At 51.4% G+C, this 115343-nt stretch carries 97 protein-coding genes and 1 riboswitch (2 of these 98 only partly in view); of the genes, 53 read left to right on the forward strand and 44 right to left on the reverse strand.

Annotation, left to right across the window (positions count from 1 at the left end; genetic code table 11):
* A protein-coding gene (locus ACJ67_RS10050; RefSeq protein ID WP_049638961.1) for a type II secretion system F family protein crosses the window boundary here: on the forward strand, positions 1 to 560 show its final stretch. Its footprint begins 664 nt before the window's first position; the window shows 560 of its 1224 coding nt (coding positions 665-1224); its start codon lies off the left edge, out of view; it ends in the stop codon at positions 558 to 560.
* 64 nt (positions 561 to 624) lie between these two features.
* On the opposite strand, the gene ACJ67_RS10055 is transcribed toward ACJ67_RS10050, so the two are convergent.
* The 6 genes from ACJ67_RS10055 to ACJ67_RS10080 form a co-directional block, all read right to left on the reverse strand.
* The gene (locus tag ACJ67_RS10055) at positions 625 to 1338 is read right to left on the reverse strand and encodes a DsbC family protein (RefSeq protein ID WP_369799111.1); all 714 of its coding nucleotides are present in this window, start codon (positions 1336 to 1338) and stop codon (positions 625 to 627) included.
* Positions 1339 to 1413: 75 nt separating this feature from the next.
* Positions 1414 to 2622 carry an FAD-dependent oxidoreductase gene (locus tag ACJ67_RS10060; protein WP_049638963.1) on the reverse strand — a complete coding sequence of 403 codons (1209 nt, stop codon included), beginning with the start codon at positions 2620 to 2622 and terminating at the stop codon, positions 1414 to 1416.
* On the reverse strand, positions 2612 to 3781 hold the full coding sequence (locus tag ACJ67_RS10065) for an FAD-dependent monooxygenase (protein WP_049639868.1): 1170 nt from the start codon (positions 3779 to 3781) through the stop codon (positions 2612 to 2614). The genes ACJ67_RS10060 and ACJ67_RS10065 overlap by 11 nt, the downstream gene beginning before the upstream one ends.
* 41 nt (positions 3782 to 3822) lie before the next feature.
* Complete coding sequence (locus ACJ67_RS10070) at positions 3823 to 5121, reverse strand: aminopeptidase P N-terminal domain-containing protein (RefSeq protein WP_049638964.1); 1299 nt, start codon at positions 5119 to 5121, stop codon at positions 3823 to 3825.
* Positions 5122 to 5226: 105 nt separating this feature from the next.
* The gene (locus ACJ67_RS10075; protein WP_049638965.1) at positions 5227 to 6006 is read right to left on the reverse strand and encodes a DUF2927 domain-containing protein; all 780 of its coding nucleotides are present in this window, start codon (positions 6004 to 6006) and stop codon (positions 5227 to 5229) included.
* Positions 5999 to 6229 carry a DUF3820 family protein gene (locus tag ACJ67_RS10080; protein WP_049638966.1) on the reverse strand — a complete coding sequence of 77 codons (231 nt, stop codon included), beginning with the start codon at positions 6227 to 6229 and terminating at the stop codon, positions 5999 to 6001. Before ACJ67_RS10080 ends, ACJ67_RS10075 begins: the two co-directional genes overlap by 8 nt.
* A 171-nt stretch (positions 6230 to 6400) precedes the next feature.
* On the opposite strand from ACJ67_RS10080, the gene ACJ67_RS10085 reads away from it, so the two are divergent.
* Complete coding sequence (locus ACJ67_RS10085; protein WP_049638967.1) at positions 6401 to 7429, forward strand: GGDEF domain-containing protein; 1029 nt, start codon at positions 6401 to 6403, stop codon at positions 7427 to 7429.
* Positions 7430 to 7481: 52 nt separating this feature from the next.
* Here ACJ67_RS10085 and ACJ67_RS10090 read toward each other — a convergent pair whose 3' ends face one another.
* The 3 genes from ACJ67_RS10090 to ACJ67_RS10100 are packed head-to-tail and all read right to left on the reverse strand — an operon-like array spanning position 7482 to position 9559.
* On the reverse strand, positions 7482 to 7910 hold the full coding sequence (locus tag ACJ67_RS10090; protein ID WP_049638968.1) for a phosphate-starvation-inducible protein PsiE: 429 nt from the start codon (positions 7908 to 7910) through the stop codon (positions 7482 to 7484).
* On the reverse strand, positions 7910 to 8575 hold the full coding sequence (gene murU, locus ACJ67_RS10095) for an N-acetylmuramate alpha-1-phosphate uridylyltransferase MurU (RefSeq protein WP_197080708.1): 666 nt from the start codon (positions 8573 to 8575) through the stop codon (positions 7910 to 7912). Before murU ends, ACJ67_RS10090 begins: the two co-directional genes overlap by 1 nt.
* A gap of 12 nt (positions 8576 to 8587) precedes the next feature.
* Positions 8588 to 9559, reverse strand: coding sequence for an aminoglycoside phosphotransferase family protein (locus tag ACJ67_RS10100; RefSeq protein WP_049638970.1), 972 nt, complete (start codon positions 9557 to 9559; stop codon positions 8588 to 8590).
* Positions 9560 to 9757: 198 nt separating this feature from the next.
* On the opposite strand from ACJ67_RS10100, the gene ACJ67_RS10105 reads away from it, so the two are divergent.
* The 5 genes from ACJ67_RS10105 to adk all read left to right on the forward strand — a co-directional run bounded on the left by ACJ67_RS10105 (position 9758) and on the right by adk (position 15952).
* Positions 9758 to 12157 (forward strand): LPS-assembly protein LptD, encoded by a 2400-nt coding sequence (locus ACJ67_RS10105; protein ID WP_049639869.1) that lies wholly within the window; start codon positions 9758 to 9760, stop codon positions 12155 to 12157.
* Positions 12154 to 13470: a peptidylprolyl isomerase gene (locus ACJ67_RS10110; protein WP_197080599.1), complete on the forward strand. Its 1317-nt coding sequence runs from the start codon at positions 12154 to 12156 to the stop codon at positions 13468 to 13470. Before ACJ67_RS10105 ends, ACJ67_RS10110 begins: the two co-directional genes overlap by 4 nt.
* Before the next feature lie 3 nt (positions 13471 to 13473).
* Positions 13474 to 14472: a 4-hydroxythreonine-4-phosphate dehydrogenase PdxA gene (pdxA, locus tag ACJ67_RS10115; protein WP_049638971.1), complete on the forward strand. Its 999-nt coding sequence runs from the start codon at positions 13474 to 13476 to the stop codon at positions 14470 to 14472.
* Complete coding sequence (gene rsmA, locus ACJ67_RS10120; protein WP_049638972.1) at positions 14469 to 15233, forward strand: 16S rRNA (adenine(1518)-N(6)/adenine(1519)-N(6))-dimethyltransferase RsmA; 765 nt, start codon at positions 14469 to 14471, stop codon at positions 15231 to 15233. The genes pdxA and rsmA overlap by 4 nt, the downstream gene beginning before the upstream one ends.
* A gap of 65 nt (positions 15234 to 15298) precedes the next feature.
* A complete protein-coding gene (gene adk, locus ACJ67_RS10125) occupies positions 15299 to 15952 on the forward strand; it encodes an adenylate kinase (protein ID WP_049638973.1) in 654 nt (217 codons plus the stop codon).
* Between the two features lie 66 nt (positions 15953 to 16018).
* Here adk and ACJ67_RS10130 read toward each other — a convergent pair whose 3' ends face one another.
* Positions 16019 to 18262, reverse strand: coding sequence for a TonB-dependent receptor domain-containing protein (locus tag ACJ67_RS10130; protein WP_049639871.1), 2244 nt, complete (start codon positions 18260 to 18262; stop codon positions 16019 to 16021).
* A gap of 304 nt (positions 18263 to 18566) precedes the next feature.
* Between ACJ67_RS10130 and leuS the strand changes: the two genes are divergently transcribed.
* From leuS to nadD, 5 genes are all read left to right on the forward strand, one after another.
* Complete coding sequence (gene leuS / locus ACJ67_RS10135) at positions 18567 to 21182, forward strand: leucine--tRNA ligase (RefSeq protein ID WP_049638974.1); 2616 nt, start codon at positions 18567 to 18569, stop codon at positions 21180 to 21182.
* A gap of 15 nt (positions 21183 to 21197) precedes the next feature.
* The gene (gene lptE / locus ACJ67_RS10140; RefSeq protein WP_156171670.1) at positions 21198 to 21707 is read left to right on the forward strand and encodes an LPS assembly lipoprotein LptE; all 510 of its coding nucleotides are present in this window, start codon (positions 21198 to 21200) and stop codon (positions 21705 to 21707) included.
* Positions 21708 to 21709: 2 nt separating this feature from the next.
* On the forward strand, positions 21710 to 22744 hold the full coding sequence (gene holA / locus ACJ67_RS10145; RefSeq protein ID WP_049638976.1) for a DNA polymerase III subunit delta: 1035 nt from the start codon (positions 21710 to 21712) through the stop codon (positions 22742 to 22744).
* Between the two features lie 48 nt (positions 22745 to 22792).
* Positions 22793 to 24049 (forward strand): glutamate-5-semialdehyde dehydrogenase, encoded by a 1257-nt coding sequence (locus ACJ67_RS10150; RefSeq protein WP_049638977.1) that lies wholly within the window; start codon positions 22793 to 22795, stop codon positions 24047 to 24049.
* Positions 24050 to 24220: 171 nt separating this feature from the next.
* Positions 24221 to 24865: a nicotinate-nucleotide adenylyltransferase gene (gene nadD, locus ACJ67_RS10155; RefSeq protein ID WP_049638978.1), complete on the forward strand. Its 645-nt coding sequence runs from the start codon at positions 24221 to 24223 to the stop codon at positions 24863 to 24865.
* 76 nt (positions 24866 to 24941) lie between these two features.
* Here nadD and ACJ67_RS10160 read toward each other — a convergent pair whose 3' ends face one another.
* The gene (locus ACJ67_RS10160) at positions 24942 to 27140 is read right to left on the reverse strand and encodes an OsmC domain/YcaO domain-containing protein (RefSeq protein ID WP_049638979.1); all 2199 of its coding nucleotides are present in this window, start codon (positions 27138 to 27140) and stop codon (positions 24942 to 24944) included.
* Between the two features lie 285 nt (positions 27141 to 27425).
* Between ACJ67_RS10160 and ACJ67_RS14520 the strand changes: the two genes are divergently transcribed.
* Together ACJ67_RS14520 and ACJ67_RS14850 are read left to right on the forward strand one after the other, a co-directional pair.
* Positions 27426 to 30047 (forward strand): EAL domain-containing protein, encoded by a 2622-nt coding sequence (locus ACJ67_RS14520; RefSeq protein ID WP_053092894.1) that lies wholly within the window; start codon positions 27426 to 27428, stop codon positions 30045 to 30047.
* Between the two features lie 11 nt (positions 30048 to 30058).
* The gene (locus tag ACJ67_RS14850; RefSeq protein ID WP_156171671.1) at positions 30059 to 30205 is read left to right on the forward strand and encodes a hypothetical protein; all 147 of its coding nucleotides are present in this window, start codon (positions 30059 to 30061) and stop codon (positions 30203 to 30205) included.
* 33 nt (positions 30206 to 30238) lie between these two features.
* Here the strand turns inward: ACJ67_RS14850 and rlmF are convergent, their stop codons facing one another.
* Together rlmF and ACJ67_RS15215 are read right to left on the reverse strand one after the other, a co-directional pair.
* Positions 30239 to 31147, reverse strand: a complete 909-nt coding sequence (gene rlmF, locus ACJ67_RS10170) for a 23S rRNA (adenine(1618)-N(6))-methyltransferase RlmF (RefSeq protein ID WP_049638980.1) — start codon at positions 31145 to 31147, stop codon at positions 30239 to 30241.
* A 118-nt stretch (positions 31148 to 31265) separates the two neighbouring features.
* Positions 31266 to 31370: a DUF4113 domain-containing protein gene (locus tag ACJ67_RS15215; protein WP_156171709.1), complete on the reverse strand. Its 105-nt coding sequence runs from the start codon at positions 31368 to 31370 to the stop codon at positions 31266 to 31268.
* Between the two features lie 58 nt (positions 31371 to 31428).
* Here ACJ67_RS15215 and ACJ67_RS10175 point away from each other — a divergent pair, with 58 nt between their 5' ends.
* Both ACJ67_RS10175 and ACJ67_RS10180 read left to right on the forward strand, forming a co-directional pair.
* On the forward strand, positions 31429 to 33744 hold the full coding sequence (locus ACJ67_RS10175; protein WP_197080600.1) for a hypothetical protein: 2316 nt from the start codon (positions 31429 to 31431) through the stop codon (positions 33742 to 33744).
* A gap of 440 nt (positions 33745 to 34184) precedes the next feature.
* A complete protein-coding gene (locus ACJ67_RS10180) occupies positions 34185 to 34397 on the forward strand; it encodes a hypothetical protein (RefSeq protein ID WP_231587146.1) in 213 nt (70 codons plus the stop codon).
* 109 nt (positions 34398 to 34506) lie between these two features.
* Here the strand turns inward: ACJ67_RS10180 and ACJ67_RS10185 are convergent, their stop codons facing one another.
* From ACJ67_RS10185 to ACJ67_RS10215, 7 genes are all read right to left on the reverse strand, one after another.
* A complete protein-coding gene (locus ACJ67_RS10185; RefSeq protein ID WP_049638981.1) occupies positions 34507 to 34743 on the reverse strand; it encodes a type II toxin-antitoxin system Phd/YefM family antitoxin in 237 nt (78 codons plus the stop codon).
* Between the two features lie 70 nt (positions 34744 to 34813).
* Positions 34814 to 35224 (reverse strand): class I ribonucleotide reductase maintenance protein YfaE, encoded by a 411-nt coding sequence (gene yfaE, locus ACJ67_RS10190; RefSeq protein ID WP_049638982.1) that lies wholly within the window; start codon positions 35222 to 35224, stop codon positions 34814 to 34816.
* Between the two features lie 159 nt (positions 35225 to 35383).
* Positions 35384 to 36517, reverse strand: coding sequence for a class Ia ribonucleoside-diphosphate reductase subunit beta (gene nrdB / locus ACJ67_RS10195; RefSeq protein ID WP_049638983.1), 1134 nt, complete (start codon positions 36515 to 36517; stop codon positions 35384 to 35386).
* Between the two features lie 209 nt (positions 36518 to 36726).
* Positions 36727 to 39006, reverse strand: coding sequence for a class 1a ribonucleoside-diphosphate reductase subunit alpha (gene nrdA / locus ACJ67_RS10200; protein WP_049638984.1), 2280 nt, complete (start codon positions 39004 to 39006; stop codon positions 36727 to 36729).
* A gap of 134 nt (positions 39007 to 39140) precedes the next feature.
* Positions 39141 to 39363, reverse strand: a riboswitch (cobalamin riboswitch).
* A gap of 284 nt (positions 39364 to 39647) precedes the next feature.
* Positions 39648 to 41918, reverse strand: coding sequence for a TonB-dependent receptor (locus ACJ67_RS10205; protein WP_231587147.1), 2271 nt, complete (start codon positions 41916 to 41918; stop codon positions 39648 to 39650).
* A gap of 88 nt (positions 41919 to 42006) precedes the next feature.
* On the reverse strand, positions 42007 to 43008 hold the full coding sequence (locus ACJ67_RS10210) for a FecR domain-containing protein (RefSeq protein WP_156171672.1): 1002 nt from the start codon (positions 43006 to 43008) through the stop codon (positions 42007 to 42009).
* 1 nt (position 43009) lies between these two features.
* The gene (locus ACJ67_RS10215; RefSeq protein WP_304413711.1) at positions 43010 to 43549 is read right to left on the reverse strand and encodes a sigma-70 family RNA polymerase sigma factor; all 540 of its coding nucleotides are present in this window, start codon (positions 43547 to 43549) and stop codon (positions 43010 to 43012) included.
* Positions 43550 to 43770: 221 nt separating this feature from the next.
* On the opposite strand from ACJ67_RS10215, the gene ACJ67_RS10220 reads away from it, so the two are divergent.
* Positions 43771 to 45036, forward strand: coding sequence for an OmpP1/FadL family transporter (locus ACJ67_RS10220; protein WP_049638987.1), 1266 nt, complete (start codon positions 43771 to 43773; stop codon positions 45034 to 45036).
* A 7-nt stretch (positions 45037 to 45043) separates the two neighbouring features.
* Here the strand turns inward: ACJ67_RS10220 and ACJ67_RS10225 are convergent, their stop codons facing one another.
* From ACJ67_RS10225 to metE, 5 genes are all read right to left on the reverse strand, one after another.
* A complete protein-coding gene (locus ACJ67_RS10225; protein WP_049638988.1) occupies positions 45044 to 46297 on the reverse strand; it encodes a PepSY domain-containing protein in 1254 nt (417 codons plus the stop codon).
* A gap of 12 nt (positions 46298 to 46309) precedes the next feature.
* Positions 46310 to 48715 (reverse strand): TonB-dependent siderophore receptor, encoded by a 2406-nt coding sequence (locus tag ACJ67_RS10230; RefSeq protein WP_053092895.1) that lies wholly within the window; start codon positions 48713 to 48715, stop codon positions 46310 to 46312.
* A gap of 91 nt (positions 48716 to 48806) precedes the next feature.
* Positions 48807 to 49658 carry a FecR family protein gene (locus ACJ67_RS10235; RefSeq protein ID WP_049639876.1) on the reverse strand — a complete coding sequence of 284 codons (852 nt, stop codon included), beginning with the start codon at positions 49656 to 49658 and terminating at the stop codon, positions 48807 to 48809.
* Positions 49655 to 50167 (reverse strand): RNA polymerase sigma factor, encoded by a 513-nt coding sequence (locus ACJ67_RS10240; RefSeq protein WP_156171673.1) that lies wholly within the window; start codon positions 50165 to 50167, stop codon positions 49655 to 49657. Before ACJ67_RS10240 ends, ACJ67_RS10235 begins: the two co-directional genes overlap by 4 nt.
* Before the next feature lie 182 nt (positions 50168 to 50349).
* Entirely contained in the window at positions 50350 to 52641 is a 2292-nt protein-coding gene (metE, locus tag ACJ67_RS10245) for a 5-methyltetrahydropteroyltriglutamate--homocysteine S-methyltransferase (protein WP_049638989.1), read from the reverse strand.
* 104 nt (positions 52642 to 52745) lie between these two features.
* Between metE and ACJ67_RS10250 the strand changes: the two genes are divergently transcribed.
* Positions 52746 to 53624, forward strand: coding sequence for a LysR family transcriptional regulator (locus ACJ67_RS10250; protein WP_049638990.1), 879 nt, complete (start codon positions 52746 to 52748; stop codon positions 53622 to 53624).
* 58 nt (positions 53625 to 53682) lie between these two features.
* Here the strand turns inward: ACJ67_RS10250 and ACJ67_RS10255 are convergent, their stop codons facing one another.
* The 4 genes from ACJ67_RS10255 to ACJ67_RS10270 form a co-directional block, all read right to left on the reverse strand.
* Positions 53683 to 54246: a hypothetical protein gene (locus ACJ67_RS10255; protein ID WP_049638991.1), complete on the reverse strand. Its 564-nt coding sequence runs from the start codon at positions 54244 to 54246 to the stop codon at positions 53683 to 53685.
* A gap of 94 nt (positions 54247 to 54340) precedes the next feature.
* A complete protein-coding gene (locus ACJ67_RS10260) occupies positions 54341 to 55723 on the reverse strand; it encodes an efflux transporter outer membrane subunit (protein WP_049638992.1) in 1383 nt (460 codons plus the stop codon).
* A complete protein-coding gene (locus ACJ67_RS10265; protein ID WP_049638993.1) occupies positions 55713 to 58823 on the reverse strand; it encodes a multidrug efflux RND transporter permease subunit in 3111 nt (1036 codons plus the stop codon). The genes ACJ67_RS10260 and ACJ67_RS10265 overlap by 11 nt, the downstream gene beginning before the upstream one ends.
* Positions 58824 to 58880: 57 nt before the next feature.
* Positions 58881 to 60044 (reverse strand): efflux RND transporter periplasmic adaptor subunit, encoded by a 1164-nt coding sequence (locus ACJ67_RS10270; protein WP_049638994.1) that lies wholly within the window; start codon positions 60042 to 60044, stop codon positions 58881 to 58883.
* A 127-nt stretch (positions 60045 to 60171) separates the two neighbouring features.
* On the opposite strand from ACJ67_RS10270, the gene ACJ67_RS10275 reads away from it, so the two are divergent.
* From ACJ67_RS10275 to ACJ67_RS10380, 22 genes are all read left to right on the forward strand, one after another.
* Positions 60172 to 60783, forward strand: coding sequence for a TetR family transcriptional regulator (locus tag ACJ67_RS10275; RefSeq protein WP_049639878.1), 612 nt, complete (start codon positions 60172 to 60174; stop codon positions 60781 to 60783).
* Positions 60784 to 60995: 212 nt separating this feature from the next.
* Complete coding sequence (gene ybaL / locus ACJ67_RS10280) at positions 60996 to 62699, forward strand: YbaL family putative K(+) efflux transporter (protein WP_049638995.1); 1704 nt, start codon at positions 60996 to 60998, stop codon at positions 62697 to 62699.
* 242 nt (positions 62700 to 62941) lie between these two features.
* The gene (locus ACJ67_RS10285) at positions 62942 to 63964 is read left to right on the forward strand and encodes an aliphatic amidase (RefSeq protein WP_049638996.1); all 1023 of its coding nucleotides are present in this window, start codon (positions 62942 to 62944) and stop codon (positions 63962 to 63964) included.
* Positions 63965 to 64083: 119 nt separating this feature from the next.
* A complete protein-coding gene (locus ACJ67_RS10290; RefSeq protein ID WP_049638997.1) occupies positions 64084 to 65250 on the forward strand; it encodes a transporter substrate-binding domain-containing protein in 1167 nt (388 codons plus the stop codon).
* A complete protein-coding gene (locus ACJ67_RS10295) occupies positions 65243 to 65905 on the forward strand; it encodes an ANTAR domain-containing response regulator (RefSeq protein WP_049638998.1) in 663 nt (220 codons plus the stop codon). Before ACJ67_RS10290 ends, ACJ67_RS10295 begins: the two co-directional genes overlap by 8 nt.
* Before the next feature lie 61 nt (positions 65906 to 65966).
* Positions 65967 to 67235 (forward strand): nitrate regulatory protein, encoded by a 1269-nt coding sequence (locus tag ACJ67_RS10300; RefSeq protein WP_049638999.1) that lies wholly within the window; start codon positions 65967 to 65969, stop codon positions 67233 to 67235.
* A gap of 331 nt (positions 67236 to 67566) precedes the next feature.
* A complete protein-coding gene (locus tag ACJ67_RS10305) occupies positions 67567 to 68376 on the forward strand; it encodes a formate/nitrite transporter family protein (RefSeq protein WP_049639879.1) in 810 nt (269 codons plus the stop codon).
* Between the two features lie 77 nt (positions 68377 to 68453).
* Positions 68454 to 68897, forward strand: a complete 444-nt coding sequence (gene cynS, locus ACJ67_RS10310; protein WP_018986417.1) for a cyanase — start codon at positions 68454 to 68456, stop codon at positions 68895 to 68897.
* 32 nt (positions 68898 to 68929) lie between these two features.
* A complete protein-coding gene (locus ACJ67_RS10315) occupies positions 68930 to 70744 on the forward strand; it encodes a bifunctional protein-serine/threonine kinase/phosphatase (protein ID WP_082164003.1) in 1815 nt (604 codons plus the stop codon).
* 257 nt (positions 70745 to 71001) lie between these two features.
* Entirely contained in the window at positions 71002 to 72303 is a 1302-nt protein-coding gene (locus ACJ67_RS10320) for a CmpA/NrtA family ABC transporter substrate-binding protein (RefSeq protein ID WP_049639000.1), read from the forward strand.
* An 18-nt stretch (positions 72304 to 72321) separates the two neighbouring features.
* Positions 72322 to 73248, forward strand: a complete 927-nt coding sequence (ntrB, locus tag ACJ67_RS10325) for a nitrate ABC transporter permease (protein WP_049639001.1) — start codon at positions 72322 to 72324, stop codon at positions 73246 to 73248.
* Between the two features lie 23 nt (positions 73249 to 73271).
* Positions 73272 to 74081 (forward strand): ABC transporter ATP-binding protein, encoded by an 810-nt coding sequence (locus tag ACJ67_RS10330; RefSeq protein ID WP_049639002.1) that lies wholly within the window; start codon positions 73272 to 73274, stop codon positions 74079 to 74081.
* An 84-nt stretch (positions 74082 to 74165) separates the two neighbouring features.
* Complete coding sequence (locus ACJ67_RS10335) at positions 74166 to 75596, forward strand: hypothetical protein (RefSeq protein ID WP_049639003.1); 1431 nt, start codon at positions 74166 to 74168, stop codon at positions 75594 to 75596.
* A gap of 23 nt (positions 75597 to 75619) precedes the next feature.
* Positions 75620 to 76405 (forward strand): uroporphyrinogen-III C-methyltransferase, encoded by a 786-nt coding sequence (cobA, locus tag ACJ67_RS10340; protein WP_049639004.1) that lies wholly within the window; start codon positions 75620 to 75622, stop codon positions 76403 to 76405.
* 23 nt (positions 76406 to 76428) lie between these two features.
* Positions 76429 to 78852 carry a nitrite reductase large subunit NirB gene (nirB, locus tag ACJ67_RS10345; RefSeq protein WP_049639005.1) on the forward strand — a complete coding sequence of 808 codons (2424 nt, stop codon included), beginning with the start codon at positions 76429 to 76431 and terminating at the stop codon, positions 78850 to 78852.
* 50 nt (positions 78853 to 78902) lie between these two features.
* Positions 78903 to 80114 carry a NarK/NasA family nitrate transporter gene (locus ACJ67_RS10350; protein WP_049639006.1) on the forward strand — a complete coding sequence of 404 codons (1212 nt, stop codon included), beginning with the start codon at positions 78903 to 78905 and terminating at the stop codon, positions 80112 to 80114.
* A 52-nt stretch (positions 80115 to 80166) separates the two neighbouring features.
* On the forward strand, positions 80167 to 81855 hold the full coding sequence (locus tag ACJ67_RS10355) for a bifunctional protein-serine/threonine kinase/phosphatase (RefSeq protein ID WP_049639007.1): 1689 nt from the start codon (positions 80167 to 80169) through the stop codon (positions 81853 to 81855).
* Between the two features lie 45 nt (positions 81856 to 81900).
* Entirely contained in the window at positions 81901 to 82212 is a 312-nt protein-coding gene (gene nirD, locus ACJ67_RS10360; protein ID WP_049639008.1) for a nitrite reductase small subunit NirD, read from the forward strand.
* A gap of 21 nt (positions 82213 to 82233) precedes the next feature.
* Positions 82234 to 85002, forward strand: coding sequence for a nitrate reductase (locus tag ACJ67_RS10365; RefSeq protein ID WP_049639009.1), 2769 nt, complete (start codon positions 82234 to 82236; stop codon positions 85000 to 85002).
* A gap of 492 nt (positions 85003 to 85494) precedes the next feature.
* A complete protein-coding gene (nirB, locus tag ACJ67_RS10370) occupies positions 85495 to 88071 on the forward strand; it encodes a nitrite reductase large subunit NirB (protein ID WP_049639010.1) in 2577 nt (858 codons plus the stop codon).
* A 16-nt stretch (positions 88072 to 88087) separates the two neighbouring features.
* Positions 88088 to 88453: a nitrite reductase small subunit NirD gene (gene nirD, locus ACJ67_RS10375; RefSeq protein ID WP_049639011.1), complete on the forward strand. Its 366-nt coding sequence runs from the start codon at positions 88088 to 88090 to the stop codon at positions 88451 to 88453.
* Positions 88454 to 88486: 33 nt separating this feature from the next.
* Positions 88487 to 89137: a type IV pili methyl-accepting chemotaxis transducer N-terminal domain-containing protein gene (locus ACJ67_RS10380; protein ID WP_049639881.1), complete on the forward strand. Its 651-nt coding sequence runs from the start codon at positions 88487 to 88489 to the stop codon at positions 89135 to 89137.
* Between the two features lie 95 nt (positions 89138 to 89232).
* Here the strand turns inward: ACJ67_RS10380 and ACJ67_RS10385 are convergent, their stop codons facing one another.
* From ACJ67_RS10385 to ACJ67_RS10405, 5 genes are all read right to left on the reverse strand, one after another.
* Entirely contained in the window at positions 89233 to 91611 is a 2379-nt protein-coding gene (locus ACJ67_RS10385; RefSeq protein WP_049639012.1) for a TonB-dependent receptor, read from the reverse strand.
* 86 nt (positions 91612 to 91697) lie between these two features.
* Entirely contained in the window at positions 91698 to 92549 is an 852-nt protein-coding gene (locus ACJ67_RS10390; protein WP_231587148.1) for a FecR family protein, read from the reverse strand.
* 53 nt (positions 92550 to 92602) lie between these two features.
* Complete coding sequence (locus tag ACJ67_RS10395) at positions 92603 to 93088, reverse strand: RNA polymerase sigma factor (RefSeq protein ID WP_231587149.1); 486 nt, start codon at positions 93086 to 93088, stop codon at positions 92603 to 92605.
* Between the two features lie 159 nt (positions 93089 to 93247).
* Positions 93248 to 94114: a DMT family transporter gene (locus ACJ67_RS10400; protein ID WP_049639013.1), complete on the reverse strand. Its 867-nt coding sequence runs from the start codon at positions 94112 to 94114 to the stop codon at positions 93248 to 93250.
* Between the two features lie 53 nt (positions 94115 to 94167).
* The gene (locus ACJ67_RS10405) at positions 94168 to 94479 is read right to left on the reverse strand and encodes a helix-turn-helix transcriptional regulator (RefSeq protein WP_049639014.1); all 312 of its coding nucleotides are present in this window, start codon (positions 94477 to 94479) and stop codon (positions 94168 to 94170) included.
* A 102-nt stretch (positions 94480 to 94581) separates the two neighbouring features.
* Here ACJ67_RS10405 and ACJ67_RS10410 point away from each other — a divergent pair, with 102 nt between their 5' ends.
* Positions 94582 to 95688: an NADH:flavin oxidoreductase/NADH oxidase gene (locus ACJ67_RS10410; RefSeq protein WP_049639015.1), complete on the forward strand. Its 1107-nt coding sequence runs from the start codon at positions 94582 to 94584 to the stop codon at positions 95686 to 95688.
* A 100-nt stretch (positions 95689 to 95788) separates the two neighbouring features.
* Here the strand turns inward: ACJ67_RS10410 and ACJ67_RS10415 are convergent, their stop codons facing one another.
* A complete protein-coding gene (locus ACJ67_RS10415) occupies positions 95789 to 96397 on the reverse strand; it encodes a TetR/AcrR family transcriptional regulator (RefSeq protein ID WP_049639016.1) in 609 nt (202 codons plus the stop codon).
* Positions 96398 to 96560: 163 nt separating this feature from the next.
* On the opposite strand from ACJ67_RS10415, the gene ACJ67_RS10420 reads away from it, so the two are divergent.
* The 5 genes from ACJ67_RS10420 to ACJ67_RS10440 all read left to right on the forward strand — a co-directional run bounded on the left by ACJ67_RS10420 (position 96561) and on the right by ACJ67_RS10440 (position 101004).
* Positions 96561 to 97985 (forward strand): MFS transporter, encoded by a 1425-nt coding sequence (locus ACJ67_RS10420; RefSeq protein ID WP_049639884.1) that lies wholly within the window; start codon positions 96561 to 96563, stop codon positions 97983 to 97985.
* A 12-nt stretch (positions 97986 to 97997) separates the two neighbouring features.
* A complete protein-coding gene (fabF, locus tag ACJ67_RS10425; RefSeq protein WP_049639017.1) occupies positions 97998 to 99269 on the forward strand; it encodes a beta-ketoacyl-ACP synthase II in 1272 nt (423 codons plus the stop codon).
* Positions 99270 to 99320: 51 nt separating this feature from the next.
* Entirely contained in the window at positions 99321 to 100193 is an 873-nt protein-coding gene (locus ACJ67_RS10430) for an alpha/beta fold hydrolase (protein ID WP_049639018.1), read from the forward strand.
* Between the two features lie 125 nt (positions 100194 to 100318).
* Positions 100319 to 100498 carry a hypothetical protein gene (locus tag ACJ67_RS10435; RefSeq protein ID WP_049639019.1) on the forward strand — a complete coding sequence of 60 codons (180 nt, stop codon included), beginning with the start codon at positions 100319 to 100321 and terminating at the stop codon, positions 100496 to 100498.
* A gap of 41 nt (positions 100499 to 100539) precedes the next feature.
* Complete coding sequence (locus ACJ67_RS10440; protein WP_049639020.1) at positions 100540 to 101004, forward strand: PA2169 family four-helix-bundle protein; 465 nt, start codon at positions 100540 to 100542, stop codon at positions 101002 to 101004.
* A 34-nt stretch (positions 101005 to 101038) separates the two neighbouring features.
* On the opposite strand, the gene ACJ67_RS10445 is transcribed toward ACJ67_RS10440, so the two are convergent.
* From ACJ67_RS10445 to ACJ67_RS10470, 6 genes are all read right to left on the reverse strand, one after another.
* Positions 101039 to 101650, reverse strand: a complete 612-nt coding sequence (locus ACJ67_RS10445; RefSeq protein WP_156171674.1) for a hypothetical protein — start codon at positions 101648 to 101650, stop codon at positions 101039 to 101041.
* Positions 101651 to 101945: 295 nt separating this feature from the next.
* Positions 101946 to 103016: a molybdenum ABC transporter ATP-binding protein gene (gene modC, locus ACJ67_RS10450; RefSeq protein WP_049639022.1), complete on the reverse strand. Its 1071-nt coding sequence runs from the start codon at positions 103014 to 103016 to the stop codon at positions 101946 to 101948.
* A complete protein-coding gene (modB, locus tag ACJ67_RS10455; RefSeq protein ID WP_049639023.1) occupies positions 103009 to 103695 on the reverse strand; it encodes a molybdate ABC transporter permease subunit in 687 nt (228 codons plus the stop codon). Before modB ends, modC begins: the two co-directional genes overlap by 8 nt.
* Before the next feature lie 20 nt (positions 103696 to 103715).
* Positions 103716 to 104471, reverse strand: coding sequence for a molybdate ABC transporter substrate-binding protein (gene modA, locus ACJ67_RS10460; protein WP_049639024.1), 756 nt, complete (start codon positions 104469 to 104471; stop codon positions 103716 to 103718).
* 190 nt (positions 104472 to 104661) lie between these two features.
* Entirely contained in the window at positions 104662 to 105849 is a 1188-nt protein-coding gene (locus tag ACJ67_RS10465; RefSeq protein ID WP_049639025.1) for an ammonium transporter, read from the reverse strand.
* Positions 105850 to 106050: 201 nt separating this feature from the next.
* Positions 106051 to 106725 carry a hypothetical protein gene (locus ACJ67_RS10470; RefSeq protein WP_049639026.1) on the reverse strand — a complete coding sequence of 225 codons (675 nt, stop codon included), beginning with the start codon at positions 106723 to 106725 and terminating at the stop codon, positions 106051 to 106053.
* Between the two features lie 82 nt (positions 106726 to 106807).
* On the opposite strand from ACJ67_RS10470, the gene ACJ67_RS10475 reads away from it, so the two are divergent.
* Together ACJ67_RS10475 and gluQRS are read left to right on the forward strand one after the other, a co-directional pair.
* Complete coding sequence (locus ACJ67_RS10475) at positions 106808 to 107116, forward strand: DUF3301 domain-containing protein (RefSeq protein WP_049639027.1); 309 nt, start codon at positions 106808 to 106810, stop codon at positions 107114 to 107116.
* An 11-nt stretch (positions 107117 to 107127) separates the two neighbouring features.
* On the forward strand, positions 107128 to 108000 hold the full coding sequence (gene gluQRS, locus ACJ67_RS10480) for a tRNA glutamyl-Q(34) synthetase GluQRS (RefSeq protein ID WP_049639028.1): 873 nt from the start codon (positions 107128 to 107130) through the stop codon (positions 107998 to 108000).
* On the opposite strand, the gene ACJ67_RS10485 is transcribed toward gluQRS, so the two are convergent.
* Complete coding sequence (locus tag ACJ67_RS10485) at positions 108001 to 110112, reverse strand: TonB-dependent receptor domain-containing protein (RefSeq protein ID WP_049639029.1); 2112 nt, start codon at positions 110110 to 110112, stop codon at positions 108001 to 108003.
* 132 nt (positions 110113 to 110244) lie between these two features.
* On the opposite strand from ACJ67_RS10485, the gene hslO reads away from it, so the two are divergent.
* Positions 110245 to 111105 (forward strand): Hsp33 family molecular chaperone HslO, encoded by an 861-nt coding sequence (hslO, locus tag ACJ67_RS10490; protein ID WP_197080601.1) that lies wholly within the window; start codon positions 110245 to 110247, stop codon positions 111103 to 111105.
* 8 nt (positions 111106 to 111113) lie between these two features.
* On the opposite strand, the gene ACJ67_RS10495 is transcribed toward hslO, so the two are convergent.
* Entirely contained in the window at positions 111114 to 111905 is a 792-nt protein-coding gene (locus ACJ67_RS10495) for an RNA methyltransferase (protein WP_049639031.1), read from the reverse strand.
* Between the two features lie 191 nt (positions 111906 to 112096).
* On the opposite strand from ACJ67_RS10495, the gene ACJ67_RS10500 reads away from it, so the two are divergent.
* From ACJ67_RS10500 to ACJ67_RS10510, 3 genes are all read left to right on the forward strand, one after another.
* Entirely contained in the window at positions 112097 to 112813 is a 717-nt protein-coding gene (locus tag ACJ67_RS10500) for a pseudouridine synthase (RefSeq protein WP_049639885.1), read from the forward strand.
* Positions 112814 to 112862: 49 nt separating this feature from the next.
* Positions 112863 to 113186 carry a quaternary ammonium compound efflux SMR transporter SugE gene (sugE, locus tag ACJ67_RS10505; protein ID WP_049639032.1) on the forward strand — a complete coding sequence of 108 codons (324 nt, stop codon included), beginning with the start codon at positions 112863 to 112865 and terminating at the stop codon, positions 113184 to 113186.
* Positions 113187 to 113300: 114 nt separating this feature from the next.
* Complete coding sequence (locus ACJ67_RS10510) at positions 113301 to 114263, forward strand: sensor domain-containing diguanylate cyclase (protein ID WP_049639033.1); 963 nt, start codon at positions 113301 to 113303, stop codon at positions 114261 to 114263.
* A gap of 46 nt (positions 114264 to 114309) precedes the next feature.
* On the opposite strand, the gene ACJ67_RS10515 is transcribed toward ACJ67_RS10510, so the two are convergent.
* Positions 114310 to 114750 (reverse strand): hypothetical protein, encoded by a 441-nt coding sequence (locus tag ACJ67_RS10515; RefSeq protein WP_049639034.1) that lies wholly within the window; start codon positions 114748 to 114750, stop codon positions 114310 to 114312.
* A 165-nt stretch (positions 114751 to 114915) separates the two neighbouring features.
* Between ACJ67_RS10515 and ACJ67_RS10520 the strand changes: the two genes are divergently transcribed.
* A protein-coding gene (locus tag ACJ67_RS10520; protein WP_049639886.1) for a lipocalin family protein crosses the window boundary here: on the forward strand, positions 114916 to 115343 show its 5' portion. It continues 100 nt past the right edge of the window; the window shows 428 of its 528 coding nt (coding positions 1-428); the start codon lies at positions 114916 to 114918; its stop codon lies off the right edge, out of view.

The raw sequence follows: 115343 nt of genomic DNA on the forward strand, positions 1-115343 counted from the left end.
GGTGGTGGGCCATTTTCGGCACTCTGGGGTTTGGTTTATGGTTCTTTTTCTACACCTGGAAACGCTCTGAAAAAATGCAGGCGACCATGGATCGACTCATGCTGCGCCTGCCTATTTTTGGTGAACTGATCCGTAAAGCGACCATCGCGCGTTTTGCCCGCACACTCTCCACTATGTTTGCTGCCGGTGTCCCACTTGTTGAGGCCCTGGATTCTGTGGCTGGTGCTTCGGGCAACAAAGTCTATTTTGATGCGACCAAGAAAATCCAAAGCGAAGTCAGCACGGGTACCAGCTTTACAGTGTCCATGCAGAACGCAAATGTGTTCCCCAATATGGTGATCCAGATGACGGCCATTGGGGAGGAGTCTGGCTCTTTGGATGGCATGCTAACCAAAGTAGCAGACTTTTACGAAGGCGAAGTCGATGATGCCGTGGCCGCGATCTCTAGTTTGATGGAGCCTGTGATTATGGTTGTCCTGGGCGTACTGATTGGCGGCCTGGTGGTTGCCATGTATATGCCTATCTTCAAAATGGGCAAGGTGGTCAGTGGTGGAGGATAATCGGTAAACCCTAACGAAAAAAGGCTGTTACAAACAGCCTTTTTTAATGCCACAGATTGTTGGATTACATGGTTTTTTTCGCAGCTTGCAATGATTTTTCAATCTCATCATATGGCTGCGCACCTAGCATGCGCTTGCCATTTTCAAAAAACAACGTAGGGGTGCTATTCACACCAACCTTGTGCGCCAACTCCCCCACCTTTTCTAACGGCACGTCACATTTGGCTGTCGTCGTTGGTAGTTTATTGTTGAATATCCAATCTTGCCAGGCTTTCACGCGATTGCTGGCACACCAGATACTACGTGATTTATTCGCTGCATCCGGATGTAATTGCTCAATCGGATATAAGAAAGTATAAATAGTGACGTCATTGATGTTGGTCAGCTCTTTCTGTTCCAATCGTTTGCAAAATGGACAATCCACATCCGAAAATACGACCAGTTTGCGACTACCGTTGCCTTTGACCACTTTAATCGCCTGGTCCAAAGGTAAACTATTGAAGTCAATTTTAGTGAGTTCATCCATGCGCTCACCTGTCAGGTCTTTCTTGGTTTTTGGGTCAACCAGGCGCCCTTCGGCAATCAGAAAACTGAATTTTTCATCGGTATAAATGATCTGCCCACCCATAAAAACTTCATACAAGCCGTTATAAGGCGTTTTGGTCACGCTATCCACTTTGAATTTTGGATAGGCAGCTTCTATCGTTTTTTTCAGGCTGGCTTCGTCAGCAACGCTGTTTAATGACCACAATGCCGCCAAGGCAGCTAAGCCCAGCATGACCGACTGACCGATAAATTTTTTCATTACTCACTCTTTCTCAAACATGCACAGCTTTGACTCATCAAATGTCAATTAATTTTGCGTGGCTGTACGAATTAAAAAACGTTTTAGCATAGCACTGTTTTCCACCGCTCGTATGCCTAACAATGCAGCATGTGTCCAGGCAGCTTGTGGGCGCGCAAACAGGCCATCCAGACCGCGCGTCAATGCATGCATTTTCAAAATATCCATGTGCCGCGTACGCGTCACATGGCGCAAAAAGTTGGCATCACCCAACGGCCTGACAGCAGGCAATTGCGCAATATGCTGACACAGCGCCTGCACGTCCTGAAAACCCAAATTAACGCCTTGCCCAGCCATTGGATGCACCTGATGCGCAGCATCTCCCAACAACAGCACATGCGGCAAGGCCATGCTATCTGCCGTGTTTTGTACCAGCGGGAAAGCCAGTATCTCGCCATTGGGCGTCAATGTTCCCAATACATTGCCACAGCGCGCTTCAACCTCTCTAGCCAATGCCTCTGCCAATAAAGCCTGTTTTTGTGCCGCGTCTGCATGCGGCAATGCCCAAACCAACGATACCTGCTGCTGGGGCATAGGCAACAAAGCCAGGGTTTCGTGCGCACCAAACCATTGCCTGGCGATATCGCCGTGCGGCCGCTCGGCACGGTAGTTGGTCACCAGTGCGGTCTGTGCAAAATCAACCTTGTGTACATTCACGCCACATTGCGTTCGCACCCATGATCGCCCGCCATCGGCCCCTATCAACAACGCAGCTTCAATCTCATGTTGCGGCAAGGATAACCGGGCCACATGACCGGAATATTGCAAAGTATGTGCCGGAGCGTCGGTGATCACAGTCACCTCTAAATCTTTCAGGGCTTGCCAGCAGGCATCCATCAAGGCCTGGCTTTCCACAATAAAGCCCATCTCGGTCAAATGGGCATCGTCCGCATCCAGGCAAAGACTAGGCGTTGCATGGCTGTGGGTAGGCGACCATAAATGCATGGCGGAAATCGGATTAATCCGGCTTGCAGGCATGTGCGCCCATATGCCAAGGCTACGTAACCAGTCCACCGTTTGATTGGTAAGTGCATAAATACGGCTATCCCAGTGATTCACATCGTCGACCCAGTTCTCGGCCAAAGACTGCGCGGGCTTAGCATCTGTCAGCACGACTTTTTTGCCCAGTCTTGACAGTGCAATCGCCGCGGTCAAGCCCACCAGGCCAGCGCCGACAATGACCACATCGGTTTTAATCAAGGGAGGATTAACTGCCATAACTCATCTTGTTCACGAGGAAACGGCGCGCCATCGGCAACATGCTGAGCGCTCCCAGGCCCGCACCGCGTAACAAGCCGACACCTACCAAATCATTGGAAAATACATTCACAAGGAAATCCGTGAACTGCAGGCCTCGACCGGTATCCCTTTGCCGTGACGCATGATATTCAGTCAATCTATGTGCAGCGCCCCATTCACCAGCCTCTGTGGAAGCAACATTTTTCGCTAATGCTACAGCGTCGCGAATACCCACATTAAAGCCCTGTCCAGCCACTGGGTGCATGGTTTGTGCCGCATTGCCTATCACCACACAATGCGCAGCAAAGGTCTGGTCCAACTTACTCAGTTTGAGTGGAAACTTGAATCGCTTGCCAATATGCAAGAATTTTCCAACACGATCGCCAAACGCTGCGTGCAAAGCCTCTAGAAAAGCGGCATCCTTTAGCGCGGCGATTTCATCTATATACGTTTGCTCACCCGTCCATACCAGCGAGAATTGTTTCCCGTTCGGTAACAATGCCATCGGACCCCGGGGCGTGAAACGCTCATACGCAATATTGTGATGTGGTTGCTCGGTTTGCACCAGGCCAACCAGTGCATCATGCCCGTAATGCTTGGTTTCCCGTACCAGGCCGGGGATGGCATCCAGGCTACGTCCGCCATCGGCAATCACCGCCAGGGGCGTCGATAATTGTTGCACTGAACCATCCGCAAGCGAGTATTGAATATCGGCTGCGTGAGCGTGTACATCCAAGCCTGTTACCGGTGCCTGGTATTGAATATTAATCCCTGCAGGCGATTGCTCGATACGGGCATCGAGTGCCTGCATTAACGCACCGTAAGACACGACATAGCCCAAGGCAGGCAATGAGTGTTCATGTGCTTTGAGCACGGTGCGGCCAAAGCCTTTCTGCTGCGAGACATGAATGGTTTCGATGGCTGTGACTGCCATTTCAAGCAGTGGCCAGACACCCAGTTGTTCCAGCACCTGACGCGTACCGTAAGAGAGCGCCAACGCCCTGCCATCACCATACATCGCACCCGGTGCCTGTGCTTCAAGTATGGTCACAGGCACACTGGACTGTTGCAACGATAGCGCGAGCACCAGCCCAACCGGGCCGCCGCCTATCACGACAGGATGACTGAGAGTTTGCATGACGCTTGTTGCCTTTTGATCCATCTATAAACAATCAACTTTTATTGCTGCCGCATCAATGCCTCAATATCTGCTACCGTCTTGATGGCAGCAGACGTGATCACTTCATGGCCAGAAGGGGTGACCAGTACATCATCTTCAATACGGATGCCAATGTTCCAGAAATGCTCAGGCACATTCTCTGCGGGCCGCACATAGCACCCTGGCTCTACCGTCAACATATTGCCAGGCTGCAACATGACCCAATCACCCGCAGGCGTTTTGTATTCGCCGGCATCATGTACATCCAGACCCAGCCAGTGCCCGGTACGATGCATGTAAAACTGGCGGTAGCTGCCGCTTTCAAGCACGGCCTCCCGGCTACCCTGGCATAAGCCATAATGAATAAACCCATCCACCAGGACATCCAGCGCAGCTTCATGTGGCGCATTCCAGTGATGCTGTGGACTGACACTCGCAATCGCGGCAGCCTGGGCTGCGAGCACGAGTTGATATAAATCCTTTTGCGGACCATTGAAGCGGCCACTGACAGGAAAAGTACGGGTAATGTCAGAAGCATAGCCATCCAGCTCACAACCCGCATCAATCAGTAACAGGTCGCCAGCTTTCAACTCAGCATTATTGGCGTTGTAATGCAAAGTACAGGCATTAGACCCGCCTGCCACAATACTCGTATAAGCCGGTGCCTGTGCACCCTGCCGGTAAAATTCGTGCAAAAATTCGGCTTCGATTTCATATTCCCACTTACCCGGCTGGACTGCCTGCATAGCGCGGTTATGGGCACTGGCGGCAATACTGGCTGAACGACGCATGAGGTCGACTTCATAAGGAGATTTAAGCAGACGCATGGCATCCAGTGCTTGACGCACATCAACCAGCCTGGCTGGCGCCTGTACACCGGTACGGGCTTGCGCCTTGACAGCATTGAGCCAGCCGCTGACTTTGGCATCCCAGCCAGCATCCGCGCCCAAACTAAAAAACAGCTCTGGCTGGTTCGCCATCAACTTGGGCAATTGCTCATCAAGTTGCGTGATGGAATACGCTTCATCAAAGCCAAATTCTTTTTTTGTCGCCTCTGGACCATAACGAAAACCATCCCAGATTTCACGTTCGATGTCTTTGTCGCGGCAAAACAGAATACTTCTTGGTTGCGCACCTGCAATCAGAACCAGCACGGCTTCCGGCTCTTTAAACCCAGTCAGGTAGTAAAAATAGCTGTCAAAACGGTAGGGATAATGACTGTCGCGGTTACGCGTCACTTCTGGCGCAGTAGGAATCACGGCAATCCCGGCCTGCATGCTGTCCATCAGTTGCTGGCGGCGACGTGAAAATTCTTGCATGGAGGTACTCAAAGCAAATCCTTGGCAATCAATCTGGTAAAGCAGTTGGGCATTGTAGCGTATTTAGTGTGCAATTGCTGGAATGGTTCCGCCCTGCAACGCCCTTCAGAACCCCATCATTTCATATAACTCTGACTGCCTGACATTCTTCTCGGCATCCTGAATAGTGCCATCATTTTGCCACTGTTTGAGCAGCTTATCGAGCACGGAACGTACCTGGTGAGCACGCATGCCAGGCTTGACTGCTGGCGCATAAAGCATTTTCAGCAGCAATGCATCCAGGCCAGTCAGCAATGACTCTGGCGTTTTGTCATTAAAAATGGAGGGAAAGACTTTTTCTGAGTCGTTTGGCAAACCCATGGCCTGCGTGGTTTCCTCCACAATGCAAGACAGCAGTTGGCGATGCTCCTGCGCCAGATCAACAGGAATCACCACCCAGGCTTTTTTAATCGCTTTTTTGTCATCAAGATCCAAGCCAAACACACAAGCGGCGTCAGCAGGTGGCTTGATCAATAAATTGCCGCTGACCAATGCGATGTCATTACGCCAAAGCTGTAAATGGGAGAACACCACCATAAAATTGGCTTCCTGACGAGACGTGGCAAAAACAATGGGATGGCCCGTGATTCTGGACAAATGCTGCATATGATATTTTGTCAGCATGGCGCGCTGCTCGGCCTGGGTTTGGTCTGCATGATGCTCTAACCAGACCCTGATCGGTTGCTGCCATTTACGTACCGGCTGCTCGCCGCCAGTGTACTCATTGTGTAAAGCCACTTCGAAGAATGCTTGCTGGAGGTAAGCGGAAGATTGCCAGGCCTCCTCGGCCCTCACGGCAGGCATTGCCAGCAAGCCTAAAAACAACCACCAGCAACGATTAATCATGCAGCTTCCCGCCCTCGGCGCGCAAGGGTGTTAACAGTGCAGATAACCCATTGTGGTCAATTTCACGCATCAAATGCAGCAAACGCCCCAACTCCCCAGGCGGGAAGCCCTCGCGTGCAAACCAGTGCAAATAATGCCCAGGCAAATCGGCAATCAGCCTGCCCTGATATTTTCCATAAGGCATTTTCAGGGTGACCAGTTGGATCAAGTCTTCTTGTTTCATAGCGCTATTATTGCAGTATCAGCAGAATTTTTAAGCAAATCATGAGGTGTTGAAATTATTTTCACACTCACCCTCAAAAAATCTGGTTTTTATCCGTTATTTCCTTTGAGTCTGTCTCAAGTACTGAGAATAACAACATTCATTGCGAATTGAACATCGTTAGAGTCCAAGATGCTATACGAAATCAGTAAAGAAAAAAGTGCAGAATATCTGCGACAAGCCATCCACCATATGTCTAGGCAGGATACAGCTTTCCATCCGGTCAGCTACGCTGTCTGGTATGAGTATTCGTCCGGCGAACATGCGCGCCTGATTGAAGAGGTGAATAGCCTGATCGAAAAAGAAAAAAAACTCAACGAAAAAAGTACCTCCCATCTTTATAACAAGCATATCGCCAGTATGGATGCCGATAGCGCTCAAGTTCTGGTTGATCGCTTTAATCAGGTGGTCACTGACATCACCTCATCCACCCAGAAAGCAGACAAGGATACGACAGTATTTAGAAAAGCGCTGGAGGCTTGGTCTGGCGAAATCCATCACCTGGATGCAGAGCTTGGTGTCAAGTTTGCTCCCTTGTTATCTGATACCTTGCAAATGCAAACTTCCATGCACAGTCTGCAAACGCAGTTAGAATCCAGCCTGAAAGAGATTTCGGACTTGAAAAGCGAGATCATGAAGGCCAAGCAAGAGGCAATCTCTGATGGCCTGACTGGCCTCATGAACCGCAAGGGATTTGATAGTGCCTTGCATCAATGCCTGGACACAGTCGCGACCGATGATACTTGCCTGGTGATTGCCGATATCGACTTTTTCAAACGCGTCAATGACAGTTATGGCCATTTGTTTGGAGATAAGGTGATTCAGGCCGTGGCGAGGATTTTAAAAACGGTTTCCGGAGACCTGTATACTGCGGCACGTTACGGCGGCGAAGAGTTTGTGCTTTTGTTACCACATACCAGTGTGGAAATGGCTAACGAGATTGCGGAAACCATACGCCGCCAGGTCGCGGCGATCACGATTAAAAACAATGTGACGCAACGCCTGATTTCCAACATCACGGTTTCGCTTGGAGTGACAGCCTACCAGCCGGGTGAATCTGCCGACAGCTTTATCACACGCGCAGACCAGGCGCTCTACACCTCAAAAGCGCATGGCCGTAATCAGGTGACCATGCTGACCGAGGACCTGGCAACCGCCTGACCTGGCTTGCGCCAGTCTTAGTTATGGCGCAAAAATTTGCCTAAATGACACCCTAAAGTAAATCGCGTTTTTGCTCGGGAATATCCTCATAGGGATACTGTGAATGTCCAAAACGCATGACCAATACCGAAATTGCCAATATGAGGATAGCCACAGACACCGCCAGCATATGGGTTTCGGTCATTTCCTTCATGTCCAGCAGCAGGTAACGCGCCAAAGCCACCATGGCAATATAAATCGGATAGCGCATGGGCAGTTTACCCGTGCCAAAGTAGCTGTTGATCATGGAAAAGACTTCCAGATACAAAAACAGCTGCAACAGATCGCCCAGCCCCACCATGCCAGCATGCCACATACGCGCCAACTCATGTGCCAGCGAGAAGAAAGTGGCAATGGTCACCAGGCCCAGCCCTAACCGCTCTATCCACATCAAGGCCTGGTGTGCCATTTTATCGGTGCGATGTTCGTACGGTGGCCTCATTATTCCCCCTGATTGTTATTTAGCCAATGATCAAGTTGTTGTAAACGCTCCGGCGTGCCGATATCATGCCACAAACCATGGTGATGTTGTCCAGTCACACGTTGATGTTGCATAGCCTCTTTTAACAGCGGCGCCAGTTTGGCGGCCTGACCACGTTGCACTGAGTCAAACAGCTCTGGATGGTAGACCCCCACACCTGAAAAGGTCAACCTCTGGTCGGCCGACTCGCACACCAGCCCATCTTTCAGGCCAAAATCCCCGGCAGCATGCTGCGGTGGGTTATCCACCATGACCAGATGCGCTAATTTGCCAGCTGGCAGAGCCAGGCTGGCGTAATCAATATTGGTAAACACATCACCGTTTACGACCAGAAAAGGCTGGTCACCTAGCAATGGCAAGGCGTTTGCGATGCCACCCGCGGTTTCCAGCGCAACTTGTTCAGCACTGTAGCGGATATGTATTCCCCACTGTTCACCGTGACCCAGAGCCGTTTCAATCTGCTGCCCTAAATGCGCATGATTAATCACCAGCTCGGTGAATCCGGCGCGTGCCAGTCGTTCGATATGCCAGACGATCAGAGGTTTACCACCCACCTGCAATAAAGGTTTTGGCGTATGGTCGGTCAACGGCCGCATGCGCTCGCCCCGTCCTGCCGCCAGGATCATTGCGCGCACGACTTACGCTCCGTTTTCCAGCGTACGCAACAATTTAAGGAATGGTCGCAACTCTACATAGCGCTCACAGGCTGCCTGCAAATACTGCATGACGAGTGGCATATCCTTCAGGTAGCCATCCTTGCCATCGCGATGATATAAACGGGCAAAAATACCCAGCACTTTGATGTGACGCTGTACGCCCATCCACTCAAAGTCTTTATAAAATTCACCAAAATCTTCATTCACAGGCAAACCTGCTTTTTTTGCTGATTGCCAGTAACGCACCACCCAGTCCATCAAGTCTTCTTCATCCCAACGGATATAGGCATCCTTAAATAAGGACACCAGGTCATAGGTGATCGCACCAATCACGGCATCTTGGAAATCGAGGATGCCGGGGTTGTTTTCCGAGGTGACCATGAGGTTGCGAGAATGATAATCGCGGTGCACAGTGACTTGCGGTTGATGCAAGATATTATCTAGCAGCAAGGCAAACGTTTTATCCATCACCGCCTGTTGCTCAGCTGTTAACGTTTTACCCAAATGTTTTGCTATGTACCACTCAGGGAATAACTGCAGCTCACGCATTAGTAACGCACTATCGTAAGGAGGCAATGCATTTGGCTGCGTGGCCAGTTGCATCTTGATCAGTGCCTGGCAAGCATCTCCATACAAGACCTTGGCATTCTCTCGCTTCAATTGTGACAAATAAGTATCGTTACCCAGATCACTCAGTAACAAGAAGCCTTGCGTCATATCTTGCGCCACAATCTTCGGTACATTGAGACCAGCAGCCAGCAATTGTTCAGCCACACGCACAAAAGGTCTGCAGTCCTCCTGGGGTGGTGGCGCATCCATGGCAATCAGGGTTCCGGTAGGCAAATGCACGCGAAAATAACGCCTGAAACTGGCATCTGCTGAAGCAGTAGTCAATGTAAAGGGCTGGTCCACGACCTGTGCCAGCCATTGTTGAAGTTGCTGTGTTCTATCCACAAACGTTCCCAAATGATGAATCAGCCCGTGCTATCGGGCAATGCTGTTAAAATGCGGCTGTTATTTTAAGTGAAAAATGACTTTTTAAGCGTTTTCATGAATAATATAGCGCAATTGAATGGGGCATCCGGCCGCACGGCCCGACATGCGTGCACATAACACTCTGCGATGAGCAGGCCTGACCGAAACGATCACTCTTTGAATAATTTGCAAGCTTACTCATCTACCTTTCAGGCATGTGGCTCTCAGGAACGCGGCATCCGTCTGATTTTTGCGCTGATCGCAATCAGTACGCTCTCGTCGGGCTCGGTACGTGCGGATGATGAAGCTGGCCAAGCGTCCATCATGGTCGCTGAAAATGCCACTTTGCCTGGTGCCATTGAAATTGAGGGTGACAGTTTGCAATTGCGCATGGACAGGCAGATGCGCGCCGTCGGTAACGCGGTCATTCGTAAAGACGGTCAGCAAGTCACTGGGGATGAAATCCGTTATGACATGCAGAACGATGAGCTACAGGTAGATGGCAACGCCACGATCACAGCCGGGGAAACCAAAATCACCGGTCCCTTGTTGCGTATGCGCATGAGTGAAAGCATAGGTGAAATGCGCGATGTTTCGATTGAATTCAAAAGCAGTCCGCCACCGCCCAGCAACCAGGATAGCAGCGCACTGTTAAATGATGACGCAATCCTGATCAGCGACCCCAAAAGATATCTGGAGGATAATCAGTCTTACAGCGCTAAGCAGAAAACGAGTGCCTTTGACAACATCCGCGCGACAGCCAAACAAGTACTGTTTGAAGGTCAGAACGTCAAACGACTGAAAAATGCCAGCTATACCTCCTGTGCTGCCGATGTGGACGACTGGTACATCAAGACCAACAATCTCGAACTTAATGACTACACGCGTACCGGCGTGGCCACCAATGCCTATGTGGAGTTCAAGGGCGTCCCCATTTTGTACACACCCTGGATGAGTTTCTCGTATAACAACCAGCGGAAAAGCGGTTTCCTGGCGCCATTATGGGGCACGACATCACGCAGTGGTTTTGAACTGCTAACGCCTTACTATATCAATATCCGGCCGGATATGGACGCCACTATTGCAACTCGTGTCCTGAGCAAGCGTGGCGTGCAAGTGCAAGGTGAATTCCGCTACCTGGATGAGAACTACTCCGGGATCAACAATATTGAATACCTGGATAATGACAGTATGACGAACCAAACCCGTTATTACGTCAAGCTATCACATCGGCAAAATTTCAGTGAGCACTGGTCGGGCGGCTATAACCTAGAGAAAGTGTCTGATGACACCTACTTCTCTGAAATGGCAACACGAATCCAGGTCACTTCTCGTGTTAACTTACCGCAAACCGTGTTTGCAAACTACAACAGCGAGCATCTTACTTTCAACAGCACGATACAACGTTATCAAAACCTGGATAATATTTCCTTTGTTTATCAAAGACTTCCGCAACTGACATTAACATACAACGATGAGTGGAAAGGGTTTAAAACCCAGACTGGCGCGCAATATGTCAACTTTCAGCCGATGGACGAAATGTTGAATGCACCTTCGGGAAGTCGTCTAAGTGTGTACCCCTCAGTCTCTTATCCAATGAAAAATTCATATGGATATATCACACCTAAAGTTGGCGTACAGAGCACTCAATATAGTCTGAACAACAACATACCTCTAGGATATTCTCAGGAGTTCAATCAGATAAACCGTACGCTCCCTATCGTGAGTTTGGATTCAGGGATTTACTTTGACCGCGATGCCAATCTGTTTGATAAAAACTATACGCTGACAATGGAGCCAAGAGCTTATTACGTTTATATTCCTTACAAAGATCAAAGCAGAATCCCTATTTTTGATAGTTCACTCAATACGCTGAACCAAAACTCGATTTTCTATGAAAATCAGTTCAGTGGCGATGACCGTATCAACAATGCTAACCAGATGACAATGGCGCTGACCAGTCGCCTGATCGACAGTGAAACCGGGATCGAGCGTTTAAGCGCAACCATTGGCCAGCGTTTTTACTTCGAGGATCAGAGAGTGACCCTGCCAAATGCGTCAGTGAACACCCGAAAATCCTCTGACCTGCTTGCAGGATTCACTGCGCGTTTATCCAGTCGGCTCAATTTGGATACATTTTGGCAGTACGACCCCGAGCGCAGCAATACAGAACGGAATAACTTTCTCTTACGCTACAATCCGGAGCCTGGCAAATCATTCACTTTTGGCTATCGCTACACTGCAAATACGCTTGAACAGCTGGATACTTCAGCCCAATGGCCGTTAGGATCCGGATGGTACGGTATTGGCCGCCTGAACTACTCGATCCGAGACTCCAATGCCGTCCAATTCCTGGGTGGTCTTGAATATGATGCCGGTTGCTGGCAGGCACGTGCCGTCATGCAGCGTGTACAGACAGCGACTGCAAATGCGAACACCGCCATGTTTTTCCAACTCGAACTGGGCGGTTTAACCTCTATCGGCGCCAATCCCCTCAACGTCATCAAGCGTAATATCCCAAGTTATATGCGCACTTATGACCTCCCGACAATTTACAGAGACCAGAACTTGCAATGATGAAAAGATTACTCACCCTCCTGCTACCGGCCATTGTATTTGCGCTGAGTACAACATCTACAGCATTATTGGCCGCAGAGAAAGCACCTATTGAGAAGATGGACCGTATTATTGCGGTCGTTGACCAATCCGTGATTACGGAAAGGGAACTGCTGGGCCGTATGGAATCGGTGAAGGCACAAATGATCAAGAAAGGTGTGGAGGTACCACCGGACGATATCTTGCAGAAACAGATTCTGGAGCGTCTGATTGTGGATAGCCTGCAGCTGCAACTGGCAGCCCAAACCGGCATCAAGGTGGATGACGCACAGCTGGACAAAACCATAGACCGGATTGCAGAACAAAATAACCTGACCTTGCCAGCCTTTAAAAAAGCGCTGGAAGAGGATGGCATGAAGTTTTACAAATTCCGTGAAGATATCCGCAATGATATTATTCTGGCCCGCCTGCGGGAGCGCGACGTGGACAACAAGGTCAATATTTCTGAGGCCGAAATTGACAACTACCTGAGCACCCAGGAGAAAGAAGGCGACCTGGATGAGTTCAATATCTCGCAAATATTGATCCGCTTGCCTGAAGACAGCTCTCCGGAAGATATCCAGAAAGCCAGAACCCGCACTGAACAGGTGATCAAGGCTTTGTCTGAAGGCATGAGTTTTGAAAAAGCATCAGCCAACTTTTCAGATGCGCCCAATGCACTGGATGGCGGCGCGCTGGGCTGGCGTAGTGGCCAGCAAATGCCTCCAGAATTTCTGGAGCTGATCAAAACGCTGCAAGTCGGTGGCGTCTCACGCCCGTTCCGTAGCGGTAATGGGGTGCATATCCTCAAACTGAATGAGAGACGCGCCGGTACCAGCACCCTGATTGTCGAGCAAACCCATGTACGTCATATCTTGCTCAAGCCAAATGAAGTGCTCTCCGACAAAGAGGCCAAGCAGAAAATTGAAGGCATCAAGGAGCGTATAGACCACGGCACACCATTCCAGGATATGGCACGCCAATATTCTGATGACGGCAGCGCCTCGAATGGCGGCGATTTAGGCTGGATCAGCCCAGGTGACACGGTGCCTGTATTCGAAAAAACCATGGCTGAGTTAGCCATTAATGAAGTCAGCGCACCTATCCGCAGTCAATTCGGCTGGCATGTGATCCAGGTGCTGGAACGCCGTAAACAGGACATGTCCAAAGAGTCCAAACGTCTGAAGGCGCGCCAGGAAATCCGTGCGCGCAAAGCTGAAGAGGCCTATAACGAGTGGATACATGAACTGCGTGACAAAGCCTTTGTCGAGCTGCGGTTAGAAGACAAATTCTAACGAATGAACCACTTACCGCGCATTGCGATTACTGCTGGCGAACCCGCCGGTGTTGGCCTGGATATTTGCGTTAAGCTCGCCCACACGGCAACGCCTGCGGCCCTGGTTGTCCTGGCAGATCCACAAGCCTTGCAGGCCCGGGCTTCACAGTTAGGCTTACCTGTAAGAATAACGCCTTACACAGAAAACCTCATACCGCATGCCGGTGACGGTCATTTAACTGTGTTACCAGTGGCCACAGCCGTCCCCGTGGTCGCAGGTGCGCTCAATCAAAATAACAGTATTGCCGTATTAAACATGCTGGATCGCGCTTTATCTGGCTGCCAGTCTGGCGAATTTGATGCCATGGTCACGGCCCCCGTGCATAAAGGCATTATCAACGATGCCGGGATCTCTTTTAGCGGCCACACAGAATATCTGGCAGAAAAAACCCATGCCGAACAAGTGGTGATGATGCTGGTTGGCGGAGGTATGCGGGTGGCGCTCGCGACCACGCATTTGCCACTGACTCAGGTCAGTCAGGCCATTACCGCCAGTGCACTCACCACCACCATACGCATCCTGCATCACGACCTGGTGCACAAATTCGGTATCGGCCAACCACGTATCTATGTAGCAGGACTCAACCCACACGCAGGGGAAAATGGCTATCTGGGCACAGAAGAAATTGAAACAATTAACCCGGTGCTAGACCAGCTTCGTGCAGAAGGCATGCAACTGATCGGTGCCCTGCCTGCAGATACCATGTTTTCGCAAAAAAACCTGGCGCAAGCCGATGCCTTCCTGGCCATGTACCATGACCAGGGCTTGAGCGTCCTCAAACATGCCAGCTTTGGCGAAGGCGTCAATGTCACGCTAGGACTACCGATTATCCGTACATCCGTCGATCACGGCACCGCCCTGGATATTGCCGGTAGCGGCAAAGCTGACATAGGCAGCATGCTCAGCGCCATCCAGCTTGCCATCGATTTGTCAGTGTCACGCCATACAAAGAATTCATGAAACATATCGCCAAGAAAAAATTTGGTCAGAACTTCCTCATTGACCAGGGTATTATCCAAAGCCTGATCAATGCCATCCACCCGCAAGCGGATGACGTGATGGTGGAAATCGGGCCTGGCCTCGGTGCAATGACGCAGCCCTTGATTAAACATCTGGATCATCTGCATGTCGTGGAAATTGACCGTGACATTATCCAGTGGATGCAAGGATTTTACCCGCCCAAGAAAATCACCATTCACAATTCTGACGTATTGAAATTTAACTTCGCTACCCTTGGGGATCACATACGCGTCGTTGGCAATTTACCGTATAACATTTCCAGTCCTATCCTGTTCAAGCTGCTGGAAAACACGGCGCAGATCATAGACATGCACTTTATGCTGCAAAAAGAAGTGGTGGAGCGAATGGTGGCAGAACCGTCGAGCCCGGAATATGGGCGTTTGTCCGTTATGCTGCAATACCGCCTGCAAATGGAATATCTGGTCACCGTCCCACCAGAAGCTTTTGACCCCGCGCCCAAGGTCGAGTCTGCCTTTGTACGCTGCGTGCCTTATGCAACACTGCCCTATCCCGCCAAAGATGAAGGTCTGTTTGCCAAAGTGGTCACGGCAGCCTTTGGCCAGCGGCGTAAAACCTTGCGCAATACGCTGAAAGGACTGCTGGATGATGCCGGATTTGCCGCCCTTGGCATCAATCCACAATTGCGTGCAGAAAACCTGGGGGTGGCCGAATTTGTCGCCATCAGTAATTATCTTGCTTAACCTGATTTAAAGTTTAGCCTGATATAATCCTGCTTTCATTAAAACCCAAACTTTTGGAGCATGTTATGCGTTTGATTCTGCTGGGCGCCCCTGGTGCCGGTAAAGGCACACAAGCCACCTTTATCAAAGAAAAATTCAATATTCCGCAAATTTCCACTGGAGATATGTTGCGCGCAGCAGTCAAGGCAGGTACACAATTGGGTCTGGAAGCCAAAAAATTCATGGATGCCGGTGGCCTGGTGCCCGATGAAGTGATTATCGGCCTGGTGAAAGAGCGCATCAAGGATGCAGACTGCGCCAATGGTTTTCTGTTTGACGGCTTTCCACGTACCATTCCGCAAGCAGAAGCGATGAAAAATGCCGGTGTCGCCATTGATTATGTCGTGGAAATCGACGTACCAGATGCTGCCATCGTTGAGCGCATGAGCGGCCGCCGCAGCCACCCAGCCTCTGGCCGCACTTACCATGTCAAATTCAACCCGCCAAAAGTAGAAGGCAAAGATGACGTGACCGGAGAAGACTTGGTGCAACGCGACGACGATAAGGAAGAAGTCGTGTTGAAACGTTTGCAGGTTTACCACGACCAGACAGAGCAATTGATTGGTTACTACTCAGACTGGGCCAACTCAGGCGTCAGCGGTGCGCCGCAATACGTTAAGGTCAATGGCCTGGGCGAACTGAATACGATTAAAGAAGAAATCTTTACCGCGTTGAAATAAGCCACCGTTGTAAATAACAAAAAGCCCGCAATCGCGGGCTTTTTTGTTCTAATGCGATGCAGCGCGTTAGAAGTCGTAGCGAATACCAGCAAAGACCTGACGCTGACGTCCTGCCACCATCCCGTCCACGCGGCTGGCCAGATACTCACGATCACCCAGATTGTAGGCACTGGCAAAGTAAGTCAGATTACTTCCTACAGGCTTGTAATTCACCGTTGCATTAATCAGTGCATAGGATGGAATCTTGCCTGTCACACCTGCAAGAACGCCTGAGACACCACTCCCATCATAATCAATCGCCTCTGGTCGCCCGGCCCTGAAAGCGACATCTTCCTGCTGTTCACTGACATAATCCACTCCAATACGTGCATCCAACCCGACTGGATGCTGATAGCCGAAATTAATGGATGCCAAATGTTTAGGTGCGTATGGCAAGCGGTCTCCACTGAAAATATCAGCGCCCGCATTCGTTTTCTTAAATTTGGCGGTAAACAAGTTAGTGTAGGACCCTGAAATATAGATGTTATGACTGGTCTCTAAAATTTTTCCAAAATCTACTCTACCTGCAAACTCAATACCGGATTGTTGCGACTCACCACCGTTAATGAATGATCCTTGTGTGGGGCCTGCAACCACGATGTCTTCAAATACGGTGTGGAACAAGGTCGATTCAAGTGTGACACCTTTGAAATAGTTGGAACGAAAGCCAAGCTCCCAGTTGGTGCTTTCTTCAGGCTTTGTATTCACGGCAACCGCGGTATTCGCACCGCCCGGGGCAAAAATATCACGGTCAGGTCTCGGTGGCGCAAACCCTTTGTGCACGCCGGCAAATACAGTGGTGTTTTGAATACCGTTCCAAGTCAAGCCAAAGCCCGGCAATAGCTTGCTCTGGTTGTTGGTAGCGTCTGATTGCGGGTTGTTTTGTGGCTGCCCTTCGGCGCGTCTAATATCGGTTTTGATGCGAATATCTTCGAATCTCAAACCAGGCGTAAAGGTCCAGTCTCCGGCATAAAAAGTGTTCTGTGCATAATAAGACTTAGCTTCAACATTGGTAAAAATCTGTTCGCGATGCCCTGTTCCGCCATTCACATTTTCAAATGTTTTAGCGAATGACAGGCTTTGGAATCGTGGGTCTGCACCTCGATACTGATTACGCTCAATATCTTCTCTGTGGTATCTAAAACCAATAACGGCATTACTTTCTATCCCAAAAAGACTATGTTGGATATCAAGCCTGGGTTCAATCCCCCAGTATTCAAAATCACGCGGGCGCCAGCGTCCACCACAAGAAATAGAGTTTGCAACAGTTGCAGATGTACCACAGCGATCAAGCTCTGATCTGCCAGGAACGGCTGATGTGCCCGGCGCGTTTATTTGCCTGAATGAGGCTCGCTCAGAATCAGCATAGTAAGCTTGCGTAGAGAGTTTGACCTGTTGATTGATTTGAAAAAGATGCTGTAACTGAAATGTTTTACGTTCATGCTGAAAAACATCACGGTCACCCGTTGGCGCCTGATACTTGTTCTCGTTATATTCCACTAGTCCCAAACCGGTTTCTGAGACATGCGAATCCTCGCGGAAATAACTAGCCTTGGCAATCAACGTATGCCTGTCTGAGAGGTTTAATTGGCCCTTGGCGGTGTATTCCTGAATCTCAAAGTCGTGATTGTCACGAATACCATCGCCTTTCTTATGCAAGGCATCAATCATCAGGCCACCGCGCTCGTCACCAGCGCCAATCGTGCCATAGAGACTGGTAAAGTCATTGTTACCAACTGTCGCTTGAACATTGCCATGTACTTGACCATCCGTTGGCACTGGCCGGGTCACAAAATTGATCATACCGCCTACCGTTTGCGGGCCGTATAAAATCTGGCCAGATCCTTTAACAACCTCAATGCGCTGCACACGCTCAAGTGGTGTGGTGTAATGCGCGGCAGGGTCGCCGTACGGTGCCAAAAACAGAGGCATACCATCTTCCATCAACAACGTACGGGCAGTCCGTCTTGGGTTCAAGCCTCGAATACCAATATTCACACCCAGGCCAAATGTATTTTCCCCCACTACGTTCACGCCAGGGACATTGTTTAATGCTTCCTGTACAGAAAACGGCCGACGTTCCTCTAACGCTTTTTCATCAACGAGATAGTATGAACCCGGCACCGATTCCAATCTATCCGGCAAGATACCTTTCACCATTACCGGCGGCACATCCAGCGTGGCATCCTGCCGCTCTTTTTCCTCAGCAAACACCTCCATGGCTGGATTAAACGCCAATACGGTTGCCATCAATATGCTTTGTTTTTTCATGCGTACACCCTCTTCTGTCCTTGTTGTTATCAAAAAACGCACAATCACCAGCAACATTGGTGCCAAAGCTATCGCAGTAATATTTATCTTACTGTTTTAATTAAAACAAATTATATTTATGAATATATTAATCAACTCTCAAGGCGGGTTGATGGCGGGTTGATATCAACCACACTTATGCCGATTGCAGCATATCAACCACCAATCGCGTGAATCCTTCCTAGAGTGACGGTTAACTCAAAACATGCCCATGCGTTCTCGGGTATAATCAAGGCTTCTATTTAGTTACGTTCAAGCCAAGCACATGCAACAGCAGTATCCATTCAAAGAAGTCGAACAACAGGCACAACAACATTGGGAGTCGAATCTCAGCTTTCAGGCCAAGACTGATAGCAACAAACCCAAATACTATTGCCTGTCCATGTTCCCCTACCCTAGTGGAAAACTGCATATGGGGCATGTACGCAACTACACCATTGGTGACGTGTTAAGCCGCTACCACCACATGAAAGGCTTTAATGTGTTGCAGCCCATGGGCTGGGATGCGTTTGGCCTGCCTGCTGAAAATGCGGCTATCCAGAACAGCGTGCCGCCCGCGCAATGGACATATGACAACATTGCCTATATGCGCAAGCAGCTTAAATCGCTGGGGTTTGCCATCGACTGGAGCCGTGAGCTGGCCACCTGCCAGCCTGATTACTACAAGTGGAACCAATGGCTATTTTTACGCATGCTGGAAAAAGGCATTGCCTACAAAAAAACCCAGGTCGTGAACTGGGATCCAGTAGACCAGACAGTACTCGCCAACGAGCAGGTGATTGATGGCCGTGGCTGGCGGACGGGCGCCGTGGTCGAAAAACGTGAAATCCCCGGCTACTATCTCAACATCACTGGTTACGCCCAGCAACTGCTGGATGACCTGGACAAACTACCAGGTTGGCCAGAGCGTGTGAAAACCATGCAGGCCAACTGGATAGGCAAGAGCGTGGGTGTGCGCTTTGCCTTTACGCACGATATCAAAAACAGTGACAACCAGTTAATTGATGACGGCAAACTGTGGGTATTCACCACGCGTGCCGACACCATCATGGGCGTCACTTTCTGTGCGGTGGCCGCTGAGCATCCGCTCTCCACGCATGCGGCGCAAAACAACCCGGCGCTACAAGCCTTTATTGAAAAATGCAAGCAAGGCTCAGTCATGGAAGCCGACATGGCGACCATGGAAAAAGAAGGCATGGACACAGGCCTGACCGTTGCGCACCCGATCACAGGTGAGCAAGTGCCTGTCTGGGTGGGCAACTATGTGCTCATGACCTACGGCGAAGGTGCCGTGATGGCCGTGCCTGCGCACGATGAGCGTGATTTTGGCTTTGCCAAGAAATACAACTTGCCGATCAAACAAGTGATTAGCGTGGTCGGCCAGGAGTTTGACCTCGCTGGCTGGCAAGAGTGGTACGGCGACAAAACCAAAGGCGTGTGCATCCATTCCGGCAAATACAATGACCTGAACTACGCTGAAGCAGTTGAGGCTGTGGCTGCTGATCTGGCAGAAAAAAATCTGGGCGGCAAGCAGACCAACTGGCGCCTGCGCGACTGGGGAGTGTCCCGTCAGCGTTACTGGGGCTGCCCGATTCCGATTATTCACTGCGATGACTGTGGCGATGTACCGGTCCCTGATGATCAGCTGCCAGTCAAATTGCCGGAAGACTGCGTGCCGGATGGCTCAGGCAATCCGCTCAACAAGCGCCAGGACTTCTTGAACTGTGCCTGCCCCAAGTGCGGCAAGCCAGCCAAGCGTGAAACTGACACCATGGATACCTTTGTGGATTCCAGCTGGTACTACGCGCGCTATGCCTCAGGCTTTAGCGACACTGCCATGGTCGATGCACAAACCAACCACTGGATGCCAGTAGACCAGTATATTGGCGGTATTGAACACGCCATTTTGCATCTGCTCTACTCCCGCTTCTGGAGCAAGGTCATGCGCGACCTGGGCCTTGTCAACTACGACGAACCATTCGCCAACCTGCTGACGCAAGGCATGGTGCTCAACCATATTTTTTCACGTCGTACCGCCAAAGGCGGCATTGAATACTTTGCGCCGGAAGAAGTGCAACTGGTACAAGACGAAAACGGCAAAATCACGGGTGCCAAACTGGTAGCCGATGGCTCAGCCATTGATTACCAGGGCATAGGTACCATGTCCAAGTCCAAGCGTAACGGCGTAGATCCGCAATCACTTATCGAGCAATACGGTGCCGATACCGCCCGTTTCTTCATGATGTTTGCCGCGCCGCCAGAGCAAACCCTGGAGTGGTCAGACAGTGGCGTGGAAGGTTCACACCGCTTCCTGAAACGTGTATGGAATTTTGGCTACGCCTTGGCAGACATTCAACCAGCCGATATGCCAACCAAGCTCACGGGCGAACTCGCCAATCACAGGCGTGAAATCCACAGCGTGCTCAAACAAGCCAACATTGACTTGGCCAAGCTGCAATTCAACACGGTCGCTTCTGCATGCATGAAAATCCTCAACACGCTGGAAAAAGTGCAGAAAGAAGCTGAAAAAGACTGGCAAGCCGTGGCCTTTGAAGGTTACAGCATCCTGCTGCGCGTGCTGTCACCGATTGCGCCACATATCACACAAGTCATGTGGCAAAGCCTGAAATTGGGCACGGATATCCTGACTGCCAAATGGCCAGAACCGGCCAACTCTGCCTTGGTGCAGGATGAAGTCGAATACGTGGTGCAGGTCAACGGCAAATTGCGCGGTAGCATCAGCATCCCCAAAAGCATGGCCAAAGAACAGATTGAAGCCACCGCCGTCAACCAGGACTTTGTACAGAAATTTCTCAATGAAGGCAGTGTGAAGAAAATCATTGTGGTGCCTAACAAGCTGATTAATATTGTGGTGGCTTAAACTAAGGAGCGAACGTTGCTGCGAATACTCAAGCATAAGAGTCTGGCTGTCTGGTTGAGCATGCTGGCATTGTCAGTCATGCTCACTGCTTGCGGTTTCCATTTACGTCAACCGTCGCCCATTGCGTTTAAAACCATTCACATTAAAGGCACAACGCAGATCAACAAGGCACTCCAAACCGCACTGACCGAGCAAGGGGTCAAAGTGGTTGCAGATCCTCAAGATGCTGAACTGCAACTGGAGCTGCTTAAGGAAGAAAACGAACAGCGCATTCTGTCTTTAAGCGGTACCGGTGTGGTGCGGGAATACGAACTGTACTATCGCGTGCAATACCGTACCAAAATGACTGAAGAAGCCGTGTGGGCCTTACCCCTGATCATGGAAGGCCGTCGTGACTATACCTATAACGACGCCAACTTGCTGGCCAAACAAGCCGAACAAAAGCTGCTGACAGAGAGCATGCAAACCGATGTGCTCAATGGCATTCTGCGTCGCCTCTCTGCGCTGAAAAAAGCGCCGCAATAAACATGCGCATCCAGGCAGCGCAACTGGCTCAACACCTGCCGCCGAGACAACACTTGTTTGTGCTGGCGGGTGACGAGCCGCTCTCCATCACCGAAGCTCTAGACCAGATTCGTGCCGCGGCGCGCCAGCAGGGTGCCCAGGAGCGCGCCAGTTTTACGGTAGAACGCTACTTTAATTGGGGACAAGTCACCCAGTTCCTGCAAAGCTTTTCGCTGTTTGCCGAGCAACGTATCCTCGAAATCAATATTCCCACTGGCAAACCCGGCGTGGAGGGCGCCAAAGCCTTGCAACAACTGGCTGAACTGCCTGCCGCTGATACCACGACTATCATCACCCTGCCCGCGCCAGACCGCGACATGACCAGCAGCGCCTGGTATGAAGCGCTGTCACAGCATGGCGTGTTACTGGTGCTCAACCAGGTGCCACTGGCGCAATTACCGGAGTGGATTGCGCAACGCCTGGCCATGCAACAGCAAACGGCAGATGAAGCTTCGCGCCGTTTTATTGCCGAACAGGTGGAAGGTAATTTACTCGCCGCGCATCAGGAAATCCAAAAGCTGGGCCTGCTCTATCCGCCAGGCCCCTTGTCTGAAGATGCCATCAGGCTATGCGTACTCAATGTGGCGCGTTTCGATGTCTCGCAGCTGGGTGAAGCCATGCTGCAAGGCGACCAGAGCAGGGTCATGCGCATCATTGAAGGCCTGCGTGAAGAAGGCGAAACCGCCGTCGCCGTCATGAACCCGCTGGTCTGGTTATTCCGCCCGCTCTTGCAGGTACGCCTCGCCATGCAAAACGGCCTGGCCGCGCAAGCTGCCATGAGCCAGGCCCGGTTATTTGGTGACCGCCAGATACTGGTGAAACGCGCATTGGAATTTTTACCGCAAAAACATATCGAAGCTGCTTTGCAAAAATTGTCAGACATAGACCGCATGGCAAAAGGCGTAGGCGATGGCGATGCCTGGCTTGAGCTCTCCCGCCTCTGCAGCGGCATTGCGCGCATGGCAGCCAACAAATCTGCCAGGGCCAGGGCGCGTTAACACTCAGACAATTTGGGCCACATCGGGTTTAGGATAGAATAAGAAGTTATGGACATTCAAAATTATATGAAACAACTGGGCGAGCAGGCACGTGCCGCTTCCCGTTTGATGGCAAAAGCCGACACCAACACCAAGAACCAGGCCTTGCGCAATATTGCTGCCCTGATCCGCCAGCATGAAAAAGCACTACTAGCGGCTAACCAGCAAGACATGGACGCCGCCAAAGCCAATGGCATGGAAGCTGCCATGCTGGACCGCCTGGCCTTGAGCGAAAAATCCGTCGCCACCATGGCAGAAGGCCTGGAGCAAATTGCCAGCCTGCCAGACCCCATCGGCGAAATGAGCAACTTCAAATACCGCCCTTCCGGTATCCAGATCGGCCAGATGCGCGTGCCACTGGGCGTGATCGGCATTATTTACGAAGCCCGCCCTAACGTGACCGTGGACGCCGCTGGCCTGTGCATCAAATCCGGCAACGCCTGTATCCTGCGTGGTGGCTCCGAGGCCATCCACTGCAACCAGGCGCTGGCCAAACTCGTACATCAGGGTTTGCAACAAGCGGGCTTGCCACAAGCCGCCGTGCTCGTGGTGGAAACGACAGACCGCGCTGCCGTGGGTGAACTGATCACCATGAAGCAATACGTCGATGTGATCGTGCCACGCGGTGGCAAAGGCCTGATCGAGCGCATCAGCAACGACGCCCGTATTCCAGTCATCAAGCACCTGGACGGGAACTGCCATGTGTATGTGGATGACGAAGCCGACCTGGATAAAGCCGTGCGCATTCTTGAGAATGCCAAAACCCAGCGCCTGGGCACCTGCAACACGGCAGAATCCCTGCTGGTGGCCCGTAGCATTGCCAAAACCGCCCTGCCTAAACTGGCCGACATGCTACTCAGCAAAGGCGTGGAAATCCGCGGCTGTGACGAAACCCGCGCCATCGTGCCACAAGCCAAAGCGGCGACCGAGGAAGACTATTACACCGAATACCTGGATTCGATTATCTCGTGCAAGGTGGTCAGTGGCCTGGATGAAGCGATTGAGCACATCAACAAGTATTCCAGCCAGCACACTGAAGCCATTGTGACTGAAAACTACACCAAGGCACGCCAGTTCCTGCGCGAAGTGGATTCCAGCAGCGTCATGGTCAACGCCTCTACCCGCTTTGCTGACGGCTTTGAATATGGCTTTGGTGCAGAAATCGGTATTTCTACTGACAAGTTGCATGCACGCGGTCCGGTAGGCCTGGAAGGACTGACGTCACTCAAATATGTCGTTCTAGGTGACGGCCACGTTCGAGCATAAATTGCATGAATTGGGCACATCACGTGGTTTCGCGGTGCTCGAAATCCTCATGTACTACAATGTACACTGCGGTTCCTGCGCTCCGTGCGTGCCCGCTCTCAATACAAAGCACTGACACTCAATTGATGCAATTTAATGATTGCCGCGATGCGCTCAAAGAATGACTGAAATATGGAAGTGATCGGGATTTTTGGCGGCACCTTCAACCCCATCCACAAAGGGCATTTGGTGCTGGCCGAGACGGTGCTCGATACCCTGCACTGCACGCAAATCCGTGTGATTCCAGCCGCCGTGCCGCCACATAAAGAAACGCCTGCCGTCACCGCGCAACACCGGGCAGAAATGGTGAAGCTGGCGATACAAGACCAGCCAAAACTTGTGCTCGATACCTGCGAGCTGGACCGCCAGGGTCCTTCGTATACCATAGAAACCTTACACCTGTTGCGTACCCGTTTTCCTGACCAGGCCTTATGCCTGATCATGGGCCAGGACAGTTACGCCAAACTACCCACCTGGCACCGCTGGCTGGAGTTACTGAACTACTGCCACCTGCTCGTTGTACACCGGGCCGATAAGGAAAAAACCTTAACCTTGCATCCACAGCACGAAGGAAAACTGGTTGATATCGCCACAGCCCCACAAGCATTTGCTGCGCAAGCAAATGGGCTAATCAGCTTTTTAACCCAGGCACCGCCAGATATTTCCTCAACACGCATCCGCGAGCAACTGAGCCAAAACGGCGAAATGACGATCACGGACATCCCGCCACGGGTTTGGCAGTATATTAAAGAGAATCGGTTGTACCAAAAAACATAAAGCCACAGCATTTATACACTGTGGCTTTAAACTTGTCTGATGGATAACGAATTACTCGCTGTTTATCTCGCCAGGCCTATATTGCAGCCCATTTAGCCCTGGCCGTATGCAGCTTCCTGTAGCTGTCTATCAGGCGGTGATGCCTGTCCAGCCCTTCCAGCTTCATGCTGGTGGGCGTCAAACCATAGAAGCGTACACTGCCGTCCACTGCGCCTAACGCAGCGTCCATGCGCGCATCGCCAAACATTTTACGAAAGTTGGTTTCGTAATCCGCCATTTCCAGTTCATCATCCAGCGTGACTTCGAGCACCACATTCAACGCTTGGTAAAACAAACCGCGTTCCAGCGTGTTGTCGTTGTATTGCAAAAAGGCGCCCACCAGGTCATGCGCTTCTTCAAACTGCTGCAAGGCGAGATGAATCAGTAGTTTTAATTCCATCACCGTGAGCTGACCCCAATCGGTGTTTTCGTCAAACTCAATGCCAATCAGGGTGGCAATATCACCGTAATCATCGAGCTCGTTATTCTCCAACCGCTCCAGCAAGGCTTCCAGTCGATCATCGTCCAGCGTATGCAGGTTTAAAATATCCTCGCGGAACAAGAGCGCTTTATTGGTGTTATCCCACACCAGGTCTTCGACCGGATACACTTCCGAATACCCCGGCACCAGAATGCGGCAGGCCACTGCGCCTAGCTGATCATAGACGGCGACATAAGCTTCCTTGCCCATCTCAGCCAGCATGCCAAACATGGTCGCGGCTTCTTCAGCATTTGCATGCTCGCCCTCACCCGAAAAATCCCATTCCACAAACTCGTAATCGGATTTGGCGCTGAAAAAACGCCACGACACAATGCCGCTGGAATCAATAAAATGCTCAACAAAGTTATTCGGCTCGGTCACCGCTTCGCTGGCAAAAGTTGGTTGCGGCAAATCATTCAAGCCTTCAAAGCTGCGGCCTTGCAGCAATTCGGTCAGGCTGCGTTCCAGCGCGACTTCCATGGTCGGGTGCGCGCCAAACGAAGCGAATACACCGCCGGTGCGCGGGTTCATCAGGGTCACACACATGACCGGGAATTGCCCGCCCAGTGAAGCATCCTTGACTAATACCGGGAAACCCTGCTCTTCCAGGCCCTTAATTCCGGCCACCACGCCAGGGTATTTCGCCAGCACTGCCTGTGGCACATCAGGCAAGGCGATTTCGCCTTCAATGATTTCGCGCTTCACTGCACGTTCAAAGATTTCTGACAAGCACTGCACCTGTGCTTCCACCAGCGTATTGCCAGCGCTCATACCATTGCTCACAAACAGGTTTTCCACCAGGTTGGTCGGGAAGTAAACAGTTTCACCATCACTCTGACGCACAAACGGCAGCGAACAGATCCCGCGTTGAACATTGCCCGAGTTAGTGTCTATCAGGTGTGAACCACGCAGCTCGCCATCGGGGTTATAAATCGCCAGCGTGTATTCATCGAGTATTTCTTTCGGCAACGCATCCTTGCGGCCAGGCTTGAACCAGCGCTCGTTCGGGTAATGCACAAATTCGGCATTGGCAATCTCTTCGCCCCAGTATGATCCGGCATAAAAATGGTTGTTACTCAGCCGCTCGATATACTCGCCCAAGGCTGACGCCAGCGCGCTTTCCTTGGTTGATCCTTTGCCGTTGGTGAAGCACATTGGCGAATGCGCATCGCGGATATGCAGCGACCACACGTTAGGCACGATATTGCGCCACGAAGCGATCTCGATCTTGATGCCAAGCTCAGCCAATACGCGGGTCATATTGGCGATGGTTTGTTCTAAAGGTAAGTCTTTACCGGTGATATACGTTTGTGAGTCAGCCGAAGTATCTACAGTCAACAAGGCTTGCGCATCGGCATCCAGGTTAGCCACTTCTTCAATGACAAAGTCCGGTCCTTCTTGCACCACTTTTTTCACGGTACAGCGGTCAATCGAACGCAAAATGCCAATGCGGTCTTTCTCAGAAATATCGCTTGGCAACTCGATCTGTATCTTGAAAATCTGCTTGTAACGGTTTTCCGGGTTGACAATATTGTTGTGCGACAGGCGGATATTCTCGGTCGGGATATTGCGCGTGCTGCAATAGAGCTTCACAAAATACGCCGCGCACAAAGCCGATGAAGCCAGAAAATAATCAAACGGCCCCGGTGCAGAGCCATCGCCCTTATAGCGAATAGGCTGGTCAGCAATCACCGTAAAGTCATCAAACTTGGCTTCAAGGCGCAGCTTATCGAGAAAATTGACTTTGACTTCCATGGGGAGAATTCCAGAATAACGTTTAAAACAAAGACCGCCATTATCGCCCACAAACCACACGCCACCTAATAGCGCAGCAGCGTTGACTGCCTCACTTGCTGAAAATGGGCCAAATTAAGACTTTTAGCATTGCAAATGAACGATTTTCTTAAACCTCGTCTCGATGATCAAAGCGAGTGCGCAAACTCAAAAATGATTGGCAGCGCCCCTAAATAACCAGTGAAGGCAACAAAGTTTGTGTGATATTCTTTAACGAATAAAACTATATTCCTCGGGGTTACCACCATGGCTGCTGATGACAGAAAATTCATCACGCTGACTGATTATCTGCATGAGCCTGTCATCCATTATGATAGGGATTGCAAGCGCACTTATCTCAATCCAGCCGCCATCAGCCTGATTGGTGAACCTGCTAAAGACCTGCAGGGCAAAACACCAAGCTCGCTCAGACCGAGTTCGGTCGCTTTACAACACTACCAGGAAAAAATTCTCGGCGTCATAGAAACTGGCACGGATACCGAGTTTGATTTTTTTCTCGACCGTCTCCCTGATGGTCCGAATGTTCACACCAAGGTCCTCAGGATTCGTGCCGTCCCTGAGCTGGATAGTGAGGGCAACGTGATCGGCGTCCTGGCGATTGCCCATGACATCACCGCACTCAAATTAAGTGAAAAGCGTTTACGCGCGCTCATCGAAAACCATCCTGACCACATTACCCGCTTTGACCAGCATGCCAGGTACAGCTACGTCAGCTCCTCTTTCACAGCGTTATTTGGCATAGAAGAATCCGCACTGCTGGGTAAGACCCTGCTGGAATGTGATCAAATTGCCACGGCAGCAGAACGTGAAAAAATTCACCATGCGATTTTGCAAACCTTAGCGCAGGAGACATCTTGTACTCTTGAGAGCCACTGGCCGGATGACCGCATTATAGAGCTCCGCCTGGTTCAGGAAAAAGATGCCATCGGCGAGGTCTCTGGTGTGCTCTGTATCTTGCGTGATATCACCCAGCAAAAGCATTCCGAAAAAGCGTTGCTGACACTCAATCGTTCACTGCGTTTGCTGAGTAGCGCTAATCAGACGCTCATTCATGCAGAAAACGAACAACAACTCCTTAATGACATTTGCCAGCTGGTGATTGAGTATGGTGGCTATGCACTTTCATGGGTGGGTTATCCTGAGCATGGCACTTATCAACCATTGCGCATTGCTGCCATCGCCGGTAAACCGCAGACGCATAAAAAAACGATAGCGCTTGAGCAGCAAACGCCGGAAATTAGCCTGGCCGTGAAAGCCTTTCAAACCGGTCGTGTAGAAATTATTCAGGACTACCCCAGTGCAGCCCGATTGAGCAGCCTCGGCGAGATGGCCAGCCAAGAAGGCCTGCTCTCGTGCATCGCCTTGCCACTCCTAATCACAAAACAAAAGGTAGCAAAACAAAAAGTGGCAAAACAAGCCATAGGTGTCCTCACCATTTACGCCTCCCACACCCACGCGTTTTCGGATGAAGAAGTCACCCTGCTACAAGAACTTGCCAATGATTTAGCTTTTGGTATTCAGTCGCTGCGCATCAAGGCTGAGCACCGGGAGGCAGAAAAAAAACTGGAATATCTGGCGCACCATGACCCGCTCACCGGCCTGCCTAACCGCCTGCTACTGCGCAAACGCTTTGAACAGTTCATACAACAGTCAAACAAGCGCGATCACGGCATCGCCATGTTGTTTCTTGATATGGACAACTTCAAAGAGATTAATGACAGCTTTGGTCATGCCACCGGCGATGCGCTGCTGATCGCAGTTGTCTGGCGGCTGGAACGATTGCTGACTGAGGCGTGCATCTTCAGCCGCGAAGGCGGTGACGAATTTGTGCTGCTCATTAACAACACACAAGTCGCAGAGACCGTCGCGCGCACTGCCCAACAGATTCTCACCGCCATGCAAGAGCCATTTGAGGTGAGCGGTAACACACTGCATGCCTCTTTCAGTATCGGCATCAGCCTCTATCCAACCGATGGCAAGGACTTTGAAACCCTGCGCAAAAACGCAGATGCAGCGTTATACCTGGCAAAAGATTGTGGCCGCAACACCTACCGCTTTTTTGTGACGCAGATGAATGCCGACGCCCAGAAACGTATGCGCATTCAAACCGACCTGCACACCGCACTTAAAAACAATGAGTTTTTGCTGCACTACCAACCACAAATACGCCTATGCGATGGCCGCATAAGTGGCATTGAAGCCTTGATCCGCTGGCAAAATGCCGATGGGCAAATGCTCCCCCCATGTGAATTTATTCCCATTGCTGAACAAAGCGGGCTGATTATCCAAATGGGTGAGTGGGTACTGCGGGAAGCGTGTCGGCAACTGGCCGCATGGCACCAGCAAGGGCAAACCCGGCTAGTGGTTGCAGTCAATTTATCCTCCCACCAGTTCCGGCATGGCAACATTGTAGAAACCATCAGTGCAGCCCTGCATGACTTCGGGCTGCCGCCAGAATGCCTTGAACTCGAGCTGACAGAGTCCATTTTGATTCAGGACACAGAATCGGTGATCAACACCCTGCACACGCTCAAACACATCGGCGTCAAGCTCGCCATTGATGATTTTGGCACTGGCTATTCCAGCCTCTCATACCTCAAACAGCTATCAGTAGACAAACTCAAGATTGATAAATCCTTCATCCGCGACCTTCATCAAGACAAGGACAGTGCAGAGATCGTCAGGGCCATCATCCAGCTTGGACACATCCTGCAACTCACAGTGGTGGCCGAAGGGGTAGAGACCCAGGAGCAACTGGCTTTTCTCACCCACTGCCAATGTGACCAGATACAGGGCTATCTGTTTAGCCGCCCGGTGGCCGCAGAACACATACCGGAGATACTTGCACGAGTAGGCATGAGGGTCTGATCCCAAATCTTTTGACAAAGCCAGTTAAAGAGGCAATTGAACCCGCCAAGTTTTTTAGCGTGCGGCAACAACTGGCAGACTATGAAAAGTTTGATGCCATTATGAATAGATCAGGTGGTCAAGCGCCGATTAAAGGCGATGTGATAGATGAAGAATAGGCTTGATTGAGCCTATTGAAATTAAGCCGTTGATTACACGCGCGTTTTAGCAGCCACAGCTTGAAAACTCCACGCCACAAACCGGCTTTGCTTTTGGCCTTGCGCCATCTCCACCGTTTTCACCGTCACCGCCTGCACTTTCTTTAACTCGCGATACACCAGCGGCAGATTAGTCGCTTTAGAAACCAGCGTGGTAAACCACACACACTGCTTGGCAAACAGCTTGCTCTCACGGATCATGATGGTTAAAAACGCCGCCTCGCCACCCTCACAGAATAATTCATTAGATTGCCCGCCAAAATTCAATGCCTGCGGTGGCTTTTTACCCAATCCGCGCCATTTGCGCTGCGTACCCGCCAACGCTTCTTCAGCGGATGCATGAAAAGGTGGGTTACATAAGGTGACGGTGAATTGCTCGCCCGGCAACATCACGCCTTTAAAAATCGAGCTGGGGTTAGGCTGCTGGCGCACACCAATCTGCTGCTGCAACCCATTCGCCTCAATAATCTGCTGCGCATTACGCAAAGCTTTTGCATCAATATCCACGCCCACACATTGCCAGCCATAAGTATGCGAGGCAATCAGCGGATATACCAAGTTCGCACCCGTACCAATATCCAGCAAGCGCACTGGTTGAGTAATACTGCTCTCAGCCAATAAATCCGCCAGGTAATGCACATAATCCGCCCGCCCAGGGATAGGCGGACATAAGTAATTCTTTGGAATATCCCACACCACCACGCCGTAATAGTGCTTGAGCAAGGCTTGGTTTAAAGCTTTCACGGCTTGCGGGTTGGCAAAGTCTATTGAATCATCGCCATAGGCGTTAGGTCGGACATAACAAGAAAGTGCCGGATGTGTTTGCACCAGCACAGAAAAATCATAGCCAGTGCAATGAAGATTATGTGGGTGCAGGATTGAAGAGGTAGAGTCAGGCTTCATAACAGATTAATACAACTGCAAGAAGTTGAATTCTACAGATTATTAATCAAATTAAGAGTTTCTAGTTTTCGCTCCTACGTTTAGCTACGTTGCCTTATGCGACCACGTTTAAAAATACTCAATTGACCTTTAATAGGTCAGCCCACTCACCTGTGTAATTAAGGCTTTTAAAGCTGCGCTGCATTTGCCATGGTTTTATCTCACCCTCAGCAGCAGTTTTGATATTTACGCTATAGAATGGATCTAAATAAACCTCTTAGAATAAAAAGTGAGTTCTTAAAATGAGCCGACACAGCAAGTTAAAACGAGATACGAGAAAGAAAAAGAAAAAGGGGGTGGCAAAAGACATAAGAGAAACTGCGCCTATTAATTTAGCCCCTACACCTCCTGTAATTCAACTTTTGTCCAATCCATTTGAGGGGTTGACGGATAAAGACAGAAAACAGGCACTAATTAAAATTAGCTCGGACTCCAAAGCTAAAGTTGAAGATTCATTGAAATCCATAATTGAGATTTTCAAGAAACACGATCCAATTGCTATAGTGACTTTTTTTTCCACCTACGGCTTGGCAATCGGAGCTGGTGATAGGGGCGTAGATAGCAACGGAGCTCCAATCAAAATCAATCAGGCGCATGTAGAAATACTACAAGCATTAGCTCTAAGCATTCCACCCAATGAGATGGGAAAACTACCAGCACTTCCACATATCACCCAGCAGATTATGGACAATATTACTGATCTATTAAGGTCTTATGCATTCTCCAGAATTAGTCCAGAATTGTTAGAAGCATCAGTGATTGATAAGGCAATTCATCATGTCCAGGAAGCCGTGCGAGGATATACGCAAACGGTGAGAAATTGGGGTTATCACAAACAGGTGCTTACTTTTTCCAAGGAGATTTATAGTCATTTTGATGCGCAAGTTGAGGCCAAATTTGGTTTTACAGTATCTAATGTAATTGATGTTTTTGAACAGCATTTAGAAACAATTGAAGAACAACTAACAAAGAGGTTGAATAATTTAAGAGAAATCCAAGCGCTTAAAAAACCACGGTCAATGCTGAATAAATACCATGAGATAAACAGCGCATTAGATCGAAAAGATATAATAGAGGGGCAAGACTTGGAGTTTTTTAAATTGCCTCCTAGGAATGCGTTCATGTGGATTATGACGCATTACGACTTGTTCTTATCTGAGATGTATAAAATTAATGAGCCAGATCTGATTGAAAAATTAAAAATTGAATCGAGCAGCCTAACTAAACTTTTGAACTATTTTTCATTTGAGCTTGGTGAACTTGAGAAAGAAAATAAGTTATATTTTTTTCTAGATAATCCAGTATGGCGCAAGCCAGTAATATCCACATCGAGCGGTTATTACTGTGTCATGCCTCAATTGTTTTTCAGTTTTGTTTTGAACATACTTGATAACCTTATTGAGACGATTAACAAAGACAAATTACATGACAGAAGAGCGAATTATTTAGAGGGCAAGATTGAGGAAATAGTCAAAAGAAGGTTTCCGGAGTCGAAAGTAGTTTCTAGTTTGAAATGGAACCAGGACGGGGTGCAATATGAGACCGATCTGGTTGCATTTATAGATTCGTATGCAATTATCATTGAGGCTAAAGCGCACAAAATTTCAAATGTTGCTCTTAGAGGTGCTCCAGATCGCATCAAAAGACATCTTAATGACATTTTGATTGAGCCTGGGATTCAGTCACATAGATTTGAACTTAAATTGAAGGAGCTTCGTGCCGCCCAAAATCAGAATGACCCATTGATAGCTAAACTTCCTGTTGATATCACCACTATTAATAAAGTTATTAGAGTCTCAGTTTCCCTGGAATACTTTGCGTCATTACAGTCAAATTTGAAGGTTTTTGAAAATACGGGATGGATTCCTGATGAATACATTCCATGTCCCTCAATGAGTATTGCTGATTTCGAGACTCTTTTTGACTTTCTAGAACATCCAGTACAAATTATTCACTATCTACTTAGAAGAGCTGAAATTGAATCTAGCTATAGCATCCGCGGTGATGAGTTGGATTACATGGGTTTTTATATTTCTACTTTATTCGATATGGGAAATGTTGATAAAGAAAGTGATCTTCATATCACTAATATGTCAAGCGATCTTGATCGATATTATTCGTCTAGAGATCAAGGCATACATATAACAAAGCCTCAGCCAAAAATATCTGAATTTTTCAAAACTATTTTCAATAAGCTTGAAGAGAGAGGTATCCCTCGTTGGGCAGAAATCGGTTGTATTCTTAATTACTTCCCCCCTTACGACCAGACAAAAATAGTTAAAGCGATTAGAGAGTTGACTTTCGTAGTCAATAGGAACTGGCATGTGGAAGGGCATAAGAATATGCTTATATATGAACCTTCTCAGTCGTCTGAGTACGCATTAGCTATCGTTTTATTTAACAATGAAAACAAAGCTCGGCGTCATGAATTTCTTGATATTGCTGCTGCGAATGGGCTTAAAGCAGACCATGTAAGGACTTGTTTGGTGATAGGAATTAATATTGATAAGAAAGATTCGCCGTATCACACCATTGGGTTATTTGATAAACCAGGATAGATTTAAACATACCTTTGTGTGAAGAGACCGAGGGGGCAGGTCTTGCAAATTCATATTTAATTACGTTGATTCTGATGCAAAAAACTAGCTTTGAACTCACAAGTAAACAAGCTTCGCTCTTTTGTTTTCTCAATCATTTTTAACCTACCAATCGCTTATGCGTCCCACATAACACTGCCGTTTCGCGCAACCGGATTTCACTGATTAACCACGTGCAGGTTGCTAGGCTACATGGGAAAAGTATCATTTAACTACAACACAAAAATTCAACTTAGAAGTGAAATCCGATGCGTTTTATGCAAAAAACCCTTTAAATTATTGAATTAACGATAAAAAAACCATCTTTACAATGTATACATCCCTAAAAATCTTTGATATGGTAACGATATATCACTATAAATATGGTGTTTTACACCGCACAAAAGTCGGGGTGACATTGAATGATGAATGTTCCAGGAAAGTTTTTGTACACGATTCGTAGTGCGAATGGTGTGCTGGTTGAGAACTTGCAGGTATTCGGCAAAACACGCAGCGAGGCTGATGAAAAAATCCGCCAGATGTATTGGCGTTGCGAGATTATCAGCTGCAATATGGTTTCTAAAGACTCGAAAGCACGTACACCACATATAAAAATGCAGTGGGTACGCCCCTAACATGGGGAGGATAGGCTGGCGTTAAGAACCTGCCCGTAATTGCGAACTCCAAAAGCGCTTGTTTTTACAGGCGCTTTTTTTATTGCTAAAAACAATGGCGGGTTAGCTGTTATAGGCTGAAAAGACGAGCCACTTTTGTTTTGCCCATTGTGTCAAAATCATCGGGAACCTTGATTTGGCCACTCATGAAACCAATACGCTTAGGGTTAGCTACTGTGGCATCTAACTTGATGACTTTTACTAGAGGCTGACCAGCCTTAGCAATAATGAAAGACTCACCATTCACAGCTTGGTCTACCAATTTTGAAAGCTGTGCTTGGGCTTTTTGAATATCAATAATCTTCATGATTGAGTGGGTAAGCTAGTTTTAGTGAGTCTAATTTAAAACGTCACATGACTTGCGTAAAGAGCTTTTATCAAAACAATGACAGGTTGCGAGCCTGCACGTTATTTTTAACCACTCTTCTACGCAGCAGTTTTTTCACGGGCGTGTCTGCCGTTGGCAGGTCTTCATCAAACAAGGATTGCTGTGCGGGGAACATATCGTCTTGCATCTGCGCGGTTTGCAGGTCAAAGCGGAGTTCGCAGTCTAGCCATAAATCGGATTTTGGCACGCAGCAGCATGGCAAAATTTCATCGGCGGCGATAAAGGCGAGTGGCAGTTCAACGTAATCGACTTCACCATCGAGCATGCGCACGCGGCAGGCACCACAAAAACCGCTCCGGCATTGATACTCTACTTCGTGGCCTGTACGTTCCAGACCTTCGAGCAGGGTTTCTTGTGGGAGCAGGCTAAAGCGGCTGTGCTGGCTGCGGATGCTGATCACTGTAAAAAAGTCTTTTCAAGCTTAATAGCGAAACAATCGATAAGTGACTGTGCGGGATAAAGTGCAAGGCGCCCGGAACGCAACAACTGAGACAGTACAGATAGTACGGCGAAGTTGTGAGTACCGCGCAACGCTGCAATTTGCCCGCAAAGCCACTTATTACAGTTCAAAATCGTTCAGGTCGTCGGCCGAAACCTCGGAATCAATCTGACCAATCAAGTATGAACTTAATTCTACTTCTTGCGGTGCGACCTGCACAGTGTCTGAGGCCAGCCAGGTGTTGATCCATGGAATCGGGTTGTTTTTGGCATTGGGGAATGCTGGTGGCAAACCGACTGAGGCCATACGGGTGTTGGTGATGTATTCCACGTATTGGCACAGAATGTCTTTATTCAAGCCAATCATTGAGCCATCTTTAAACAGGTATTCTGCCCATTCTTTTTCTTGCTCGGCGGCGGTTTTAAACATCTCAAAACATTCAGTGTGCAACTCGGCAGCGATCTCGGCGAACTCGGGGTCGTCTTGCCCTGAGCGCATGATATTGAGAATATGCTGGGTGCCGGTGAGGTGCAGGGCTTCGTCACGCGCAATCAGGCGGATGATTTTGGCGTTGCCTTCCATCACCTTGCGCTCGGCAAAGGCGAACGAGCAAGCAAAGCTGACATAAAAGCGGATGGCTTCGAGGATGTTGACGTTCATCAGGCAGCGGTAAAGCAGCTTTTTCAGCTCGCGCTTGTTAACCACTTTAGTTTCGCCGTTGATGACATGATTGCCCTCGCCCAGCTGCGAATACAGCATGGTCTGCTGAATCAGCTCGTCGTAATAATGGGCGATATCTGACGCACGCGCGGTGATGTTTTGATTGCGCACGATGTCGTCAAAAATGACGGAAGGGTCATTGATGATGTTGCGGATGATGTGGGTGTATGAGCGCGAGTGGATGGTCTCGGAAAACGCCCAGGTTTCAATCCAGGTTTCCAGCTCGGGCAGCGACACCAGCGGCAGCAAAGCCACGTTCGGGCTACGGCCCTGGATGGAATCCAGCAGCGTCTGATACTTCAGGTTGCTGATGAAAATATGCTTTTCATGCTCGGGCAGGCCCTGGTAGTCAGCACGGTCTTGCGACACATCCACCTCTTCCGGACGCCAGAAGAAGGAGAGTTGCTTCTCAATCAACTTCTCGAACACGGGATATTTTTGCTGGTCATACCGCGCCACATTGACGGGCTGACCGAAGAACATGGGTTCTTTGAGTTGGTCGTTGTCGGTTTTGGTGAAGATGCTGTAGGCCATCTGTGTTCCTAATGTTTAAGTTTAATGCTCAAACTGTTTTTTAATTGTACTTATTACCCCACTGCAATAAGCGTTGAATCAGTGAGCGAGCGGGATAAAGTGCAAGGCGTACGGCACGCAGAAACCGGAATGTACACGAGAGTACATGAGGATTTCGCGCACCGCACAACGCAGCAATTTGCCCGCGCAGCCACTGAGTCAATGCTTATTTAAATTTTGCAGGCTCCGCTGGCACACCCATCGTCTTCCGCTTCCGTGCCGCCTTCAGTCGCACCGTCTCTGGTGTTGTGGTAGTACAGCGTTTTAATGCCCAGCTTGTACACTTGCAGCAAGTCTTTGAGCAATTGCCTCATGGGCACACGGCCACCTTCAAAACGGGTCGGGTCGTAGTTGGTGTTGGCAGAAATCGATTGATCGACAAACTTCTGCATGATGCCCACCAGCTTAAGGTAACCGTCATTGCTTGGAATTTTCCATAGCAACTGGTACTGGTCACGCAGGCGGTCGATCTCTGGCACGACCTGGCGCAGGATACCGTCTTTGGATTGCTTGACTGTCACTAGGCCGCGCGGTGGCTCAATACCATTGGTGGCGTTGGCGATCTGGCTGGACGTCTCAGAAGGCATTAGCGCAGTCAGGGTAGAGTTGCGCAGGCCGTCTTTCTGGATTTCTTTACGCAGGCTTTCCCAGTCGAGCAGCAATGGTTCGCTGCAGACGGCGTCCAAGTCTTTTTTGTAGGTATCAATCGGCAAAATACCTTTGGCGTAGGTGGTTTCGTTAAACGCACCACATGGGCCAAATTCGCGGGACAACTGCACGGAGGCTTTGAGCAGGTAATACTGAATCGCCTCAAAGGTGCGGTGGGTCAGTCCCAGTGCGGCTTCATCGGTGTAGCTGGTGCCGTTTTTCGCCAGGTAGTAAGCGTAGTTGATGACGCCCACGCCGAGTGAACGGCGCTTGTTGGTGGCGTTGAGGGCCGCTTTGACCGGGTAATCCTGGTATTCAAGCAGGGCATCAAGCGCACGCACCACCAGGTCAGCCAGGCCTTCGAGCTCGTCCAAAGACTCCAGCGCACCCAGGTTGAATGCGGATAAGGTGCACAACGCGATTTCGCCTTCTTCATCATTGATGTCGTTCAATGGATGGGTCGGCAGCGCGATTTCCATGCACAGGTTGGACTGACGCACCGGTGCCACGGTCGGGTCAAACGGGCTGTGCGTGTTGCAGTGATCTACGTTCTGGATGTAGATACGGCCAGTCCCGGCACGCTCCTGCATCATGAGTGAGAACAGGTCTACCGCAGGCATGGTGCGCTTGCGGATGCTGTCATCAGCCTCGTATTGCGTGTACAGGCGCTCAAACTCGTCCTGGTCGGCAAAGAAGGCGTCATACATGCCGGGCACATCGTGTGGTGAGAACAAGGTAATGTTCTGGCCTTTGATCAGGCGCTGGTACATCAGGCGGTTGATCTGCACGCCGTAGTCCAAATGACGCACACGGTTTTCTTCCACGCCTCGGTTGTTTTTCAGAACCAGTAATGACTCGACTTCGAGGTGCCACAGCGGGTAGAACAAGGTCGCCGCCCCACCACGTACACCGCCCTGTGAGCAGGACTTCACGGCAGATTGGAACAGTTTGTAGAACGGCAGGCAACCGGTATGCTGCGCTTCACCACCACGGATCTCACTGCCCAGCGCGCGGATGCGGCCCGCGTTGACGCCGATACCGGCACGTTGTGACACGTATTTGACAATCGCGCTCGACGTGGCATTGATACTATCGAGGCTGTCGTCACACTCAATCAGCACGCAGGAGCTGAACTGGCGTGTAGGCGTACGCACACCGGACATGATAGGCGTAGGCAATGAGATCTTGAAGGTAGAAACGGCATCGTAGAAGCGCTTGATCAGATCCAGTCTTGCCTGGCCTTTGTAATTGGCAAACAGGCTCATGGCGACCAGGATGTAGAGGAACTGCGGGCTCTCGTAGATTTTCTTGGTGACACGGTTTTGCACCAGGTACTTACCCTCCAGCTGCTTGACCGCAGCATAGGAGAAATTGAGGTCACGCCAGTGGTCAATATATCCATTCAGCGTATCGAATTCTTCACGGCTGTAATCGCTCAGCAAATGTTTGTCGTATTTGCCGAGCTCGACCAGATTGGTGACGTGGTCAAACAGGTGTGGTGGCTCAAACTGGCCGTAGGCGATCTTGCGCAGGTGAAAAATCGACAGGCGTGCAGCCAGGTACTGGTAATCCGGTGTTTCTTCCGAGATCAGGTCAGCCGCGGACTTGATGATAGTTTCATGGATATCATCAGTACGGATGCCATCGTAAAACTGGATATGGGAGCGCAACTCAACTTGTGACACCGAGACGTTATTGAGGCCTTGTGCAGCCCAGTCAATGACGCGGTGAATCTTGTCGAGGTTAATAGGTTCCTTGCGGCCATCGCGTTTCGTGGCCTGCATGGATTCGTATTGTGACATTATTGGCTCCCAATTCCGGCAGCGAAGGTGACCTGACAAGTGGCAAAGACATCATTTTTTCAGGCCGAGCAACCCCTATGTCGAGCCCGCTTCTGAAAAAACTGTATCTGCCGAGGACACCCCGCCCCAAACGTTAACAAGAAAAAAATCACGGTAGGTCTCCTGGCTCTCAGGTCACCATTATTTGCTTGTGCCTTCCCGAATTTACTCAGTGGCATCGATGGCAGCAAACAACTCGCTGATCACAGTTGCGGGGGCAGCCCTGGCTTAGTGATTCCTGCGCAGTTTCACGCACCAGGTTCCCTATTAAACACAGAAGAGGACACTCTTCTGCGTACCGTATGGATGCGACTATAAAACAATATCTATGGCTTTTCAATTACAGAAAACACAATATATTGATTTATTTTGATTGACAACGGGCAACTGGTTGTTTTTATTGGGGAATATTTTTTTACGATTTTGCAGCGGACAAATAGGCTTGCTCACATGGCATTTTTAAAGCAACTAGATGCAGCAGTTTTTTGAAAATGACTGGGTTGTATGGTGTTTAGTGCAGGCCCTCCCCACAAGGCCAGCCTGCACTCTCACCTGCATTATCTTGTCACTTGATGATCAAGCGATCTATGGTTTTCAGCCGACTAAAAAGTGGCAGCTACACTGAACAGTACGCTACGCCCTGGCTGATAAAGTGGCGTGACGGTGCCAAAGCCTTGATAGGTCGCGCGGTCCGCGTAGGTATCATCAAACAGATTACGCACATCCACGCGCCACTTGGTTTTGACTGCCCACTGAGGTTGATATTCGGCATAGAGATTAAACACTTCATACGACGGGAACGATAATGTCCCCGCACTGACTTTATTGTACTTTTGCGCAAACTCTGCATCGCCACCGACGGTCACGTTGACAGACGGAAAATGATGACCCACGGTCACATATAAAATCTCGCCAACCGGGGTTGCAAGGTAATTACCGGTATCGCTGTCGGTAGGCGTACCGTCAATGGTGACATCGATGTCTGCCAGTCTTGCACGGGCAAAACTCTGTTCCCACTGGTAGGCCAGACCCAGTTCATATCCACGTGTGCGTACATCTCTGGCCAATACGCCACTGTTGGCAGCAAACCGGGCCGCACGGGCGTTGTCTATCTGCGTTTCAAACACCTTGGCATCGGCCGTAAAGCCATAAAAACGGCTTTGCAAACCGAAGAAATAGTTATCTGCTTTGGTGGCTTTTGGACCACGCCCGTAGTTCCATGCCGTGTTCATGATAAAGTTTTCTGCCATCTGGCTACCGCTAAACACCTCGGAATACCCTGCTTTCACCGTAAGCAACTCAGGTACCACAGCCAACTCACCCGAAATGTTGGAACTGAGTCCGGAGTGTGACCAACTGCTGCCTTGAGTACCCGTGAGTTCATGGTGGTCGTTGCGAACACCTGCGGAAAGGTGCAAAGGTTGCCAGGGATTGATTCTCGCCTGGACATAAACACCCCGGTTGTTTGCTTTCTCTTCAGCCTGGAAAGTGCGATCCTTGTAATCTGCTTTGTCACGATAGAAATCGATACCAGCCGTAATGCTACCTATATCGATTGGAAAACGGTTTTCAAACTTACCGTTAAAGCTGCTGGTTTCTCCTGTGCCAGGATAAATCACAGTCCCTCCGGCAGTAAAAATAGGCACAGTGATTTCAGTCTTGCTATAGGCCAATATGGCCGTCGGATTCCACCAGTGGTCAGGGTTCACTTGCGTATACCGCAGAACAGTATTGTCGCGGGTCATCTCATAGTCACGCACACGTGGCTCCCATGCCGGGCGGCCTGAAATAAACCCGATATTGCCACGGAAAGGACGTGCAGCATCGTCCCGCACCCGCTCATGACTTAATTGTAATCTGTGGCCATCCTCTGCTTCGGCGCCCAATTTAAAGAAACCGCTGACCAGGTCGGTGCCTGTGCCATCGACTTTGTCGCCATTGCCCGCTTCAAACCTGTTGCCGTTGGCGACGGTTAAATAGGCTAATCCATCCAGTTGTTCAGAAGCAGCATATCCAGCCAGGGTCTGGCTGAAAACATCGCCATTGGTATTAAAGCTGGAGCGGATATAAGCGCCTTTGCCGGGCGAAGTGAGAAAGTCACGCGCGTTTTTGGTTTCGTAGGCAATCGAACCAGCAATGGCACCAGCGCCTGCATCCGCGGGTGCCACGCCCGCATTGACGCTCACTGCCTTCATAAATAATGGATCGATCAATGTGGTCCCGTTATGGTGAAAGACTTTATTGTTTTGACGACTGCCGTCGATGGTGACTGCCAGATTGGTTTCCTCAATCCCGTTCACATAGACTTTTTGCGACATGGGCGTAGAACCGCCAACTTTGACCGAGGGCTGCCCGTTAAAGATACCGCGTACGTCACTCGGGTTGTTACGCGCAAGGGCCGCTTCGTCAATTAGTATGGTGACAGGCTCCTTAACAGGCACAGATTGATCAACCTTGGCAGATACCGCCACTTCAGGCAGTGTTTCTGCCTGTTGAGAGAGTGGCTGGAGAGTTGGTTCTTTGCTTGCCACTACCACCGTAAAATGGGTGTCACCGGTTTGCTTCAAGGCCAGGCCACTGTTAAGCAACAAGGTGTGCAAGGCCTGCTCTGCGCTGTAGCGGCCTTTGAGGGCTGCGGTTTTTTTATCGCCAATCAACGCGGCATTTGCGCTGAGGCTAATGCCGGTTTGTGCCGCGACCTGCGTTAAGGCAGTTGATAGCGGCCCGGCGGCAATATCAAACATTTGCGTGGTTTCTACAGCTTGTGCCCAAGCGGCGGACACAAATGGATTCAGCAGCGTGACAGGCAACAGCATTGCAGTGCGGACTGCCAGCGTGAGCAGATGGGGGCGAAATGAAACAGGATACGGCATGAGATCGGGCTCCAAAGTTGAGTATTAAAAGCGTTTCAACTGGTATGCCGGATGAACGTCAAAAAAGGGAACTCTGCTAGGAAATTGTTTATCGCGCGGCGATCGCCAGACCACCAGCCGCATCCTGATGGATGCGTACTGGCAATACGTTTTCGACGGCAGCCAGGATCAAGGGGATGTCTAGCTGGGGATGATTGAGAGGATACACCCCGACCAGGCGCAAATTTGCCACCGCGGGCTGCACGCGGATAGGGACACTGGTATACCGATTCAACTCGGCAATAAAATGGGCTAACGGCAGATTGTCTGCGACGAGTTGCCCGCGTGACCAGGCTTCACGCGCGAGGTCAGCACGGCCATCGGCAATGACACCACTCTGCGTAAAGCTCGCCTGCTGCCCTGCCAGGATATCCACACTCGCAGCATCATGCGGGCTAATACGAACCGCCCCTTCAAACACAGCCACATGCCCGCCTTGCGGATCGCCGCGTACCGTAAAGCGTGTGCCGAGTGCGGTCAAACGGGCATGCAGCGTCTCGACGACCAATGGCCTGGACGGTTGCTGCAGATCATGCGCCGTGGTGACCAGGATTTCGCCCTGATGCAACACAATGCGTCGCAGATGCTGGTCATAATACACATCGACGGCGGTGGCGGTATTCAATGCCAGCAACGTTCCTTCTGGCAGGCGCCACTGCTTGCGCTCACCGACCTGCGTGCGGTAACCGGCATGGGCAATCGCATAGGTATTTAGCCAGCCACGCCACGGCAAGGCCTGGCGCAAGAGCAGGCCACTGGCAAGGACAGTGACACCCAGACCCAATCGGCGCAAGGTACGGCGACGTTCAATGGAGTGCACCTGTTTCAAGGTCGCTCTCGCAGTGGCTGCGGGCACCGCATTTGCAAGCTGTTTAAAAGGCTGGCTGATAGCTTCAACGCGTTGCCAGACTCGCGCATGTGCCGGATCTGCCGCCAGCCAGGCTTGCCAACCAGCGTAATCCTCTGGCTGCGCAGCCTGATCCTGCAAACGCGCAAACCATTCTGCGGCCTGACTTAACACCCGCTGCTCTTCCATAGGGTCAGCGCGCATCTCATTTACCCTCATTGATCATGAGGCAAGCCAGCATGGCCTGTGCCATGTATTTTTTTACCATGCGCTCGCCGACGCCCAACCGCTCACCAATCTCGCGATAGCCGAGACCATCCAACTGAGACAACAGAAAAGCTTCGCGTACTTTGGGCTTGAGGCGATCCAGCAATTGATCAATGCGGATCAGTACCTCCAGGATTAAAGAACGCTCTTCGGGAGAGGCAACGAAAGACTGGGACATCACAGCCAGTGTCTCCTGCCACGCACGCTCAACTTCTTGGCGGCGCCAGTGATCTATCAGCAAGTGTTTGGCAATCTGCGTGAGGTAGGCCCTGGGTTGCTCTAGGGTATGCACATTGCGCTTGCCATGCATCATGCGCAAGAAAGTATCCTGTGCCAGATCAGCGGCCTGCTCACTGCAGCCAAGCTTGCCTCGCAGCCAGGTCTTTAACCACCGATGATGATCCATATAAATACTTTCAACGGTCTGCTGCCCTAAAAACTCTTTCGCCAACATGCTGATCACTGTAAATGATAACAATTCTCATTTTAACACGGGTGAGCAACTTTTTAATATGCTGCCTTCATATGTGTGCGAAAGGGACTGGCAATGACGCATGCATCACCGCTGATGCTGAATGTATGGTGCGCCTGGCCTATTTTCCTTAAGAATAAATAGCACGCAATTTCCCCTTTATTATCGCGACACAAGGTGGCCAGACTGTGCGAAACTATGCGCTATAAATAATAGTTCATGCCGCAATGATTTCTACCCGCCTTTTCAGCATACACTTTGCCACCGCGCTCGCCTTAGCAGGCACTACGAGTGCTGTATACGCCACCAATGGCATCAACCTGATCGGCTTCGGTGCTGAATCAACGCTGATGGGAGGTGCCGACGTGGCCGTGGCGCGCGATACCAGCGCGCTGAATACCAATCCGGCCGGCCTGACACAGATCAAGGCGCCGCTACTGGATATGTTTGGCTCCATGCTGCGTACCACAGACCTGGTACACAAAGACCCGCGCAACGAGGAGCATGCCTCTAACCGTTACACCTTTCTGGGCGGTGGTGGATATGCGCGACCACTGGAGAATACCGATTGTACAGCGGGCATAGGCTTGTTCGCCCAAGGTGGCGCAGGCGGCGTATTCGAGAAGTTGCGTACGCCGTTTGGCAATCGCGATGATCTTTCCTCGCTATTTGGCATCGCCAAAATTATTCCTGGCATTGGCTGCCAGGTGACCGAAAAGCTTTCACTAGGTGCCAGCTTGAACCTGGTCTATGGCAGCATAGAGCAGGACTTTTTTTCCAACACATCAGTAGGCACGGCCTTTGCTGGTTACAAATTAGAAGACGCCTCTGCGATACGTACAGGTTTCAAGCTGGGCATGCAATATCGGGTGACGCCGACGCTGACGCTAGCCGCTGCCTATACCGAAAAAACCGAGCTCCCCATGACGGGTGGCACACTGACGGCTGACTTCACAGGTGCAGGATTGGGCAAAGTGAAGTATTCCGACGCTTCAGTGAAAGGGTTTGCTTTACCGCGCGAAGTAGCAGTAGGTTTGGCATTCAAGCCGACAGATGACTGGCTGCTGTCATTCAAGCTCAACTGGCTCAATTGGGATGATGCCATTAATGACGTCAAACTGCGTGCCACAAAACCCAATAATGCTGCCGCCCCTGCCGTGTATGGTTCAACCAACCCTGCTGACTGGAAAGACCAGTGGGTCGTTGCAACAGGGGTTGCTTACACATGGAGCGACAGGACGACGCTTTATGCAGGCCATAACTATGGCAAAAACCCAATTCCACGGCAGAACTCCAGCCCGTTACTGGCGGGCATCCTCGAGCATCACCTGACTTTTGGTGCGGCACGCAAGATTGACCAGCACTGGCTGATGACTGGCGGCGTGGAATGGATGCTGCCGGTACGTGAAAAATATAACAGCGCCTTGCTTGGTGACTCAGAAATCCGCAATGAAGCCCTTTTCCTGCACTTTATGTTGAGCCGTCGCTGGTAGTCTTACGCTAACATTTTGATACAAGCCCTGCCTTACGCACGGACGGCTTCATCACTTTTTTGCCTGCGCGCTTTCTGCTCCATATCAACACGCTAGTCACGGAAATGGCGACAAGTGCCAGACCCGTTAAACAAACAAATATCCGGTAAGGCAAGCCAAACACCTGCCCCATATGCAACGCGCCTAACCAGTTGCTAAAGGTATTACCTGCTTCTCCCTGAGTCGGCAACCACCATCCTTTGAGAGCACCGGTCTGGGCATCAATCAGAATAGCCGTATTGCCCCTGTCTTCGCGCAAATCGGCAGAACTGTGCACCGAGTACATGTATACGCCGCGCACGCGGTCTAAGCGCAACCTGTCTTCAAAATCAATCTTTAAGCCACGTGCTTGTGCAAAGCCTTGCATGGCCTGCCGCGCCATATGATGCGCCTGTGGCCAGGGCATGGGCAAGCGGTCCAGTGGCTGTTCCAGCTTGGGCACACTGCGCCACGACAGGTCAAATGGCATGACCTTGGACATGATGGGCAAGTAAACCTGGTCACGCAAATTAAACATGACGCTGGACCATGCAAAAATGAGCAACACCGTGCACAGCCACAGGCCCAATGCACGGTGCAGGTCAAAATTGATACGCGTGGCACTGGCCTGCCATTTGACCAGCCAGGCCGGTCGCCAACGTTGCCAGAAGCGGGTTTTAGCGTTTGCCTGCCGTCGGGGTAGTGTTAAGGCGAAGGCCACAAAGGTATCCAGTGTCCATAACACGGCGACGATACCCATGATCAGGTGCCCGCTTTTACCCGGCAAGGCAAGCGAATAATGCAATCGATAGAGAAAGGTGATCAGGGTTTCCCGCTGAAACGGGCTTTCGCCATATTTACGCGCGCCCAACCTGGCTCCGGTTTGCGGGTCAATAAATAGCTGGTCAGCGACCGTTTCGGTTGCAAGCGGGTCAGCGGGACTGAGTCGGAACGCCAGTACCCGTTCAGTCAGGCCAGAAGCCACTTCTGCATCTGGCAATTTAAACAGCACCTCATCTACCAGTGTCCCCGCAGGCGCTTGCTGCTGCGCCAGGGCTTGCAAGCGGTAAGCATCAAGCACCGGCTTATCGGGTTGCCAGGCTGGCCGGAACAGTTGCGGGTTTAACCAGGCATCCAGCTCATCCTCAAACGCGATGATCGCGCCGGTGAAGCCGGAAATGATCAAAAAAGCGGCCATCGCCAGGCCCACCCAGCGATGCCAGAGTACAAGTGTGTGTCGCATTAACCGTGCTTTTTACCAATGATAGTTAAGTTGTGCCATGACGTTGCGGCGGAAGCCCCAGCGGCAGCCGTCACCGTAGTACCCGCAGTTGGAAACATATTCCTTATCGAACAGATTGCTGGCATTGAGGGCAAATTGCCAGCCTTTCCAACCTTCGCCCAGCTGGGTCAGGTCGTAACGAACGGCCACATCCACCAGCGTATAGGATGGTAAGCGGATGGTATTGGCATCATCACCGTAGCGGCTGCCGATGTACCGCACACCGCCGCCCAGCGTCATGCCCTGTAACAACGCGGTTGGGAAGCGGTAATCGACCCACAGCGAGGCGGTATGATTAGGTACATGATTAGGGTCTTTGCCTTCGAACGCGATGCCTTGTGCATTGCGGTTATTGCTTTTGGTGATCTCAGGCAGAAGGTAGGTATAACTGCCAATGATGGACCAGGCATCCCATTGGGTTTTGGCCTCCAGTTCAATCCCGCGTGAACGCACTTCACCTTGCTGCAACTGGAAGTTAGGATTCTGCGTATCTTGTGTCGTCACGTTTTGCCTGCGCAAATCGAACAAGGCCACGGTATATAAACTCTGGCTTTCTTTAGGCTGGAAACGCAAGCCCAACTCATACTGTTTGCCGGTTTCCGGTTTGAAAGCAGACCCTGCGAACGTGGTGCCTATGACAGGCAGGAAAGATTCGGTATAGCTCGCATAAGGGGAAAGGCCATTATCGGCCAGGTAGACCAGGCCCGCACGCCAGGTTTCAGCCTGGTCTTTTTGTGAAGAAGAAGCCGATGGTGTACGCAAATTATCGGTTTCCATACGCGTCCAGTCTTTACGGCCACCCAAGGTCGCTACCCATTTACCGTCAACCTTGATCTGGTCCTGCAAATAAGCCCCTGTCTGGCGTTGGCGTTGTTCAATATTGGCACTTTCAGCCAGGTTAACGGCTGTTTGCCCATAGACAGGTGCATAGATATCCAATGTACCTGCCAGTGCAAAGGTACGGCGCTGATCGTTGTTCAGGCGCTGGCTATCAATCCCGGCAACGACAGTATGCTCAAAGTCACCGTGTGACCATTTCGCTTGCAAATGACTATCTACCACCAGGTTATCGACATCTTCCTCATTGCCACCCGTCTCACGCGTGATGGTGCGCTGGTCAGCCTGCAACGCCCGCAAATAGGTAGAAATCGCATCGGTGGTCATACGCTGGTAGCGCAGGTTCTGGCGGAAGGTAAAAGTCTGGTTGAAGACATGCTCAAACTGGTAGCCTAATGAATAACGTTCCTGCTCGTATTTATCCAGACCGGGTTCACCAAGGAAGCGGCTAGTCGACACTTTGCCAAAACGGCCGTCCACTAATGTCCCTATACGCGGCCAGGCCTGGTAGCCCTGGCCGCGGTCATTTTTCTGGTAATCAGAGAGCAATGTGAGCGTCGTAAAATCGCTAGGGCGCCAAGTCAATGACGGCGCAATATAAATGCGGTCGTCTTTCACATGATCAATCTGGGTATCACTGTCCTGCACCAGGCCAGCAACACGATAAGACCAGATGCCATCCTCGGTGAGGTAGTCACTGAAGTCGCCGTTCACTTGCTTGCGGTCGTATTGCCCGAGAACAACACCCACTTCATGTAAAGGCTTATCCGTTGGCCGTTTGCTCACCAGATTCACGATCCCCCCAGGCGCGCCCTGCCCATATAAAATCGACGAGGGTCCCCGCAGCACTTCTACACGTTCCAGGCCAAACGGTTCCATCACTGTACCGCCCTGGTTACTGAATGCATAATTGCGCAGGCCATCGCGATACTGGTCACGGCCGATGCTGAAACCGCGCACGCCTATGGTATCTGCGCGTGGATCAGGCCCATTGGACTCCGCAACAATACCAGCGCTGTAACGCAAGGCTTCCCCCACAGACTGCACCGCCTGCATGGTCATCTGGTCACGCGTGATGACGGAGATCGACTGCGGAGATTCCAGAATATCGCTGTCGGTTTTGGTCGCAGTGATATTGCGCTTGGCGACATAGCCTTTCATCCTGGCATTCGCCCGCTCTCTCTCGGCTGCGCCGGCCACACTCACTTCCGGCATCAATTGGGGTTCTGCATGGCTTTTTTCAGGAGGTGGCGCTTTAACCAGTGTAAAGCCACCACCTGGCGTGGCTTTAAGTTCCAGGCCGCTGCCGTTCAATAATTTATCCAGCGCTTGGCGTACGCTGTAATCACCCTTGAGTGCAGGTGACTTCTTGTTTTCAGTCAGTCCGGTAGAGAAAATAATGCGTTCCCCGGTTTGATGCGCCAAGGCATTGAGCGCTTTATCCAGTGGTTGCGATGGTATGTCGAGCTCAACCGCATGGACGGAAGTGACAAGGCTGGCCATCAACATGGCCAGTAGAGTAGGTTTGCAAATATGTGACATCTTTTTTCCAGTGATTATTTACTTACACTGGTATGTCGTTTGAGCGTAGAAAGATGTTGATGTCCGATTAAAAAATTTTAGATCATGATGATTAACGGTGCCTGATGACCACAGACTGGTCCGCGTGCCTTTCAACGCGTACCGGCAATATCTCGGACAAGACATCAATCAGCGCATCAATGCCGTGAATGTCATATTCACCTGATAACTGGTACTGCCCCACATGCGAGTCTGCAATTTGAATCTGGCCCGCATGGTAGCGCTGCAACTCAGCCACAACTGCACTCAAGGGTTGGGCGTCAAACATTAATCGCCCTTGCTGCCAGGCCGTGGCTGACTCTGCCGAGATGTGACGTATATCCGAAAGTGCACCGGCCTCTGAGCGTAGTGTTTGATGATGGCTTAGCACCTGTTTGGCTGTGCCAGTGATCACTTCTACCAACCCTTCTATCACGGTGACTTCGGCACCATGAGCGGTATTGCGCACATTAAAGACGGTCCCAATATCCCTGATGGTGGTCTGGTAGGCGTACACAGTGAACGGACGCCAGCCATGCTGCACGCGGAACAGCGCTTCCCCCTGCGGCAATCGCAGTTGGCGCGAATAAAGATGCTGCTCGACGACCAGTAGGCTATTGGTATTCAGGGTGACCTCGCTACCATCTTTTAAATGGTAAGTGGCTTGCTGGCCCACTGCCGTTTGCATTGATTCACGTTGCAATACCGGATCTATATACCAGCTCAAAGCCAGTGCCAGGCAGGAGGCAACTACGCCCGCTGTTTTCTTTAACCCGCGTTGACGCCGCGTCTGCCGTTTGGCTTCACGCAGAATCTCCTCGCGTGAAGGAAAATGCTCGCGTAACGCCAGAGTATATGGGCTTAAGTGATCCTCGCCTGCGAATGGTTCTGGCCGGGACAGCTCATCATGACGTATATTCATCATGCCGCCACCCCCCATTGTTGCTCTATGCTGGTCATGGCCTTGGTGAAATGCTGCGTGACCATATTGCGTGAAATGCCCAGCTCGTTTGCAATTTCCTGTTGCGGCATATCGTGCAGCCTGTGCAACAAAAACACTTGCCGCTGGCGTGCTGGTAAAGCTTCAATAATGCGTTTCAATGCTTCCAGCCGTTGCACAAAATGTAGCACCCGTTCGCCATCCACATGGTGGCTATGGCTCGCCATGGTTTGCATGTCATTCAAGTGGATTTGCTGGGTCTGGTACTGGCGGTAGCGGTCAATTGCCCGGTGGTTGGAAAGTTTGCGCAGAAAAGCCATGGGCGTATGCACGGTGGTGGTCAGCGGTCGCTCCATGAGCTCCACGCATACATCGTGTACCACATCACGGGCAAAATGATGGTCACCAAAGCGACGCTTCACATAGTTGATCAGCTCGTCATAGTGATAGACCAGCGCGACCACAAGCTTGGAGTTTTCAGGATGTTGCAGCACAGCAATCAGCAGAAATTGGAAATAGCTGCTATGTTAACGGCCTCCGCGCCAAAATTCAAATGAAAATCATTATCAATTATATCAAGAAAAGAAAATTTGCCACATCACGAGACTTGCAAAGAAAAACCCGGACACATGTAAAAAGTGTCCGGGTCGCTAGTACCACAATAAATCAGATCGAATTATGCAGCTGCACGCAAGGTTTTGGCTGCGGCCACCATATTACTTAATGCAGGCAACACCTCTGCCCACTGGCGGGTTTTCAAGCCACAGTCCGGGTTCACCCACAACCGCTCAGCCGGAATTCGCTCAGCTGCCTTTTGCATGAGTTGCACGATATGGTCCTCGGTCGGGATATTCGGCGAATGGATGTCATACACACCTGGCCCGATCTCGTTCGGGTAGTTAAAGTTGTCGAATGCATCCAGCAGCTCCATGTCGGAACGTGAAGTTTCAATCGTGATCACGTCGGCATCCATCTCGGCTATCGAGGCGATGATGTCATTAAACTCGGAGTAACACATATGCGTATGAATCTGTGTTTCATCCGCCACGCCGTTGGCGGTAATGCGGAAAGATTCTACCGCCCAGTTCAGGTACTCTTTCCACTGCGACTTGCGTAATGGCAGGCCTTCGCGCAAGGCTGCTTCGTCAATCTGGATAACGCTAATGCCAGCCTTTTCCAGATCCAGCACTTCCTCACGGATTGCCAGCGCCAGTTGGTAGCAACTCACTGCACGCGGCTGGTCATCGCGCACGAAGGACCAGTTCAGAATCGTCACCGGGCCAGTCAGCATGCCTTTCATCGGCTTGCTGGTCAGCGACTGGGCATACTTGATCCACTCTACGGTCATTGCCTTAGGTCGACTGATATCGCCAAACAGAATCGGCGGTTTGACACAACGTGAACCATAAGACTGCACCCAGCCAAACTGGCTAAAGGCATAACCCTCCAGCTGTTCGCCAAAATATTCCACCATGTCGTTACGCTCAGCCTCGCCATGCACCAAGACATCCAGGCCCAGTGCTTCCTGCTCACGCACACTGCGTTCGATTTCAGCTTTCATTTCCGCCTGATATGCCGCATGATCAATCTCGCCAGCCTTGAACTGGCTGCGTGCCTGGCGGATTTCTGTCGTTTGCGGGAATGAACCGATAGTGGTGGTTGGATACTTGGGCAGTTTAAGCAAAGCAGCCTGTTTCGCTGCGCGCTGCACATACGTATTCTGCCGCTGCCCCAGTTGTGGTGTCAGTGTTTCCAGTGCAGCTTTCACCTGCGGATTATGCACTCGCTTGGAGCTACGGCGCGCCTCAATCGCCACCTGGTTCACTGCCAGGGCCACTTTCACAGCATCCCGCCCATGGTTCAATGCGGTCGCCAACACCTGCAACTCCTCGAGCTTTTGTTTGGCAAAAGCCAGCCAGGACTTGATCTCAGACTCCAGCTTCACTTCGCTATCCAGATCCACCGGCACATGTAGTAAAGAGCATGAAGGTGCGAGCCACAAGCGCTCACCCAAGCGTTCGGCAATGGGCTCCAGCCAGTCCAGCGTCGCGCTCAAGTCGGTTTTCCAGATATTGCGGCCATTAATCACACCAATTGAAAGCACTTTATGCGCAGGCAGCTGGTTAATCAGTGGCACGATTTCACTGCGTGCATTGATCGCATCCACATGCAAGCCAGCCACAGGCAGGTTCGCTGCCAGATATTGGTTATCGGCTAACTGGCCAAAGTAGGTTGCGACCAGCAACTTCACGCGGCTGCTCTTTAATTGGTGATAGGCCAGGTTAAACGCATGCTGCCATTGTGCATCCAGTTCAGTGCCCAGAATAGGTTCATCAACCTGCACCCACTCTACGCCCTGGGCTGCCAGGGTTTCCAGCAACTCGGTATATACATTTAACAACTGTGGCAGGAGTGCCAGCCGGTCAGAATCATCCTTGGCTTTACCAATCCCCAGGTAAGTCACTGGGCCAATAATCACAGGCTTAGCGTTGATATTTTGCGTTTTGGCCTCAGCCAATTGCTCCAGCAAACGGCTGGCATCCAGCTTAAACTGCGTCTCTGCAGTAAACTCCGGCACGATATAGTGATAATTGGTATCAAACCACTTGGTCATCTCGCCTGCCGCCACGCCGCCGCAGCATTGCGCATGCGCTTCGGCAGATTCCGCAGAACGGCCACGTGCCACACGGAAATAGTTATCCAGCGGGTCGCCGTGAAAATCCTGTACGCGGGCTGGCAAATTACCAAGCGTAAAGCTCATGTCCAGCACCTGGTCATAAAAGGCAAAATCGCCTACCGGTATAAAATCCAGATTGGATTGCAGCGCCCAGTTTCCCTGGCGCAGACTCTTACCCACCTGCTTTAAATCGTCTAAAGAAGATTGGCCTTTCCAATAGGCTTCTAAAGCAAACTTCAGTTCGCGCTTGGCCCCTATGCGCGGAAAGCCAAGGTTATGTGTGGTGATCATCATGGGTTCCTTAACAAATCAGAACCCGCATTCTAGGAAACACAAACCATGAAGTAAAATGGTATTATTTCAACAATCAATTAATTTTATTCATATATCAAAACATGATTGAACGTATCCACTTAGCCATTATTCGCGAAGTTGAGCAACAAGGTTCATTGACAGCCGCCGCTGAAAAGCTGTTTCTGACCCAATCGGCCCTCAGCCACTCAATGAAAAAACTGGAGCAACAACTAGGGACGGATATCTGGCTTCGTGAAGGCCGCAGCCTGCGCCTGACCCAGGCCGGGCAATACCTGCTGGCAGTGGCTAATCGACTATTACCGCAGCTCTCTCTCGCCGAAGAGCGCCTGCGCCAATTTGCGCAGGGCGAACGCGGCACCTTGCGTATCGGCATGGAGTGCCATCCGTGCTATCAATGGCTGCTCAAGGTGGTATCACCTTATTTGGCCGACTGGCCGGATGTGGATGTAGACGTCAAACAGAAATTCCAGTTTGGCGGCATAGGCGCCTTGTTTGGCTATGAGATTGATATGCTGGTCACGCCTGACCCGCTGTATAAACCCGGCCTAATGTTTCAACCCGTGTTTGATTACGAACAGGTATTGGTTGTCCATCGCCAACATACCTTAGCGCAAACGGAATACGTGACGCCCGCACAACTCAGCAGCGAAACGCTCATTACCTACCCGGTAGACATAGACCGACTCGATATTTACAACCAGTTTCTGCAACCGGCAGGCATCAGCCCGCATCTGCATAAACCGATTGAGACCACCGACATCATGCTACAAATGGTCGCCAGCGGCCGTGGTGTCGCCGCCCTGCCGCGCTGGCTAGTGGAGGAATATCAACACCGGTTTGATGTGGTGCCAGTCAAGCTTGGCAAACAAGGCATTGCCAAGCAGATTTACCTGGGGATACGGGAAGCTGATGTGCAGATTGATTATGTGCAGGCGTTTATTGATTTGGCGCAGAAATAGTTTTACCGCGTGGGCAACAAGTTACCCACCCTACCTGGCTTTACTCTGCCTTCAAATTTTAATTTTTTTCCAGATCACTTACAGCTGTTAGGTCTACCGTCGGCAACGCTCTCAAGGCTTGATAGGTTGATTGCATTTCATTAGTTGTTGCCTGATAGTTTCGAACTACTTTCTTTACAGACCAATGCCATATTGCACTTCTGTGCTGCAAGGTAGTTGAAAAGTCTGCAGTGTAATCTCCCAAGTAATATGCTTGATTAGCTTTTAATTCGAAAGATTGTAAGTCAGTTCCATCGTAAGCTTCCCGCCCCATGACATATCCATCAACATCAGAATATATAAGCTCTTTTAGACTGCAATTTGCGGGTTTCAACTTCAACGCAAACACTGGACTAGCGTTATAAAACTTAAGATTGTAGTGACTGCCATCGTCGCATTTAATGACAAAACCCATGCTTATTTGACCATCCAAAGATAGCACTCCACTTGGAGCATCAATATAAAATCTCCCATAGAGATAAGCTGAAGAATGATCAATTGCTTCCGTTGGTAGCGCCCTCTTTGTGTAATTGGCACAGCCTGCAAGGAAAATTAGGGTAATTATTGCTAATCTTTGCATCATAAATTAATTGCGGGGTTTGGGGCCAGAGTAAAAACAGATTGAGACCATCCTAAGACACCAGCATAAACCCGTCAATCATACCTTTTGTGAAACCTCAATTCCCACCCAGCGCTTTATACAAGCCTACCTGATTCTGCAACGCCTGCTGCTGAATCTGCACGGCTTGCGACTGCGCATCCAACACGCTGCGTTGGGCATCGAGCAACTCCAGATACGTCACCAGTCCCTGATCAAGCTTGCGTTTCACCAATTGCAAGCGACTGCTCTCCAGCTCTCGCAAACGTTCTCTGGCGGCAAACTCTTCGGCAATCACTGTGCGCGTACTCAGTACATCCATGACTTCTTTAAACGCGGTCTGGATGGTTTTTTCGTAATTCACGACCTCGATATGCTGGCGCGCTTCGGCCAGTTTGAGGCTGGCTTTATTTCGGCCATAGTTAAAAATAGGGATGATCAGTTGCGGGCTAAAGGCCCAGTAGTTGCTGCCGGTATCCGAGAACAGTTTTGCGAAGTCTGAGTTGACAAGGCCAACATTGGTGGTGAGTTGCAGGCGTGGGTAAAACGCGGCCCGTGCTGCGCCGATATTGGCGTTGGCAGCTTTGAGCTGATGCTCGGCGGCGCGGATATCGGGTCGGCGGGTGAGTAAAGTTGATGGCAAACCAGGTGTCACGTCGGCCAGTTTTAATGCCTCAAGCGGTTTGACTGGCAACGGCGTGCTTTGCGAAGGCTCGCCCAGCAGTAAATACAGGGCATTTTTTGTGGTGGCCAGCTGGCGTTGCCATTGCGCGAGCTGTGCCTGCACCTGCTCGACTTGAATTTGCGCGGCTTTGACATCTAGCACTTGGTCCAGCCCGGCATCGAAACGGCGCTGGGTGCGTTGCAACATTTGCTGCCGGTCAGCCAGGGTTTGCTGGGTGACTTTGAGCTGTGCATGAATGGCCAGGTAATTCACATACTGCGTGGCAATTTCAGTAATCAAGGTCGCCTGCACGGCTTGCCGGTTTTCAGTCACGGCGAGATATTGCTCGAGTGCAGATTGCGTCAGGCTTTTGACGCGGCCAAACACATCGATTTCATATTCGCTAATGCCTACACCCACCCTGAACAGCTCAGCCTCAAACGCCTGGCTGGAGCTGAATACGGTGCGGCTGCGGTCGTAATTCAGGTTGCCCTGAACAGTCGGCAGCCGGTCTGCTTTTTGCACGCCATAAGTCGCCTTGGCTTCGTCCATGCGTAATACCGCAGTTTTGAGGTCGCGGTTATGCTGCAAGCCAACCTGTATCAGTTTCTGCAAGTCGGCATCAGGGAAGTAGGTTTGCCAGGTGAGTGGTGGCGTTTCGGCCACTGTCTCATTGACTCGCTGGCCAGGATAGGTTTCTGGTACCGGTGCAGCAGGCCTGAAATACTCAGGCACCAGCGAACAGCTACTGATGGCAAATGCCAGCGCGAGAATGAGGGAAATACGACTAAACTTCATGTGACACCCTTTGCTGTGCGGCCGGTTTTTTCATCCAGCGCCCCACCACAATAAAAAATAACGGCACAAAAAAGATAGCGAGCAAGGTGGCAGTGATGATGCCGCCAAGCACACTGGTGCCGATGGCAATTTGTGCGCCTGAGGCTGCGCCACTGGAGAATGCCAGCGGAATCACGCCCACACCAAAGGCCAGCGAGGTCATGACAATCGGGCGCAGACGCTCTTTGGCCGCCAGCAAGCTGGCTTCGATTAACGGCATGCCTTGTAGTACGTGTTCGCGCGCAAACTCGACAATCAGGATGGCATTTTTCGCGGACAAGCCAATCGTGGCAATCAGACCCACCTTGAAGTAAATGTCATTTGGTAAACCTCTAATCGTCACTCCGAGCAAGGCACCTAGAACACCCAATGGCACCACCAGGATAACTGCAAATGGAATCGCCCAGCTTTCATACAAAGCAGCCAGTACAAGGAAAACCACCAGAATGGACAAGCCAAACAGCAAGCTGGCTTGACTGCCGGATTGTTTTTCCTCCAGCGACTGCCCTGCCCATTCAAAACCGATGCCTTTACCCAGGCCTTGCACCAGTTTTTCTATGGTCTGCATGGCTTCACCACTACTGTAACCAGGAGCGGCACCGCCATTGATGTTGAAGGAGGGGAAGCCGTTAAAGCGCGTGCGCTGTGGGCTCCCCATGGCCCAGTCTAGCGTCATGATGGAAGCCAGTGGTACCAGGCTGCCATCCTTAGCTTTGAGGCGGATTTTCTTGATATCTTCCAGCGTCTGGCGCTGCTTGCCATCGGCTTGCACAATAATCCGGCGCACCTGGTTGCCGTAGACGAAATCACCCAGATAGTTAGATCCTAGCAAGGTAGCCAGTGAGTCATTGATTTCATCCAGCGAAATACCCAGCGCATTGGCTTTGCTACGGTTGAGTTGCATATTGACCACGGGCGTATCGTACAACCCGGCGAACAATACATTGGCCAGCTCAGGATGCTTGGCGGACTCTGCCAGCAATTGATCACGCGCTTTCATTAATGTCTCAATACCGACACTGGCGCGGTCGACCAGGCGCATATCGAATCCACCCACGCTGCCAAGCTCAGGCAATGGCGGCGCATTCATGGCAAAAATAGTTAAATTAGGTCGTCCATAAAACTGCTGATTGACCCGGTTGACGATGGCCTGCACCTGTTGCTCCGGGTTGGGCCGCTCGGCCCAGTCTTTGAGCGTGATAAACAGCATGCCGCTATTGGTGCTGGTGCCGTAGAAACTAAAGCCACTCACCTCAAAAATAATATCCACCGGTTCATGCTCTTGAATATAACGGCTCATATCGCCGAGCACCTCAGCGGTTTCTGCCAGGGTAGCGCCTTGTGGCAATGACACCATGACCATAAAGTTACCCTGGTCTTCTTCTGGCAAAAACGCGCCTGGCAATCGCGTGAATAACCAGACGACCAGCCCCACAATCAAGGCAAACACAGCGAGCCAGCGCAGTGGCTTTTTGAGCAAGCGCCCGGTCAGGCCAGTGTAGCGTTCAGTCATGCATTTGAAACTGCGGTTAAACCAGACGAAAAACCGAGCCTTGGGGCTGGACTCATGTCGCAGTAGCGTCACGCACAAAGCAGGGGTAAGCGAGAGCGCCAGAAACGCCGAAAAGCTGATGGAGACAGACAAAGCTAATGAAAACTGGCGGTAAATATTGCCTACCGCGCCACTGAAAAACGCCATGGGGATAAACACAGACACAAGTACTGCGGTAATCCCGACCACAGCACCGCTGATTTGCGACATGGCCTTGATGGTGGCATCACGGGCAGACAGACCCTCCTCCACAATCAGACGCTCGACGTTTTCCACCACCACAATCGCATCGTCGACCAGAATACCAATCGCCAGCACCACGCCGAACATGGTCAGCACATTGATGGAATACCCCAGCCAGTACATGACGGCAAAGGTGCCCAACAGGGCAATGGGTACCACGATGGTGGGGATCAGCGTCGCCCGCAGGTTCTGCATAAATAAATACATGACCACAAACACCAGCAACACGGCCTCTACCAGTGTCTGGATCACTTTTTTAATCGAGATCGACACAAAGGCTGATGAGTCATAAGACAGCTGGAACATGACGTTAGGCGGGAAATACGGCTGCATGTTCTCCATGGCCTCTTTCACGCGCTTGATGGTTTCAACGGCATTGGAACCAGGTGCCAGCTTGATCGCCATGCCGGCCGCATTTTTGCCATTGACGCGGGAGCTGTAGGTGTAGTCACTGCTGCCCAGCTCTACCCGCGCGACATCTTTCACCAGCAAGGCTGAACCATCGGCCTGGCTGCGAATAGGCACATTGGCAAAATCTTCCACGGTCTTGAGCGTGGCCTCAGCCTCCAGGGAGACGCTGAGCGGGGCGCCTTCGGGCACACCGCTGGCGCCTACCTGCCCCAGTGTGAGGCGGGTATTGTAGCTACGCAAAGCATTGGAAATTTCGGTGATGCTGACATTCAGGCCTGCCATTTTTTGCGGGTCCGGCCAGATGCGCATCGCATATTCGGGGCTGAAAGACTGCACCTTGCCTACGCCTTGCACACGCTTGAGGGTAGGCATCACTGTGGCTGAAGACAACTCGCCAAGGTCAATTTCACTGTAGCGGTTATCCTCCGACGTCAGGGATACGATCAGCTGGAAACTATCCGCTGACTTCTCCACCATGATGCCGCTACGGCGAACGATTTCTGGCAAGCGGACTTCCACACTTTTGAGCCGGTTTTGCACATCAACGGCCGCCAGGTCAGGATTGGTGCCCTGCTTGAAGGTGACACTGACAGACGCCATGCCAAAGTTGCTGGTGGCAGACACATACATCAGCCCTGGCATACCATTCATTTCACGCTCGATAATCGAGGTCACGGTTTCTTCAACCACCTTGGCCGAGGCACCGGGATAAGTGGCAGCAATATTCACCACCGGCGGCGCAATGTCAGGATATTGCGCAATCGGTAATTGTTTGATGGAGATCAGGCCCGCCAGCACAATCAGGATGGCAATCACCCAGGCAAAGATGGGGCGATCAATAAAAAAACGACTCATGGTTTGGCTTTCTCTAGATTGCCTGTTAAATAAACAGCCTGATAAATAGACTGCCCGTTAAGAGGCCAGCGCTTTCGTGATCTTGTCTTTGGCATTCACCAGCTTGGGCGTCACCTTGGTGCCTGCCGTTTGCGTGGCGGCATTGGTGACGACAACACGCTCACCCGGCTTGAGGCCGTGCTCAACCACCCATTGTTTATCGACCACGCTCCCGGTTTGCACTTCGCGGGATTCCAGCTCGTTCTTGGCATTGACTACCCAGACGCGGGCCGAAAACTGATCGCGGATCAAGGCATCCCGGGGCAGCAGGATAGCGTTGGGATTGGTCGCCTGGCGGATTTTGAGGCGTACATAGGCGCCAGGCATCAGTTCTTGCTGTGGATTGTCGAAAATAGCCCGCATCACCACCGAGTCTGTGGTCTGGTTGACGGAAACATCCGAAAATGAGAGCTTGCCCACACTTGGGTACAGCGAACCATCAGGCAGCAACAATTCAATTTTGAACCGGCCGTCATTGCCCTTGAGTTGTCCATCGCGCAAGGCTTTACGCAGCGCAAATACTTCGGAGGATGACTGAGCAAAGTTAACGTAGACCGGATTCACCTGTTCTACCGTGGTCAGGTGAGTCGCTTCATCTTTACCAACCAATGCACCTTCGGTCACCAGCGCACGACGGGCCACACCATCAATCGGCGCGGTCACATTGGCGTATCCCAGATCCAGCTTGGCGCGGTTCAATTTGGCTTGTGCTGACGCCACTTCAGCCTTGGCTAACTGCGCTTCTGCCTGCGCTGCCCGATAGTCGCGCTGACTCACCGATTGGTCGCCAACCAGTGCCTGGTAGCGCTGTAATTTGTCGTTCGCGTTCACCAGGTTAGCCTCAGTCCTTGCCAATTCTGCCTCTGCTTCCAGCTTACTGGCCTGTAGCTGCTCAGGGTTGATTTGGAATAAGGGTGTCCCGGCTTTGACTACCTGCCCTTCCTGATACAGGCGTTTGGCTACAATACCCGAGACACGTGCTCTCACCTCAGCGATGCGGTAGGCTTCAACGCGCCCTGGCAACTCCACTTCATCGGGAATATCAGCGACCTGGACGGCCACCACTTCCACTTCAGGGGCAACCGTTGCAGCCTGGGTGGACTCCTGGGGTTTGCTGCAGGCTGATAACTGCAATAACACAAACGTGGAGACTAAGGCCGTACTGACAGAAAATCTGGACATGAAAATGACTTCTTACTATATGGACATCAATATTCTATCTGCACCCCAATAATTAATCAATCATGACTGATTAATTATTTTTTGATATCATAGCCATATTGTTTGATGGATGATCCGCCTAGAAATCATGGCCAGAAAAACCAAAGAAGACGCACAAAAAAGCCGCGACCAGATACTGGATGCGGCAGAGCATGTGTTTTACCGCAAAGGCTTTACCCTGGCGACCATGGCAGACATTGCCGAGGCCGCACAACTGTCTCGCGGCGCCGTGTATGGCCATTACAAGGGCAAACTCGAAGTCGCCACCGCCATGGCCGAGCGCGTGATTCAGCAAGCTTCTCCCTTTCAGGCAGACGTCGCACTCAGTGCGCTCAAAAATCTAAAACAGTATTGCTTACAGGAAGTCCGCAGTTATATCGAACCCAGCTCTATCCAGCGCGTGCTGTTCTTTTTGTATGTGGGCATTGATGACTCGCCTGAGTTACTGCAACTGCGCTTTGACTGGGAGAAAAAACGCATTACGCAGATCAGCCAGTTGCTCACCCAGGCCATGACGAATGGGGAGCTGCCTGCTGACATCGATTTTGATTTAATCAATCTGTATTGCCAGTCGGTGATCGAGGGCGTGTTCAGCATTGTCTACTTTGGCAGCATGAGCGAAAGCGAGCGCTGGCAGCGTGCAGAACAACTTTGTACTTACAGCTTGCAACGCTTGTCCATGCCGCTTTCGCCACCTTGATCCAGCACATTGGATCCAGCACATTGCTCATTGACGAGCCATGGCCTCTTGCTGCAAGATAAAAGCAAATATATTGATTTCAATCTAACTTTCTGGCCTGTACAAGGTCAGTCAGAGTGGTTGCGCTCATTGCGGTCAACATCTGATCACTGATCGCGACTACCACTTTGTGCATGTCTGCGCGAATAAAAAAACTTAAAGAAACCTTTGCTATGGACCATAACCTGACCTTAATCACAACCCTTGCCGTCGCATTTGCGCTGGCACTGGTATTTGGGCTGATCGCTGAAAAACTCAAATTGCCCGCCCTGATTGGCTATTTGCTGGCTGGCATCATGATTGGCCCGGCGACGCCTGGCTTTGTGGCCGATATTGAAATTGCCTCACAGCTCTCAGAGATTGGCGTCATGTTATTGATGTTTGGCGTCGGCTTACATTTTTCGGTACAAGACCTGCTCTCGGTCCGGCGTATTGCCTTACCCGGCGCACTGGCACAAATGACGCTGGCAACGTTATTGGGCATGCTGGTCGCCTGTAGCTGGCACTGGAGCTTGGGCGAAGGCCTGGTGTTTGGCTTATCCCTGTCATGTGCGAGTACCGTGGTCTTGCTCAAGGCGCTGGAGTCGCGCCGCATTCTGGAAAGCATGAATGGCAAAATTGCCGTGGGCTGGCTGGTTGTGGAAGACATGGTGACGGTATTGGTATTGGTGCTGATGCCCGCTTTGGCAGGCGTGCTGGGCGGCACCCAAAACGAAGCCACGAATGTCACGGCGATCTGGGAAACGATAGGCATGACCTTGCTCGAAGTGGCCGGGTTTATTGCCATCATGCTGGTGGTCGGCAAGCGCGTGCTGCCCTGGTTACTGTGGTACGTCGCTGGCACTGGCTCGCGTGAACTGTTCACGCTGACTGTGATCGCGGTGGCGATCGGTGTCGCATTTTTTGCCTCATCCTTATTTAATGTTTCATTCGCATTGGGCGCGTTTTTTGCGGGCATGATCATGCGCGAATCAGAGTACAGTCACCGTGCTGCAGAAGATTCGCTGCCGTTCCGTGATGCGTTTGCCGTGCTGTTTTTTGTCTCTGTGGGCATGTTGTTTGATCCGGGTATTTTGATCCATCAGCCCGCACAGGTATTGTCGGTGGTGGCCATCATCATTTTGGGTAAATCACTGGCAGCGGTCGCCATTGTGCTGGCCTTACGTTATCCCTTAAATACGGCGTTGACGGTGGCTGCCAGCCTTGGGCAAATCGGTGAGTTCTCATTTATTTTGGCTGGACTGGGCGTGTCGCTCAACTTGATGTCTCCCGATGGCATGAGCCTGGTGTTGGCTGGCGCGCTGATTTCCATTGCGCTCAATCCGCTGGTATTTGCGTCTATCAAGCCATTGACCAACTGGATTGTGAATAAATCAGACTTGGCCAGAAGTCTTTCGCTACGCATGGATCCTTATGGTGAATTACCCATGACCACAGAGCGAAAGTTCCTGGAGGGACAGGCGGTACTGGTTGGCTATGGCCGCGTTGGTAAACGCATTGCACAATCGCTCACATACGCTGGCATCCCGTTTGTGGTCGCCGAACAAAACCGTGAAGTGGTGGAAAAACTGCGCAAACAGGGTCAGCCTGCGGTCTCCGGGAACGCTGCCGACCCGATGGTATTGATCCAGGCGCATATTGCCAATGCCTCCATGCTGATCATTGCTACACCGGATGCCATGCATATCCGCAAAATGGTGGAGATCGCCAAACAGCTCAAACCGGACATTGAAGTGGTGATCCGTACCCATCATGAAGATGAGTATCAACGTCTGCAAAAAGAGTTGGGAAGCAGCGAAGCGGTGTTTTTTGGCGAGGAGGAACTGGCCAAAGGTATGGCGGCACACGTGTTGCAGCGCTACGAGCGTGCCGTTTAATCTGTCGCACGGAGAATCCCGGATACGCCAATTAACGTATGGCAAGCGCACCCTCCTGACGTTAAATTACCACCAAGGTTATTACCTGCTACGCCCTACATTTTAATCACACCGTCAACAGCGCCGGTGATGATTCGAGCAAAAAAGCTCACCCGCCATCTGGATGGCCGGTGGGCTTTTTTTATGCGTAATCGGTATGTATCGAGTCTTAAGCCTTTTTTAACTCTTTCAGGAGAAGTTTCATGATACATGGTGATATTTCCAGCAGTCAGGACACCGTCGGCGTTGCCGTCGTCAATTACAAAATGCCGCGCTTGCATACCAAGGCCGAGATTCTGGCCAACTGCCGCAACATTGCCGACATGGTGGTGAATATGAAAGCGGGCCTGCCTGGCATGGACCTGGTGATTTTCCCCGAATACAGCACGCACGGCATCATGTATGACGGCCAGGAAATGTATGACAATGCCACCACCGTGCCCGGCCCGGAAACCGACATTTTTGCCGAAGCCTGCCGCAAGGCCAAAGTGTGGGGCGTGTTCTCAATTACCGGTGAGCAGCACGAAGAGCATCCGAAAAAAGCGCCTTACAACACCTTGATCCTGATGAATGACAAAGGTGAAATTGTGCAGAAGTACCGCAAAATCATGCCATGGGTGCCGATTGAAGGCTGGTACCCAGGCAAGGAGACCTTTATCAGCGAAGGCCCCAAAGGCCTTAAGGTCAGCCTGATTATCTGTGACGATGGCAACTACCCTGAAATCTGGCGCGATTGTGCCATGAAGGGGGCAGAACTGATTGTGCGTTGCCAAGGCTATATGTATCCAGCCAAAGAGCAGCAAATCCTCATTAGCAAAGCGATGGCGTTTGCCAATAACACGTATGTCGCGGTGTCCAATGCGGCCGGCTTTGATGGCGTCTACTCCTACTTTGGTCACTCTGCGATTATCGGCTTTGATGGCCGCACGCTGGGCGAATGTGGCGAGGAAGAAAATGGCGTGCAGTATGCGGCCTTAAGCAAACACCTGATCCGTGACTTCCGTAAACATGGCCAGTCCGAAAACCACCTGTTCAAGCTGCTGCACCGTGGCTACACCGGTGTGCTCAACTCAGGCGATGGCGACCAGGGCGTGGCAGCCTGCCCTTACAGTTTCTACAGCAAATGGGTGCAGGACCCGGCGGCTGCGCGTGACATGGTAGAATCCTTTACACGCTCTACCCTGGGTACCAAAGAGGCGCCGATAGAAGGGTTACCTAATGAATAGTCGGCTAGCCTGACTAAACAAAAGGGCATGGTCAGCGTACAAATGATCAATGTCTCTCGCACACCATGCCCCGTTAAAAAATCGTCCCGGTCTGGCCGGGGCACTGATGAAAGATCTTCATGGCAAACACTGACCCGATCCATGTCGGCGTGCTGTTTTCCACCAGCGGCACCACGGCGACCATAGAACGCTCACAAGCATTTGCCACATTTTTTGCCATTGATGAAATCAATGCGGCGGGCGGTATTCATGGGCGTGAACTGGTGCCTATCCACTACGATCCGCAGGGCATGCCGCAACAATACCAGTTATTGGCCGAGCGCATGATCTGTGAAGATGGCGTCAATGTGATCTTTGGCTGCTACCTCTCCAGCACGCGCAAAGCGGTGATTCCGGTGGTGGAAAAATGGCGCAAGCTGCTGTTTTACCCCACGCCCTATGAGGGCTTTGAGTTCTCGCCGCATGTGATTTACACCGGCGCGGCCCCCAACCAGAACAGTGCACAATTGGCCGATTACATGACACGGCATTTTGGCGCGCGCGTCTACATGATTGGTTGCGACTACATCTATCCGTATGAGTCTAACCGCATCATGAGCGATTTTATTCTTGAAGTGCCGGGCGGCAAAAAACTGGCTGAACGCTATGTGCCGCTGACTGCCACAGAAAAAGATTTTTTAGTGGTGGTGAAAGATATCAAAGCCAAGGCGCCAGACTTTGTGTTTTCTACTGTCGTCGGCCAAGCCACGCAGCGTCTCTACCGAGCCTACGCCGAACTCGGCATGGATGCGCAGCAAACACCGATTGCCAGCCTGACCACCTCAGAAGCAGAAGTGGCAGAAATGGGGGCTGCTGCGGCCCACGGTCACCTGACCTCTGCCGCTTATTTTCAAAGCATTCACAGCGCCCAAAATCAGGCCTGCATCGCCCGTTTTCAGCAGCAATATGGCACTGAGATTGCGCCCAATATGGCCTGGGAAGCGGCTTACTTTCAAACAAACCTGTTTGCCGAAGCCATGCGTGCCGCGGGCAGTGACCAATATGATGTGCTGCTGCCGCACTTGCTGGGCCGCGAATTTGAGGCCTTGCAAGGACGCATTGCCATTGACGCAGGCAACCACCATACCAGCCTGCATCCGCGCATTGCCCGTGTGAATGCCAGCGGCCAGTTTGAAATCATTGCCGGTGGCGGCTCCCAGGCGGTCATGCCGGATCCTTACTTGGTCACGCATCCCGGTGCCAGCTGGAACAACCTGACCCAGGCAACGGAGTATCGCGTTGGCTGACACCCCTGCACCCGCTCAGCGCACAACCAAGCCAGCGTCAGCCCAGCGCTCAACGCTGGAGTTATTCCGCCATTTGCGGCATGCCTGCATCGCCATTTTTCATCCCGAAGACCAGAACCGCGAAATCTTGATCCAGCAATTGCACCGGATTGGCTGCCAGACGGTGGCTTTGTGGCCGCCCACCCCACAGCTGCCCAAAGACACCGAGCTGGTGATTTTTTTGCTGGATGCCGAAGCAAGCGCGAAAAAGAAATTGCCCTGGCTGACGCCGGATTCGGCGATTCCATTAATCGGTGTCCTCGATTATGAAAACCCGACCACGCTGGAGACAGCCACCGCGCTGGGTTGCCATGGCATGCTGGTCCGGCCACTGCAAGCCAAAGGCTTGCTCTCCACTATCATCCTGACCATGCATCATTGCCAGCAATTAAAAACCTTGCGCAAACGTAACCAGCGCCTGGAGGAAAAGTTGCAAGCGGCGGGCGAAATCAGTGCGGCACAAGCCATGTTGGCGCATGCGCGCGGAATCAGTGCAACCGAGGCTTACAAAGTCCTGCGCGAGCAGGCCATGCTCAAGCGCGTGACGGTGGAAGACATTGCACGTGCGCTGCTACAAACCGACGGTCTATTGTCCAATCCAGCCAAACACCGTTAGAATGCACGCCCTTGCATGGCCGCTGCCGGTCCTGCGCACAGTTTTTGCTTGAATTAGCCTGATGATGACCGACATTTCCCCCGCACAAACCATTACCCTGGCCAAAATCAGGCATATCGAGGAGCTCGAGCGTCTGGATAGCTGCATTGCGTTTGTCGAAAAAATTGGCCAGTTGATCCACCAGTTACAAATCGAGCGCGGCGCCAGTTGCCTATTCATCGCCTCTGGGGGCCAGCGTTTTTCTGCAGAGCGCGCAGAGATTGTGGCGCAGAACCAATCCATCGAAACCGTCTTCACGGCCGCTTTACAGCAACATCTGGACAGGAACAGCCGCGCCGATGCCAAGCAACTGACGCTGATCTCCTGGATATTGCTGGGCCTGGACCAGCTCACCACACTGCGGCATCAAATCACACTGCTCAATATCTCGTTTGCCGATAGCATCGAATCATTCAACCGCCTGATAGGTAGCCTGATTGCGCTGATATTCGAGATCACCGACAGCTCAGTCAACAGCAAGATCTCTACCTGCCTGCTGACCCTGTATAACCTGATCCAGGGCAAGGAATTTGCCGGTCAGGAACGTGCGGTGGGTGCCTATTTATTTGGCTCTGGCAGCTTGCAATTGCCACATCAACAAAAGTTGTTTGAACTGATTGCGCAGCAGGAACGGCACTTTGAACTGGTATGCCAGTTTGGCAGCAAAGAGCTGTGTGAGGCCTGGCAACAGTGGCAAGCCAGTGACTGGCAGCTGCAACATGCTAAGTACCGCGCCAAGCTGACCAGCGCGCGCGACCAACAAACCCTGACCCCCAGCCATGCCGACCTCTGGTTTGACTTATGCAGCCGCCGCCTGAGCGAGATGTGGCAGATTCAGTGCCAGCTGGTCGACACTATGCATGAACTGCTGGCCGGACTCACCCGCCAGGCCAAACAAGATTACGAGCAAACCCGCCAGTACCTGCAAACCATACAGGCCAGTCCGCAAGCCAACCTGAACAGTACCTTTTTCAACCTGGCGATTCCTGTTGAAAATGCCTTGAATTTTCAGGCACATGACACGTCGCAGACCTACCCCATGGCATCGATGATCGCTTTACTCCAACACCAGTCACGGCAAATTGCCGACATGGAAACCGAGTTATCAGACACCAAAAAGGCATTGACCGAGCGCAAATTGATTGAGCGTGCCAAAGGCTTGCTCATGAGTACGCTTGGAGTCACCGAAATGGAGGCTTACAAGACCTTACGCAGTACAGCCATGGAGCAGAACCGCAAGGTGATTGATATCGCAGAAAACATCCTTGCCAGCCATCGGCAACCCGGCTGAATGCTTGTCAAGATGGTGCGCTTGCACTTATGTGGTGCGCTCCAGGCAAGATAACTCGCGTGGCTTGGCGAGCAAAAACAGTCTTTAACAGCCGGATTTAAGCGATCCAGCCATCTGGCACGACAATTGCATTCATGACATTCCAGTAGGTGACCATGCGGGGTCTCAGGCGTCAAGAGGAGTGTCAACGGCGATACGCTCTCTAATATCAAGCCAGACCACCGCATAAGCACTGATGGACAAAGGCGTCCTGCCTGAAGATGAACTCTTCAGGCAGGACGCCTTTTTTATTTTGTTTCAGCGTGATATTAGAGAAAGTATGAGGTATTCGATGTCTTATTTAGCTCCCTCAGAGTTTGTATCCAAAATGGTAGATGCCGGAGAGTCAAAGATTTACATGTCTACACGTGACACCGTGATACGTGCTTATATGGCTGGGGCCATCTTGGCTTTAGCGGCAGTGTTTGCCGTCAGTATTGCGATTGCCACGGAATCCCATTTAATTGGTTCCATTTGTTTCCCTGTTGGTTTTTCCATGCTTTATCTGATGGGGTTTGATTTGTTAACAGGCGTGTTTGTGTTAACACCATTGGCTTGGCTAGATAAACGTCCAGGCGTGACCTGGAATCAAATCCTGAGAAACTGGGGATTGGTGTTTTTGGGTAATTTTGCTGGCGCATTAACCGTGGCGGCGATGATGTCTTTTATTTTCACCTATGGCTACAACACAGATGGAGGTGCTATTGCGACCAAAGTAGCGGGCATTGGTGAAGCACGTACTTTAGGTTACGCAAAATATGGCATGGATGGCTGGTTTACCATTTTCATTCGCGGCATGTTATGTAACTGGATGGTCTCCATGGGCGTCGTAGGGGCCATGATCTCAACTTCAGTGAGTGGCAAAGTGATTGCCATGTGGATGCCTATTTTCCTCTTCTTCTTTATGGGGTTTGAGCACTCAGTCGTGAATATGTTCTTGTTTCCATTCGGTTTGATTATGGGCGGCAATTTTTCTATTGCTGACTACTTTATTTGGAATGAAATTCCAACTGCTTTAGGCAACATGGTGGGCGGTTTAGCCTTTACTGGTTTAACCCTTTATACAACCCATGTCAGAACAAAAGCAAAACGTACCCTTTAATGAACGCAATAAGCCACCTCAGCCATGATGGCTGAGGTTTACTTCAGGGCTTTTTATAAAATGATTAGGAGTAAGCAATGACACGCAATGAAGTCACCGAACTGATTATTACGCAAAAACTCAAATTGAATCTCACCTGGAAGCAATTGGCAGACGCGATTGGTCTGAGTAAAGAATGGACAACCGCGGCGCTCATGGGACAAATGACGCTCAGCGCAGAGCAAGCCAGCACCATAGGCAGCATGCTACAACTACCGCCTGACGCCATCACGCAATTACAAGTCGTGCCTTATAAGGGTTCATTGCCCACGGCTGTGCCAACGGACCCTTTAATTTATCGCTTTTATGAATTAATCAGTGTCTATGGCACCACGTTTAAGGCCTTGATTCACGAAGAGTTTGGTGACGGCATCATGAGTGCGATTGATTTCAATATGGAGATTAAACGCGAAGCTGATCCTAAAGGTGACCGTGTCAACATCACCATGAGCGGTAAGTTCCTGCCTTATAAATCCTATTAATCCGTCGCATCCATCTAAAGCAGCTTTATTGTATGCAAAAGCAACTGATTGTCGATAAGGGTGCCTGCTCAAAGGCAGGACGCAAACAAGTCAATCAGGATGCCGAAGGTGGACGCGTTCCCGAAGCGCCTGCGCTGAGCAGCAAAGGCGCTGCCTTTGCCATTGCAGATGGCATCAGCAGCAGCGATGTCAGCGATCAAGCCAGCCGAATCGCCATCACGAGGTTTCTTGAGGACTATTACCACACCCCCATCGAATGGTCAGTCAAGTCTTCAGTGCAGCATGTGTTGCTGGCGATTAATTCATGGCTAAATGCACAGACTTTCCGCAGCCCACATCGTTTTGATAAAAACAAAGGGTTTGTTTGTACATTTAGTGCGCTGGTTATTAAGTCGCGCATGGTGCATATTTTTCACCTGGGCGACACCCGCGTTTACCGTGTCAGAGCTGGTCATTTAGAGCAACTGACAGAAGACCATCGCTTCTGGGGCGAGGAAAATCGCAGTTACCTGGCACGTGCCCTGGGCATGAGCCCGCATCTGGAAATTGACTATACAAGCCATGAAGTAACAGTCGGTGACGTCTATCTATTGATGTCTGATGGTGTCTATGATCACTTAAAAAGTGATGACATCCTGACACTGCTTAACTCAGAGACTGACTTGGCCCAGGTGAGCCAGCAATGGGTGGCGCTGGCACACGAGCGCGGCAGTGCCGACAACCTGACCGCCATCGCCGTCCGCTTGCTACAACTGCCCGACCATGATGTGGCATCGCTGTATCAGGCCTTAAGCGCTTTGCCACTGCCCCCTGCCCTTGAAGAAGGTAAGCAGTTTGAGGGTTACCATATCCTGCGTGTACTGCATCAAAGTCACCGCAGTCAGGTCTACCTTGCCCGCGACATACCCACGGGCAGTCAGGTCGTGCTGAAAGTGCCGGCCACGGATTTAGCGGCCTCTGCCGAAACGCTGGAAAGATTTTATCTGGAGGAGTGGATCGGCCGCCGCATCCAGCACCGGCATGTGTTGCGCCCTTTCGCTTCTGAAAGACAGCGGCAGTCTCTTTACAGTGTGATGGAGTATGTGCCAGGGCAGACCCTGCAGCAGTGGATGCTGGATCATCCGCAACCCTCGCTGGAGATGGTCAGGCACATTGTAGAGCAGCTTGCCAATGCACTAGCAGCGTTTCATCGTCTGGAAATGGTCTACCAGGACCTGCAACCGGCCAACATCCTGATTGATGAGGATGGCAAAATCACGCTGATCGACTTTGGTGCAGTCAGCGTGGCAGGATTGGATGAAATGTACAGCCACACACAGACATGGGGGCTGTTGGGCAGCGTGCAATATTCTGCGCCAGAGCAGTTTATCGGCCAGCCTGGCAGTGTGCAAAGTGATTTATTTGCATTGGGATGTATTACCTATCAGTTACTGACCGGAAAACTGCCCTATGGCACCGAGGTCGCCAAAATTAAGCACGGTGATGACCGCTTGCGTTTGTATTACCGCGATATCCGCTACGAACAACCGGATTTTCCGGCCTGGATGGATCAGGCCATTGCACGCGCTGTACACCCCTATGCGGAAAAACGCTACCCCAGCCTGTCTGAGTTCGTGTTCGACTTACGTACACCCAACCCTGCATTTAACCGCCACAGCCATCCTGCGTTGCTGCAAAGACATCCACTGGCGTTCTGGCGCGGCTTGAGTTTTTTGCTGGCCTGCGTGGTTTTTGTGCTGTTGGGCATGCTGGCCAACCAGCAGCAGGCCGAGCGCGCCAATCTTGAGCAAGCCGCACAAAAGCAGTGCGATTCAACCCACCGCCCGCTTGCCTGCCAAGCCAAATAAATAAAAATACTTATATATATCATGTAGTTAATTTTAAATTTCAAGCTGGCACACCACTTGCTTTAAGACAAGCAAGAGTCAAACTCTTAACTGCCAGGGACCTGTCAACGGAGACATGCCCATCAATAGCAGCTGATATATAGATTAGTAAGTAACCCGGACAAAGGCGTCCTGAGTGCAAACAAAACACCGTTTGCACTCAGGACGCCTTTTTGTTTTTGCGTTTCCAGTTAATTTCACTTTACCAGGGAGAAAACATGAGTAGTTTTGACAAGAAAACCGCAGTCGAGACGACTGTCGTTCAGGCCACATCCGTAGACCAAACGCGCCGCCAATTTTTCCGCCAAGCCATTGCGGGCGCTGTCGGTGCTGCCGCAATGATGAACATGGTGCCGCCTGTCATTCGCAGCCAGGCTTGGGCCGCAGGCTCTGATGCGCCAGAAATCACAGAAGTCAAAGTGGGCTTTATTCCATTGACTGACTGTGCACCGATTATCGTCGCCGCCCAGATGGGTTTTGATAAAAAATACGGCATCAAGATTGTCCCTTCCAAAGAAGCCTCCTGGGCTGGCGTACGTGACAAGCTGGCGAATGGTGAGTTGCACGCTGCCCACGTGTTATACGGCCTGATTTATGGGGTGCAGATGGGTATCGGTGGTCAGCAAAAAGACATGAGTATCCTGATGACGCTGAACCATAACGGCCAGGGCATCACACTGGCAAACCAGCTCAAGGAAAAAGGCGTGACCAGCGGCGGCACATTAAAACGCCTGCTCGATAACGAAAACCGTGACTTTACCTTTGCCCAGACCTTCCCGACAGGCACGCACGCCATGTGGCTGTATTACTGGCTGGCCAACTATGGTATTAACCCGATGCAGGACGTAAAAACCATCGTGGTGCCTCCGCCACAAATGGTGGCAAACATGCGTATTGGCAATATGGACGGTTACTGCGTGGGCGAACCCTGGAATGCGCGTGCCATTTATGACAAGGTCGGCTACACCGTGGCCACCACACAAGATATCTGGGTAGACCACCCTGAAAAAGTCCTGGGTACGACTGCTGACTTTATTGCCAAAAACCCCAACACGGCCCTGGCGCTCACCAAGGCCATCCTCGAAGCTTCGCGCTATATCGACGCGACCAAGAACCGCGCTGAAGTGGCCAAACTGATTTCCGGCAAAGCCTACGTCAACGCACCGGAAGAAGTGATTGAAGGCCGCTTCCTCGGCCACTACGACAATGGCATCGGCAAAAAATGGGAAGACCCAAACTACATGAAGTTCTTTAACGATGGCAAGGTCAGCTTCCCTTACCTGTCTGACGGCATGTGGTTCCTCACCCAGCATAAACGTTGGGGCTTGCTGAAGTCCGATCCTGACTACCTGGGCATCGCCAAAAAAGTGAACCGTATTGATATCTACACTGAAGCTGCTAAATCACTGGGCATTAGCGTACCGACAGACGTCATGCGTAGCAGCAAGCTGATCGATGGCGTGGTGTGGGATGGCAAGGATCCTAAAGCCTACGCCAACAGTTTCAAGGTTAAAGCTTAACTTTAGAGGAGAGTCACCATGAGTGTCGTCAGCTTTAACAAGGAAAAGACTATGCAAACAAGCGAGCCAACTGTGAAAACAGTGCCTGCTAAACCAGTTGTTGCTGTGGTTAAACCTCTCTCAACCACAGCGACAGCAGCCGCCCCGCTTTTGCAGAAACGTGGAGCATGGGCGGCAACCGCCAAACGCGTATTTGAATGGCTGTTGCCGCCTGTGACTGGCTTGCTGATATTTGCTGCCATCTGGGCCACGGTGTCTGCGCTCACACAAGGCTTGCCGGGCCCAGTCAAGACCTGGCAATCAGCCGTTGAGTTGTTCAGTGATCCGTTTTACATCAACAACCCGAATGATATGGGCATCGGCTGGAACATCCTTAACTCACTCAAACGGGTCGCCACCGGTTTTGCTTTGGCAGCCGTTGTCGGTATCCCGATGGGGTTTGTGATAGGCCGTTATGCGTTTATGTCGAGAATGGCTGCGCCTATCATCAGCTTGCTGAAACCAGTCTCGCCACTGGCCTGGTTACCGATTGGCCTGCTTGTTTTCAAGGCAGCTAACCCTGCTGCGATCTGGGTTATTTTCATCACTGCCGTGTGGCCCATGATCATCAACACTGCCGTCGGTGTCAGCAAGGTGCCACAAGACTATATGAATGTCGCCAAGGTGCTCAATTTATCTGAGTGGAAAATCGTCACCAAAATCCTGTTGCCATACGTGATGCCTTACATGATGACGGGCGTACGTCTCTCCATCGGTGCAGCCTGGCTGGTGATTGTGGCAGCAGAAATGCTGACTGGCGGCGTGGGCATCGGCTTCTGGGTGTGGGATGAGTGGAACAACCTCAATGTTGAACACATCATCATCGCCATCTTTATTGTCGGTATTGTCGGCCTGCTGTTGGAACAATGCCTGGTGCTGGTGGCAAAACGCTACAGCTACGAATAACCCGCTGCTAAAGGAATACCACTATGACGAACAATATGATGCAAGACCGTTATGTCCTGATTGAAAACGTCAACATGACGTTTCAAACCAAAAAAGGCAGCTTCCAGGCACTTAAAGATATCAACCTGAATATCCGTGAAGGCGAGTTTATTTCCATCATCGGTCACTCAGGTTGCGGTAAATCTACCGTGCTCAACCTGATTGCCGGTTTGCTGCAGCCTACTGAAGGCTACCTGTTTTGTGCCGGCCGCGAAATTGCCAAGCCTGGCCCAGAACGCGCTGTCGTGTTCCAGAACCATTCTCTGCTGCCCTGGCTGACCTGTTTTGAAAATGTCTACCTGGCGGTGGAGCGTGTGTTTGGTGATACGGAAGGACCGACGCAATTAGCCGAACGTACACGTGCCGCGCTGGAACTCGTTGGTTTAAGCCACGCCGTGGAAAAACGCCCGAATGAAATCTCCGGCGGCATGAAACAGCGCGTGGGCATTGCCCGCGCCCTGGCCATGGAGCCCAAAGTGCTACTTCTGGACGAGCCGTTTGGTGCGTTGGATGCACTCACCCGGGCCGGACTGCAAGACGAGCTGATGGCCATCATGTCCCGTTCCGGTTGCACGGCCGTCATGGTCACACACGATGTCGACGAAGCCGTACTGTTATCAGACCGCATCGTCATGATGACCAATGGCCCGGCAGCAACGATTGGTGAAATTTTAGAGGTTGATCTGCCACGTCCGCGCAAACGCCTGGAGCTGGTAGAAGACCCGGCTTACACGCATCTGCGTAGCGAGGTCTTGAAGTTTTTGTATGAAAGACACGCCAAAAAGGCGGCATAAAAAATGATGCTGACGGGCGGTCACCCGCCAGCATCCACACCTCATCGAAGTATGGTTACCCCCACATTGAAAAAGGAGCAACACATGAAAGCTAACTCACACCCACGCCTGCGTCAAGTTTCACTCGCGATTTTACTGGCAGCACTGAGCCAGCAGGTGATGGCTGAAGAAGAGGTTATCCCTGAATACACTTTTATGGACGCCATTAAAACCGGTAAAAACCTGACCAGTTTCAGATTGCGCTATGAGCATGTAGACCAGGATGGATTGCAACCTGGTGCTTTTGCTAATGGTAGTGCAAACCCGACTGGCGCCCGCGAATTGGATAATGCCAATGCGGTGACACTGCGCAGCCTGATTGGCTGGCAAACGGCGCCTTACCATAACTGGAGCTTTGCGGCACAAATTACTAATGTCAGCAAATTGAAGGATGACTTCAATGACGGCACCAACACCGTCCGCACCAATGGTGCTTCCAACGAAAGCGATAGAATCAACTATGCCAAGGTGGTGGATCCCGACTACACGGATTTTAACCAGCTGTTTGTGGACTGGACTGGCATCAAAAACACCCGCGTGCGTGCCGGGCGCCAAATCGTCAATTTAGACAATGTACGATTCATTGGTGACATTGCATTCCGTCAGAATACGCAAGTGTTCGATGGCGTCTCGGTATTTAACAAAAGCATTCCCGACACCGAAATCTTTCTGGCCCACTTTGACCGTGTACGTCAGATTTTCACCACACACCGCAGTGGTGATCTCGAAATCGCTAATGCACGTTATCGCATCTCGCCTACCGAATTCCTGGTCGGTTATGGTTATTTTTCAAACTTTGAGAACCTGGGCCTGGGCAATGCCTGGTTTGGCGCGGGTGGCGCCAATCTGCTGGCAGACCAATCGAACAAAATTATCGGTTTACGCCTGGATGGTACCCATCCGTTCACACCTAATTACCGTGCGCATTACACGGCGGAATACGCCAAGCAGACGGATTACAAAGGCGGTGACAGTCGTATTGACGCCCACTATTACAAACTGGGTGGCGGCTTTGGCATAGACAACTTCAACCTGCGCATTGACCAGGAACTGCTCTCCAGCAACGACGGCCAGTATGCCTTCCAGACTCCGTTTGGCACCAACCACCTGTTCCAGGGCTGGGTAGACAAATTTCTGGTCACACCACGTCAGGGTATTAAAGACACCTTTATCACCGCCACCTACAAATATGGCGACTTCCTGTTTTTCGTCGACTACCACGACATTCGCTCTGATGAAGACTTTTTTACCGTGAATGGTGGCGCCAGCGCTAACGGTCACCGTTATGGCCGCGAGTGGAATGCCGCCGTGACCTGGAATATGGACAAGAACTGGATGACCAAACTCGAGTATGGCAAATATACCGAAGATGACCAGTACGCAGCCGCTGCCAATACTGTGACCAATGCAGCCAGTAATCGCGGCCGCATCCAGGACACAGAAAAATTATGGCTGACTGCCATGTATACCTTTTGATTTAACCAAGTAAGGAACTGCCTATGACTTCAGCCGCAAAAGTGTATTTAGTGGGTGCCGGACCCGGCGATCCCGACCTCATTACGCTCAAGGCCATCAAGGTCCTGCAGCAAGCAGAGGTTGTGCTGGTCGATGACCTGGTCAATCCGGCCTTGCTCGCGCATTGCCCGCAGGCACGCATCGTGCCGGTTGGCAAGCGTGGCGGCTGCAAGTCTACCCCGCAGCACTTCATCAACCGCATGCTGGTCGCACTGGCCGAACAGGGACAAGTGGTTGTCCGCCTCAAGGGCGGCGACCCTTTTGTCTTTGGCCGGGGCGGTGAAGAAATGCTGGCGTTAAGAGCGGCAAATATCCCCTATGAAATTATTCCAGGCATGACCAGTGGTTTGAGCGCCTGCGCCAGTATGGAAGTGCCAGCCACCCACCGCAGTTACAACCATGGTGTCACGCTGATTACCGGTCACACCCAGGACGGGGAGCCATTGCCGTGGCGAGCCCTGGTGGAGAGTCATACCACGCTGGTAATTTACATGGGCATGCAGCACCTGCCAGACATCAGCCGCGGGCTCATTGCTGCCGGCATGTCTCCTGACATGCCCTGCATGGTGGTAGAGAACGGTACCCGCGACAACCAGCGCGCGGCCATTTCTTCATTACAGGCCATGCCTTATGAGGCGCATCAGCAAGGTCTGAAAAGCCCGGCCATTATCGTGGTCGGTGAAGTTGTGAAATTAGCAAGAACAAGCCAGCAAGACCAAGACTGGCAACAAAACCTGCAACGCTGGGCCAGCCTGGCGGATGCAGCATAAATGATCAGTAAGGAGTGATTAAGATGAAACAGAAACTGGTGGTCGTCGGCAACGGCATGGCCGGCATGCGGGCAGTGGAAGAGCTGCTCAAGATTGCGCCGGACATGTATGACATTACCGTCTTTGGGGATGAGCCTTATCCAAACTATAACCGCATCATGTTGTCACCCGTCCTGGCCAACGAACAGACGATTGATGACATCATCCTGAATACACGCGAGTGGTACGCAGAGAACAATATTACGTTGCATACCAGCGCACGCGTCAACAAAATTGACCGTAAAGCGCGCACGGTGACCGCAGAAGACGGCACCACCGTTCCCTATGATCGCCTGTTACTGGCGACGGGTTCCAAGCCCTTTATATTACCGATTCCGGGTGCTGACCTGCAGGGTGTGCTGGGTTACCGTGACATCAAAGACACCAACGACATGATAGAGGCCGCCAAAACGCACAAGCATGCCGTGGTCATTGGCGGTGGCTTGCTGGGCCTGGAGGCGGCGAATGGCCTCAAAATCCAGGGCATGGATGTGACGGTGGTGCATAAAAACGAGTGGTTGCTGGAGCGCCAGCTGGATAAGGTGTCCGGCAAGATGCTGCAAAAATCTCTTGAAGCGCGCGGCCTGACATTCTTGCTGCAAAAAGACACTGAACAACTCATAGGCAAAGATGGCCGCGTGGTGGCCGTACGCTTCAAAGACGGCCAGGAAATCCCGGCAGACCTGGTGGTCATGGCTGTCGGCATCCGCCCGAACTACGCATTGGCCGCATCTGCAGGCATCCACTGCAACCGTGGCATTGTGGTGAATGACACGATGCAAACCTATGACCCTCGCATTTATGCTGTGGGTGAATGTGTCAGCCATCGTGGCATGACTTACGGCCTGGTGGCGCCCTTATTTGAAATGGCCAAAGTGTGCGCCACACATTTGGCCAACTTCGGCATCGGTCTATACAAAGGTTCGGTCACCTCAACAAAACTGAAGGTGACTGGCATTGATTTGTTTTCTGCCGGTGACTTCATGGGCGGTGACGATGCCGAAGAAATTTTACTGCACGACGCGGTCGGCGGGGTTTACAAAAAACTCGTGATCAAAGATGACACAATCATCGGTGCCGTGCTGTATGGCGATACGACGGATGGGGCCTGGTATTTCCAGCTGTTGCGCGACAGGAAACCGATACACGAAATTCGTGATCACCTCATGTTCGGGCAAGACAGTCTGGGCAATACCGGCCACCAGGGTCAGGACAAAGTGTCTGCCATGACCGACGAAATGGAAGTCTGTGGCTGTAACGGTGTGTGCAAGGGCACCATCGTCAAGGCGATTCAGGAAAAAGGCCTGTTCACGCTGGATGATGTTAAAAAACAAACCAAAGCCGGTTCAAGCTGCGGCAGTTGTACCGGCCTGGTTGAACAGATTCTGGCCTCCACCCTGGGCGGCGGCTATGCGCCACCTTCCAGCAGCAAGGCTGTGTGCGGCTGTACCGACTTCAATCATGAAGAAGTGCGTGAAGAAATCCGCAAACATAAGTATTTAAGCATTCCGAGTGCCATGAAAGGTATGGGCTGGAAAACGCCTAACGGTTGCGCGACCTGCAGGCCGGCGCTCAATTACTATTTGATTTCCACCTGGCCGCATGAAGCCAAGGATGACCCACAATCGCGCTTTATCAACGAGCGTGTACACGCCAACATCCAGAAAGATGGTACTTACTCAGTCGTGCCCCGTATGTATGGTGGCGTGACCTCCCCTGACCAATTACGCAAAATTGCCGATGTGGCTGACAAGTACAACGTGCCTATGGTGAAAGTCACTGGCGGCCAGCGGATTGATTTGCTGGGTGTCAAAAAAGAAGACCTGACCAATATGTGGGCCGACCTGGATATGCCGTCCGGCTATGCCTATGGCAAATCCATACGCACGGTCAAAACCTGTGTGGGTTCAGAGTTCTGCCGCTTTGGCACGCAAAACTCCACGCAGCTAGGCATCGATATTGAAAAAGCCTTTGACCATATGTGGGCACCACATAAGGTCAAATTCGCGGTGTCTGGTTGTCCGCGTAACTGTGCCGAGTCCGGCATCAAGGACGTAGGCGTGATTGGCGTGGATTCGGGCTGGGAGATTTATGTCGGCGGCAACGGCGGCATCAAAACCGAAGTGGCGCAATTCCTGTGCAAGGTGAAAACCGCTGAAGAGGTGATTGAGTACTCAGGTGCCTTTATTCAGCTCTACCGCGAAGAAGCGCGTTACCTGGACCGCACGGTGCACTGGATTGAACGTGTCGGGCTGGATTATGTGAAAAAACGCATTCTTGAAGATGCCGAAGGCCGCAAAGCGGCGTATGAGCGTTTGCTCTATGCGCTGCAAGGGGCGGTGGACCCGTGGGCAGAGCGCGTCAACAAGCGTGATGAACACAAAGAATTTGACACCATTACTGTTTAAATGAAAAAGTGGCGTGCGAGCATTGCTATCGCACGCCCTGGAGAGACAAGATGCAAAAAAGCTTTTGGGAAGTCGGCCATAAACCTACTCTGTTTTCGGCCTTTTTTTACTTTGACCTGAGTTTTATGGTCTGGGTCATGCTGGGGCCACTGGCGGTACAAATCGCTGCTGACCTGCAACTGAATCCGGCCCAAAAAGGCCTGATGGTGGCCACTCCGGTGCTCACCGGGGCTATCCTGCGTATCGTCATGGGCGTGCTGGTAGACCAGCTCAAGCCGAAAAAAGCAGGCCTGATCGGCCAGGTCATTGTGATTGCAGCCTTGCTGACCGCATGGCTGCATGGCATCCAAACTTATCAGCAGGCCTTGCTGCTGGGCGTGTTCCTCGGCTTTGCTGGCGCAGCATTTGCGGTGGCGTTGCCGCTGGCTTCCCGCTGGTATCCGCCTGAGCACCAGGGGACTGCCCTGGGCATTGCAGGCGCAGGTAACTCCGGCACGGCATTGGCCGCCCTGTTTGCGCCTGGCCTGGCGGTCGCCTTTGGCTGGAACAATGTGTTTGGCCTGGCACTGATTCCACTGGCGCTCGCCCTGATTGTCTATGTCGCCATGGCCAAAGATGCGCCTGATACGCCTGCGGCCAAATCGCTATCGCAATATCTGGCAGTGCTCAAGGATAAAGACGCCTGGTGGTTTATGTTTTTCTACAGTGTCACTTTTGGCGGTTTTGTCGGGATGGCGTCTTCATTAACCATTTACTTCCATGACCAGTATGGTCTGGATGCGGTACATGCAGGTTACTTTACAGCCGCGTGTGTCTTTGCCGGCTCACTGGTGCGCCCGTTCGGTGGCTTACTGGCAGACCGTATTGGCGGCATCCGCAGCCTGAGCAGCATGTATGTGCTGGCAGCCGTGTTCCTGTTTATCCTGAGCTTTGGCATTGCTAGCCAGTCCTTAGGATTATTGGTTGTCGTGTTGGCGATGGCGGCTCTGGGCATGGGCAATGGCGCCGTGTTCCAGCTGGTGCCTCAGCGCTTCCGCAAGGAAATCGGGGTCATGACTGGCCTGGTCGGTATGGCAGGCGGGGTGGGTGGTTTTTACCTGGCATCCAGCCTGGGCTATTCCAAGCAAATCAGCGGCAGCTACCAGCTGGGCCTGACCATTTTTGCCGGATTGGCGATCTTGGCGCTGATCGGCTTGTCCAGCGTGAAAAACCGCTGGCGTACCACCTGGGGCGCAGCAACCGTGACCACAGCCAAGATTTAAGCTAGCATCCATACCGTTATTCAAACATAGCGTCATTCAAACGGAAGCCAGGATGAAACTCACTTTCAGTGTAGGCGAAAGCAGTCTGACAGGGCCCAGACCTCGCAATGAGGACTATATCGGCCTGGTCACGCCTGCGGATGCCCAACTGGGCATCAAAGGGGCTTTGCTGGCGGTGGCCGATGGCGTGAGTGGTGGCGAGGGAGGTAAAGAAGCGGCTGAAATGACGGTACGCACGATCTCGGCAGACTACTATGCGACACCGGACACCTGGACCGTACAGCACGCGCTGGACAAAGTCATCCAGGCAGCTAACCGCTGGGTATTATCGCAAGCGCGCAAGCATAATCACATGGCTGGCATGGCCACCACCCTCTCCTTGATGGTATTGCGCGGGCAGCGGTATGTGATGGCCCATGTCGGCGATACACGCATTTACCGCCTACGCGAGCAATCCCTGCAATGCCTGACCACTGACCATGTGTGGGACAGGCCGGATATGCGCCATGTCCTCAAACGGGCGGTCGGTCTGGATGACCAGCTCAGTGTCGATTACGCTGAAGGACTGCTACAAACAGGGGATGTCTATGCCATCGTCAGTGACGGTGTGTGGGCGGCGCTGGGTGATGCCGAAGTGCATAAAGTGCTCATGCTCTACCATACCCCGCAGCTGATGGCCGAGCATCTGGCCAGCCTGGCGCTTGAAAAAGGGGGGCAGGATAACGCCTCCGCAGTGGTGGTACGTATTGACCAGGTGGGGGAAGATCAGCTGACCGACATGCTGGCTGACGCGCTCAGTTTGCCTGTGCCAGCCAAGCTTGCCATTGGCGATCAACTGGATGGCTTTACCGTCACACAAATCCTGCACGATTCGCGCGTCAGCCTCATTTATCAGGTCAGGAATGCCACCGGGCAGCTGTTTGTATTAAAAACGCTGCAACCCAACCGGGCAGATGATAAAACCACTTGTGAAGCCCTGCTCAATGAGGAGTGGCTGGCCAAACGCGTGGTGTCTCAGTGTGTGCCACAGATATTGCCGCTCACACGCGAGCAGCGCAGTGCGCTCTATTACGTGATGACCTGGCATGAGGGTGCCACTCTGCAACAACGGCTTGAGGCCGGGCATCATTTCACCATCAATGGTGTAGCCAATATCGGCCAGGAGTTGCTACGTGGCCTGAGCATGCTGCACCGCCTGGATATTGTGCACCGCGACATCAAACCGGCCAACATCCATATGGGCAGTGACAACCGTTTGCGTATCCTGGACCTGGGCGTGGCCCTAAGTAGCACCGTGCCTATGCCTGAGCAAATGGAAAATCCCGGTACGCCCAGCTTTATGGCGCCAGAGCTGTTTGACGGCAAAGTAGCTGACCGCCAGGCAGACATCTACGCGGCCGGTGTGACGCTTTATCACTTGCTGACACGCAAGTATCCCTACGGTGAAATCGAGCCTTTCCAGTCACCCCGCTTTGGTGAGCCTATCCGGCCTAGCCGTTACCGGCCCGAAATCCCCGCCTGGCTGGAAAACGTGATTCTTAAGGCCATTGCCAGAAAGCCGGCTGATCGTTTTGAAACGGCTGAAGAAATGCTGCTGGCCATGGAACACGGCGAACTGAAACCGATAGTGATTCCCCGTACACCGCTCATTGCACGGGCGCGTCTGGTCAAATGGCAATGGCTGGCCGTCATCTCGCTGTGTATGAATGTGTTATTGATTTATTTGTTACTGGTTTCTTAAGCCCTGGCGCTGAGAAAACAGATTCAAGTTGGAAAAGAGGAAATAATGAGTTGGACTAAAATTTGCCCGGTAAACGACATCCCGGCCCTGGGCGCGCGCGTGGTGCGTCATGGCGAGATCGACATCGGCGTGTTCCGTACACAAGATGACCGCGTATTCGCACTCAACAACAGTTGCCCGCACAAAGGTGGCCCGCTGTCACAAGGCATTGTCTATGGTGACAAAGTCGCCTGTCCACTGCACAGCTGGAAAATCAGCCTGGTGGATGGCAAGGCCGAAGAACCGGATGTTGGTGAAACCGCCTGCTATGCCGTCAAGGTAGAAGATGGCATGGTCTATCTGCAATTAAATAAGTAATTTGTAATTTCCAGGTATCGTATGACGCAACAGCAACAACTCCAGACCTCCAACCATGCGCTGACCGCAGAGCCGGTCACGTTTTACCAGCAACGGCGCGAAACGCGCAGCACTTGCTGCTATTGCGGCGTTGGCTGTGGCGTCATCATTACCACTGAAGGCCAGCAGATTGTTGATGTGAAGGGTGACCCCGAGCACCCTGCCAACTATGGCCGCTTATGCACCAAAGGCTCTACGCTACACCTGACCGCCAAACTGGATGCACGCGCGCTGTACCCGGAAGTCCGCCTGTCGCGAGACCTGCCGCGTACGCGCGTCAGCTGGGATACCGCGCTCGATCATGTGGTTGAGCGCTTTGCCGAGATTATCAACACCCATGGCCCGGATGCAGTGGCTTTTTATATCTCCGGCCAGTTGCTCACCGAAGATTATTATGTCTTTAACAAGCTGGCCAAGGGCCTGATTGGCACCAACAACGTCGATACCAATTCCCGCCTGTGCATGAGTTCTGCCGTCGCCGGTTACAAGGCCACGCTGGGCGCCGATGCACCACCGGCCTGTTATGAGGATATCGACCATACGCAATGCCTGTTTATTGCTGGCTCGAATACCGCTTTTGCCCACCCGATTGTGTTCCGCCGTATTGAAGATGCCAAAGCCAGGAATCCGGATATGAAAATGGTGGTGGTCGATCCACGCCGCACCGATACCGCACAGCTGGCCGACTTGCACCTGGCAATTTTGCCCGGCACCGATGTCGCGCTATTTAACGGCTTGCTGCATGTGATGCTGTGGGAAGGCCTACTGGATATGGCTTATATCCGCAACCATACCGAAGGCTTTGAAGCGCTCAAGGAAACCGTGCGCGAATATACGCCCAAGATGGTGGCGGATATTTGCGGTGTGCGCGAAGCAGACATTATCCAGGCCGCCAAGTGGTTTGGTGCGGGCCCAACCTTGTCCATGTATTGCATGGGGCTGAACCAGTCCATCCATGGCACCGAAAAAAATGCCGCGCTGATCAACCTGCACCTGGCCACCGGCCAGATCGGCAAGCCCGGCGCAGGCCCGTTCTCGCTGACGGGCCAACCCAACGCCATGGGCGGCCGTGAGGTCGGCGGCATGGCCAACCTGCTGTCGGGCCACCGCGACCTGGCCAATGCCGACCACCGTGCAGAAGTCGCGCGCCTGTGGGGCGTGCCCGACGTCCCGGCCACGCCAGGCAAAACCGCCGTGGAAATGTTTGAAGCGGTTCAAAATAGCGAGATCAAGGCAATCTGGATTGCCTGCACCAACCCTGCGCACTCCATGCCAGACCTCAATAATGTGCTGGCGGCCTTGCAGAATGCCGAGCTGGTCGTACTGCAAGATGCGTTTAATAATACCGACAGCAATCCCTATGCCGATGTGTTGCTGCCTGCCTCCACCTGGGGCGAAAAAGAAGGCACGGTCACCAACTCAGAGCGCCGCATCACACGCGTGCAGCCTGCGGCGCCCAAGCCGGGTGAAGCCCGTCATGACTGGGAAGCCGTGGTCGACTTTGCGCAGCGGCTGGAACAGAAACTGGGTAAAACCCAAACGCTGTTTAATTACCCGAACACCGAAACCATTTTTAATGAGCACCGCGAAAGTACACGTGGCCGCGATCTTGATATCACCGGTCTGACCTATAAGATTCTGGAAAGCCAGGGTCCGCAACAATGGCCCTTTAAATCTGGGGCCACCCAAGGCGAAGCCCGCTTGTATACCGATGGCGTGTTCCAGAAACCGGGTGGCAAGGCGCATTTTGTCAGCGCGGTCTATAAACCAACCGCGGACAAACCGGATGCGCGTCATCCGTTCCACCTGCTGACCGGCCGCCTGCGCGACCAGTGGCATGGCATGAGCCGTACCGGCACCCTGGCTCAGCTTTACAACCATGTTGAAGAACCAGTCGTATCCATGCACCGCGACGACATGCAGCGCCGCCAAATTAAAGACGGTGACATCGTTAAACTCAGTAACAAGCGCGGGGAGTTAACCATCAAGGTGCAGGCATCGGACGAAGTCAAACCGGCAGAGTTGTTTATCCCCATGCACTGGGGCAGCCAGTTTATGCATGGCCTGGGCGTGAATGCGCTGATGCCGCCTGCGTTTGACAAAAGCTCCAAGCAACCCGAGCTGAAACACACCGCAGTCAAGATCGAAAAACTGAGCTTGCCGTGGCAGATGACGGTGATGCGCAGTTGTAACGACCTGACCTTGCTGGCCGAAATACGTCGCCTGTTGGTCGCCTTTGATTATGCGACCGTGGGCCTGTATGGCCGTGGCAGCGGCATGCTGATTTTACGGGCTGCCCACAGCGCCGCGCCGGATAGTAAACTGATTGCTCAACTGGACCAGTTGCTCGGCATGGTAGAGGATGCGCCCATGCTGCGCCTGGATGATGTCAAACGTGGCATTAGCAAACGTATCCTGGTCGAACAAGGCCAGGTCAGCGCAGTTCGCCTGATTGGTGAAACGCTGGCAGCAGACTGGCTCAAGCAAGTCATGCTTGAAGGCCAGTTTACCGACGAGCTGCGCAAGTGGGCTCTCGCCCCGCTGGCCGCGCCGCCTACAGGACAAAAATCACGCGGCAAAATCGTCTGTAACTGTCTGGATGTCTCAGAAAACGAGATTATCGAAGCCTGCCTACAGGGAGCAGATTTGCCCACGCTGCAAGCCAAGCTCAAATGCGGCACCAGCTGCGGCTCCTGCTTACCAGAGCTTAAACGGCTGGTGAAACTGCATGGCAAAACCCATGCGGAGTAAGGATATCCAAACCGGACTTACCTGAGGGCAGTTGAATCTCAACAGTGGCCAAAACAGGATTGCGCCAAGGATGGTGCAATCCTGTGCACATGCCTCATTAGCGTGCACCAGACCAATGGCAGATGGATCGCGCGGTGCCCGCAAGCTCAAACATACACGCAAGCTTGCAGATAAAACACATCAGGAACAATGACTTAGCATAAATCCTGATTCATCTGCGCCCCCATCCTGGCGGTTGGCATGCCAATTGCTTTTTTATCACAAAGTGGCGTTTTATCATGCCATTTTTAAATCAGAGATTTTCCATCGTCGGCAAATCTCATACTGGACAACGGCGTCCATAGCTTGTTTCGCAGGATTGCAATGTGCAATCGCGGCATAGGCTATGGACGCCGTTTTTGTTTTTAGGCTTTGAGTTTGGTAACGCAATGCTCGCAACTGACATGAAAAACATCGTGACACTGCCTGCTTGCATCTGATTAGGAATACAAGATGAATCAACACACACGCATCCTCGTCGTCGGCAACGGCATGGTGGGACATTACTTTGTGCAAGAACTGGTGAAACGCCACCCTGACCTGGCCGCCGCCAACCTGCAAGTCACCGTGCTGGGCGAAGAACCACGCCCGGCTTATGACCGCGTGCACCTCTCCAGTTTTTTCTCGGGCAGCACGGCGGAAGACCTGTCGCTGGTCGAGCCTGGATTTTATGACCGGCCGGGCCTGACGTTGCGCCTCAATGCCCGCGTCAGCCATATAGACCGCCACCAGCATACCGTGACACTGACAGACGACACGATCTTGGCCTATGACAAGCTGGTGCTGGCGACCGGCTCTTATCCATTTGTCCCTGCTGTCGCCGGGCGTGACCGTGAGAACTGTTTTGTCTACCGCACCATTGAAGACCTGGAAGCGATGACGGCCGCAGGCAAAACCACCAAGAGCGGTGTCGTCGTTGGCGGCGGCCTGCTGGGCCTGGAATGTGCCAAGGCATTGAAAGACATGGGCCTGGAAACCCATGTGGTTGAATTTGCGCCCCGTTTGATGGCAGTGCAAGTGGACGAAGCGGGCGGCAAAGTGCTGCGCAGCAAAATTGAGGAGCTGGGTGTACACGTGCACACCAGCCGCAATACCACGGCGATTGTCGATGGGGCAACGGCGCGTCACCGTATGGTGTTCTTTGATGACACCTGGCTGGAAACCGACATGATCGTGTTCTCTGCAGGTATCCGCCCCCGTGATGAACTGGCGCGTAACTGCGGCCTGGCCATCGGTGCCCGTGGCGGTATCGCCATTGATAACTTCTCCCGCTCCAGTGACCACAATATCTACGCCATCGGCGAATGCGCCAGCTGGAACGACGAGATGTTTGGCCTGGTCGCGCCTGGCTATGACATGGCCCGCACCGCCTGCGCACATCTGCTGGGTGAAACATCGACCACTTTCCAGGGCGCAGACATGAGCACCAAGCTCAAACTGATGGGTGTGGATGTCGCCAGCGTGGGCGATGCGCATGGCAAAACCCATGGTTGCCGCAGCTACCAGTACACCGATGAGGTGCGCAATATCTACAAAAAAATCGTCGTCAGTGAAGATGGCAAAAAACTGCTGGGCGCCGTGCTGATTGGCAATGCCGATGAATACGGCACGCTGCAACAGATGACCGTCAACGCCATGCCGCTGCCGGAAAATCCTGAATTCCTGATTCTGCCAGCCAGTGATGGCAAGGAAAAACCTGGCCTGGGCGTGGATGCCCTGCCGGATACCGCGGTACTGTGTTCTTGCAATAATGTCAGTAAGGGTGCAATTGGTGAAGCGGTGGCGGCTGGCAATTGCAGCATAGGCGCCATCAAGTCCTGCACCAAAGCCGGTACCGCCTGTGGTGGCTGCGTGCCGTTGGTGACGCAGGTGATGAAAGCGCAGATGGTGAAGCTGGGCATGACCGTCAACAATCACCTGTGCGAACACTTCCCGTATTCGCGCCAGGAGCTTTACCACCTGGTGCGTGTGGGCCAGATTAAAACCTTTGACGAGTTATTGCATAAACATGGCCAAGGCTTGGGCTGCGATATCTGCAAACCCACCGCTGCCAGCATTCTGGCCTCATGCTGGAACGAATTTATCCTGAAAAAAGACCTGGCGTCTTTGCAAGACTCCAATGACTATTTCCTGGGCAACATCCAGAAAGACGGTAGCTACTCGGTAGTGCCACGTATGCCGGGCGGCGAAGTCACGCCAGATGGCCTGATCGCCATCGGCCAGATTGCGAAAAAATATGGCTTATATACCAAAGTCACCGGTGGCGCACGCGTGGACATGTTTGGTGCCCGCGTGGAGCAATTACCCAATATCTGGGAAGAGTTGATTGCTGCCGGCTTTGAATCTGGCCATGCTTACGGCAAATCGCTACGTACGGTCAAAAGCTGCGTCGGCTCCACCTGGTGCCGCTATGGCGTGGATGACAGTGTTGGCCTGGCAGTGCAGCTGGAAAACCGTTACAAAGGCCTGCGTGCGCCGCACAAAATCAAGTTTGGGGTGTCTGGCTGCACGCGCGAATGCGCCGAAGCGCAAGGAAAGGATGTGGGATTGATTGCGACTGAAAACGGCTGGAACCTCTATGTGTGCGGCAATGGTGGCATGAAGCCACGCCATGCCGAGCTGCTTGCAAGCGATCTCAGCAAAGAAGATGCCATCCGCATGATAGACCGCTTCCTGATGTTCTACATCCGTACGGCAGACCGCCTGCAACGGACCAGCACCTGGCGCGACAACCTCGAAGGTGGCCTGGATTACCTCAAACAAGTCGTGATTGAAGATTCATTAGGCCTGGGCGCAGAGCTGGAAGCCCAAATGCAACACGTGGTAGACAACTACCAAGATGAATGGAAAACCGCAGTCACCGATCCCGAAGTACGCAAGCGCTTCCGCAGCTTCGTCAACAGTGTCGCGGGGGATGACAATATTGTCTTCGTCAATGAGCGCAACCAGATCCGTCCGGCCACACCCGCAGAAAAACAGCAGACCGTACCTGCCGCCAAGGTCATTCCCATCCTGGCGGCGACAGAGTAATCAAGGAAACCGTTTTATGAATCAGTTACAAGCAACAATCGCCCCGCCTGCTACGGCAGCCCTGGCATGGCACCCAGTGTGCGCACTTGAGGATATCTGGCCGAATATGGGGGTCTGTGCCCTGATTGAAGGCCAGCAGATCGCCATTTTCCGCCTCAAAGACGACCAGCTGTACGCGCTGGATAATCACGACCCGCATAGCGAGGCCAATGTGCTATCCCGCGGCCTGGTCGGTGATTTGGGCGGCGAGCCTGTGGTCGCCTCGCCTATTTACAAGCATCACTACCAGCTTCGGACAGGCGTGTGCGTCGAAGACGCAACGGTGTGTCTGCATGTTTACCCAGTCGAAGTCAGGGATGGCATGGTGTGGGTTCAAGGATAACCAGGTGATTCAGAGGACAGCGCGATGCACGCCATGAGAAAGACAGAAAAACCCGGCCAGCAGACCATCCTGAATAGCGATCGCATGGTGGCGCTGATCAACCTGTCTGGCCGCCAGCGCATGTTGTCGCAACGGATCGTGCTCAACCTGGTGATGAGTACGCACCACCCAGAAGCGCTGGCCCAGGCTAAAGAAGCGCTGGCCTTGTTTAGCCAGACGCATGCGCTGCTGGTCAAAGGCAATCATGAATATCCTGGGGTTTATTTTGAGGCGCTGGAAAAAGTCTTGTTTGGCCCGGAAGACAACGAAGCCAAAATACGGCAATTTATCCAGCATTGCCAACAAGCCATTACCACCTGTGAAAGCAATCAAGGTCTGCCCGCAGCCATGATCTCGTTGCTGGGTGAAGAAGCCGGTTTAATCGTCGCCGTCCTCAACCAGATCACGGTCACGTACGAAAATGAATCTAAACGCTGCGAGTTGCTCAGGCGTAAAAAGCAGGAAAACCTGATGAGCAGCATCCAGAAAATCGCCAAAGAAGCCAAAATCGTCTCGTTTAATGCGCAGGTGATTGCCGCACGGTCGGGTGACGCTGGCAAAGAGTTTGCGGTCGTGGCGAGTGTGATGACTGACATTACCAATGAAATTGAACAGCTGGTTGCGGCTGCGATGACCGCTACATGACAATGCTGGCCGGGCGTATAAGTCCATCGATGCTTTAAGACCTAAACGCATACAGGGAGAAACATTTAGCCTCTCCCTGTCATGCGACACGTGATTTAAAAGTCTGCCGAAACAGAAAGCAAGACCGTTCTAGGCGCACCTACTGACAAGCCTTCACGCGCTGCGGAAAGCCAGTAGTTCTTGTCAAACAAGTTTTCGATAGTGCCCCTTATCGTCACTGGCACTTTTCCGCTGGTAAACGCATAACGTGCACCAATGTCATAACGATTCCATGACGGGATTTTTTGGGTATTCGCCGCATCCAGATACTGTTCACCGGTATGCAACATCCGTGCAGTGAGTGTGAAACCGGGCAGCATAGGCGTGTCCCACTCTGCGGCCAGGTTGAATTGTTGCCGTGGAACAGCGGGTGCAGTATTGCCATCATTGCTGCCAGCGGCTGTCTTGACTAATTCTCCATCAGTCAACGCCAAACCACCCAATACTCTGACATTGTCGACGACCTCGCCCTGCATCAGAAACTCAACCCCGCGATTGCGCTGTTTTCCATTCACCTCCAGCCTTAAAGTGTTTGGATCAGTAATGGCGCTTGGGCGCTCAATTTCAAACATACTCACTGTGGTAGCAAAACGGCCAAAATCATACTTCACTCCCGCTTCGCGTTGCTTGGAGACCGTAGGAGCGAATACCTGCCCGGCATTGGCTGCTGTAGAAGAGGCGATGGGACCCTGATTTAATGCTTCAATATAGTTGGCATAGAAAGAGAGTTGCTCGGTGGGTCGCACCAGCACGGCGACTGTCGGGGTCAGTTTGGACTCATCATAGTGCTGATCAAGCCTGCGGTTGCCTGCCGCGTCAAAGCTGTTCACAATGACTTCTTGATGGCGCAGCCCGAGGGTGAGTTGCACTTTGTTATCCAGCATCGCCATGGTATCGGCCAGCGCAATGCTACGCAGCCTAGTCTCGCTCACTTTGGGAATATTGCCCACCAGTGCAATCCCTGGCTTGCCAAAATCTTGCATAGCGTAGAGATTTGAAAAACTCAATACGCTGGAGCCAGGTAACGATCCCGTTTCCATAAAATAACTGCTGACACTTAACACTGGCGCGTGATCAAGAGCGCCGGTCACGAATTTGCCTCTGACACCAACCTCCCCACTCAGGGTATTTACATATTGTTTGGTGCGCGAAGGTCTGGTCCGCATGTCGCCCTGTTGGCTCAGCAACTGCCAACTGGTCTGCAGGCTGCTGAAATCATATTCAGAACCGCCTAAAGCCCCATACACCGTCCAGTTAGTGGTCAGGTCAAATTCTGCACGGGTCGCACCTGAAATCTGATTACTGTCCCAGTAAGTCCAGCTGGGAAAATAATTACGGCTAGCATCGGGCGCAGAGCCGATCTGGACGCCAGAAGCCACAAACAATAAACCACTGCGCGCATAGGTCAGGCGGTTTTGATAATTCAGGTCGCCTTCCCAGCGAAATCGTTCGCCCTGGAAATCGAGACCAATCGCAATCGCATCCAGCCTTTCTTTAGAGCCATCCACTGGCGTATCGCCAGAACTCTTAATCGCATTAATACGCACACCAAACTGCTGATCCCCACCATAACGTCTTGCCACATCAGCGTGCGCTGCCAGCTGGCTATCGTCAATAAACGACAAGGTCATGCGATTAAGCGGTTGATCTCCTGCCCGTTTTGGCACGAGGTTAATGGCACCACCTACCGAGCCACCAGGGGCAATCCCGTTCAGCAAAGCATTTGGCCCTCTCAGCACTTCAACGCGCTCTATGCCAATCATTGAGCTGGAATCGCGAGGTGAAACGCCGTATAAACCGTTGAACATGGCATCGTAATTGAACACCGTAAATCCACGGATATTGAATTCATCACGTCCTGAACCACGTGAATAGGTATTGCGGATAGAAGGATCATTGACCAGTACATCGCCGAGATTTTGTGCCTGCTGGTCCGCGATGAGTTTAGAGGTGTACTGGGTGGCGCTGAATGGGGTATCCATCATCTCCTTGTCACCGAGCAAACCGACTTTTCCGCCACGGGCCACCTGGCCTCCGGCATATTCAGTTGGCTTGTCTTGAATGGCTTTTCCCTTCACTTGCACTTCAGGCAGCGTTTCGGTTTTATGTTCCACGTCCTTGACTACAGAATAACCGGCCGGTGTTTTTTGTGTGGTTAAGCCGCTGCCTTTCAACAAGATGTCCAGGGCTTGTTCAACACTGTAATTGCCTTTGATGGCAGGGGCTTTCAACTTACTAGCTAGGTCTGACGGAAATGCGATATTCTCGCCGCTCTGTTTGCCTAGGGCTAAAATAGCCTGATCCAATGATTGCGCGGCGATATCTACATTGGCGCTCACTGCATGGGCGTGGATACTGATTGAAAGTAATGCTGCGATGGATAATTGTCGCAACCGGGCGCGACGATGAGGTTGTAAGTGTGGACGTGCTGTCATGTTTTCCCTTAATCATATGCACGGCCTCAATGTGGCCGTTATACCGTTAAGGCGATTGACGCCAATGAAATTAGCACGTCATGCACTCATTTTTTTTGAATTTTTATTTCACCGCTATCCAGGCGGGTGACTTTTACCGGGAACATGGACTCCATGCTATCCAGTAATTGTTCGACTTTGCTGACATCGTAAATGCCAGTGATCAGCAAATTTTCCAGGCGGGGATCAAGCTCGATGGCTGCTTTTCTATAGCGCTGGATATTGGCAATCGCCTGTTTTAAAGGGGTTTTGTTGAACAGGATTTTCCCGTGATGCCAAGCGGTCACCATGTCCAGGTCTGCAGGGTAAGGAGAGCCGGTTTCAGCAAGAGAAACCTGTATCGATTGTCCTGAAGTTAGGCGCGTTTTCTGGTCACCGGTGTGCAATTCGACTTCACCTTCTAACACGGTGGTCGTGAACGATTGATCCCCTGTTGAGATATTAAATACCGTCCCGATATCGCGCACAGTAGAAGCATTCACCGCCACCGTAAATGGCCTGAGTTCATGTTCCACGGTAAATGAAGCCTCCCCTTTCTCCAGCGTCATCTCCCTGGAGCGCAGCCTCAATTTCGAAATCAATCTAGTGTTTGAGTTCAAATGCACACGACTGGCATCGGGTAATGAGAATTGTGCATTTTCAGCATACTGGGTGGTATATATGTCAGTAGAGATCGTAGGGTTTACTGCCCAAATGCTCGCAGCAAAAAAAACAAAAACCGCCGTGTATTGCACGGTCCTGGTCAGCTTTTTACGATGATCCCTGTCGCTGTTGATCTCGGCGAACAATTCCTCTTTGGAGGGAAATTGATCTTTTGCTGCCCGGATGTACGGCATCAAATCTGAGACTTGTGGCTCGGCTTCTGATGACTGATGCGGCGGCTTTCTGGAGGAGTTCATGTCTGGGAGCGTTTAATAGTCGGGCGTGGAATTAAGTAGCTATGTTATTTATTCTAAAACGATAGCTGCTTCCTGGCGATGGTGATGCTTGCCAGCGCTTTATTGAAATGCCGTGACACCATATTGGCGGATATCCCCATTTTCACGGCAATCTCGTGCTGTGGAATTTCGTGCAGTTGATGCAATAAAAATACCTGCCTTTGCTTTCTGGGCAAAGCCTCAATCATCTGTTTGATCTGCGCGATTTTCTGTGCAAATTCTAACGCGGCAGCCCCATCATAAAAATGACTGTCACCACCATCCGGTAGTTTTGCAAGGTAATCCGCCCCCACTTTTTCATGCCGGGTACGATCCAGCGCCCGGTGCATACTGACTTTTCTGAGATAGCTTAGCGGCGCCCTGATTTCTGTCACTGGCGGGTTTTCCATCAGCTGAATACAGACATCGTGAACGACATCTTCCGCAAAATGGCGGCTGCCAAAATGGTGATTGACGTGATTGACTAGCTCACCATAATGCAAGACCAATGATGATAACAACCTACTTTTTGTGAGATCAATCTGCAAGTGAGAAACTTCTGCACGGATAACATGTTGAATAGATCTCCGATTATATTGATAATGGTTCTCATTAGCAATATAGGCAACTTGAAGTCAACAAACTTTAACTTAGCAGGGTTTTAGCTTAGCGATGTCTGATCATTCACGCGCGGGGAAAGAAATCGAGCTGAAGGTGACCGCACTGATCACCAGTACCGCCCCAAACAGTTGCGCATGGGTGGGAGGAATATGTTCAAAAGCAGCGATGATCATCGTAGTAACGGGTACCAGGTTCAGGAAAATGGCCGCTTTTGACGGGCCCAGATGTGAAATGCTGGCATTCCAGAACAGGTAGGCCAATACACCACCACCCAAAGACATCATCAACAGTGCAGCACCTGTCTCCATGGTTGGCAACACAAGGCTGTTACCATGTAGCCCCGCTGCCACGGACAGTGCTATCGCACCTATCGTCATGATGCCTGCGGTACTTGCGATGCCACTCACCTCTTTGGGCATCATTTTTTTCACAAGCACGTTGTACAGTGCCCAATTGAAATTGGCGATTAAAATATACACATCCCCGATAGAGACCGTCAGCTGTGCGCCAGCCCCCAGCACCACAATCGCCACCCCGGCAATGCCAATCGGGAATGCAAGCAATTGTCGGGTGGTGGGTTTGTCACCAACGATCAGGTAGCCAAGAATGGCCGTGAGCAAGGGATTCAGCCCCATGATCAGCGCACCATTAATGGCCGAGGAAGTCTCCATGCCCAGAAAGAAAAACAGGTTGAAGCCGAACACCCCAACCACGCCTAACGTCAAATAGGCTTTCCAATGGCGCAAAGGGATCGCGTCTTTTTTGACCCACACGATCAATACCATCACGGCGGCAGCCAACACATAACGGCTGGCACCGGCAATATACGGGCTCATTTCCGCCAACACAGGTTTGGCCAGATTGAAATTGGCACCCCAGAATACTGCAGCAAGGGTGGCCATTAAATAGGTTTTCATAGTGTGCATGGGATCTTCTTGGTAGCGGGATTTGACGGCCTCTTAACTTCAGGCAGGCGCCATCAGGCTTGAGTCAATGATTTAAGTATCGCCTGCAATACGCCAGGAAATTTTTGCTCAATCTCCGCCACCCTGAGCGCATTCATATGTTCGGTACCTTCAATCAGGGTCTCGACCAGGCCAGCAGAACGCAAAATTTTAAAGTGGTGTGACATACTGGATTTGGGGCGATTCAGGTCAAACTCCCCACACGTCATTTTTCGCCCTGCCTTGGCCAGACGGGCAACAATCTCCAAGCGTGTCGGGTCTGACAGAGCATACATAATGTCTGCCAATTCCACTTGTTCAATGGCCGGATGTTTAATTTGTCTCATGCCCTGAATTTATCATAGTACTTGCCATAATTCTATTGTTCGATTATATTCGAACAATAGAATTTAAAAACCAAACTCCAATATTTTTTCAAAGGACTGTTTATGGCTGACTTGTTTTCTAGTTTTGCATTAAAAAGCGTGACGCTACGCAACCGTATCGCGATCCCACCCATGTGCCAATACATGGCGGAAGACGGCGTGGTGAATGACTGGCACCTGGCCCATTACACCAGCCTGGCGCGCGGTGGCAGTGGATTGGTGATCGTCGAGGCAACCGGTGTGGCGCCGGAAGGTCGCATTACCCCAGGATGCCTGGGCATCTGGAATGATGCACAAGCGGAAAAACTGCGTGAAATTGCCGCCGCCATCAAGGCCGCAGGCGCAGTGCCCGGTATCCAGATTGCGCACGCGGGTCGCAAAGCCAGCGCCAATAAACCCTGGGAAGGCGACGACCATATTCCAGAAAACGATCCCCGCGCCTGGCAACCAATCGCCCCCTCCGCGATTGCGTTTGGTGGTGACTTGCCGCGCGTGCCAAAAGAAATGACGATAGATGACATTAACCGTGTGAAAAATGACTTTGTTGCCGCCGCCAAGCGCGCACTGGAGGCAGGCTTTGAATGGCTGGAAATCCACTTTGCACATGGCTACCTCGGGCAAAGCTTTACCTCTGCGCACTCCAACCACCGTACCGATAGTTACGGTGGCAGTTTCGAAAACCGCTCACGCTTTACCATAGAAACCTTGGAGGCCATTCGTAAAGTCTGGCCGGAAAACCTGCCATTGACTGCACGCTTCGGGGTGATTGAATATGATGGCAAAGATGAAGAAACCTTAGCCGAGTCGATTCAACTGGTGAAAGCCTGGAAACAGCGCGGACTGGATATGCTGAGCGTAAGCGTGGGCTTTACCATTCCAGAAACCAATATCCCGTGGGGACCAGCGTTCCTCGGCCCTATTGCACAACGCGTGCGTAATGAAGCAGGCATCCCGGTTTCATCCGCCTGGGGATTTGGCGCCCCTGCGCTGGCAGACAATGCTATCCGCAACGAACAGCTTGACCTGACTATGATAGGCCGCGCGCATCTGGAAAACCCACACTGGCCTTACTTTGCGGCAAAAGCCTTAAATAAGGAAAACGCAGCCTGGGTATTACCGGCGCCGTATGCGCACTGGCTGGCAAGATACAGAAGCCCGATACAAGAGTAGTGTTCATGCCAATAAATAAACCTGCATTAAGCAGGTTTATTTATTTAGGACTTTGCCGAGCTTGAGTATTGATGATGCTAGGGCCAGTCTGGTGACCTTCCTAAGCCTTGGGCCAGGCATCAAGTGCCAGATCAGCAATTGACAGTAACTCCTCTTTGGAAGCGCCACTGGTGGCTTGCACCGACATTCCCTGATGCAACGTTGCCAGATATTTTGCCAGGGCTTGCGGACTGGCGTCACTAGGCAAGTCTCCGTCTGATTTGGCTTGTTCAAACCGTTTTGTCAGCAGTTTTTCATAGGCAGCGCGATATTGAATAAGCACTTTTTTAACCATCTCGGCACTTTCTCCCCCAGACAACGCACCCTGAACAACCATGCAGCCTTTAGGGTGTGAAGGCTGTGTCAAGAACTCAGCCGCTTCGTATAAGAAACGTTGCGCTACTGCACGCGCGGTGGGCTCATTGACCACGTCTCTGACAAAGGCTACCGGGCCGGTTGTGTACTTGGATAACGCCTTCATAAACAGCTCTTCTTTGTTACCAAACGCTGCATACAGGCTGGGTTTATTGACACCCAAGGTTTCCGTCAACTCAGCCAGCGACGTGCCTTCATAGCCTCTATTCCAGAAAATCTGCAACGCTTTATCCAGCGCCTCATCGGGGTCAAACACTCTGGGCCGCCCACGTGCTTTCTTGGTTTCCGTCGTCATGCTTCAAGCCTCTAAATATAAATAATATACCAATTGTTACAAAAAATGATTGACAAGGCAAGCGCTGCTCAATATTATTTATTTACTCATCGGTATTAAATTAAAGATTGCATTCCTGACATTCCGTTGGGATTGCAATCACGACACAGGACCAGAAACCGACATGCCATCACTAGAAGCAAGCTATAGCCAGCCTGAAAAAGCAGTCACAAATCCCTGGCGGGTGTTTGCGATTGCCTGTATTGCGATTTTTATGGTGTCGTTGGACAACACCATTCTTTATGCAGGCTTTAGCAACATTCTGCGCAGTTTCCCAGGGGCGACTGCCGCAGGCCTATCTTGGGCAATGAATGCCTATTCGATTGTGTATGCCGCCATGCTGATTCCTGCGGGCGGGGTGGCGGATAAGTTTGGCAGGAAGAAAATATTCATCCTGGGCGTACTGCTGTTTATCAGCGCATCATTCGCCTGCGGCGCCTCCCCCAGTGTAGGTTGGCTGATCGTCGCCCGCGTCGTCCAGTCCATAGGTGCGTGCCTGCTTTCTCCAGCTGCGCTGGCCATCGTGCTGCAAGCATTTCCCAGGGATAAGCGCATGATCGTCATGGGCGCCTGGGGCGCAGTAGGTGCCCTGGCGGCGGCCTTAGGCCCTGGCATAGGCTCACTGATCATTGAACTCGGCGGCTGGCAATGGGCTTTTTTCATCAATATCCCGATTGGCTTATTGTGTATCTGGCAAAGCGTTACCATCTTGCAGGAATCGACCCAGCCAAGGGATAAACTTCGCCTGGACTGGGTAGGCATATTGCAACTGATGACCGGCGTTGGTGCCATTACGTTTGGCATTGTCGAGCTGAATTCTACGCACTGGCCTGCTGTCGAGTTGGCTGGCATCGTCCTGGCCGGCTTAGTTTTATTATTGAGTTATATTCCGTGGGCAAAGTCCAACCCGGAGCCTTTATTTGAATTAAGCCTGTTTAAAAATAACACCTTCCTGTTCGCCAATGTGGCCGGGTTTATGTTCGCAATTGCCTTTGCCATCATGTTTTTCTCTTTCTTTTTCTGGATGAAGACTATCTGGCACTTTAGCCAGTGCATGGCCGGCACTGCCATCATGCCGGGGCCATTAACCGTGGTCCCCACGGCTATCCTCTCTGGCAAGATTGCCTCAAAAATCGGCCATAGGCCATTGCTGATCACTGGCAGCATCACCTATGCACTCAGCGGCCTCTGGTTTATGTGGGTACCCGATGCCAGCCCTGATTACCTGACAGAATGGTTACCAGGCTTGCTATTGAGTGGCCTCTCGGTCGGTCTGGTGATTCCCTCATTATCGGCAGCGTCGGTCTTTGGACTCCCGGCCAAAGATTATGCGGTAGGCAGTGCAATCAACCATGCCGTGCGTCAGGTGGGCACAGTGATAGGCGTAGCACTGACTGTGCTATTACTCGCAAAACCTCACTTGCAGATCGCCGATTTTCACCAGATGTATGCCATCCACATTGCGCTGGCGCTCATGACGGGCTTATTGTGCCTGCCCATCAATACGCACCCCAGGCAATTACTGGTGAAATCGAACAGTACCGTTTAACAGGATATGCATATGAAAAGAATCGTGATTACAGGCATGGGCGCTGTCAGCCCGCTAGGTACCGGCGTTGAGCTGGCATGGCAACACTTGCTGCAAGGCAAATCAGGCATTTCCACACTTCCTGATATCCTGGCGGAAGGCAGTCCAGTCAGCATTGCCGGCTGGGTAAAACCTGCCGAAACCGACCCCATCATGGGGCTGGATCTGGCAAGCCACATCAATGCCAAAGAGCTGCGCAGGATAGACAGGTTTATCCAGTTTGCATTGATTGCGGCCGAAGAAGCCGTTAATCAGGCAGGCTGGCATCCAGCCACGGAGATGGAAAGTGAACGCACCGCCACCATTATCGCTTCCGGCATCGGTGGCTTTCCTGCCATCGCTCAGGCCGTGCGCAAAGGCGAACTGGAGGGGGTGGACAGGCTCTCTCCTTTCACGATCCCTTCGTTTCTTGTCAACCTCGCAGCTGGCCAGGTCGCACTCAAATACAAACTCAAAGGTCCGTTGGGTGCGCCTGTCACCGCTTGTGCTGCCGGGGTCCAGGCCATTGGCGATGCGGCCAGGATGATTCAGGCCAATGAAGCCGATATTGCGATTTGCGGTGGCGCCGAAGCCTGCATAGACAAAGTCAGCCTGGGCGGCTTTGCGGCGGCAAAAGCGCTCAGCACGGGATTTACCGACACCCCTGAACGTGCGTCACGGCCATTTGATAATCGCCGTGACGGGTTTGTCATGGGTGAAGGTGCAGGCATCCTGGTCATAGAATCCTATGAGCATGCCATGGCGAGAGGCGCAACACCGATTGCCGAACTGGTTGGGTACGGTACAACCTCGGACGCCTACCATATTACATCTGGCCCGGAAGACGGCGCCGGTGCGGCCCGGGCCATGACCATCGCACTCAACCAGGCTGGTTTAGCCCCAGTTGACATCGACCATATCAATGCGCACGCCACTTCAACGCCCGTCGGCGATGCCGGAGAACTGGCGGCCATCAAGCGTGTATTCGGCACGAAACATGGCATACCCGCCATCAGCGCCACCAAATCCTCCACCGGTCATTTACTGGGCGCTGCTGGCTGTCTGGAAGCCATCTTTACGATTAAAGCAATCACTGATCAATGCTGCCCGCCTACCATTAATCTGGAACAAGCGGATGAACGTGCCAGTGGACTCACGCTGGTGGGCAAGGAGCCGCTACAAAGGAAAATTGACTATGCCTTATCCAATGGATTTGGGTTCGGTGGCGTCAACGCATCTGTCATTTTCAAGCGCTTTACCGGATAACGCGTACACCATTCAACCAAACCTGTTCAATATTGATCAAAGGGGAAACAAATGCAGAAAGCAGCACAAGATTTGAAATTCAGTGGCGAAGAATCATTCATCACACTGGCAGAAGGCGAAACTGTGCGTGTGATTAAAACCGGGCAAGGCGCGCCCTTGTTACTGATGCATACCATACGCACGCAAATAGAGTACTTTAGCGAAATGATCCCGTTCTATGCGGCGAACCATACCGTGTATGCGGTGGACCTGCCGGGACATGGCCAGTCATCCATCAACAAACACATCAATTATGACGAGCCTTATTTACGCGCCGCCATCACGCAGGTGATTCAACAGCTGGGATTAAGCCATCTCACCCTGGTCGGCGAATCCATAGGCGCCACCCTTGCTCTCACCCTCGCGGCCACCCTGCCCAATCACATCAAACAGGTATTTGCAGTGAACCCGTATGACTATGAGACCCGCTATGCCGATGGTATCCGGCGCGGCAACCTGATTGCCAATTTCATGCTGTGGAATTACTCTATTCCTGTGCATGGTGCGATCTTTGCCGCGTTTGAAAATCGTTTCTTCCTGAGCCTGGTGATGAACGGAGGTGTCACTAATATCCGTAAAATACCCGACTGGTTGATGAAGCTGTTTGCGCAAACAGGTCGCCAGCCAGGTTATAAATATCTGGGTAGGAATATCCTTAAAAACTGGGAAAGCTGGTCACAAGCCACCGCCCTTTACCCTCAAGTCACCTGCCCGGTGACATTGGTATATGGCGAATTTGACTGGTCCCGCCATCAGGAAAGAACACGGACATTGCATAGGTTAGCCACGGCCAAACTGGAAACGGTTACTGGTGCCGGGCATTTTCTCAGCCTGGACAATCCAGAAGCACTTCAACGGGTTTTCACCACCACCTATCAGTCATGACCAGCATTGGCCGACCCTCCAAAATTCTTACAAGACGGTCAGTGATGATCCGATAACCCTATCTGTCATCCATATTTAATATTGTGGTTTATCCAATCAATAGCACTCGTTTGAAAGGAACCACGATGACAACCGATCCTAAAGGCTTGATTGAAGAGATCATTGACAATGCGATGACACCTGCGAAAGATCTTAAGGTTGACCAACATGAAAAAGCTGGGACCCATACACAGGCAGACCGCAAAAGCACAGTCCAGACAGCACCGGACAATCGCTTGAAAGAAGCTCGTTTGCGCCGCAAGTAAGCGGTTGGCTATCTGCACTGATCTTCACAAAGGAGAGACTCATGGTTGATAACAATGATGTGATTGCCATTTTGAACGAACTCATTGAAACCTCTAAAGACGGCGAAGAAGGTTTCCGCAGCTCTGCAGAAAACGTCGAAGACGCCCGCTTGAAAGAGTTTTTCCTGCGTCGCTCGCAAGAGGTAGGAGATAGCGTACGGGAATTGCAGGGTCTGGTACGCTCATTGGGTGGCATTCCCGTCAACGCAACTTCTATCGGCGGCACCTTACACAGACGCTGGATTGAGCTCAAGACAGCGCTGACCAACAATGATAACCTGGCCGTCCTCAATGAAACAGAACGGGGGGAAAGCATTGCGGTCGCTGCGTATGAAAGTGCATTGGAGCTGGCACTTCCGGCAGAGATTAGAGCTGTGGTTCTCCGTCAACTGGAAGGTGCAAAACGCAATACAGGCTTGGTCAAACAATTGCGGGCCGTCTATGAAGCCGAGACGGCATTGCGTTGATTAAAGTCTGGACAAAAGACAGCGCTAAACCCCTTTATCCATCATAACCCATTAATTTTAACCGGTTGAGCTCACTGGTATTTTCAGCGCTATGGCACTCCAGTACAGCCAAGTCCCCTTCTTTAAAAGTCACCTTATCCATCGCATTAATGTTTTTTGCATACTGTGAATTCAGCTCGCCGCACTTTTTATTGCGGCTATTCACATACTGCAGGTATTCTTTTTTCCTGAGTTCGGCCCTTAAAGAGCCATCATTCATGAGTTTGGTATACAGGCTCCTCAAGCGGAGTTCGGAAATACTCCATAGGCTGAAGGCAACCGTTTCATTGTTAATCGCGGGTTCGGGAGCAGGGGTTTCTACCGTGACAATATCCCGTCCTGGCTCAAGCGTGGTCTCGGTACTTTGCACAGGTGGCGGCAGACTCTCGTCTTCGGTAGAAAGGACCGTTGAAGGCTCTTTGGTTTCACTTTTTTGCGGAGGGGTGACCAGGGTAGGCTCTGCACTGATATCCAGCTCCTCCTCGATTGAAGGTAACTGCACCTGCTGTTCAGATGGTGTTAAAGTCTCTGCCAGCTCGACAGCAGGCTCAATCACCAGTGGCAACTCCACCTCTTTCCAATGCGCGAGCATCCAGACTAAGGTCACCAGCCCCGCACTATAGAAGAGGAAGGTAACGTATAGGCTCCATTTTTCGTTACGAATGTTGGCACTGCCACAGTTGGGGCAATTAACCGATTCAATTTCATCTGCGGGATACCATACTTGCCCGCATGATTCGCAAATTTTCTGAGGTCGAAGAAAAATACTCATCCTGTTCTCTTTTATAGTTAGTGGATGGTTGAATGACACAGAGTTTTAATGTGCGTTCATTTTGTTTAACCGGTTTGCTTTTTTGATTGGATGTTTAATTTCATTTCATCTGGGGAAAGTAATGACGGATTTACTCCATCAGCGCCACTGATTTCACCTGTAGCCAGACAAGCTGGCCGACAGTCATGCCCAATATCTCAGCGGAGCGTTTGGTAAGCCTGGCAATCAGTGCTGACGCGCCGACTTTGACACGCACCAGCATGACTCCGGGATGGCTGTCTGCCGCCATGGCATCCACCACGCCCTGCAACTGGTTCTGGATGCTGCTACCGGTTTGTGGCTGGGTCGCCACACTGACATCGCGGGCCAATATATGCACCCGCACCTTTCGACCTAGCGGCAAATCATGTTGCCGCGTCCACACACTGCCACCGTCAAACGCCAGCCGCATCAGGTGCCATTGCTGGTCGTGCTCAATGACCTGTGCTTGTAGTACTACACCAAAATCTTCTCCCAGGCGGATCGGTGTATCCAGTTGCGCCAGCGTCTCAAGTAGTGGCCCTTGTGCCAGCACTTTGCCCGCTTGCAGCATGACAATATGATCGGCGAGTCTCGCCACTTCATCAGGGGCATGGCTGACATATAGCAGTGGAATATCCAGATGGTCATGCAGGCGCTCCAGATAGGGCAGAATTTCCTGTTTGCGCGCGTAATCAAGTGCTGCAAGCGGCTCGTCCATCAATAGCAGACGCGGACGCACCGCCAGCGCCCTTGCCATGGCTACCCGTTGTCGCTCCCCGCCGGACAAATGTGCCGGGTTTCTGCCCAACAACTGAGTCAATTCCAGCAAGGTAATGGCCGCCTCCAGATCTGCTGGCCGTGCCTGTGCATTGCGTTTAAGACCAAAACGCAGGTTGTCCATGACCGTCAGATGCGGAAACAGACTGGCTTCCTGAAACACATAACCAATAGGACGGCGATGTGTAGGCAGGTAATACTGGCCATCCTGCCATAACTCACCCTGAAAGCGCAGATAACCCTGACGGGGACGCTCCAGCCCGGCTATGCAGCGCAACAGCGTGGTTTTGCCTGAACCAGAAGCGCCAAACAAAGCTGTAATGCCGCGCCCTGGCAGTGTCAGGTCGACATGCAATGTAAAGCCCGGCCATGCCAGATTAAAACGTGCCTGTATCTCATCCATGACTGTGCCCCCTGTTCGCTTGCGCACGCCACACATACAGCGCCAGCAACACCACAAACGAAAACAGCAGCATGACAGCGGCTAGAGTATGTGCCTCACTGTATTCCAGCGCTTCCACATGGTCATAAATCTGCACCGAGGCAACGCGGGTTTGACCCGGCACATTGCCCCCTATCATCAGTACCACCCCAAATTCACCGACGGTGTGGGCAAATGTGAGCATGGCTGCCGTCAGAAATCCCGGCCAGGCCATCGGCAGCACCACGCTAAAAAACGTATCCAGTGGCGAAGCACGCAAGGTCGCCGCCACCTCCAGAGGCCGTTCGCCGACAGATTCAAATGCGGTTAGCAAAGGTTGCACCATAAATGGCAACGAATAAATCACCGACGCTAGCACCAGTCCCCAGAAAGTAAAGGGTAAACTGCCAAGACCGGCGGCCTGTGTCAGCTTGCCCAACGGGCCTTGCGGCCCCATGGCCAGCAACAGGTAAAACCCCAGCACAGAGGGTGGCAATACCAAAGGTAAGGCAACCACTGCGGCCACGGGGGCTTTCCACCAGGTGCGGCTGCGTGCCAGCCACCATGCGACGGGGGTACCAATGATGAGCAATAGCAGGGTGACCACGCTGGCCAGCTTGATGGTCAGCCAAATGGCCTGTATATCCTCGGTGCTTAACATGACGTTTCCTGTATGGTGCCTCAGGGCAATTTATAACCGTTTTTGGCAAAGATGGCACGCGCCTTTTCCGACTGCACGAACTCATAAAACTTGCGGGCACTATCGGCATGGGCGTCTATGCCATGCTTTAAAATCACTATCCCTTGTGCAATCGGCTCATAACTCTCTTCCGGCACGGCTACCCATTTACCCTTGCCTGCTGTTTCCGGCGCAATAACGATGGACTTGGCACTGAAGCCGACATCGACGGCTTTGCTCTCCACAAACTGGCTGACCTGGGTAATGCTCTCACCATAGACCAGTTTGGGCTCGAGTGCGGCTTTCACCTTGTAATATTCCATGGATTTGACAGACTGCTTGCCAAAAGGCGCCAGCTTTGGATTGGCGATGGCCACGTTACCCACTGTCTTATTCGCCAGTCCGGCCACCCCTTTACTTAAATCGGCACCGGTTTGTGACCACAATACCAGCACGCCATAGGCGTATGGTTTGGGCGCAGTCACAGCATAGCCTTCTTTATACAAGCCCTCGGGAAACTCCATATCAGCAGACATGAATACATCAAAGGGCGCGCCCTGACGTACCTGTGTGGCAATTTTGCCAGAGGCGTTGACTATGCTTTGAACCTCAATGCCAGTCTCCTTTTTAAACTCGGCAGCCAGGTCATCAAACACGTATTTGAGATTGGCGGCAATGGCTACAGTAAAAAGCTCGGCTGCATTGACTGATGTAAAAACCAGAGTACAGGCCAACAACAGATATTTGAGTATTTGCATACAATTTCCTTGTCTCGTAAACATGAGTCTAGCCCGGAGCATATAAGCGTTTGCATATATTCAGGCAGATATTAACAAGACATTAAACATTTATTGGAGCACAATAAAAAAACCTGCCTAACCAGGGCAGGTTTTTGATTGGTTGTATCTTCGACAGAGTTAATAATTTACAGTTAACCCCCCTAAGTTACTAGTCTGCAGAAACGGATGGGATTTTGTGTATGCTAAGGTCGGCGCCGTCAAACTCGGATTCTTTATCTAGACGGATACCTACAAGCATCTTTAATATACCGTAAACGATTGCGCCACCGACGAGGGCTATCAGCACACCAGCAAGTGTGCCTAGCAACTGGCTCACAAAACTCACGCCGCCCATGCCACCCAGGCTGGCAGAACCAAAAATTCCAGCAGCAATACCGCCCCAGGCACCACATAAACCATGTAATGGCCATACACCGAGCACATCGTCAATTTTCAAACGGTTCTGTGTTATCGTAAACGCCCATACAAACAAAGCGCCTGCAACGGCACCCGTGGCCAATGCGCCTAAGGGATGCATGATGTCCGAACCTGCACACACCGCAACCAGGCCCGCCAAAGGACCGTTATGCACAAAACCGGGGTCATTTTTGCCCAGCACCAGCGCGGCCAGCGTTCCCCCAACCAGGGCCATCAGGGAATTGACGGCGACCAGGCCGGAAATGTTCTGGATAGATTGTGCAGACATCACGTTAAAGCCAAACCAGCCCACGGTCAGAATCCAGGCGCCCAAAGCCAGGAAAGGGATGTTAGAAGGTGGATAGGCATGCAACTTACCCTCTTTATAGCGCCCATTTCGCGCGCCCAGGAGAATAACGGCTGCCAGAGCAATCCAACCGCCCATGGCATGCACGACAATAGAGCCGGCAAAATCGTGGAAATTGGCACCAAAGCTGTTTTTTAACCATTCCTGGAAGCCGAAGTGGCCATTCCAGGCAATGCCTTCGAAGAATGGATAGACGAAGCCGACAATCAGAAAAGTAGCCGCCATTTGTGGGTTGAATTTGGCACGCTCAGCAATCCCGCCAGATACAATGGCTGGAATTGCCGCTGCAAAGGTCAGCAGGAAAAAGAATTTGACGAGGTCATAACCACTTTTGGCAGCCAGTACATCAGCACCGCTGAAAAAGTTGATGCCATAGGCAATGCTGTAACCAATAAAAAAATAGGCAATGGTAGAGACACAAAAATCCACCATAATTTTCACCAGGGCATTGACCTGGTTTTTTTGACGTACGGTACCGACTTCCAAAAAGGCAAACCCGGCATGCATCGCCAGCACCATAATGGCTCCCAGCAATACAAACAAGACGTCATTTGCTGACACTAATGCTTCCATTTCGCTCTCCGAACTATATTTATATTCAAAACTGGCGCTTTTAACGCCTTATTTAAAAGTGCTCTATCCTGAGCGCGGAATCTTAAGCAAATATCAGACCATCTTTAAATGGTTGATTTAAAAGGGAGTACGTTTTGGGAGCGGGCTTATTTGCACCAAAATTGACACATCAAAAGTGCATTGCACTTTTTAAGTGCATTTTTATATGATTTCAGGCGGTTGCAACTGCTTGAGCATTTCAACCGCCTCAGGATGGGCGGCCCAGAAATAATAAAACTCACGTACTGCGTTTAAAAACAGGTGACGGGTATTTTTGAGATTGAATAGCGGTAAAGTGGCATCCGCTGTAATTCGGTAGGCATTTTTCTCTGACAGGGGTGCCTCACGTAATCGCAACAACATCAGCTTGGCCATGCGGGTACGGATTTCTATCTCCATGTCCTGCTTGTTGTCCATGGATTTCAGGGCTTTGACATACCCATTGAGCGCCCACAACTCCGAGGTCTCAAACTTTTCAGACTGTAACGCTGGCCACACCGATTGCAGATCAATCACGGCCGGCTGCCAGCCGATAGGATGCAACTCGAAACCTACCGTGTCAGCATATTGCATCACGGCTTTGACATCTCCGCGCCAAAACGGGTAAAACTCACGGATAATCGTCAGTAGCTCTGGCCACATTTGTGCCGGTTTACCTTCCAGACAATGATCGACCGCCTGACGGTAGGCAGTACTGGTACACTCCTGGTTTTCCAGCAAAGGGCCTAACTCTGCCAGCAACGCATCACGCTGCGCCATAATAGCGGCATCCGCGCCCTTGCTATGCAATAAATTATAATAAGCTTGAATAGCCTCTGCTTCGCGGGTTGAGCTCATACTTGATTAAGGAATATTGTTTTGATTTTGACTGAATACCATCATACACCGAAACACAACATGGTCTTAACGGAGAACAGCAATGGCTGAATGGGCTTTATTAGCCATATTGATGGCTGGCGCCTGGTTTTGGATGGACTCTGTCGCTAAACGCGAAATTGCACTCAAGATTGGTCGCCAGCTGGCAGACCGTTGCCATTTGCAATTTCTGGATGAAACCGTGGCCTGCTCACGGGTAGGCTTTGCTAGGGATGGCAATGGCCGCATGCAATTGCAGCGTACTTATACTTTTGATGTTTCCAGCCAGGGGGTAGAGCGCATGGCCTGCCATTTGCAACTGCGCGGCGGCCAACTGGTCGCCTGGCATATTCCACCTTACGCAACCCAGTAAACCTGAAGTCTATGGTGATTGGTCGTTTCGCCCCCTCCCCCACCGGCCCCTTGCATTTTGGATCCCTGGTGGCCGCTGTCGCCAGTTATTGCGATGCCAAAAGTCAAGGTGGGAAATGGCTGTTGCGGATTGAGGATGTAGATATCACCCGCCGGGTCGAAGGCGCAAGTGACGACATTATCCGCACCCTACAGCGCTACGGATTTGAATGGGATGGAGCAATCGTTTACCAGAGCCAGCGCAGCGAGTATTACGAGCATGCGCTCACCCGGTTAAGACATTTGGGGCTTGCCTACCCTTGCACATGCTCGCGTAAGGAGATTGCCGACTCCTCGACGCAAAAGGGGATTGAAGGCGTCATTTACCCTGGTACTTGCCTACATCATCCCATTAAACCAAATACATCTATCGCCTGGCGTTTGAAAACACCCGCTAAGAAAATCAGCTTTGAAGACAGGATTGTCGGCTGGCAAGAACATAACATTGGCCAGGACATAGGCGACTTTGTGATCAAACGTGCAGATGGCCTGTTTAACTATCAGCTTGCAGTGGTAGTGGATGATGCCATGCAAGGCATCACCCATGTGGTCCGTGGCGCCGACCTGCTCCAATCGACAACGAGACAGATATACCTGCAACAATGCTTGGGTTACGCCCCGCTGGCGTATGCACATATCCCGCTGGTATTGAACAACCAAGGTCAAAAACTCAGCAAACAAACTATGGCCGCCAGTGTTGCTAATAGCTCACCAGCTGAAACCATATACCAGGCACTTTGCTTTTTACAGCAGTCTCCGCCTGACACCATCAAAAACGCCACACTGAATAGAGTGTGGCGTTGGGCGATCTCCAACTGGAATGCCAATCGTTTGGCAGGGGCTTAGTTAAAAATCATAACGCGCACCGACTTGAATCAAGCCTGGCATGCCAGTCAAAATTCCGCGGGTACGGTCAACAATATACTCTTTATCAAAAATGTTCTTGCCCACCAGGAAGATGGTTGTTTTGTACTCTGGCATCTTGTAGTTGATGGCAGCGTTGTAGATGGTATAGCTTGAAATTTCGCCATTTTGTCCGGTTGCGTTAACCGCTTCTGTTTCGGCAAAATCCGCATATTGCTTGCCAACATGGACCGCCTCAATCATTGCGTCCCATGAACCAACTCTATACCCGAATGCGGCTGTGATCGTGTTTTCTGGAGCATATGGCTGACGATTTCCTGACGCGCTGCCGCCCACAATCACGTTGTTGTCTACACGACGGAAGGGTGAAGTTTGTTCAGCAATTGGCGTCCAAGTGTAAGCTAGTCGGGTATACATGCCATTATCGAATTGATAGCTACCCAACACTTCTAAACCACCAAATTTTGCTTTACCTTCAGATAAAGCTGGCAAGTTAGCCGCTACAGAACCAACAGCAATCAAGTTATCAAAGTCGTTGTAAAATGCGGTGGATTCAATACTAAGTGCTTTTGTGGGGCGAGCTCTAAAGCCAAGTTCATAATTTGTAGAACGCTCTACGCCCACTTCTGTAGAACCGTTTCCGACAATTAAATCTTCTACACGGGGTGGTGCAAAACCTCTATGCACGCCACCATAAAGCGTGTACTGATCATTGACGGTATACGCCGCAGAAATACCGGGCACCCACTCAGTGAGGGACTCACTGCCACGTTGACCATTTAAGTTGTTCTTACGGCTGTTATCGATATACTCGTAGCGTAATACTGGCGTGATATTGAACTGACCAATATCAAAACGGTTACTTACAAAACCTGAATAAGCATCCGTTTTACGTATATTATCTTCTACACGAACACCTGAGCGAGCTGTGGTCGTGTTACCGTTGTCTTGGCGGCGATCCTGGTCTTCAAAATGCGCGCGAAAACCTAACTCTAGTTGCCCCATTCCATGGTCAACTGTTAATCGTGGTTCTACTCCGTAGGTTTCATAAGTTCTTTGTCGGCCTTGATTGGCTTGACAAATACTTGGATCAACACGCACACCCGCCAAACGCTGGTCACGTAACAAAGTACAGTTACTTGCTCCGCCTAAATTATCGTTAGAGTTACTGGAAGAACGCCACCAGTCACGGTCAAAGTAGCTGTAGTAGTAATTAGTGCGCAATAAAGCACTATCTGAAATCTGCCAGTCATGGGTTAAAGAAAGCCCATAGCGTTTGGTATCGAAACTGTCATTTTTATAAGGATAGTATTCGCCACCAAAGTTATTAAACTCAGCACTTGTTAAGCCAGAATATCCAACTTGCGAGTTCTCGGAGAAGTAATTGGCACGGAATGTGACCGCATGAAAGTCGTTAATAGCTTTAGTAATTTTAAAGTTTAAGTCGTCAATATTGAGATTGGTATTATCGCGGTTACCTTCGCCAGATTTATGTGTGTAATCAAGCAACATGCCGTTTCCGCCGATGTTAAACCGAGCATTTTTATAATCACGGTTACCGAACATCACACTTGCCCAGCCACCAAACTCTTCTCGTGCATCTGGGGTAATGTGGTTGATAACCCCTCCAATCGTTTGCGGACCAAACTTGACCTGATTAGCCCCTTTTTGCACTTCAATACGGGAAAATCGATCAATCGATGGATAGTAGTAACTTGCGTTATCGCCATAAGGCGCATAGGCCAATGGAATACCATCTTCAAGCAACATGACTTTGGTTGAGCGGGTTGGATTAAGGCCTCTAATACTGACATTAGGGCGAATACCAAAGCCCTCTTCGTCACGCACGACCACGCCTGGAACTTTACGCAAGGCTTCATTAGTGGTCATTACGTGAGCACTTTCCAGCTCTTTTTGTTCCACAATAGTGGATGTGCTGGACTGTTTGAACTGTTGATCTTTTGTGCCGATAACATCAACGCGGGGAACTTCCAAAAGAAGTTGTTTTTTGGCTTGGCTAATATCCTCTGATAGTGCAATGGTCGAAAATGCAGACAATAGGGCTAGATTGATCCATGAAAGGGTCATTTTCATTTGTTACGTATCCTCTTCTACTACCTTGTTAATATTTATTGATTAAGTTTATTATCTCGATAATGATAACTGTTATCATTTAAAAGCTCAAGTTCTTAGTTGAGAGTAGTGAGAAATGTTAAAATGAGCCTCATGACAAATGACCAACTACACCCTTTTATTTTTGAAGAATCCGCTGTACGCGGTAACCATGTCCAGCTCGACCAAAGCCTGTTTACTGCACTAGAACACCAGACCTTGCCGCCTGCCCTTAAAAAGGTGATTGGCGAATTCACGGCTGCCAGTGTGCTGCTGACCGCTACCCTCAAAATGCAGGGCAAACTGATTTTGCAATTACAAAGCCAGGGCACTTTGCAATTATTGGTAGTGGAATGCACCTCTGACCTGAATATTCGCGCCACGGCTAAAGTCGCTGGTGAGTTGCAGGGAGATAGCCTGACTGACTGGCTAAGACAAGGCCAACTGGTCATTACCCTGATGCCTGAGCAGGGCGAACCATACCAGGGAATCGTCCCACTTGAGGGCGACAATATTGCGACAATGCTCGAGAATTACATGTTGCGCTCGCAACAGATTGACACCCGCCTATGGCTGACTGCTGAAGGCGACCGTGCCGCCGGCCTGCTGTTACAGAAACTGCCTCAACAACAAGAACATGATCTGGATTGCTGGAATCGTGTCCAGCACTTGGCTGGGACTGTGACGGATGAAGAATTACTCAACTTAGACGCTATCACCCTGTTACAACGACTGTTTGCCGAAGAGGACGTGCGTTTATTTAGTGGCCGTGAGGTAGAGGCTTTTTGCAGCTGTTCTCAAGCCAATGTCACCAATATGTTGCAGATGCTCGGGCTGGCTGAGGTGCGTAGCATCATTGAAGAGCAAGGCAGCGTGGAAATCCAGTGTGACTTTTGCCACAAACATTATGTCGTCGATGAAGATGAGGCCTTAGCCTTGTTTGATGAGGATGATGACCACGAGGTCACGCATTAAAGGGTAAGCTATTGCGATAAGCGTTGGCGCTTGCATTCAAACAGTGCCACCGCAGTTGCTGCTGCGGCATTCAGTGACTCTATCGCCAGCGTGCCTTGATGCGCCATGGGGATGGTGACACAGGTATTGACGGCTGACTGCAAGGCAGCAGAAATTCCCGCGCCCTCATTGCCCACCGCAAACAATACGGGATCACGCAGGGATTGTTGATAAAGATCTTCACCATGTATAGTCAGTGCCAAGGTCTGTCCTGCAAAGCTGTTCACTATTTCCAGTGCGTCCACCGCCTCAATCACAGGCAACACAAATTGCGCGCCCTGCCCGCCGCGTAACGCCTTGGGTGACCAGGCGTCAGTGCATCCTTTTGTCAGGTAAGCGACTTGCACGCCCGCTGCTGCGGCCGTTCTCAGCATACTGCCCAGATTGCCCGGATCCTGGATATCCTCAATCAGTAAAGCAAAATCGACGCTTGCGGGCACTTGAGCTTCCGGGATATCAACCAGTGCCATGACGCCACTACTAGACGCAACTGGTGCCAGTTCTGCGAACATCAAGGTCGGTAGCAGCATGGTATCCACATCCGCCAGTTGCTGGATAAGCCCCGTCGCCTCCACGCTACTTTGCCCTTCAGGAATAATCAACAAGCGTGGCTCGCCATACACCTGCAGGTAGGCCTCTATCAAATGCACCCCTTCCAGTAAGGTGGACGCTGTTTTTTTGCGCTCACGTGACTGGTCAACCAGTTTGCGGAGTTGCTTGAAAATCGGGTTATCGCGGGAAGTGATGTGTTTAAAGGCCATGGCGGGATTATACGTGAATTGCCTGGATGGCTCTGCCTGGAATTATCTACTGACATATCAACTATATGCGTCTGCGGCCTTCAGACGATTCCAGCAGGTAATGCGTGAAACGCATGCTCACAATTTTTTATCGCGCCTTGCCTGGCATAGTAATTTGGATTTATAGAAGCGCCCTCACGTATAATTCACATATGGCAAAAACACTAGATCTGGAACGTATCCTGCACAGGCAGGGTTTTGGCACACGCAAAATGTGCCGCATTTTGATTATCAACGAAGAAGTGACCGTGAATGGCGAAACTTGCGATGATCCTGACGCCAAGTTTGTCCTGGATAACAATTTGCATTTCACCGTTCAAGGCGAATCCTGGGAGTATCGTGAACACAGCTACCTCATGATGCACAAACCTGCGCATTACGAATGCACGCACAAAACCCAGTTTCACCCCACCATCTATACACTCCTGCCTGCGCCACTGGTTGAACGCGGCATTCAATGCATAGGCCGCCTCGATGAAGACACAACAGGCCTGATTTTGCTTTCAGATGATGGGCAATTTATTCATAAAGTCAGCTCTCCCAAGCATCATGTGCCTAAAGTATACGAAGTCACATGTAAACATCCGCTGAGTGACACTGACCAGCAACATTTGTTATCCGGTGTCAAACTGATAGATGAAGAAGAGACCATTGCAGCGCTGGCCGTGACCCGCCTGAGCGACACAGTCATTCACATGACACTGGCTGAAGGCAAGTACCATCAGGTCAAACGTATGATTGCTGCGATCGGTAACCGCGTAGAAGGTTTGAAGCGTATCCAAATTGGGAAACTGGCATTGCCGGAGACGCTAGCGGCGGGAGAATGGCGCTGGTTATCTGCGGATGAGTTAAGCGCTGTGCAGTCTTAGATCATCACTTGCACAAGCTATTTTCAATCAATCATCAAAAAGGAATGTGATGACCTGGCTGGTATTAATGATTGCTGGTTTATTTGAAACGGCGTGGGCAATTGGCCTGAAATATACGGATGGCTTTACCAAGTTCTGGCCGTCATTCTGGACTATCGTCGCCATGGTCATCAGCGTCTGGTTACTGGGTCTATGTGTGAAGCATTTGCCCGTGGGGACTGCTTATGCAGTTTGGGTGGGAATAGGCGCAGTAGGCACTGTCATCGGTGGAATTTGGCTATTTAACGAGCCGGTATCGCCGCTACGGGTGATCAGCCTGATTTGCATTATTGCGGGCATCATTGGCCTCAAACTCGCTTCTTTGCAACCATAAAAGAGTCCGCTAAGATTGAAAGAGTTAGGCACAAAAGTCGTTTTATTCTGTCTATAGTGAATACAGAAAATTCCGGTATGATCAACATTCACCTCCTGGGAGTAGCTGGCTATTTTGCAAACACCTGAGATACCTCACAATGAAGCAGAGCGCTTGAATGTATTGCGTGCGCTGGCCATTCTCGACACACGGTCAGAAGAGCGTTTCGATCGTTTAACCAGGATTGCCAGTAGAATGTTTCATGTGCCGATTGCGCTCGTCACGCTTGTGGACAGCCATCGCCAATGGTTCAAATCTTGCGTCGGACTAGACATTAAGGAGACTTCAAGAGATATTTCTTTTTGTGGTCACGCTATCCTCGGCAATGACGCATTTGTGATTGCAGATGCCTCGAAAGATCCCAGATTTTCTGACAATCCGCTAGTGACTGGCGCACCTCACATCCGGTTTTATGCAGGCAGGCCCATCCGCACCACACTTGGCTTTAAAATTGGCACCTTGTGCCTGATTGATACGGAACCGCGCGAATTTACGGATAAAGATATCGAAGACCTTCATGATCTTGCACTCATGGTGGAGCATGAACTTGCTGCGATTGAACTGGCAACGATAGACGATCTTACTGAGGTGAATAATCGGCGTGGATTGATTATGTTGGCAGAAAAATACCTCAATTATTTTACCCGTCACCATGTGTATGCCTCGCTTGTTTTTCTGGATCTGAATGGGTTCAAGTTTATCAATGACTCACATGGCCACGATGAAGGTGATCGCGCCTTACAGACTTTTGGCAGAGCATTGAAAAAAGTGGGCCGTACCTCGGATATATGTGCCCGGCTGGGTGGGGATGAATTTGTAGTGCTATTGGCTAATGCCCGCCACCATGAAGCCCATATCTATATTGAGCGACTGGTTGCCTACCTCGACACCATCAGGCAACAACAGCGCCAACCGTACAGGATTTCATTTGCCCACGGCATCGTTGAGTTTGATCCCCAGCTGCCTAAATCTGTGGAACAACTGCTGATTGAAGGGGATGCCTTGATGTACCAACTCAAAAAGCTAACCCAGCGCTAGTCAAAAGACAAGAGTCCGGGAATGCATATTGCCACGGGCTCAACAATTAGCTCCCCAACAATCTTTGCGCTTTGGCAGTTGCGGTGTTGGCAGAAGCTTTTTTTACCTGCGTGATATGGCGGCCTTTTCCAACCGAGGCCTGCTGCGCAACACAAGCGCCGCCAGCACTTCCCAAGCCAGCTCCCAGGATGGCTAATAACCTGCCACCACCTAAGCCACGACCAAGAATTGCTCCACCAGCGCCACCGACCGCACCACCTAACATGGTTGAAGGCTGCGTCTTGCCATCATTCGCGACCACGCTACCGACTGCACCACCCACTGCCCCGCCCAAAACTTCACCGGCAGGCCCAAGCATGACTGCGCCAATCGCCGAACCGGCAACCCCGCCCACGCCACTGGCAGCCACGTTTTTATTGTTGCAACTTTGCGCCTGTGCCAATAGGCTAAAGCAGCCTAAGCTAAAACCGAGAATCCACACTTTCATATACACTTTTCACAACCTTTCACCAGATTTTTTCATGATGGAATTTGTGTTATTTTAAACGGTCGTAACCACTTGTTTAACACTAAGTCACTCAGCATGCTCAAAACTTTTTCCTACCTATTTTATATTGCATCCGTGATCACCTTGAGCGCTTGCTCAGAAGCAATGTCGCCAGAAGCTGAAAAGGCCATAGTCCCCAGTTTTGACCCCACCCAATATGTGGGCACCTGGTACGAAATCGCACGGCTGGATAATCGTTTTGAAAAAGGGCTGGAACAAGTGACTGCGCAGTACAGCATCGAAGCAGATGGAACATTGAAGGTGGTTAACCGCGGGTTTAATGCAAAAAAGAATGACTGGAGCGAAGCCGTGGGCAAAGCAAAATTTGTCGATCCCCCAAACGCCGATGGCACACGCACTGGCCGACTTAAAGTCTCGTTTTTTGGGCCCTTTTATGGCGAGTACAATATCCTGGAACTCGACAAGCCATATTATAACTATGCGTTGGTCAGCAGTGGACGTGATTACTTATGGATATTGTCACGCACGCCTCAACTCACCTACCCAATCAAACAGCACCTCATGGCGAAAGC

The organism is Methylophilus sp. TWE2, from assembly GCF_001183865.1.
Lineage (GTDB): Bacteria > Pseudomonadota > Gammaproteobacteria > Burkholderiales > Methylophilaceae > Methylophilus.

Bases quoted from the DNA above. Each gene is read 5' to 3' on its own strand.
- ACJ67_RS10205 (WP_231587147.1), bottom strand. From the start codon at position 41,918: ATGCCGTATCCTGTTTCATTTCGCCCCCATCTGCTCACGCTGGCAGTC.
- nirB (WP_049639010.1), top strand. From the start codon at position 85,495: ATGAATCAACACACACGCATCCTCGTCGTCGGCAACGGCATGGTGGGA.
- ACJ67_RS10090 (WP_049638968.1), bottom strand. From the start codon at position 7,910: ATGAGGCCACCGTACGAACATCGCACCGATAAAATGGCACACCAGGCC.
- hslO (WP_197080601.1), top strand. From the start codon at position 110,245: ATGACAAATGACCAACTACACCCTTTTATTTTTGAAGAATCCGCTGTA.
- ACJ67_RS10430 (WP_049639018.1), top strand. From the start codon at position 99,321: ATGCAGAAAGCAGCACAAGATTTGAAATTCAGTGGCGAAGAATCATTC.
- ACJ67_RS10315 (WP_082164003.1), top strand. From the start codon at position 68,930: ATGCAAAAGCAACTGATTGTCGATAAGGGTGCCTGCTCAAAGGCAGGA.
- ACJ67_RS10260 (WP_049638992.1), bottom strand. From the start codon at position 55,723: ATGAAGTTTAGTCGTATTTCCCTCATTCTCGCGCTGGCATTTGCCATC.
- ACJ67_RS10175 (WP_197080600.1), top strand. From the start codon at position 31,429: ATGAGCCGACACAGCAAGTTAAAACGAGATACGAGAAAGAAAAAGAAA.
- ACJ67_RS10285 (WP_049638996.1), top strand. From the start codon at position 62,942: ATGATACATGGTGATATTTCCAGCAGTCAGGACACCGTCGGCGTTGCC.
- cobA (WP_049639004.1), top strand. From the start codon at position 75,620: ATGACTTCAGCCGCAAAAGTGTATTTAGTGGGTGCCGGACCCGGCGAT.
- modA (WP_049639024.1), bottom strand. From the start codon at position 104,471: ATGCAAATACTCAAATATCTGTTGTTGGCCTGTACTCTGGTTTTTACA.
- ACJ67_RS10385 (WP_049639012.1), bottom strand. From the start codon at position 91,611: ATGACAGCACGTCCACACTTACAACCTCATCGTCGCGCCCGGTTGCGA.
- leuS (WP_049638974.1), top strand. From the start codon at position 18,567: ATGCAACAGCAGTATCCATTCAAAGAAGTCGAACAACAGGCACAACAA.
- rsmA (WP_049638972.1), top strand. From the start codon at position 14,469: ATGAAACATATCGCCAAGAAAAAATTTGGTCAGAACTTCCTCATTGAC.
- ACJ67_RS10065 (WP_049639868.1), bottom strand. From the start codon at position 3,781: ATGCAAACTCTCAGTCATCCTGTCGTGATAGGCGGCGGCCCGGTTGGG.
- holA (WP_049638976.1), top strand. From the start codon at position 21,710: ATGCGCATCCAGGCAGCGCAACTGGCTCAACACCTGCCGCCGAGACAA.
- ACJ67_RS10180 (WP_231587146.1), top strand. From the start codon at position 34,185: ATGATGAATGTTCCAGGAAAGTTTTTGTACACGATTCGTAGTGCGAAT.
- ACJ67_RS10320 (WP_049639000.1), top strand. From the start codon at position 71,002: ATGAGTAGTTTTGACAAGAAAACCGCAGTCGAGACGACTGTCGTTCAG.
- ACJ67_RS10420 (WP_049639884.1), top strand. From the start codon at position 96,561: ATGCCATCACTAGAAGCAAGCTATAGCCAGCCTGAAAAAGCAGTCACA.
- ACJ67_RS10130 (WP_049639871.1), bottom strand. From the start codon at position 18,262: ATGAAAAAACAAAGCATATTGATGGCAACCGTATTGGCGTTTAATCCA.
- ACJ67_RS10335 (WP_049639003.1), top strand. From the start codon at position 74,166: ATGAAAGCTAACTCACACCCACGCCTGCGTCAAGTTTCACTCGCGATT.
- ACJ67_RS10255 (WP_049638991.1), bottom strand. From the start codon at position 54,246: ATGATGCAAAGATTAGCAATAATTACCCTAATTTTCCTTGCAGGCTGT.
- ACJ67_RS10390 (WP_231587148.1), bottom strand. From the start codon at position 92,549: ATGAACTCCTCCAGAAAGCCGCCGCATCAGTCATCAGAAGCCGAGCCA.
- fabF (WP_049639017.1), top strand. From the start codon at position 97,998: ATGAAAAGAATCGTGATTACAGGCATGGGCGCTGTCAGCCCGCTAGGT.
- nirD (WP_049639008.1), top strand. From the start codon at position 81,901: ATGAGTTGGACTAAAATTTGCCCGGTAAACGACATCCCGGCCCTGGGC.
- ACJ67_RS10485 (WP_049639029.1), bottom strand. From the start codon at position 110,112: ATGAAAATGACCCTTTCATGGATCAATCTAGCCCTATTGTCTGCATTT.
- ACJ67_RS10235 (WP_049639876.1), bottom strand. From the start codon at position 49,658: ATGATGAATATACGTCATGATGAGCTGTCCCGGCCAGAACCATTCGCA.
- ACJ67_RS10475 (WP_049639027.1), top strand. From the start codon at position 106,808: ATGGCTGAATGGGCTTTATTAGCCATATTGATGGCTGGCGCCTGGTTT.
- ACJ67_RS10055 (WP_369799111.1), bottom strand. From the start codon at position 1,338: ATGCTGGGCTTAGCTGCCTTGGCGGCATTGTGGTCATTAAACAGCGTT.
- rlmF (WP_049638980.1), bottom strand. From the start codon at position 31,147: ATGAAGCCTGACTCTACCTCTTCAATCCTGCACCCACATAATCTTCAT.
- nadD (WP_049638978.1), top strand. From the start codon at position 24,221: ATGGAAGTGATCGGGATTTTTGGCGGCACCTTCAACCCCATCCACAAA.
- ACJ67_RS10080 (WP_049638966.1), bottom strand. From the start codon at position 6,229: ATGAAACAAGAAGACTTGATCCAACTGGTCACCCTGAAAATGCCTTAT.
- ACJ67_RS10085 (WP_049638967.1), top strand. From the start codon at position 6,401: ATGCTATACGAAATCAGTAAAGAAAAAAGTGCAGAATATCTGCGACAA.
- ACJ67_RS10380 (WP_049639881.1), top strand. From the start codon at position 88,487: ATGAGAAAGACAGAAAAACCCGGCCAGCAGACCATCCTGAATAGCGAT.
- metE (WP_049638989.1), bottom strand. From the start codon at position 52,641: ATGATCACCACACATAACCTTGGCTTTCCGCGCATAGGGGCCAAGCGC.
- ACJ67_RS10305 (WP_049639879.1), top strand. From the start codon at position 67,567: ATGTCTTATTTAGCTCCCTCAGAGTTTGTATCCAAAATGGTAGATGCC.
- ACJ67_RS14520 (WP_053092894.1), top strand. From the start codon at position 27,426: ATGGCTGCTGATGACAGAAAATTCATCACGCTGACTGATTATCTGCAT.
- ACJ67_RS10415 (WP_049639016.1), bottom strand. From the start codon at position 96,397: ATGACGACGGAAACCAAGAAAGCACGTGGGCGGCCCAGAGTGTTTGAC.
- ACJ67_RS10275 (WP_049639878.1), top strand. From the start codon at position 60,172: ATGGCCAGAAAAACCAAAGAAGACGCACAAAAAAGCCGCGACCAGATA.
- ybaL (WP_049638995.1), top strand. From the start codon at position 60,996: ATGGACCATAACCTGACCTTAATCACAACCCTTGCCGTCGCATTTGCG.
- ACJ67_RS10300 (WP_049638999.1), top strand. From the start codon at position 65,967: ATGATGACCGACATTTCCCCCGCACAAACCATTACCCTGGCCAAAATC.
- ACJ67_RS10250 (WP_049638990.1), top strand. From the start codon at position 52,746: ATGATTGAACGTATCCACTTAGCCATTATTCGCGAAGTTGAGCAACAA.
- cynS (WP_018986417.1), top strand. From the start codon at position 68,454: ATGACACGCAATGAAGTCACCGAACTGATTATTACGCAAAAACTCAAA.
- ACJ67_RS10150 (WP_049638977.1), top strand. From the start codon at position 22,793: ATGGACATTCAAAATTATATGAAACAACTGGGCGAGCAGGCACGTGCC.
- modB (WP_049639023.1), bottom strand. From the start codon at position 103,695: ATGTTAAGCACCGAGGATATACAGGCCATTTGGCTGACCATCAAGCTG.
- modC (WP_049639022.1), bottom strand. From the start codon at position 103,016: ATGGATGAGATACAGGCACGTTTTAATCTGGCATGGCCGGGCTTTACA.
- ACJ67_RS10355 (WP_049639007.1), top strand. From the start codon at position 80,167: ATGAAACTCACTTTCAGTGTAGGCGAAAGCAGTCTGACAGGGCCCAGA.
- nrdA (WP_049638984.1), bottom strand. From the start codon at position 39,006: ATGTCACAATACGAATCCATGCAGGCCACGAAACGCGATGGCCGCAAG.
- ACJ67_RS10270 (WP_049638994.1), bottom strand. From the start codon at position 60,044: ATGTCCAGATTTTCTGTCAGTACGGCCTTAGTCTCCACGTTTGTGTTA.
- ACJ67_RS10110 (WP_197080599.1), top strand. From the start codon at position 12,154: ATGATGAAAAGATTACTCACCCTCCTGCTACCGGCCATTGTATTTGCG.
- ntrB (WP_049639001.1), top strand. From the start codon at position 72,322: ATGAGTGTCGTCAGCTTTAACAAGGAAAAGACTATGCAAACAAGCGAG.
- ACJ67_RS10400 (WP_049639013.1), bottom strand. From the start codon at position 94,114: ATGCACACTATGAAAACCTATTTAATGGCCACCCTTGCTGCAGTATTC.
- ACJ67_RS10220 (WP_049638987.1), top strand. From the start codon at position 43,771: ATGATTTCTACCCGCCTTTTCAGCATACACTTTGCCACCGCGCTCGCC.
- ACJ67_RS10500 (WP_049639885.1), top strand. From the start codon at position 112,097: ATGGCAAAAACACTAGATCTGGAACGTATCCTGCACAGGCAGGGTTTT.
- gluQRS (WP_049639028.1), top strand. From the start codon at position 107,128: ATGGTGATTGGTCGTTTCGCCCCCTCCCCCACCGGCCCCTTGCATTTT.
- ACJ67_RS10495 (WP_049639031.1), bottom strand. From the start codon at position 111,905: ATGGCCTTTAAACACATCACTTCCCGCGATAACCCGATTTTCAAGCAA.
- adk (WP_049638973.1), top strand. From the start codon at position 15,299: ATGCGTTTGATTCTGCTGGGCGCCCCTGGTGCCGGTAAAGGCACACAA.
- ACJ67_RS10210 (WP_156171672.1), bottom strand. From the start codon at position 43,008: ATGCGCGCTGACCCTATGGAAGAGCAGCGGGTGTTAAGTCAGGCCGCA.
- ACJ67_RS10060 (WP_049638963.1), bottom strand. From the start codon at position 2,622: ATGGCAGTTAATCCTCCCTTGATTAAAACCGATGTGGTCATTGTCGGC.
- pdxA (WP_049638971.1), top strand. From the start codon at position 13,474: ATGAACCACTTACCGCGCATTGCGATTACTGCTGGCGAACCCGCCGGT.
- ACJ67_RS10440 (WP_049639020.1), top strand. From the start codon at position 100,540: ATGGTTGATAACAATGATGTGATTGCCATTTTGAACGAACTCATTGAA.
- ACJ67_RS10160 (WP_049638979.1), bottom strand. From the start codon at position 27,140: ATGGAAGTCAAAGTCAATTTTCTCGATAAGCTGCGCCTTGAAGCCAAG.
- nrdB (WP_049638983.1), bottom strand. From the start codon at position 36,517: ATGGCCTACAGCATCTTCACCAAAACCGACAACGACCAACTCAAAGAA.
- ACJ67_RS10405 (WP_049639014.1), bottom strand. From the start codon at position 94,479: ATGAGACAAATTAAACATCCGGCCATTGAACAAGTGGAATTGGCAGAC.
- ACJ67_RS10290 (WP_049638997.1), top strand. From the start codon at position 64,084: ATGGCAAACACTGACCCGATCCATGTCGGCGTGCTGTTTTCCACCAGC.
- ACJ67_RS10070 (WP_049638964.1), bottom strand. From the start codon at position 5,121: ATGCAAGAATTTTCACGTCGCCGCCAGCAACTGATGGACAGCATGCAG.
- ACJ67_RS10330 (WP_049639002.1), top strand. From the start codon at position 73,272: ATGACGAACAATATGATGCAAGACCGTTATGTCCTGATTGAAAACGTC.
- ACJ67_RS10185 (WP_049638981.1), bottom strand. From the start codon at position 34,743: ATGAAGATTATTGATATTCAAAAAGCCCAAGCACAGCTTTCAAAATTG.
- ACJ67_RS10410 (WP_049639015.1), top strand. From the start codon at position 94,582: ATGGCTGACTTGTTTTCTAGTTTTGCATTAAAAAGCGTGACGCTACGC.
- sugE (WP_049639032.1), top strand. From the start codon at position 112,863: ATGACCTGGCTGGTATTAATGATTGCTGGTTTATTTGAAACGGCGTGG.
- ACJ67_RS10470 (WP_049639026.1), bottom strand. From the start codon at position 106,725: ATGAGCTCAACCCGCGAAGCAGAGGCTATTCAAGCTTATTATAATTTA.
- ACJ67_RS10230 (WP_053092895.1), bottom strand. From the start codon at position 48,715: ATGTCACATATTTGCAAACCTACTCTACTGGCCATGTTGATGGCCAGC.
- ACJ67_RS10225 (WP_049638988.1), bottom strand. From the start codon at position 46,297: ATGCGACACACACTTGTACTCTGGCATCGCTGGGTGGGCCTGGCGATG.
- ACJ67_RS10265 (WP_049638993.1), bottom strand. From the start codon at position 58,823: ATGAGTCGTTTTTTTATTGATCGCCCCATCTTTGCCTGGGTGATTGCC.
- ACJ67_RS10350 (WP_049639006.1), top strand. From the start codon at position 78,903: ATGCAAAAAAGCTTTTGGGAAGTCGGCCATAAACCTACTCTGTTTTCG.
- ACJ67_RS10075 (WP_049638965.1), bottom strand. From the start codon at position 6,006: ATGATTAATCGTTGCTGGTGGTTGTTTTTAGGCTTGCTGGCAATGCCT.
- ACJ67_RS10515 (WP_049639034.1), bottom strand. From the start codon at position 114,750: ATGAAAGTGTGGATTCTCGGTTTTAGCTTAGGCTGCTTTAGCCTATTG.
- ACJ67_RS10365 (WP_049639009.1), top strand. From the start codon at position 82,234: ATGACGCAACAGCAACAACTCCAGACCTCCAACCATGCGCTGACCGCA.
- murU (WP_197080708.1), bottom strand. From the start codon at position 8,575: ATGATCCTGGCGGCAGGACGGGGCGAGCGCATGCGGCCGTTGACCGAC.
- ACJ67_RS10465 (WP_049639025.1), bottom strand. From the start codon at position 105,849: ATGGAAGCATTAGTGTCAGCAAATGACGTCTTGTTTGTATTGCTGGGA.
- nirB (WP_049639005.1), top strand. From the start codon at position 76,429: ATGAAACAGAAACTGGTGGTCGTCGGCAACGGCATGGCCGGCATGCGG.
- ACJ67_RS10435 (WP_049639019.1), top strand. From the start codon at position 100,319: ATGACAACCGATCCTAAAGGCTTGATTGAAGAGATCATTGACAATGCG.
- nirD (WP_049639011.1), top strand. From the start codon at position 88,088: ATGAATCAGTTACAAGCAACAATCGCCCCGCCTGCTACGGCAGCCCTG.